This is a genomic window from Mesorhizobium sp. WSM4845 (genome assembly GCF_055811455.1).
The window spans coordinates 61,852-149,619 of record NZ_JBVVQA010000015.1; the positions used below are offsets into that span (position 1 = coordinate 61,852).

The 87,768-nt window shown below is 63.9% G+C and carries 91 protein-coding genes and 1 pseudogene; 40 read left to right on the plus strand and 52 right to left on the minus strand.

Annotated features, from left to right (window positions below; genetic code table 11):
- The first annotated feature begins 215 nt into the window (after positions 1-215).
- From AC0L2C_RS18245 to AC0L2C_RS18275, 7 genes are all read left to right on the plus strand, one after another.
- A complete protein-coding gene (locus AC0L2C_RS18245; RefSeq protein ID WP_036269997.1) occupies positions 216-1,058 on the plus strand; it encodes an ABC transporter permease in 843 nt (280 codons plus the stop codon).
- A complete protein-coding gene (locus AC0L2C_RS18250) occupies positions 1,051-1,845 on the plus strand; it encodes an ABC transporter permease (protein WP_128168656.1) in 795 nt (264 codons plus the stop codon). Before AC0L2C_RS18245 ends, AC0L2C_RS18250 begins: the two co-directional genes overlap by 8 nt.
- Positions 1,842-2,915, plus strand: a complete 1,074-nt coding sequence (locus tag AC0L2C_RS18255) for an ABC transporter ATP-binding protein (RefSeq protein WP_023800535.1) — start codon at positions 1,842-1,844, stop codon at positions 2,913-2,915. Before AC0L2C_RS18250 ends, AC0L2C_RS18255 begins: the two co-directional genes overlap by 4 nt.
- A gap of 16 nt (positions 2,916-2,931) precedes the next feature.
- Positions 2,932-4,206 (plus strand): glycosyltransferase, encoded by a 1,275-nt coding sequence (locus AC0L2C_RS18260; protein WP_473524059.1) that lies wholly within the window; start codon positions 2,932-2,934, stop codon positions 4,204-4,206.
- 238 nt (positions 4,207-4,444) lie between these two features.
- On the plus strand, positions 4,445-4,795 hold the full coding sequence (locus AC0L2C_RS18265; protein WP_473524060.1) for a cupin domain-containing protein: 351 nt from the start codon (positions 4,445-4,447) through the stop codon (positions 4,793-4,795).
- 24 nt (positions 4,796-4,819) lie between these two features.
- Positions 4,820-5,164, plus strand: a complete 345-nt coding sequence (locus tag AC0L2C_RS18270) for a cupin domain-containing protein (protein ID WP_023800538.1) — start codon at positions 4,820-4,822, stop codon at positions 5,162-5,164.
- 19 nt (positions 5,165-5,183) lie between these two features.
- On the plus strand, positions 5,184-6,692 hold the full coding sequence (locus tag AC0L2C_RS18275; RefSeq protein WP_473524061.1) for an aldehyde dehydrogenase family protein: 1,509 nt from the start codon (positions 5,184-5,186) through the stop codon (positions 6,690-6,692).
- Positions 6,693-6,730: 38 nt separating this feature from the next.
- On the opposite strand, the gene AC0L2C_RS18280 is transcribed toward AC0L2C_RS18275, so the two are convergent.
- Genes AC0L2C_RS18280 through AC0L2C_RS18295 form a run of 4 tightly spaced genes read right to left on the minus strand, consistent with a single transcriptional unit; the run spans position 6,731 to position 11,248 of the window.
- Positions 6,731-7,678, minus strand: coding sequence for an ABC transporter permease (locus tag AC0L2C_RS18280; protein WP_023800540.1), 948 nt, complete (start codon positions 7,676-7,678; stop codon positions 6,731-6,733).
- A gap of 4 nt (positions 7,679-7,682) precedes the next feature.
- Positions 7,683-8,663, minus strand: a complete 981-nt coding sequence (locus AC0L2C_RS18285) for an ABC transporter permease (RefSeq protein WP_473524062.1) — start codon at positions 8,661-8,663, stop codon at positions 7,683-7,685.
- Between the two features lies 1 nt (position 8,664).
- The gene (locus AC0L2C_RS18290; protein WP_473476047.1) at positions 8,665-10,185 is read right to left on the minus strand and encodes an ATP-binding cassette domain-containing protein; all 1,521 of its coding nucleotides are present in this window, start codon (positions 10,183-10,185) and stop codon (positions 8,665-8,667) included.
- 49 nt (positions 10,186-10,234) lie between these two features.
- A complete protein-coding gene (locus AC0L2C_RS18295; protein ID WP_091592281.1) occupies positions 10,235-11,248 on the minus strand; it encodes a substrate-binding domain-containing protein in 1,014 nt (337 codons plus the stop codon).
- Positions 11,249-11,448: 200 nt separating this feature from the next.
- On the opposite strand from AC0L2C_RS18295, the gene AC0L2C_RS18300 reads away from it, so the two are divergent.
- The 6 genes from AC0L2C_RS18300 (at position 11,449) to AC0L2C_RS18325 (ending at position 19,247) form a co-directional block, all read left to right on the plus strand.
- Positions 11,449-13,845 (plus strand): glucan 1,4-alpha-glucosidase, encoded by a 2,397-nt coding sequence (locus AC0L2C_RS18300; RefSeq protein WP_473524063.1) that lies wholly within the window; start codon positions 11,449-11,451, stop codon positions 13,843-13,845.
- 120 nt (positions 13,846-13,965) lie between these two features.
- On the plus strand, positions 13,966-14,982 hold the full coding sequence (gene gnd, locus AC0L2C_RS18305; protein ID WP_287225025.1) for a phosphogluconate dehydrogenase (NAD(+)-dependent, decarboxylating): 1,017 nt from the start codon (positions 13,966-13,968) through the stop codon (positions 14,980-14,982).
- 16 nt (positions 14,983-14,998) lie between these two features.
- Complete coding sequence (gene zwf, locus AC0L2C_RS18310; protein ID WP_287241309.1) at positions 14,999-16,375, plus strand: glucose-6-phosphate dehydrogenase; 1,377 nt, start codon at positions 14,999-15,001, stop codon at positions 16,373-16,375.
- 16 nt (positions 16,376-16,391) lie between these two features.
- The gene (locus AC0L2C_RS18315; RefSeq protein WP_287241310.1) at positions 16,392-17,096 is read left to right on the plus strand and encodes an ROK family protein; all 705 of its coding nucleotides are present in this window, start codon (positions 16,392-16,394) and stop codon (positions 17,094-17,096) included.
- A gap of 147 nt (positions 17,097-17,243) precedes the next feature.
- Positions 17,244-17,705 (plus strand): Ros/MucR family transcriptional regulator, encoded by a 462-nt coding sequence (locus AC0L2C_RS18320; RefSeq protein WP_023800548.1) that lies wholly within the window; start codon positions 17,244-17,246, stop codon positions 17,703-17,705.
- A 300-nt stretch (positions 17,706-18,005) separates the two neighbouring features.
- Positions 18,006-19,247 (plus strand): MFS transporter, encoded by a 1,242-nt coding sequence (locus AC0L2C_RS18325; protein ID WP_287241311.1) that lies wholly within the window; start codon positions 18,006-18,008, stop codon positions 19,245-19,247.
- A 36-nt stretch (positions 19,248-19,283) separates the two neighbouring features.
- On the opposite strand, the gene AC0L2C_RS18330 is transcribed toward AC0L2C_RS18325, so the two are convergent.
- From AC0L2C_RS18330 to hemC, 6 genes are all read right to left on the minus strand, one after another.
- Entirely contained in the window at positions 19,284-20,000 is a 717-nt protein-coding gene (locus AC0L2C_RS18330; RefSeq protein ID WP_287241312.1) for a glutamine amidotransferase, read from the minus strand.
- 13 nt (positions 20,001-20,013) lie between these two features.
- Complete coding sequence (locus AC0L2C_RS18335; protein ID WP_287343388.1) at positions 20,014-20,493, minus strand: tellurite resistance TerB family protein; 480 nt, start codon at positions 20,491-20,493, stop codon at positions 20,014-20,016.
- 64 nt (positions 20,494-20,557) lie between these two features.
- Entirely contained in the window at positions 20,558-22,159 is a 1,602-nt protein-coding gene (locus AC0L2C_RS18340) for a heme biosynthesis protein HemY (RefSeq protein ID WP_287241315.1), read from the minus strand.
- Between the two features lie 10 nt (positions 22,160-22,169).
- A complete protein-coding gene (locus AC0L2C_RS18345) occupies positions 22,170-23,663 on the minus strand; it encodes a COG4223 family protein (protein ID WP_473524064.1) in 1,494 nt (497 codons plus the stop codon).
- A 91-nt stretch (positions 23,664-23,754) separates the two neighbouring features.
- Positions 23,755-24,471 (minus strand): uroporphyrinogen-III synthase, encoded by a 717-nt coding sequence (locus tag AC0L2C_RS18350; protein WP_287241317.1) that lies wholly within the window; start codon positions 24,469-24,471, stop codon positions 23,755-23,757.
- A 1-nt stretch (position 24,472) separates the two neighbouring features.
- Positions 24,473-25,399, minus strand: a complete 927-nt coding sequence (hemC, locus tag AC0L2C_RS18355) for a hydroxymethylbilane synthase (protein ID WP_473476033.1) — start codon at positions 25,397-25,399, stop codon at positions 24,473-24,475.
- A gap of 102 nt (positions 25,400-25,501) precedes the next feature.
- Here hemC and tsaD point away from each other — a divergent pair, with 102 nt between their 5' ends.
- The 6 genes from tsaD to AC0L2C_RS18385 all read left to right on the plus strand — a co-directional run bounded on the left by tsaD (position 25,502) and on the right by AC0L2C_RS18385 (position 29,673).
- Positions 25,502-26,587, plus strand: coding sequence for a tRNA (adenosine(37)-N6)-threonylcarbamoyltransferase complex transferase subunit TsaD (gene tsaD / locus AC0L2C_RS18360; protein WP_287241324.1), 1,086 nt, complete (start codon positions 25,502-25,504; stop codon positions 26,585-26,587).
- Positions 26,584-27,594 (plus strand): NAD(P)H-dependent glycerol-3-phosphate dehydrogenase, encoded by a 1,011-nt coding sequence (locus AC0L2C_RS18365; protein WP_287241319.1) that lies wholly within the window; start codon positions 26,584-26,586, stop codon positions 27,592-27,594. Before tsaD ends, AC0L2C_RS18365 begins: the two co-directional genes overlap by 4 nt.
- Before the next feature lie 25 nt (positions 27,595-27,619).
- Positions 27,620-27,916: a YciI-like protein gene (locus AC0L2C_RS18370; protein WP_473524065.1), complete on the plus strand. Its 297-nt coding sequence runs from the start codon at positions 27,620-27,622 to the stop codon at positions 27,914-27,916.
- Between the two features lie 123 nt (positions 27,917-28,039).
- Positions 28,040-28,465, plus strand: a complete 426-nt coding sequence (locus tag AC0L2C_RS18375; RefSeq protein ID WP_023800559.1) for an EVE domain-containing protein — start codon at positions 28,040-28,042, stop codon at positions 28,463-28,465.
- A gap of 53 nt (positions 28,466-28,518) precedes the next feature.
- Positions 28,519-29,118, plus strand: coding sequence for a class I SAM-dependent methyltransferase (locus tag AC0L2C_RS18380; protein WP_473524086.1), 600 nt, complete (start codon positions 28,519-28,521; stop codon positions 29,116-29,118).
- 132 nt (positions 29,119-29,250) lie between these two features.
- The gene (locus tag AC0L2C_RS18385; RefSeq protein ID WP_473524066.1) at positions 29,251-29,673 is read left to right on the plus strand and encodes a DUF1761 domain-containing protein; all 423 of its coding nucleotides are present in this window, start codon (positions 29,251-29,253) and stop codon (positions 29,671-29,673) included.
- A gap of 60 nt (positions 29,674-29,733) precedes the next feature.
- On the opposite strand, the gene gcvA is transcribed toward AC0L2C_RS18385, so the two are convergent.
- Positions 29,734-30,669 carry a transcriptional regulator GcvA gene (gcvA, locus tag AC0L2C_RS18390; protein ID WP_287173850.1) on the minus strand — a complete coding sequence of 312 codons (936 nt, stop codon included), beginning with the start codon at positions 30,667-30,669 and terminating at the stop codon, positions 29,734-29,736.
- A 164-nt stretch (positions 30,670-30,833) separates the two neighbouring features.
- On the opposite strand from gcvA, the gene AC0L2C_RS18395 reads away from it, so the two are divergent.
- The gene (locus tag AC0L2C_RS18395) at positions 30,834-31,070 is read left to right on the plus strand and encodes a hypothetical protein (RefSeq protein ID WP_473524067.1); all 237 of its coding nucleotides are present in this window, start codon (positions 30,834-30,836) and stop codon (positions 31,068-31,070) included.
- A 119-nt stretch (positions 31,071-31,189) separates the two neighbouring features.
- Here the strand turns inward: AC0L2C_RS18395 and AC0L2C_RS18400 are convergent, their stop codons facing one another.
- Positions 31,190-31,786 carry a L,D-transpeptidase family protein gene (locus tag AC0L2C_RS18400; RefSeq protein WP_473524068.1) on the minus strand — a complete coding sequence of 199 codons (597 nt, stop codon included), beginning with the start codon at positions 31,784-31,786 and terminating at the stop codon, positions 31,190-31,192.
- An 84-nt stretch (positions 31,787-31,870) separates the two neighbouring features.
- On the opposite strand from AC0L2C_RS18400, the gene AC0L2C_RS18405 reads away from it, so the two are divergent.
- The gene (locus tag AC0L2C_RS18405; protein ID WP_023800565.1) at positions 31,871-32,554 is read left to right on the plus strand and encodes a response regulator transcription factor; all 684 of its coding nucleotides are present in this window, start codon (positions 31,871-31,873) and stop codon (positions 32,552-32,554) included.
- Between the two features lie 232 nt (positions 32,555-32,786).
- Complete coding sequence (locus AC0L2C_RS18410) at positions 32,787-33,242, plus strand: cyclic nucleotide-binding domain-containing protein (protein WP_023800566.1); 456 nt, start codon at positions 32,787-32,789, stop codon at positions 33,240-33,242.
- A gap of 212 nt (positions 33,243-33,454) precedes the next feature.
- Here the strand turns inward: AC0L2C_RS18410 and AC0L2C_RS18415 are convergent, their stop codons facing one another.
- From AC0L2C_RS18415 to tesB, 6 genes are all read right to left on the minus strand, one after another.
- Positions 33,455-34,261: an exodeoxyribonuclease III gene (locus tag AC0L2C_RS18415; RefSeq protein ID WP_473524069.1), complete on the minus strand. Its 807-nt coding sequence runs from the start codon at positions 34,259-34,261 to the stop codon at positions 33,455-33,457.
- 369 nt (positions 34,262-34,630) lie between these two features.
- Positions 34,631-35,314 (minus strand): outer-membrane lipoprotein carrier protein LolA, encoded by a 684-nt coding sequence (locus AC0L2C_RS18420; RefSeq protein ID WP_027155917.1) that lies wholly within the window; start codon positions 35,312-35,314, stop codon positions 34,631-34,633.
- Between the two features lie 164 nt (positions 35,315-35,478).
- The gene (locus AC0L2C_RS18425) at positions 35,479-38,118 is read right to left on the minus strand and encodes an FtsK/SpoIIIE family DNA translocase (RefSeq protein ID WP_473524070.1); all 2,640 of its coding nucleotides are present in this window, start codon (positions 38,116-38,118) and stop codon (positions 35,479-35,481) included.
- A 367-nt stretch (positions 38,119-38,485) separates the two neighbouring features.
- Positions 38,486-39,913 (minus strand): ammonium transporter, encoded by a 1,428-nt coding sequence (locus tag AC0L2C_RS18430; RefSeq protein ID WP_473524071.1) that lies wholly within the window; start codon positions 39,911-39,913, stop codon positions 38,486-38,488.
- 31 nt (positions 39,914-39,944) lie between these two features.
- A complete protein-coding gene (locus tag AC0L2C_RS18435) occupies positions 39,945-40,283 on the minus strand; it encodes a P-II family nitrogen regulator (RefSeq protein ID WP_023800571.1) in 339 nt (112 codons plus the stop codon).
- 220 nt (positions 40,284-40,503) lie between these two features.
- Positions 40,504-41,379, minus strand: a complete 876-nt coding sequence (tesB, locus tag AC0L2C_RS18440; protein WP_473524072.1) for an acyl-CoA thioesterase II — start codon at positions 41,377-41,379, stop codon at positions 40,504-40,506.
- Between the two features lie 158 nt (positions 41,380-41,537).
- Between tesB and AC0L2C_RS18445 the strand changes: the two genes are divergently transcribed.
- A complete protein-coding gene (locus AC0L2C_RS18445) occupies positions 41,538-42,797 on the plus strand; it encodes a ubiquinone biosynthesis hydroxylase (RefSeq protein ID WP_128170437.1) in 1,260 nt (419 codons plus the stop codon).
- Positions 42,798-42,839: 42 nt separating this feature from the next.
- Here AC0L2C_RS18445 and AC0L2C_RS18450 read toward each other — a convergent pair whose 3' ends face one another.
- Complete coding sequence (locus tag AC0L2C_RS18450) at positions 42,840-43,367, minus strand: hypothetical protein (RefSeq protein ID WP_128170438.1); 528 nt, start codon at positions 43,365-43,367, stop codon at positions 42,840-42,842.
- Between the two features lie 112 nt (positions 43,368-43,479).
- Entirely contained in the window at positions 43,480-43,836 is a 357-nt protein-coding gene (locus AC0L2C_RS18455) for a YciI family protein (RefSeq protein ID WP_128170439.1), read from the minus strand.
- 66 nt (positions 43,837-43,902) lie between these two features.
- On the opposite strand from AC0L2C_RS18455, the gene AC0L2C_RS18460 reads away from it, so the two are divergent.
- Both AC0L2C_RS18460 and AC0L2C_RS18465 read left to right on the plus strand, forming a co-directional pair.
- A complete protein-coding gene (locus AC0L2C_RS18460; RefSeq protein WP_287259427.1) occupies positions 43,903-44,286 on the plus strand; it encodes a hypothetical protein in 384 nt (127 codons plus the stop codon).
- Complete coding sequence (locus AC0L2C_RS18465; protein WP_473524073.1) at positions 44,247-44,672, plus strand: OsmC family protein; 426 nt, start codon at positions 44,247-44,249, stop codon at positions 44,670-44,672. Before AC0L2C_RS18460 ends, AC0L2C_RS18465 begins: the two co-directional genes overlap by 40 nt.
- 99 nt (positions 44,673-44,771) lie before the next feature.
- Here AC0L2C_RS18465 and AC0L2C_RS18470 read toward each other — a convergent pair whose 3' ends face one another.
- The 6 genes from AC0L2C_RS18470 to AC0L2C_RS18495 all read right to left on the minus strand — a co-directional run bounded on the left by AC0L2C_RS18470 (position 44,772) and on the right by AC0L2C_RS18495 (position 49,735).
- Positions 44,772-45,410, minus strand: coding sequence for a YceH family protein (locus AC0L2C_RS18470; protein WP_128170441.1), 639 nt, complete (start codon positions 45,408-45,410; stop codon positions 44,772-44,774).
- An 88-nt stretch (positions 45,411-45,498) separates the two neighbouring features.
- Complete coding sequence (locus AC0L2C_RS18475) at positions 45,499-46,278, minus strand: succinate dehydrogenase iron-sulfur subunit (protein ID WP_023800578.1); 780 nt, start codon at positions 46,276-46,278, stop codon at positions 45,499-45,501.
- A gap of 64 nt (positions 46,279-46,342) precedes the next feature.
- Positions 46,343-48,181: a succinate dehydrogenase flavoprotein subunit gene (gene sdhA / locus AC0L2C_RS18480; RefSeq protein WP_473524074.1), complete on the minus strand. Its 1,839-nt coding sequence runs from the start codon at positions 48,179-48,181 to the stop codon at positions 46,343-46,345.
- A 4-nt stretch (positions 48,182-48,185) separates the two neighbouring features.
- On the minus strand, positions 48,186-48,560 hold the full coding sequence (sdhD, locus tag AC0L2C_RS18485) for a succinate dehydrogenase, hydrophobic membrane anchor protein (protein WP_268929907.1): 375 nt from the start codon (positions 48,558-48,560) through the stop codon (positions 48,186-48,188).
- 23 nt (positions 48,561-48,583) lie between these two features.
- Positions 48,584-49,003, minus strand: coding sequence for a succinate dehydrogenase, cytochrome b556 subunit (gene sdhC, locus AC0L2C_RS18490; RefSeq protein ID WP_473524075.1), 420 nt, complete (start codon positions 49,001-49,003; stop codon positions 48,584-48,586).
- Between the two features lie 387 nt (positions 49,004-49,390).
- The gene (locus AC0L2C_RS18495) at positions 49,391-49,735 is read right to left on the minus strand and encodes a hypothetical protein (RefSeq protein ID WP_023800582.1); all 345 of its coding nucleotides are present in this window, start codon (positions 49,733-49,735) and stop codon (positions 49,391-49,393) included.
- A 229-nt stretch (positions 49,736-49,964) separates the two neighbouring features.
- Here AC0L2C_RS18495 and AC0L2C_RS18500 point away from each other — a divergent pair, with 229 nt between their 5' ends.
- On the plus strand, positions 49,965-50,333 hold the full coding sequence (locus AC0L2C_RS18500; protein ID WP_128170444.1) for a hypothetical protein: 369 nt from the start codon (positions 49,965-49,967) through the stop codon (positions 50,331-50,333).
- On the opposite strand, the gene AC0L2C_RS18505 is transcribed toward AC0L2C_RS18500, so the two are convergent.
- Together AC0L2C_RS18505 and AC0L2C_RS18510 are read right to left on the minus strand one after the other, a co-directional pair.
- Complete coding sequence (locus tag AC0L2C_RS18505; protein ID WP_473524076.1) at positions 50,317-51,537, minus strand: GGDEF domain-containing protein; 1,221 nt, start codon at positions 51,535-51,537, stop codon at positions 50,317-50,319. The two genes, AC0L2C_RS18500 and AC0L2C_RS18505, sit on opposite strands and share 17 nt — an antisense overlap.
- A 76-nt stretch (positions 51,538-51,613) precedes the next feature.
- A pseudogene (locus tag AC0L2C_RS18510) lies at positions 51,614-51,830 on the minus strand (GGDEF domain-containing protein); the annotation flags it as partial.
- A 70-nt stretch (positions 51,831-51,900) separates the two neighbouring features.
- Here AC0L2C_RS18510 and AC0L2C_RS18515 point away from each other — a divergent pair.
- Positions 51,901-52,212: a hypothetical protein gene (locus tag AC0L2C_RS18515; protein WP_027153728.1), complete on the plus strand. Its 312-nt coding sequence runs from the start codon at positions 51,901-51,903 to the stop codon at positions 52,210-52,212.
- A gap of 70 nt (positions 52,213-52,282) precedes the next feature.
- Here AC0L2C_RS18515 and leuC read toward each other — a convergent pair whose 3' ends face one another.
- The 5 genes from leuC to rplS all read right to left on the minus strand — a co-directional run bounded on the left by leuC (position 52,283) and on the right by rplS (position 57,329).
- Positions 52,283-53,692, minus strand: coding sequence for a 3-isopropylmalate dehydratase large subunit (gene leuC, locus AC0L2C_RS18520; protein ID WP_128170446.1), 1,410 nt, complete (start codon positions 53,690-53,692; stop codon positions 52,283-52,285).
- Positions 53,693-53,969: 277 nt separating this feature from the next.
- Positions 53,970-54,605 carry a class I SAM-dependent DNA methyltransferase gene (locus AC0L2C_RS18525; RefSeq protein ID WP_128170447.1) on the minus strand — a complete coding sequence of 212 codons (636 nt, stop codon included), beginning with the start codon at positions 54,603-54,605 and terminating at the stop codon, positions 53,970-53,972.
- A 57-nt stretch (positions 54,606-54,662) separates the two neighbouring features.
- Positions 54,663-55,478 carry an amino acid ABC transporter permease gene (locus tag AC0L2C_RS18530; RefSeq protein ID WP_128170448.1) on the minus strand — a complete coding sequence of 272 codons (816 nt, stop codon included), beginning with the start codon at positions 55,476-55,478 and terminating at the stop codon, positions 54,663-54,665.
- Between the two features lie 257 nt (positions 55,479-55,735).
- On the minus strand, positions 55,736-56,533 hold the full coding sequence (locus tag AC0L2C_RS18535; RefSeq protein ID WP_473524077.1) for a transporter substrate-binding domain-containing protein: 798 nt from the start codon (positions 56,531-56,533) through the stop codon (positions 55,736-55,738).
- 256 nt (positions 56,534-56,789) lie between these two features.
- Positions 56,790-57,329, minus strand: coding sequence for a 50S ribosomal protein L19 (gene rplS / locus AC0L2C_RS18540; protein ID WP_023800592.1), 540 nt, complete (start codon positions 57,327-57,329; stop codon positions 56,790-56,792).
- A 333-nt stretch (positions 57,330-57,662) separates the two neighbouring features.
- On the opposite strand from rplS, the gene AC0L2C_RS18545 reads away from it, so the two are divergent.
- Positions 57,663-58,415, plus strand: a complete 753-nt coding sequence (locus AC0L2C_RS18545; protein ID WP_128170449.1) for a sulfite exporter TauE/SafE family protein — start codon at positions 57,663-57,665, stop codon at positions 58,413-58,415.
- Here AC0L2C_RS18545 and trmD read toward each other — a convergent pair.
- Both trmD and rimM read right to left on the minus strand, forming a co-directional pair.
- Positions 58,397-59,095, minus strand: a complete 699-nt coding sequence (gene trmD, locus AC0L2C_RS18550) for a tRNA (guanosine(37)-N1)-methyltransferase TrmD (RefSeq protein ID WP_023800593.1) — start codon at positions 59,093-59,095, stop codon at positions 58,397-58,399. The two genes, AC0L2C_RS18545 and trmD, sit on opposite strands and share 19 nt — an antisense overlap.
- The gene (gene rimM, locus AC0L2C_RS18555; protein WP_023800594.1) at positions 59,092-59,691 is read right to left on the minus strand and encodes a ribosome maturation factor RimM; all 600 of its coding nucleotides are present in this window, start codon (positions 59,689-59,691) and stop codon (positions 59,092-59,094) included. Before rimM ends, trmD begins: the two co-directional genes overlap by 4 nt.
- A 132-nt stretch (positions 59,692-59,823) precedes the next feature.
- Between rimM and AC0L2C_RS18560 the strand changes: the two genes are divergently transcribed.
- The gene (locus tag AC0L2C_RS18560; RefSeq protein WP_128170450.1) at positions 59,824-60,762 is read left to right on the plus strand and encodes a tyrosine recombinase XerC; all 939 of its coding nucleotides are present in this window, start codon (positions 59,824-59,826) and stop codon (positions 60,760-60,762) included.
- A gap of 114 nt (positions 60,763-60,876) precedes the next feature.
- Positions 60,877-61,959: a TraB/GumN family protein gene (locus AC0L2C_RS18565; protein WP_128170451.1), complete on the plus strand. Its 1,083-nt coding sequence runs from the start codon at positions 60,877-60,879 to the stop codon at positions 61,957-61,959.
- Between the two features lie 725 nt (positions 61,960-62,684).
- Here AC0L2C_RS18565 and lpdA read toward each other — a convergent pair.
- From lpdA to mdh, 11 genes are all read right to left on the minus strand, one after another.
- Positions 62,685-64,091, minus strand: a complete 1,407-nt coding sequence (gene lpdA, locus AC0L2C_RS18570) for a dihydrolipoyl dehydrogenase (protein WP_023803371.1) — start codon at positions 64,089-64,091, stop codon at positions 62,685-62,687.
- Between the two features lie 38 nt (positions 64,092-64,129).
- Positions 64,130-64,885 (minus strand): SDR family oxidoreductase, encoded by a 756-nt coding sequence (locus tag AC0L2C_RS18575; RefSeq protein WP_128170452.1) that lies wholly within the window; start codon positions 64,883-64,885, stop codon positions 64,130-64,132.
- Complete coding sequence (locus AC0L2C_RS18580; RefSeq protein ID WP_287259436.1) at positions 64,882-65,370, minus strand: hypothetical protein; 489 nt, start codon at positions 65,368-65,370, stop codon at positions 64,882-64,884. The genes AC0L2C_RS18575 and AC0L2C_RS18580 overlap by 4 nt, the downstream gene beginning before the upstream one ends.
- Positions 65,371-65,438: 68 nt before the next feature.
- Positions 65,439-66,746 (minus strand): 2-oxoglutarate dehydrogenase complex dihydrolipoyllysine-residue succinyltransferase, encoded by a 1,308-nt coding sequence (odhB, locus tag AC0L2C_RS18585; RefSeq protein WP_128170454.1) that lies wholly within the window; start codon positions 66,744-66,746, stop codon positions 65,439-65,441.
- 50 nt (positions 66,747-66,796) lie between these two features.
- Positions 66,797-69,781 (minus strand): 2-oxoglutarate dehydrogenase E1 component, encoded by a 2,985-nt coding sequence (locus tag AC0L2C_RS18590; RefSeq protein WP_128170455.1) that lies wholly within the window; start codon positions 69,779-69,781, stop codon positions 66,797-66,799.
- 148 nt (positions 69,782-69,929) lie between these two features.
- A complete protein-coding gene (gene sucD, locus AC0L2C_RS18595; RefSeq protein WP_128170456.1) occupies positions 69,930-70,832 on the minus strand; it encodes a succinate--CoA ligase subunit alpha in 903 nt (300 codons plus the stop codon).
- A gap of 15 nt (positions 70,833-70,847) precedes the next feature.
- Entirely contained in the window at positions 70,848-71,042 is a 195-nt protein-coding gene (locus AC0L2C_RS18600) for a PIN domain-containing protein (protein WP_128170457.1), read from the minus strand.
- Positions 71,032-71,262, minus strand: coding sequence for a hypothetical protein (locus tag AC0L2C_RS18605; RefSeq protein WP_023803364.1), 231 nt, complete (start codon positions 71,260-71,262; stop codon positions 71,032-71,034). The genes AC0L2C_RS18600 and AC0L2C_RS18605 overlap by 11 nt, the downstream gene beginning before the upstream one ends.
- 22 nt (positions 71,263-71,284) lie before the next feature.
- The gene (locus AC0L2C_RS18610; RefSeq protein ID WP_091592200.1) at positions 71,285-71,656 is read right to left on the minus strand and encodes a cupin domain-containing protein; all 372 of its coding nucleotides are present in this window, start codon (positions 71,654-71,656) and stop codon (positions 71,285-71,287) included.
- Positions 71,657-71,660: 4 nt separating this feature from the next.
- On the minus strand, positions 71,661-72,854 hold the full coding sequence (sucC, locus tag AC0L2C_RS18615; protein ID WP_473524078.1) for an ADP-forming succinate--CoA ligase subunit beta: 1,194 nt from the start codon (positions 72,852-72,854) through the stop codon (positions 71,661-71,663).
- A 42-nt stretch (positions 72,855-72,896) separates the two neighbouring features.
- Positions 72,897-73,865 carry a malate dehydrogenase gene (gene mdh / locus AC0L2C_RS18620; protein ID WP_287259444.1) on the minus strand — a complete coding sequence of 323 codons (969 nt, stop codon included), beginning with the start codon at positions 73,863-73,865 and terminating at the stop codon, positions 72,897-72,899.
- A 238-nt stretch (positions 73,866-74,103) separates the two neighbouring features.
- Here mdh and AC0L2C_RS18625 point away from each other — a divergent pair, with 238 nt between their 5' ends.
- Complete coding sequence (locus tag AC0L2C_RS18625; protein WP_287259445.1) at positions 74,104-74,532, plus strand: GNAT family N-acetyltransferase; 429 nt, start codon at positions 74,104-74,106, stop codon at positions 74,530-74,532.
- Positions 74,533-74,748: 216 nt separating this feature from the next.
- Here AC0L2C_RS18625 and zapE read toward each other — a convergent pair whose 3' ends face one another.
- Positions 74,749-75,951 (minus strand): cell division protein ZapE, encoded by a 1,203-nt coding sequence (gene zapE / locus AC0L2C_RS18630; protein ID WP_473524079.1) that lies wholly within the window; start codon positions 75,949-75,951, stop codon positions 74,749-74,751.
- Positions 75,952-76,087: 136 nt separating this feature from the next.
- The gene (locus AC0L2C_RS18635) at positions 76,088-76,627 is read right to left on the minus strand and encodes a protease inhibitor Inh/omp19 family protein (protein ID WP_128170462.1); all 540 of its coding nucleotides are present in this window, start codon (positions 76,625-76,627) and stop codon (positions 76,088-76,090) included.
- A gap of 293 nt (positions 76,628-76,920) precedes the next feature.
- Here AC0L2C_RS18635 and AC0L2C_RS18640 point away from each other — a divergent pair, with 293 nt between their 5' ends.
- The 8 genes from AC0L2C_RS18640 (at position 76,921) to AC0L2C_RS18675 (ending at position 84,379) form a co-directional block, all read left to right on the plus strand.
- A complete protein-coding gene (locus tag AC0L2C_RS18640; protein WP_473524080.1) occupies positions 76,921-77,931 on the plus strand; it encodes an MBL fold metallo-hydrolase in 1,011 nt (336 codons plus the stop codon).
- 96 nt (positions 77,932-78,027) lie between these two features.
- Positions 78,028-78,189, plus strand: coding sequence for a DUF1328 family protein (locus AC0L2C_RS18645; protein ID WP_128175373.1), 162 nt, complete (start codon positions 78,028-78,030; stop codon positions 78,187-78,189).
- Positions 78,190-78,363: 174 nt separating this feature from the next.
- A complete protein-coding gene (gene dapF / locus AC0L2C_RS18650; RefSeq protein ID WP_473524081.1) occupies positions 78,364-79,248 on the plus strand; it encodes a diaminopimelate epimerase in 885 nt (294 codons plus the stop codon).
- Entirely contained in the window at positions 79,248-80,567 is a 1,320-nt protein-coding gene (gene mtaB / locus AC0L2C_RS18655) for a tRNA (N(6)-L-threonylcarbamoyladenosine(37)-C(2))-methylthiotransferase MtaB (protein ID WP_287225058.1), read from the plus strand. The genes dapF and mtaB overlap by 1 nt, the downstream gene beginning before the upstream one ends.
- A gap of 11 nt (positions 80,568-80,578) precedes the next feature.
- Positions 80,579-82,429, plus strand: coding sequence for a signal recognition particle-docking protein FtsY (gene ftsY, locus AC0L2C_RS18660; protein WP_473524082.1), 1,851 nt, complete (start codon positions 80,579-80,581; stop codon positions 82,427-82,429).
- A gap of 62 nt (positions 82,430-82,491) precedes the next feature.
- A complete protein-coding gene (locus tag AC0L2C_RS18665; protein ID WP_023803351.1) occupies positions 82,492-83,166 on the plus strand; it encodes a septation protein A in 675 nt (224 codons plus the stop codon).
- Between the two features lie 18 nt (positions 83,167-83,184).
- Positions 83,185-83,805 carry a pyridoxamine 5'-phosphate oxidase family protein gene (locus tag AC0L2C_RS18670; RefSeq protein WP_128171119.1) on the plus strand — a complete coding sequence of 207 codons (621 nt, stop codon included), beginning with the start codon at positions 83,185-83,187 and terminating at the stop codon, positions 83,803-83,805.
- Positions 83,806-83,845: 40 nt separating this feature from the next.
- Positions 83,846-84,379 (plus strand): NADPH-dependent FMN reductase, encoded by a 534-nt coding sequence (locus tag AC0L2C_RS18675; RefSeq protein WP_473524087.1) that lies wholly within the window; start codon positions 83,846-83,848, stop codon positions 84,377-84,379.
- Between the two features lie 211 nt (positions 84,380-84,590).
- Here AC0L2C_RS18675 and AC0L2C_RS18680 read toward each other — a convergent pair whose 3' ends face one another.
- Entirely contained in the window at positions 84,591-85,505 is a 915-nt protein-coding gene (locus AC0L2C_RS18680) for an SMP-30/gluconolactonase/LRE family protein (protein ID WP_473524083.1), read from the minus strand.
- Between the two features lie 274 nt (positions 85,506-85,779).
- On the opposite strand from AC0L2C_RS18680, the gene AC0L2C_RS18685 reads away from it, so the two are divergent.
- Complete coding sequence (locus AC0L2C_RS18685; RefSeq protein WP_023803346.1) at positions 85,780-85,947, plus strand: hypothetical protein; 168 nt, start codon at positions 85,780-85,782, stop codon at positions 85,945-85,947.
- An 89-nt stretch (positions 85,948-86,036) separates the two neighbouring features.
- On the opposite strand, the gene AC0L2C_RS18690 is transcribed toward AC0L2C_RS18685, so the two are convergent.
- The 3 genes from AC0L2C_RS18690 to ccmB form a co-directional block, all read right to left on the minus strand.
- Entirely contained in the window at positions 86,037-86,615 is a 579-nt protein-coding gene (locus AC0L2C_RS18690; protein WP_023803345.1) for a DsbE family thiol:disulfide interchange protein, read from the minus strand.
- Positions 86,612-86,779: a heme exporter protein CcmD gene (gene ccmD / locus AC0L2C_RS18695; RefSeq protein ID WP_473524084.1), complete on the minus strand. Its 168-nt coding sequence runs from the start codon at positions 86,777-86,779 to the stop codon at positions 86,612-86,614. The genes AC0L2C_RS18690 and ccmD overlap by 4 nt, the downstream gene beginning before the upstream one ends.
- Before the next feature lie 149 nt (positions 86,780-86,928).
- The gene (ccmB, locus tag AC0L2C_RS18700; protein ID WP_023803343.1) at positions 86,929-87,594 is read right to left on the minus strand and encodes a heme exporter protein CcmB; all 666 of its coding nucleotides are present in this window, start codon (positions 87,592-87,594) and stop codon (positions 86,929-86,931) included.
- Positions 87,595-87,768 lie beyond the last annotated feature (174 nt).

The following is an 87,768-nucleotide window of genomic DNA, read 5'->3' on the forward strand; positions in this document are numbered from 1 at the left end:
CCCCCGGGGGGGTTGTTGTGGCGCCCCCCTTGGGCGGCCCCCTCCCCCCCCCGGGGGTTGGGGGGGTTTCCCCCCCATTTCCCATTCCAATTTGGGTTGCAATGGGGGGTGGGGGGGCGCTTGTCCAAACACAATTTCGATGCCTTTGAGATGGCCTCAAGGCCAGAGGAGGGTGCGACATGAGATCGTTCACACCTTCTCGCTCCTACTTGCTGATGGCGCCGGCGCTGGCCTGGCTCACCGCCTTGATGGTGGTGCCATGCGCGCTGGTGCTGGCGCTCGCCTTCTTCCGGCGCGGCATTTATGGCGGCATCGAATACAGCTTCACGCTGGAGAATTTCGGGCTGGTGCTCGACCCGCTCTATGCCGGCATCTTCCTCAATTCGGCGCGCATCGCCGGCACGGCAACGCTGATCGCGGTGGTGATCGGCTATGCCGCCGCCTATGCGATCGCGGCAGCACCGCGCCGGTGGCAGCCGGTGTTCCTGTTCTTCGCCGTCTTGCCTTTCTGGTCCAATTACCTGATCCGCACCTATGCATGGATCGTGCTGCTCAACCGCGAAGGCCTGATCACCCAGCTCTTGCGCTGGTTCGGCTATACCGGCGAGCCGCCGTCGATGCTCTATACCGAAGGCGCCGTCATCGCCGGTCTGGTCTACAATTACCTGCCTTTCGTCATCCTCGCCTGCTACGCGCCGCTGTCGCGGCTCAATCCGGAGCTGGCCGAGGCCTCGCGCGATCTCGGCGCTTCGGCCATGACCACATTTCGCCGGGTTATACTGCCGCTGACGGTGCCGGGCATCGCCGCCGGGGCGGTTTTCGTCTTCGTGCTGTCGATCGGCAATTTCGTCACGCCGGCACTGCTCGGCGGCGGCCGCTTCCAGATGATCGGCAATCTTGTCTACGACCAGTTCCTGACCGCCAATGACTGGCCGTTCGGCGCAGCGCTGGCGATGGCGCTGATCGCCATCATGCTTTTGGTGCTGACGGCGCAGGCCCTGGCTGCCGATCGCGCCGCGGGCCGTATCGCCGAAGCGAAAGGAGGCGCCGATGACTGAGCGCTCGCCCGCCACACGGCGTACGCTCTGGCTCGTGCTGACGCTCGTCTTCGCCTTCCTCTACATTCCGATCGCCGTACTGGTGGCGCTGTCGTTCAACCAAGGCGGGCTGCCGACCGTCTGGTCGGGCTTTTCGCTGAAATGGTATGCCTCGCTCGCCGGAAACGCCGCGATCCTTTCCGCCGCCCTCAACACGCTGATCGTGGCGCTGGTCTCGACAGCCATCGCCACGCTGCTCGGCACCTTGCTGGCCATCGGCGTCGAAATGCGCCGGCAGTACGGAAGCGGCCTCGAGGCGCTGATCTTTGCGCCGATGATCATTCCCGACATCGTGCTGGCGGTGGCGCTGCTCAGCTTCTTTTCTATGCTCGATTTCACGCTCGGCCTGCACACCATCATCCTCGCCCATGTCGTCTTCAACCTCGCCTTCGTCTGCTCGGTGGTGCGCGCGCGGCTAAAAAGCTTCGACTGGTCGATCGTCGAGGCCTCCGCCGATCTCGGCGCTTCCGCGCTCACCACCTTCAGGCGGGTGACATTGCCGGTCATCCTGCCTGCGGTCGTCGCCGGCGCGCTGCTCGCCTTCACCCTTTCGGTCGACGAGTTCATCATCGCCTTCTTCACCGCCGGCGCCGGCCGCGCCTCGACTACGCTGCCGATGCAGATCTATTCGATGATCCGCTTCGGCATCACGCCGGAGATCAATGCACTGGCGACCATCGTCATGGCGGTCTCAATCACCGCGCTAACCCTGTCGCAGCGGCTCAACCGCGGAGTCATCGGCCAATGAGCGAGCCCCGCACGCTGCTGGCGATCGACAAGGTGTCGAAGAACTTCGGCCGGGTGACGGCCGTCGACGGCATCTCGCTCGATATCCGCGAGAACGAGTTCTTCGCTCTGCTTGGACCTTCCGGCTGCGGCAAGACCACGCTGCTGCGCATGCTGGCCGGTTTCGAGACGCCCAATGAGGGGCGCATCCTGCTCGACGGCCGCGACATCGCCAAAACCCCGCCCAACAGGCGGCCGGTCAACCTGATGTTCCAGTCCTACGCGCTGTTTCCGCATATGAGCGTCCGGGCCAATGTTTCCTACGGCCTTGAAATGGAGCGCTTGCCGGCAAACGAAATCCGCTCCCGCGTCGACGCCATCCTGGCGACGACCGAGCTTGTCGCCTTCGCCGACCGCAAGCCGGAGCAATTGTCGGGCGGCCAGAAGCAGCGCGTCGCGCTTGCCCGGGCGCTGGTCAAGCGGCCGCGGCTGCTGCTGCTCGACGAGCCGCTCGGTGCGCTCGACAAGAAATTGCGCGGCGCCATGCAACTGGAGCTGAAGCGGCTGCAGCACGAAGTCGGCATCACCTTCGTCATCGTCACCCATGACCAGGAGGAATCGCTCGTTATGGCCGACCGCATGGCGGTGCTGAGGGACGGCAAGCTGCTGCAATGCGACACGCCGCATGCGGTCTACGAACATCCGGCCGACCGTTTCGTCGCCGACTTCATTGGCGTCATGAATTTCGTGCCGGGCAAAGCCGCCAACGATGGTGTGCTGGCAGCCAATGGTGCGCGGATATCAGGCATGGTTCCCGAAATACTTTCGCCCGGCGCTGCGGCGGTCGCTTCGGTGCGGCCCGAGCGCATCCGGCTGTTCCCGCCGCCAGAGACGGCCAACCGTGTTGCCGGCATCGTCGAGGCGCTCGCCTATCACGGGCTCGACCTGCAGCTGCATGTCCGCACCGCTCTGTCACAAAAACCGTTCCTGGTGCGCGTCACCGCCGACGCCGCCGACCGCCGCCCGGTCGCGTCGGGCGATGCGGTCGAACTCGGCTGGGATGCCGCCGACGTCAGAATTTTCGCAGATTGATTGAAGGAGAACTTTCATGGCGCAGAAGACCATCGCGTTTTTTCCGGAAGCGGCCTACGGCCCGGCGCTCAACTCCGTCGGCATCGCCCAGGCGGTCGAGGCGCGCGGCCACAGAGCGGTGTTCCTGTCGGACCCCGGCTTCGTCGACGTCTACAAGGGCTACGGCTTCGAGGCGCATCCGGTGAACCTGTCCGAGCCGATGCCGCCCGAGCAGATGGCCAAGTTCTGGGAAGACTTCATCAACCGCCACATCCCGAATTTTCGCAAATCGCCCTACGACCAGGTCGACAATTACGTGAAGGACTGCTGGACGGCGATCGTCGACAGCGCCAAATGGGCTGAGAAGGATCTGCCCGGCGTGCTTGCGACGATCAAGCCCGACGTCATCTGCGTCGACAACGTCATCCTGTTCCCGGCGATCAAGCAGTATGGCAAGCCATGGGTGCGCGTCATCTCCTGCTCGGAAAACGAGATCGAGGACGAGGACATCCCTCCGCATCTGTCCGGCTGCGGCGAGAACGACCACGCCTGCCATCAGCGCTACCGCGACCATTTCAACGCGGCAATCAAGCCGATCCATGACGACTTCAATACGTTTTTGAAAGCCAACAACGAAGCGCCGTATCCGATCGGCCAATTCTTCGAGGCCTCGCCTTACCTCAACCTGCTGCTTTATCCCGAGGCGGCAAAGTTCAAGCGCCGCCATCCGCTCGACCCGGCAAAATTCCAGTATCTGGAAGGCTGCGTGCGGCAGGAGAAGCCCTACACCGTGCCGACCTTTGCTGAGAATAATGACGGGCCGCTGCTCTACGTCTCGTTCGGCAGCCTTGGCGCCGGCGATGTCGATCTCTTGAAGCGCATCATCGCGACGCTGGCCGAGACTCGCTACCGGGCGCTGGTCAATGTCGGCGGCTACAAGGACCAATACGCGCAAGTGCCCGGCAATGTCATCGTCGAGAGCTGGTTTCCGCAGCCCTCGGTGATCCCGCAGGTCGACGCGGTTATCCACCATGGCGGCAACAACTCGTTCACCGAGTGTCTCTACTTCGGCAAGCCGGCGATCATCATGCCCTATGTCTGGGATGGCCACGACAACGCGACGCGGGTCGAGGAAACCGGCCACGGCTTCGGCATGCCGCGCTACGACTGGAGCGACGCCGAGCTAATCGCCAAGATCGAAACCTGCCTGACCGACCCGGCAATCAAGGTCAAGCTGGCGAAGACGTCGGCCCAGATGCAATCGCAGAACGGCCCGGAGAAGGCGGCCGGGCTGCTGGAGGAGCTGCTGTGACCGGGCGGATGGGTATGGCGTTCCTTCGCGCCCCCCTCTGTCCTACCGGACATCTCCCCCACTTGGGGGGAGATTGGCCGTCATCACTGATTTCGCCAATCACAAATGTCGCAAGAAGAGTGCCGCCGCCAGAGCTGCCAATCTCCCCCCTCGTGGGGGAGATGCCCGGCAGGACAGAGGGGGGCGCCGTAGAGCGAGACGATCGCGAAGTCATGCATCGCGCCGGCGGAGCACCCACATGACCTCCTCTGTGCCACATCTCCACCAAGCCTCGACCCGCACCGACCTCGTCGACTGGGGCGCACAGCCCAATGCGCTGGAAGGTGCTTCGCACTCCACCGGCAGGCTCGTCCACAAGGGGCCGAACAACCAGCCGGAATCCGGCATCTGGGTCTGCACGCCCGGCCGCTGGCGGCTGGCGATCCCGCGCGACGAACTGTGCCATTTCGTTGCCGGCCGCACGACCTACCGATCGGACAACGGCGAGGTGATAGAAGTCTCCGCTGCCACGGTAGTCATGTTCCCGGCCGGCTGGACCGGCGAATGCACCGTCCACGAGACCATCCGCAACATTTACATGCTGGCCTGAAGCCAGCCACTGGAGCTTCACGACATGCCGACACCGATCATGAAATCGCCGCTTGCCCTCACCGACCTCGTCGACTGGGGCGTCATCCCCACGATGATCGAGGGCGAATCCCGTACCTCCGGCAAATTGCTGCACAAGGGGCCGGAAGGCCGCTCCGAATGCGGGCTGTGGGTCTGCACCCCAGGCAAATGGCACTGCCACGTCACCCGCGACGAATTCTGCCATTTCCTAGAGGGCCGCTGCACCTATGTCCACGAATCCGGCGAGGTGATCGAGATCGAACCCGACACCGCGGCGTTCTTTCCGCAGGACTGGAAGGGCGTCTGCACCGTCCACGAGACCATCAAGAAGGTCTACATGATCCGCTGAGCGACTTGAAAGGACGACCATGGACTTCTCACCTGACCGGCCGGCCTTCTTCGTCAATCCGGATTATCGGCCGATGACCGGCGCGGCAAAACCGGTGATCGATCCGGCGACACTGGAAACCGTCGGCGCCATCGCGACTGCAACCGACGGCGAGATCGACGCCGTGCTCACCGCTGCGGCCAGGGCGCAAGCTGCCTGGAAAAAGCTCGACGCCAAGAGCCGCGCCAGGCATCTGCATGCAGTCGCCAACGCGATCGAGGCGGCCGACTTCACCTGCTGCGCCGAGCTGATGGTGCGCGAGATGGGCAAGCCCTATCCGGAAGCAATCGGCGAGATCGCCAATTGCGCGCCGATCTTCCGCTACTACGCCGAAATGGCGCGTGACGATGCCGGCAAGATCGCCGGCACGACGCAGGCGGGTTCGTTCCAGTATGCGCGCTACGAGCCCTACGGCACGTCTGTGCACATCATGCCCTACAATTTCCCGATCCTGTTGATGTGCTGGACAGTTGCCGCCTCGCTTGCCGCCGGCAATGCCTGCGTCATCAAGCCGGCCGAAGCGACGACACTGTCGACGCTGGATTACATGACCGTGTTCCGCTCACTGCCGGAGGGCCTGGTTTCCTGCCTGCCCGGCGCGGCGGCCACGGCGCAGGCTTTGATCGCCTCCGATCGCACCCATGCGGTTGCCTTCACCGGTTCGGTCGCCGCCGGCAAGGCTGTCGCCGTCGCTTGCGCCGAGCGCATGAAGCCATGCGTCATCGAGGCCGGCGGCAGCGATCCGCTGATCATCAGCCGACACGCCCCGCTCGACGTGGCGGCCGCCGGCAGCGTCACCGCCGCGTTCCATCTCACCGGCCAGGTCTGCACCTCGGCCGAACGGTTTTTCGTCGTCGATGCCGTTCATGACCGCTTTGTCGAGCTGTTTGCGCAGAAGACACGGGCGCTGCGCATCGGCAACGGCCTCGACAAGACCGAGATCGGGCCGCTGGTCAGCGAGGCGGCGCGGGCGAAAGTCATGCGGCTGGTCGACGATGCCGTGCGCAATGGTGCCAAGGCGATCACCGGCGGGCGTATTCCGCCGGCGCACAATGTCGGCTGGTTCTACGAGCCGACGATCCTGACCGGCGTCACCCCCGACATGGCGATCGTGCGGGAAGAATGTTTCGGGCCAGTCGCCGCGATCTGCCGGGTCAAGGATTTCGACGAGGCGATAGAACTTGCCAATGACAGCCCGTTCGGGCTCGGCGCCTCGGTGTTCACCACTGATCTTGCCGAGGCGCATGAGGCTGCGGAGCGGCTTGAGGCCGGCATGGTCTGGGTCAACAATCCGCTGATCGACAACGACGCGCTACCGTTCGGTGGCTGGAAGGCGTCGGGCCTTGGCCGCGAACTGGGACGCCAGGGGCTCGATGCCTTCCGCCGTTCGAAGATGGTGATCATCGACCACAAACCGGCGATCCAGGGCTGGTGGTATCCCTATCCCGACAGCTGGTTCCGCGAATCCGGCGGCCGCAAGCACGTATGAGATGACACAGGGTCAGCGCCGCCAAGCGCCGCCGCTTGCTAGCGCAGCGCTTTCTGCCCGCCAGCGGCAGTGATGACGCCGACGATGATCAGCCCGGTCAGCAACAGACGGACGCCGGCGCTGACGCCGAACGTGTTGAGCATGGTCAAAAGCAGCACCAGGAACAGGGCCGCGCCCCATACACCCGGCACATTGGCCTTGCCGCCGGCTACCGACGTGCCGCCGATGACGACGACGGCGATCGAGGCCAGCAGGTACTCATTGCCGATATCGACATTGGCGCCGCGGAAATAGCCGGCGAGCAGCGCCCCGTCGAGGCCGCCGAGCGCGCCCGACAGCGTGTAGGTAAGAAAGCGGATGCGGCCGACATTGACGCCGGCCAGCCACGCCGCGCGGATGTTCTGGCCGATCGCCAGCACCGAACGGCCATAGATCATGCGCTGCAGCGCGAACGCAGCGCCGATGGAGAACAGCACGGTGAGGATCGCCAGCACCGGAATGCCAAGAATCTGCCAGTTGGTGAAACTGGCAAAGCCCGGCGGCGGCTTGATCTGCAAGCCGCGGCCATAGCTGATGTCGATCGACTGGATGATGAAGCTCGCCGACAGTGTGGCGATGATCGGTGGAATGCGCAGCGCCCAGATCAACAGATAATTGGCGGCGCCGATCGCCATGCCGCAGGCCAGCGCCGCCAGCAGCCCGACCGCGATCATTGAATCATTGCCGTCCATCACCTTCATGGCGACGGCGCTGGCGAGGCCGATATTGGCGGGCAGCGACAGGTCGACATTGCCGGGACCGAGCGTGATCACGAACATCTGGCCGACACCGACGATGACGGTGAAGACGGCGAGCGAAAGTGCCGCCGTGATCATGCCGCCGCCGCCATATCCGCCGGTGAAGGTGACCGTCGCCAGCCACACCAGCAGCGCGCCGATGAAGGACCAGATCCAGGGTTTGGCGAGCAGCAATCGCAACGATGCCATCCCCTCACCTCTCTTTGCGGCTGATCAGCACCCGGGCCGCCAGCACGATGATGAGGATGGCGCCGTTTGCGGCCACCTGCCAATCGGGCGGGATGTGCATGAAGGTCAGCAGCGGCGAGGCGGCGAGCGCCAGCGTCAGCGCGCCGATCACCGCGCCGATCGGCGATACCCGGCCGCCGACGAATTCGCCGCCACCGAGGATGACGCCGGCGATCGACAGCAGCGTGTAGCCATTGCCGATATTGGCATCGGCCGAGGTGGTGATGCCAATCAGGGCCATGCCGGATAAAACGCCGAACAGGCCGGTCAATGCGAACAGCACGACCTTGGTCTTGAGCAGCGACCAGCCGGCACGGCTGAGGGCCGCGGCATTGCCACCGGAGCCGCGCAGGATCACGCCATACGAGGTGCGCATCAGCCCGAAGTGGACGACCGCCGCGATCAGCAGCGCCGCAATGATCGGGAACGGGACGAAGGGCGGCTTGAAGGCCATGAGCGACAGCAGCCAGTCCGGCGCCTTGCCGCCGGGCTTCGGCAGGATGAGGATGGCCAGACCCTGCCAGACAAAACTCATGCCGAGCGTCACCACGATTGAAGGCAGGTTGCGCAGATGGATCAGCGCGCCGAGCAGCGCATAGGTGCCGATCGACCCGAGAAGGATCAAGACACCGACCAGCGGCGCCTCCTTCAGCCATGTCGCCGTGACGCAGCCGACGAAACCGACGAAGGTGCCGATCGACAGGTCCAACTCGTTGCCGGCAATGACGAACATCTGCGCGATCGTCGCCAATGCGATCGGGATCGCCAGGTTGAGCATCAGGCTGAAGCCGAAATAGCTGATGGCGCGCGGGTTGAGCCAGGCGATCGCCAGCAGCACCAGCACCAGCGACATCGCAGGCAGCAGCCCGCGCAGCAGGCGCGCCCGCGCCAGCGCGCTTCGCTCGGAAGAACTCTTGGGACCGCTCTCGACGGGTGCTGCCGTCATCTCAAGCCGCATCGCCGAACGAGGACTGGATGATCTTTTCCTCGGTCAGCTCGTCGCGACCAAGCTTGGCGACGATCCGGCCGTTCTTGAAGACATAGACGTGGTGGCAATTGTCGAGCTCTTCGGTTTCCGTGGTGTACCAGAGGAAGGTACGGCCGCGGCCAGCCTCTTCGCGCACAAGGTCGTAGACCTCGAGCTTGGTGCCGATGTCGACGCCGCGCATCGGGTCGTCCATCAGCACGATCTTGGCGTCGGAACCGAGCGCCCGGGCAAACAGGGCCTTCTGCTGGTTGCCGCCGGACAGCGAGAAGATGTTGTTGTTCATGTCGGGGGTGCGGATGCCGATTTTCTTTTGCCAGAAGTCGGCGAGCTCGGCTTCGCGCCGCGGCGAGATCAGCAGGCCGTTGCGCAATCGCGCCAGCGAGCGGATGCCGATGTTTTGCGCAATCGACCATTGCGGAAAGATCCCGTCAGACTGGCGGTCGCCGGCCACCAGCGCCACCGGCGCGGTGACCTCGATGCCGGTTTTGGTGCGCGCCGCGGCTGCGAAAATCGCCAGCAGCAGATCGGTTTGGCCATGACCGGCAAGCCCGGCAAGGCCGATGATCTCGCCGGCATGCGCCACAAGTTCGTTGCCGTCCTGTTGCCGCGCTGGGCGGGCCCGGACCCGCAACGGGCCGGTCTCCGGCTTTTGGGTCGCGATTTCGGCCGCGATCTTCTCACGCGCTGCCGCTCCGCCCATGGTCGTCACCAGCCTGCCGCGATCGAAAGCCTTAGCCGCATCCGACGCGACGACCTTGCCGTCGCGCATCACCACGATGCGGTCGGCATTCCCGAGCACCTCGCCCAGAACATGCGAGATCAGAATGCAGCTCTTGCCCCCGGCGACAAAGCGCCGGACGAAACCCAGCAACTGGCCGGCCGTGTGCGCGTCGAGCGAGGATGTCGGCTCGTCGAGGATGACCAATTCGAGCGGATCCTGCGTCACCGTGAAGGCGCGCGCCACCTCGACCATCTGCCGCCTGCCGATGGAAAGGTCGCTGGCGATATCGGCGGCGGAGATGCTGTGGCCCGGAAATATCTCGTCGAGCTTGGCGGCGATCAGATCGGCCGCCTTGCGCCGCCAGCCGAGGCCGCGCAGCGCCGGGTGGTTGATTCGGGTGTTCTCGGCAACGCTGAGGTTTGGGCACAGCGACAGTTCCTGGAATACGCAGCGTATGCCGAGTTGTTGGGCGCGCGGCACCGAATAATTGTCCTCGATGCCGCCACGCACCGCGATCCGACCGCTGTCGGGCACGAGCGTGCCCGCCACCATATGCATGAGCGTCGACTTGCCCGCGCCATTGTGGCCGACGAGACCGACGCATTCGCCGGCGCCGACGTGGAAATCCACCCCGGCGAGCGCCCGGACGGCGCCGAAATGTTTTTCGGCTCCGTCCAGCCTGATGATGTCGACAGTGGCGGCGCCGAAATGTTTTTCGGCTCCGTCCAGTCTGATGATGTCTACACCGGCCTCGGGCATCCCTAGCGAAATCCGGAAGACGACGCGCGCGGCATTGGATGTGCCACGCTCACTTGATGTTGGCTTTGATCGCCGCGATGGCGTCTTCCTGCGTGTATTCGTGGCTGGCGACGCCGCCCTTGGGGATGTTCGGCAGCTCGGCCTCGAAATTATCCTGGGTGAAGGCGAGGTATGGCACCAACAGGTCATGCGGCACATCGGTGCGGCCGTCGAGCACCTGCTGCGCCACCCAGAAGGCCAGCGACGACACGCCCGGCGCAATCGACGCCGACCAGGTCTGGTAGCCATCCTTGTCCTTCTGTTCCTTCCACCACTGCAATTCGTCCTGGCGGTTGCCCATGATGATGGTCGGGCGCGGTTTGCCGGCGGCGGCGAAGGCTTGTGCCGCGCCATAGCCGTCGCCGCCCTGATCGACGACGCCGACGATTTCCGGCAGCGACGGCAGGATCGTCGCGACCGCCTTCTGCGCTGTGGTCTGGTCCCAGTCGCCGGTCACCGAACCGACGATCTTGAACTCGGGATGGGCGGCGACGCCCTCCAGAATCCCGGCGTGGATGGCGTCGTCGATCGACGTGCCGGCAAGGCCGCGGATTTCCAGCAGATTGCCGCCCTCGGGATGGAACTTGGCCATCTGCTCGACTTCCTGCCTGCCCATGTCCTTGAAGTCGACGACGACGCGGTAGGCGCAGGGCTCGGTGACGATGCCGTCGAAGGAGACGACGACGATGCCGGCATCGCAGGCCTGCTTGACGGCGCCGTTGAGCGCGTCCGGCGAGGCGGCGTTGATGACGATGGCGTCATAGCCTTGCAGGATCAGGTTCTGAACCTGGGCAGCCTGGGTCGGCACTTCCTTGTCGGCCGTCGTAAAGATGTCCGCGGCGGCGACCACCCCGTCGGCGACCGCCTTCTTGGTGACGATGGCATAGCTGTCGAGCATCGCCTGCCGCCACGAATTGCCGGCATAATTGTTGGAAAAGGCGATCTTCTTGTCGCTGGTGTCGGCAAACGCGGCGCCTGATGCGAGCATCGCCGCAAGGGCACTCAAGACGAGTATCTTCTTCATCTGTTATCCTCCCATGGATTGCTGGTCGTTGTTGGCTGCTGGCGGCTGTTATGACGACCCTCGTTTCAATATTGTCAGACAAATTTAGATGGGCGCACTTGTCAACAGCGATCGATGACGGTTTGACGATCAACTTGCGGTGCAATGATTGAAAAGGCTTCGGCTCCTGGTCTAGGGATGGGGCAGGAGACCAAATCAAGATGGCAGCGACGCCGACTGATGCGCTGGGCCCACCCGGAATTCCGGCGCGCTGGACGTCGAGCACCAAGAGCGGCGTCGGAACCGCGCTTTCGCCGGCCTGCCCTGTCTGGTTCACGATCAGCCACGGCATCCTCAACGAGGTCTATTATCCCCGCCTCGACAGCGCCTGCACCCGAGACATGGGACTGGTCGTCACCGGCCCCGGCTTCTATTTCTCGGAAGAAAAGCGCGATGCCGTGCACAGCCTCGAGCCGTTCGAGGACGGCGTGCCCGCCTACAGGCTGGTCAACACCGCCGCCACCTACTGGATCGAGAAGCGTATCGTTACGGACCCGGAACATCCTGTTTTGCTTCAGGAAATCAGCTTCACGCCGCTGAGAGGCACACACGCCGATCACCGCGTCTACGCGCTGCTGGCGCCACATCTGGTCAACGCCGGCATGGCCAACACCGCCTGGGTCGGCGACCACGAGGGAAGGCCTGTCCTGTTTGCATCGGGACGTGGCGTTTGCCTGGCGCTCGCCTCGTCGCTGCCCTGGGGAGCATGCTCGGCCGGCTATGTCGGTGTCTCCGACGGCTGGCAGCAACTCCGTCGTGACGGCCGGCTCGACCCGGCTTGCCGCAGGGCCGAGGACGGCAATGTCGCGCTGACCGGCGAGATCGGCTTTTCGGCTGCGAACCCGACGGCGTTGCTGGCGCTGGGTTTCGGAACGACGCCGCAAGAGGCGGCGGAAAATGCCTCGGCCAGCCTGAAGCGAGGCTTTGCGCCCGCGGCCAAATCCTTTATCGAAAAATGGCGCAAATGGCAGGCTGGCTTGCTGCCGCTGGACCGGCGTGGTGCGGGGATCAACACCTATCGTGTCAGCACGGCAGTTCTGGCAACGCATCGCTCATCCACCGGAGCGGCCGTCGCCAGCCTGTCGATCCCGTGGGGCTTCAGCAAGGGCGACGACGATATCGGCGGCTATCATCTGGTCTGGCCGCGCGACCTGGTCGAAACCGCGGGCGGTTTCCTCGCCGCCGGCGATCCGGCGCAAGCGCTTGAGATCCTCGCCTATCTCCGCTCGATCCAGCAGCCGGATGGGCATTGGCCGCAGAACGCCTGGCTCGACGGATCAGCCTATTGGCCGGGCATCCAGATGGACGAATGCGCGTTTCCGCTGCTGCTCGCAGACGCGCTGCGCCGGGCTGGGCATCTGGCAGACGCCGCGTTGCGCTCCTTCATGCCGATGGTCGAGCGCGCCGCTTCCTACGTCGTGCGCAACGGTCCGGTCACCGGCGAAGACCGCTGGGAAGAGGATGCCGGCTACAGCCCGTTCACGCTGGCCGTCGAGATCGCAGCCCTGCTGGCCGCGGCCGACCTGTTCGAAACTTGCGGCAAAGCAGAGCCGGCAAATTATCTGCGGGAAACCGCCGATGTCTGGAACGACCAGATCGAGCGCTGGACCTATGTCACCGGCACTCCACTCGGCGAAGAGGTCGGCGTCGAGGGCTATTACGTCCGCATCGCGCCGCCCGACACCGCCGGCGCGGCGTCGCCGAAGGACGGCTATGTGCCGATCAAGAACCGGCCGCCGGGCGATAGCGACCGGCCGGCCGAGGCGATCGTCAGCCCGGATGCGCTGGCGCTCGTCCGCTTCGGCCTCAGGGCCGCCGACGATCCGCGCATCGTCGACACGGTCAGGGTCATCGATGCGCGGCTGCGCTGCGACCTGCCGCAGGGGCCCGTCTGGTATCGCTATACCAGCGACGGCTATGGCGAGCACGCCGACGGCGCGCCCTTCGACGGGTCCGGCCAGGGCCGGCCCTGGCCGCTGCTGGTCGGCGAGCGCGCCCATTACGAACTGGCAGCGGGCCGCAAGGACAAGGCAGCGAGCCTGTTAAAGACCCTGGAGGATTCGGCCGGGTTTGGCGGCCTGCTGCCGGAGCAGGTCTGGGATGGTCCCGACATCGCCGAACACGAACTGCGGCACGGCGGACCATCGGGCAGCGCCATGCCTCTAGTCTGGGCGCATTCGGAGCATATCAAGCTGCTGCGCTCGCTCAAAGACGGCGCCGTCTTCGACATGCCGCCGCAAGGCGTGAAGCGCTACATCGAGGACAGGACCGTGGCGCCGCGCCGGACATGGCGCTTCAATCACAAGCTCCGCGCCATGCCCGCCGGCAAGCTGCTGCGCGTCGAACTGCTGGCCCGGGCGGTGGTCCATTGGAGCAACGACGATTGGGCAACCATCCATGACGCGGCGACGATCGAGAACGCCTTCGGCATCCATCTCATGGACCTGCCCGTTGCCGATCTCCCGCCGGGCAATATGATCGTCTTTACTTTTTTCTGGCCCGATGCCGGCCGTTGGGAGAATGTCGACTTTTCCGTCGGTATCGACAAGCCGGACTAGAGCATGATCCCGAACCGAAGGTCCGCGTTAGCGAAAAGTGGAAACCGGTTTTCGGAAAAGATCATGCCCCAACAATAGAGCCAGTAGATCTTCTATCCCTCAAGAAGCAGGACGAAAAACATGCAGATCGGAATGATGGGACTGGGCAGGATGGGCGCCAACATGGTGCGGCGCCTGCTGCGCGATGGCCATGAATGCGTGGTCTACGACATCAACCCGGCCAGCGTTGAAGCCCTTGTGTCGGCTGGCGCGATCGGAGCCGCTTCGATGGAGGATTTCGTCGGCAAGCTGACCAAGCCGCGCAGCGCCTGGCTGATGCTGCCGGCGGCGATCACCAGCCGGATCGTCGATCAGGTGGCCGACCTGATGGAGCCGGGCGACATCATCGTCGACGGCGGCAATTCCTATTATCACGAGGCTGTCGACCATGCCGCGCGCCTGGCATTGAAAGGCTTGAACTATGTCGATGTCGGCACCAGCGGCGGCGTCTGGGGCCTCGAGCGCGGCTATTGCCTGATGATCGGCGGCCCCGACAGCGCGGTCCAGCATCTCGACCCGGTCTTCGCCACCCTGGCTCCAGGCGCCGATGCCGGGGTGCCCGCCCCCGGCAAGGATGCCGGAACCGCCCCGTTCGGCTATCTCCACTGCGGACCGAGCGGCGCCGGCCATTTCGTCAAGATGGTCCACAACGGCATCGAATACGGCGTCATGGCCGCCTATGCCGAGGGCATGAACATCCTGAAGTCGGCGAATGCCGGCAAGCGACAGCGGACGGCCGACGCCGAAACCAGTCCATTGGAAAACCCGCAATATTACCAGTTCGACATCGATACCGCCGAGGTAGCCGAGGTCTGGCGGCATGGCAGCGTCATCGGCTCCTGGCTGCTCGACCTCACGGCGGGCGTATTGAAGGCCGATTCGGGGCTGACGCAGTTCGGCGGACGGGTTTCGGATTCCGGCGAAGGCCGCTGGACGCTGAAGGCGGCGATCGACACCGGCGTGCCGGCGCCGGTTCTGTCCTCGGCCCTGTTCGACCGGTTCGCCTCGCAAGGCGAATCCGAATTCGCCGACAAGCTGCTGTCCGCCATGCGCTATGCCTTTGGCGGCCATGTCGAAAAGCCGAAGACCGGCTCGTGACGGGGAAGACACGCTCATGAACCAGGAACGGTCCGACACGCTGGTGCTTTTCGGGGCGACCGGCGACCTCGCCCACAAAAAAATCTTCCCGGCACTTTACGCCATGGTCGCCAAGGGAACGCTCACCGAACCGGTGATCGGCGTCGCTTTCGACGCCTGGGACCTGAAGCAGTTGCAGGCGCGGGCCCACGACGGCATCGTCAAGGCCATCGGCAAGGTCGACGAGAAGATATTCGCAAAACTTGCCTCGCTGCTTCGCTATGTCAGCGGCGACTACCGCAGCGCCGCGACATTCGAGAAGCTGAAAAGCGCGCTCGGGACCGCGCAGCACCCGCTGCACTATCTGGCGGTGCCGCCGACCATGTTCGAGACGGTCATCCAGGGCCTGGAACAGTCGGGCGCAGCCCAGGGCGCGCGCCTGATGGTGGAAAAGCCGTTCGGTCACGATCTGCAATCGGCGCGCTGGCTGAACCGGGTCCTTCACCTGGTGTTCGACGAGCAGTCGATCTTTCGCATCGACCATTATCTCGGCAAGGAGGCGATCCAGAACCTGCTCTATTTCCGCTTCGCCAATTCCTTTCTCGAGCCGATCTGGAACCGCAATTTCGTCGAGAGCGTGCAGATCACCATGGCCGAGGATTTCGGCGTCGAAGGCCGCGGCCGCTTCTACGACGAGGTCGGCTGCATCCGCGACGTCATCGAGAACCATCTGCTCAACATCCTGCTGCTGCTGGCCATGGAGCCGCCCGTTGGCCGCTCGGCCGACGATCTGATCGACGAGAAGGTGCAGGTGCTGCGGGCGATCCGGACCCTGACCAGTGACGATGTCGTGCGCGGCCAGTTCAAAGGCTATCTCAGCGAGCCGGGCATCGCGTCGAATTCGCCGGTCGAGACCTTCGCGGCGGTGCGTTTCTTCGTCGACACCTGGCGCTGGCGGGACGTGCCCTTCTTCATCCGCGCCGGCAAATGCATGCCGGTGCACGCCACCGAGGTCATCGTGCGGCTGAAGCGGCCGCCACTCGACGTCTTCGACCCGATCAAACCCGGAGATGCGAATCACGTCCGTTTCCGCATCGACCCGCAGGTGGCGATCTCGATCGGCGCCCAGCGCAAGGCCGCTGGTGACGACATGATCGGCGAGCAGGTCGAACTCACCGCGCTCGACGACAGCAAGGGCGACATGCCGCCCTATGAGCGGCTGATCGGCGACGCCATGAACGGCAATGGCCAGTTGTTCACCCGCCAGGACGCCAGCGAGCTTGCCTGGCGGATCGTCGGCCCGGTGCTCGGCGATACCACGCCGCCACACCTCTATGAGCCGGGAGCATGGGGTCCGGCCGATGCGATGGCCGGGTTCGGACCGCCGAACGGCTGGATCAACCCGGCGAAATGAACTCGGAGGCGACGCAATGGCCAAGGCGGCGAAAAAGCAAGCACCGGACAGCGAAAAGATCGTGCTTGCGATCGATATCGGCGGCTCCCATGTCAAGATCCTCACCAGCGCCGGCGGCGAGGAGCGCAGAGCCGATTCCGGACCCGGCCTGACGCCGGAGCAGATGATCGCCGTCGTGCAGACGCTCGCCGATGGCTTGCCCTACGATGTCGTCTCGATCGGTTATCCCGGCCCGGTGCACCACAACAGGCCACTGGCCGACCCCGCCAATCTCGGCAAGGGTTGGGTCGGATTTGACTTCGCAACGCAGTTCGGCAAGCCGGTGAAGCTGGTCAACGACGCGCTGATGCAGGCCGTCGGCAGCTATGAAGGCGGGCGCATGCTGTTCCTGGGTCTCGGAACCGGACTCGGTGCTGCGATGATCCTCGACAACGTCGCCCAGCCGATGGAACTCGCGCATCTTCCCTACAAGAAGGGCAGCAGCTTCGAGGACTATGTCGGCGAACGCGGCCTTGAAAAGCGCGGCAAGAAGAAATGGCGCAAACACGTCTTCGACGTCGTCGAGCGGCTGCGCGCCGCCCTTCAGCCTGACTATGTGGTCATCGGCGGCGGCAATGTCGACAAACTCGACGAATTGCCTGCCGGTTGCAGGCGTGGCGACAACACACGCGCCTTCGACGGGGGATTTCGACTGTGGCGCGACAAATCCCTGATTGTCTGATATTATAGCGGTTCGGGCCCAAACCTGTTGATCTGGCCCGGCCGTTAGTATTGTTATTCAAAATAATGTGTAGCGTGGTGCGGCGTCATTGCGTTATGCAGATTTGCCGACTAGGAATTCTGCGACCCCACTAACGGAGAAAATAGATTGACCGACGACAGCAACAAAGCCCGCAAGGACATCGACCTTCTCGAGCTGACCGCTCACATCGTGTCCGCTTACGTCGAGAAGAACCGCTTGCCCGCTTCCGGCCTCGGCGATCTCATCGCCAGCGTCAGCGCGTCGATAGGTGGGCTCGGCCAGCCCGCCGTTCCGGTCGCAGCACCGCTGATCCCGGCGGTCAATCCCAAGAAATCGGTGACGCCGGATTACATCATCTGCCTCGAAGACGGCAAGAAGTTCAAATCGCTGAAGCGCCATATCGGCGTTCATTTCGGACTGACGCCGGATGCCTACCGAGCCAAATGGGGCTTGCCGGCTGACTATCCGATGGTCGCCCCGACCTATGCGGCCTCGCGCTCACAGTTGGCGAAGGCGATCGGCCTTGGCCGCAAGGCCGCCCCGCCGGCGCCGGTCAAGAAGACCAGGAAGCCCAAGGCCACGGTCTGACGCGCTCGAAGTCGCCTTTGACGCTCGAGATTGGCGAAAGCCGTCGCGACGTCCAATCTCCCCCCTTGGGGGGAGATGTCCGGCAGGACAAGAGGGGGCGCGGGGAGAACTCGACCTGCGCCCCTAATAACCCTTCCACCTCCGCCGAGCTGTGCAATTAGCATGGTAGCCGGAAATCCTTGATCCAGAGCCGATTTTTGCGCGCGCCTCGCACCGAACTGCGCTAAAAGCGCGGTGGTCGGACCAGCGCCCTCGTGGAAGTGCCCCGCCGGCCGACTTCCTTGCCACGGGGCCTGATTCATGACACCCGAACCTCACGCACCGCCCGACCGGCGCTATGCCGCCTTCCGGCACAAACGCTTCCTGAGCTATTGGGCGGCACGCTTCCTCGCCACATTCGCCACCCAGATCGTATCCGTCGCCGTCGGCTGGCAGGTCTACGACCTGACCCGCGATCCGTTCGATCTCGGCCTTGTCGGCATTGTCCAGTTCCTGCCTTCGCTGCTGCTGGTGCTGATCACCGGGGTGGTCGCTGACCGTTTCGGCCGCCGCCTGATCATGGCGCTGATGGTGCTGCTGGAGGCGATCTGCGCGCTGGCCCTGCTGCTGCTGACGCTGCGCGGACTTAGCGGACCGGGATTGATCTTCGGCGTGCTCGCCATGTTCGGCATCGCGCGCGCCTTCTTCGGACCGGCAGCGGCGTCGCTGTTCGCCAACCTCGTGCCGCCGGAGGATTTCGGCAACGCGATCGCCTGGAATTCGTCCGCCTGGCAGACGGCGACCATCGTCGGACCGGTCGCCGGCGGCCTGCTCTACGGGCTCTCGGCGCAAGCGGCATACGGCACCGCTGCCGTTCTGATGTTTGTCGCTGCGGTGCTGGTCTTCACCATCCCAAAGCCTGCCCAGCGCAGCGAGACCGACAGGCCGACGATGCAGACCCTGTTTGCCGGCTTCGGCTATATCTGGAGCGAGAAGATCGTGCTCGGCGCCATTTCGCTCGATTTGTTCGCCGTGCTTTTGTCCGGCGCCACGGCGCTGCTGCCGGTCTATGCGCGCGACATCCTCGAACTCGGCCCTTGGGGCCTGGGACTGTTGCGTTCGGCGCCGGGCATCGGCGCCATCTGCGTTGCCATCTGGCTGGCCGGACATCCGATCCGCAACCATGCCGGCGTGGTCATGCTCGGCTTCGTCGCGCTGTTCGGCGCCTTCACGGTGCTGTTCGGCCTTTCCACCATCACCTGGCTGTCGATCGCAGCGCTCGCCTTGCTCGGCGCCGCCGACATGTTCAGCGTCTACATCAGAGAGACGCTGATCCAGCTGTGGACGCCGGACAAGGTTCGCGGCCGCGTCAACGCCGTCAATCAGGTTTTCGTCGGCGCCTCCAACGAACTCGGCGAATTCCGCGCCGGCACCATGGCGGCATTGATCGGCACCGTGCCCGCGGTGGTGATCGGCGGCGTCGGCGCAGTCGTTGTCGCCGGGCTGTGGGCGGTGCTGTTCCCGCAGTTGCGCAAGGTGCGCCACCTCAACGGGCGAAACTGATCCCAGGGCACTCTGATCCGGGCAAACTAGACCAGATCAGGACAGCGCCGGCTTGCCGAAGATCGTCTGCAGGAATTCGCCGAGCCAGCGCTTGAGATGCATGTCCCAGATCAGCCGGCCGCCGAGATGATCGCGACCGGGCTGCGCGCCGGGCAACTCGAAGCGATGCGCGCCGCGAACGACCCAGCGCTGCATCATCGCCCTTGTCAATTCGCCATGGAACTGGATGCCCCAGGCATTGTCGCCATAGCGAAAGGCCTGGTTGGGATAGGTTTCGGCCGTCGCCAGCAGCGTCGCGTCCTTCGGCAGCGAAAAGCCCTCGCGGTGAAACTGATAGACCATCTCAGGCCAGCGCATCAGCTTCTTGCCGTCCTCGGTCGCTGTCAGCGGATACCAGCCGATCTCGACCAGCCCCTCGCCATGACCCTCGACCTTGCCGCCAAGATGGTTGACCAGCATCTGCGCGCCGAGGCAGATGCCGAGCAACGGCCGGTTCTCCCGGAGCGGCACTTTTAGCCAGTCGGTCTCACGGCGGACGAAATCGTCCTCGTCATTGGCGCTCATCGGTCCGCCGAACACCACGGTTCCGGCATGACCGTCCAGTGTTTCCGGCAAAGCGTCGCCGAGCGGCGGGCGGCGGAGATCAAGGTCGAAGCCTTCTTCGATAAGCATGTGGCCGACGCGCCCGGGGCTCGAACTCTCCTGATGCAGCACGATCAGGATTTTTGGTCTCGGCCTCGGCGTGGATGGCATGGGGAAATCCCGTCTATTCGTCGCTCGATGTTCCAGCCGCGCCCGGCACTTCGGCGGCCGCCTTGCGGCGTGCCTCGACGCGGTCGTGGCGTTCGACATCCATCAGCTCGGCGACGCGCCAGACGATATTGTCCTCGAGCTCGTGCAATTCGCCATCGGCATAGACGATTTCCCACATCAGGCCGATGAAGGCTTTTCGCGCGTCCGGATCGAGCTGACGCTTCAAAACGCTGGTGAAGGCGTAGAGGTCGATCGCCTCATTGTCGGCCCGCTCGCCGGCAGCGGCAAGCGCGTCGAGCTCGTCGCCGCTGATCGAATAGCTTTCCGCCAGCACCGCCTTGAACCGCTCCCATTCGGCATCCTGACGCACGCCGTCGGCACTCATCACATGGTAGAGAAGGGCGGATGCGGCAACGCGCGGATCATCGGCGTTGTTGCGGGCGCGGCCGTCTGCCGGCAGGTCCTTCAGAAACGACAGAACGCGTTCGAACATGTGATTCCTGCTTCCCATCCGCCAAAACTTTCAAGCTCAGACAAACTTTTCAAGCTCAGCCAAATCAAAACAATCGAAACTTGCGTGGTGATTTTTGCTCTTCGTCGTCCGGATCGACGCCGGGATCGTCGGGCAGCCGGGCCATTTCCTCCGCCGGTTCGGCAGCGTCGCCATCCGGCGGCACTGCGGCAGACGCCGTGGCGGTGACCGGCGCAACATCGTCTTCGTCAGTTTCCGATGCCGCCACAGCGGTCGGTCTTTCGGCCGAACCAGCGGGGTTCAGCTCGATCACATTTTCCTTTTCCGGCTTCGTTGGCGCTGCAATTGTCGGCACCGCGGCGTCCGGCGCATCCTCGTCACTGTCGATGAGTTGGCCGAGCCGCTCCATCGGCGCACGCCACTCGAAGGCGTCGAGCTTGCCGGTGATCGGCGACACCGGCGCCCAGCGTTCGGAAACGACGCCGTCGGCGACCCAGGCCGGATCGCGCGGCGCACGCACTGCCTTGGACAAAAGCTGCCGCACCTTGCCCTGATCGCCGGTCTCTGCCTCCTCGATGTCGGCCAGAAGCAGATAGGCGCCTTCGCGGCGATCCATGCGGATAGCCGCCTCGGCCTCTTTGCGGGCGGTTGAAAAGTCCTGCGCGTCGAGCGCGGCGCGCGCCACCGCCAGCGACGATTCGGCGTGGTTCTTCTTCATCTCCTGCAGCTTCTTCGCCCGGTTCAGCCGGTCGAGCACGGCATCGCCTGGCCGGGCGTGGGTGTAAAGCTCGGCGATCTCTGGATGCGGCTCGGCTTTCCACGCCGTTTCGAGGATCTTCGCGCCCTTGCGCACATCATTCTGTCTGAACAGCAGTTTGGCTGCGATCCCCGCCGCCGGCGCGAAATCCGGCCGCAGCCGGTTGGCCTCCAGAGCAGCGGTTTTGGCGGCATTGGGATCGCTGTCGATCAGCGCCTGCGCCTTGGCGGTGAGCAGCACGGCGCGACGCCGGTTGGCGGTATCGCGCTCGATCTGCCGCGTCGATTTCTGCGCCTCGACCAGTTTCAGCGCGCCGTCCCAGTCGCCGCGCCCGGTCAGGTCTTCCAGCGTCGATTCGGCGGCCCAGGCTAACTGCGGCGCCATCGCCGCGGCGCGGCCGGCGTAGTGCCGCGCCGCGTTGCGGTCGCCGAGGCGTTCGGCCTCGAGATAAAGCCCGCGCAGGCCGAGCAGCCGCATTTCGGGATCGTCGAGCATGGTCTCGAACTTTTCGCGGGCACCCTCATGGTCGCCTTCGAGCAGCGAGGCTTGCGCCTCCAGCAATTGGATCAGCGGCTCCTGATCGGAGCGGATCAGCTTTGCCGCTTCCTTGGTCTTCTTGCGGGCGAGCGCCCCGTCACCGGCGCCGGCGGCAATCATGCCGGTCGACAGCGCCTGATAGCCACGATCGCGACGGCGCACGCGGAAATAGCGCGAGATGGTGTAGGGGCTGTTCCACAGCGCCTTGAGCAGCCACCAGACGATCATCACCGCGGCAACCACGGCAACGACCGCCACCGCTGCCACCATCAGGCTGACCTGGTATTGATAGCCGCTGAAGGTGACGACCATCTCGCCTGGCCGGTCGGCCAGCCAGGCGAAACCCAGCCCGAGCGCGAAAACCACGGCGAGGAAAAGCAGAATGCGAATCATCGGGTTTCCCTCACGCCTTCATCGCACTGGCGATCAGCGCGTCGACCTGCTTCTCGACCTCGATTCGCGCCTTCAGTTTGCCGGCAAAATCGGCGCCGGCCGCCTTCACCGCCTCGGGCAGCATATCGTATTCGCTGAGCGCCTTGGCGTAATCGCCCTGATCGACCGCCACCTCCATGCGAGCGACGATTTCCGGAGCGCCAGCGCCTTCGACTGCACCGATCGGCCTGACCTTGACCAGCGATTGCGCGCTCGACAGCAGGTTTTGCAGGAAGCCGGCATTCTGGTCGACGGGCTCGGAGGCAGCGACCATGGCATTGGCGGCGGCAGGCATTTCGGTTGCGATCTCCGCCCGGGTCGGAACGCCCGTTTCGGCGTAGGGACGCAAGGCTGCGATCTCTGGAGCATCCGGCGAAATCGCCGCAAAGGTTTCGAGTTCGGCGGCGAATGGCGCACCACGGTCGAGTGCTGCCTTCAGCGCCGATGCGGCGATGGCGAGCGCAGCCTTGGGCTGCCCGGCCTGTGCCTCGACCTTGCCGGAAAGCTGAGACACCGACTGTTCCAGCGCTGCAAGCCGGCCGTCCTGTGCCTTCGCCGTCTCGCCGGCGGATTTCACCGCCGCGTCGAGCCCGGCCAGCTTTTCATTGAGCGGTCCGAGATCGACCGGCGCCGTGTTGCTGGTCTGGCCAAGCGCCGCAACCGCCGTCTCGATCTGCCTGACCTTGTCGCCGAGGGCTGCAAGCCCGGCTGTGTCGCCTGCTCCGCCCTGCTCGATCGCCGATTTCAGCGCCGCGACATCCGTCTTGACCTGATCCAGCGCTGACGACAGCCCGTCCACCTTGGCCGAGGCGTCATTGTTGCCGGCTGTATCCTTGAGCCCGGCAATCTCGCTCTTCAGCGCAGCGATTTCGCTGTTGACGCCATCGAGCGACACGCCGCTCGAGGATAAATCGCCAACCCCTGGCGCGCCGAGCAGGCCGGCAAACTGCAGCCCTCCGGCGGCAGCCAGCGCGATGACGCCGCCGATAATGCCGGCAGCGATGCCGTTGATGCCGCCACGCTTCGGCTGCGCTGCCATATCTTCAGTCCCTGTCTGGGTTTCCTTCGGCGCGTCTGCGGCGCCCGCCTTGGCCGAAGCGTCCTTGGCCGATGCGTCGTCGAAACTGTAGTCGAAGGCCCGCTTCGCCGATGCCTCCGAGCCGGCCGGATAAGTCGGTTTGGGCCCTTCAGGAGTTTTGGCATCGCCCTCTGCCGGCTGTTCCGAGCCGGCCGGTGGGGCCGCTTCGGCATGTTCCCACGGCTCGATGTCGGTCTGGTCGGCATGGACGGGTTCTTCAGGCGCTTCCGGCTGCGACGCGCTTGCCGCCTCCTCCGCCTTCGCCTCGTCAGTCCGCCCGTTGGCGGCATCCTCGTCGGCAACGCGCGAGACAGCGCCGGGCTCGAGCTCGATGGTCACCGGCTCGCGACGGCTTTTCGAATGCCGCATCTTCGGCGTCTTGACCATGCTTGGGCTCCGCAAATTTCGCTTCGGGATGGTTCAGGAAGGGTCTAGCACATCACCAAGCGGTGAAAAGGGGCGGCGTGATGACACGGGGTCAAGGCGACGTCCGCAAAAGCTCCAGCAGCGCCTCCTCGCTGGGCTCCGGCGCAACGCGGAGCTGTTCTGAGGCAACCGTCTCCAAGGCTGCGGCGATACGTCCGGACAGCGCAAAAAAACATGTCTTTTTAAAAAGCTCACGCAGCGCCGGCCGCCCAGCCAGTGCCTGCAGCGCTGTGGCGGCCTTGGCCGAAAAGAGCAGCACCGCCTCGACCGGCCGGCCGGACAAGCGCGCAAGAACGGCCTCGTCGGAATAATCCAGCGCGACAGTGTCATAGGTCTCGACGGCGCGAACCTGAACGCCTGCCGACTGCAGCCGCTGCTCGAAACCCGAATAACGCACCCGCCCGCACAAATAGACGATGGGATGTCCGGCGCAATCGCCGGCAAGCGCATCCGCCAGCGCCTCGGCATCGCCCGGCCCTTCGCTGACCGACAGAAACCCGGCCGCACGGGCGGCCTGCGCTGTCCGTCTGCCGACGGCATGGCAAGGCAAACCGGCGAGCGCCGTGCTGATTTCTTTCGGCGCATGGCGCACGGCATTGGCGCTGGTGACGGCAACGGCCGCGGCATTGGCTGCGACCCTGTCCGGATCAACCGGCAGCGCCACCGTTTCGGTCAGCGGCAGCAGGATCGGCTTAAAACCCAGGTCTTCAAGCCGCTGTGCCGTGCGCGAGGCGCCCGGCTCCGGCCTCGTCACCAGGACGGGACGCATGTCAGGCCCAGCCGTCGAAGAATTTTTCGCCGGCCTTGGCCCGCACGGTCCTGGCAGCTTCGTCGCCGATGCGCGCGGCATCCTGCGCCGGGCCTTCCGCCTTGACCTCATGCGATTGCACGCCGTCCGGCGAGATGATCAGCCCGCCGAAGAACACCGTTTCGGCCGATATCGTCGCATGGCCGGCAATCGGCGTGCGGCAGGAACCGTCGAGCGCCGCCAGGAAAGCGCGTTCGCAGGCCAGCGCCTGCCCGGTCGGCACGTCGTGGACTGCCGTCAGCATTCTTTCCACATCGAGATCGCCGATGCGGCTTTCGATGCAGATCGCGCCTTGCCCCGGCGCCGGCGGAAAGCTGTCGAGCGGCATCAGGTCGGTGATGACATCTTCGAGTCCGAGCCGCTTCAGCCCGGCATAGGCAAGGATGGTGCCGTCGGCGACGCCCTCGTCGAGCTTGCGCAGCCGCGTCTGCACATTGCCGCGGAACATCACCACGTCGAGATCCGGCCGCATCCGCCGGATCAGCGCCTGGCGCCGGAGCGACGACGAACCGACCTTCGCGCCGTGCGGCAATCCGGCGATCGTTTTGGCCGCCTTGCCGACGAAGGCGTCGCGGGCATCCTCGCGCGGCAGGAAGGCAGACAGTTCCAGCCCGTCGGGCAACACCGTCGGCATGTCCTTCGACGAATGCACGGCGATGTCGATGCGGCGCGCCAGCAGCGCCTCCTCGATTTCCTTGGTGAACAGCCCCTTGCCGCCGGCTTCCGACAGCGGCCGGTCCTGGATGCGATCGCCGCTGGTCGAGATGACGACCACCTCGAATGCCTCAACCGGCATACGGTGAGCGGCCATCAGCCGCGCCTGCGTTTCATGCGCCTGCGCCAGCGCCAGCGGGCTGCCGCGTGTTCCGATTTTCAAGGTTGTTTGCATGGCGCGCTGTCCGTGATAACCCCCGGCAGATTGAGGCCGTTTCCGGGCTTTCTCCTAACGGGGAAAGGCTGGTTGCACAATCTCCAGGGATGGCAACGAATGATCCGCGTTCTGGGCATTGAGACGAGTTGCGACGAGACCGCCGCCAGCGTGGTAGCGCTGGACGGCGGCGGCGCGCCGAAAATCCTGTCTGATATCGTGCTCAGCCAGATCGAAGAGCACGCCGCCTTCGGCGGCGTCGTCCCGGAAATAGCCGCGCGCGCCCATGTCGAGGCGCTGGACGGCATCATCGAGGCCGCGCTTGCCGATTCAGGCGTCGATCTCGCCGATATCGACGCGATCGCTGCGACCGCCGGCCCCGGCCTCGTCGGCGGTCTGATCGTCGGGCTGATGACGGCCAAGGCGATCGCAGCCGCGGCGAACAAGCCGCTGATCGCCATCAACCACCTCGAAGGCCATGCGCTGACCGCGCGGCTGACCGACGGGCTCGACTTTCCCTATCTGTTGCTGCTGGTGTCCGGCGGCCACACGCAGATCGTCGCGGTGCGCGGCGTTGGTGACTACCAGCGCTGGGCGACGACCATCGACGATGCGCTCGGCGAAGCTTTTGACAAGACGGCCAAGATGCTCGGCCTGCCCTATCCAGGCGGGCCGAATGTCGAGAAGGCGGCGGCGACCGGCGACGCCGCGCGCTTCGCCTTCCCGCGGCCGATGAAGGGCTCGGCGCAGCCCGATTTTTCCTTTTCCGGGCTGAAGACCGCCGTGCGCCAAGCAGCGACGGCCATTGCCCCTTTGAGCGACCAGGACGTCGCCGACATCTGCGCCTCCTTCCAGGCGGCGGTTGCGGATGCGCTGGATGACCGTGTTTCGAGGACGCTGAACCGTTTCCGCCAGGAGTTTCCGAGCGAGCTGAAGCCTGCGCTCGTCGTTGCAGGCGGTGTCGCCGCCAACCGGACGATCAAGACGACACTCGAAGCCCTGTGCGAGAAGGCCGGTTTTGCTTTCGTCGCGCCGCCGCTCAAGCTCTGCACCGACAATGCGGCGATGATCGCCTGGGCCGGCATCGAGCGGCTGCGCGCCGGCATATCGGGTGAAAACACCGCTGATTTCGTGCCGCGTTCGCGCTGGCCGCTGGACAGCATCTCCGCTCCGATGGTCGGCTCGGGCCGGCGCGGAGCCAAGGCATGAGCGGCAGCGGGCACGAGGTACCAAGCGGCTGGCGCATTGCCGTGCTCGGCGGCGGTGCCTGGGGCACGGCGCTGGCGCTGGCCATGCTGCGCGCCAGCCATTTCGTCCGCCTTTATGCGCGCGACCCGGAGACCGTCGCCGCGATCGACCGTGGCGAAAATCCGCGCTATCTGCCGGGCATAGCGCTCCAAGCCGGCATCGTGGCAACGAGCGACATCGAGGCTGCGCTCGACGGCGCCGACTGCGTTCTGGCGGTGGCGCCGGCGCAGTCGCTGCGCGCCATGCTGGCCACCGCGAAAGCCCATATGCCGAAGGACGTCCCGCTGGTCCTCTGCGCCAAGGGCATCGAGCGCGACACCGGCGCATTGCTGTCGGCGGTCGCTGGAGAGACCCTGCCTGAAAATTTGGTCGCCGCCCTGTCCGGGCCGAGCTTCGCCACTGACGTCGCCAGGGGGCTGCCGACGGCCGTGGTGGTCGCCGCCGGCAATGAGGGTCTGGCGGCCGACCTGGCCGCACGCTTTTCGGCGCAGAATCTGCGCTGCTATTCGAGCGACGACCTCATCGGCGTCGAGATCGGCGGCGCGCTGAAGAACGTCTTCGCCATTGCCGCCGGTGCGGTCACCGGCGCCGAACTCGGCGCCAGCGCCCAGGCCGCCATGGTGACGCGCGGCTTTGTCGAATTGCGCCGCATCGGCGCCGCCTTCGGCGCCAGGCCGGAAACGCTGATGGGACTTTCCGGTCTCGGCGACCTGTTGCTCACCTGCTCGTCCGCCCAGTCGCGCAATTTCGCCTACGGGCTGGCGCTGGGGCAAGGCAAGCCGCTTGCCGGGCTGCCCCTGGCCGAAGGGGTGCCGACGGCGGCGATCGCCGCCCGCATCGCCACCGAGCGCAACATCGACGCGCCGATCATCACCGCCGTCGCCGCCATACTGGACGGCACGATCACCATCCGCCAGGCTGTGTCGGCGCTGATGACAAGGCCGCTGAAGACCGAAACCGACGTGTAATGTTGAACAATCCGGAGATGGAAAGATGCTGTTTGCGCTGATTTGCAAGGACAAGCCTGGAAGCCTGCAGGTGCGGCTCGATACGCGGCCCGAGCATGTTGCCTTTTTGGAGGGACTGAACGGCGAGAACAAGCTGGCCTTCGGCGGTCCGTTCCTCGACGCCGACGGCAAGCCGAACGGCAGCCTCGTCGTGGTTGAGGCGCCCGATCTGGAGGCGGCAGAAGCGCTATCGGCGGCAGACCCCTTTGCCAGGGCAGGGCTGTTCGAAAGCGTCGAAATCCGGCAATGGAATTGGACCTTCAACAAGCCAGTGAGTGCATGACTCCGAAAATCGGAATCGATTTTCGGAGAGGATCATGCGCAAAATCAAAGTGCTACAGCGTCCTTTGCGCGTCTGAAAGACGCGCGGCGCTGCAGCTGATCTCCAGCCGCGGAGGAGCAAAAAATGAACTACTGGCTGTTCAAATCCGAACCCTCGGTCTTCTCCTTCGAGGACCTCAAGGCGAAGAGCAAGGCCGGCACGCAATGGGACGGCGTGCGCAACTATGCGGCGCGCAACAACATGAAGGCGATGCAGATCGGCGATCTCGGCTTCTTCTACCATTCCAACGACGGGCTCGACGTGGTCGGCATCGTCGAGGTCTGCGCGCTGGCCCATCAGGACACCACTACTGACGATCCGCGCTGGGAATGTGTCGATATCCGCGCCGTCAAGGATGTGCCGAAGCCGGTGACGCTGGAGCAGGTCAAGGCCAACCCCAAGCTTGCCGAGATGGCGCTGGTCCGGCTCGGACGACTTTCCGTGCAGCCGGTGACGCCGGCCGAATGGAAAGAGGTCTGCCGCATGGGCGACCTGACGCCGGCGCCGTGACGGCGCTGACGCCAAACAGCGCGAGAAACTTCATCCTCGACAACACGGCGCTGATGGCACCGCCGCATGTGCCGGAGATGCTGCTGCATCTGGCCGACGAGGCGCATGATCTGTGGCAGCGGACAGAGGACGAACTGGCCGAAATCGGTCTGCCGCCGCCTTTCTGGGCCTTCGCCTGGGCCGGCGGCCAGGGCCTTGCCCGCTACATCCTCGACAATCCGTCTGATGTGCAGGGCAAGCGCGTGCTCGACTTTGCCTCCGGTTCCGGCCTTGTCGCCATTGCGGCAGTGAAGGCCGGCGCGGCAGAGGTGATCGCCGCCGACATCGACCCGTTCTGCGCGACCGCGATCCGCCTCAACGCCGAGGCCAATGGCGTCGGGATAATGTTTCTTGGCACCGACTGCATCGGAACCGATGCGGGCTGGGATGTGGTCCTGGCCGGTGACGTCTTCTACGACAAATCCTTCGCCGACCAGCTGAAGCCATGGTTCGCGACGCTCAAGGCGCGTGGCGCCGACATCCTCGTTGGCGATCCCGGCCGCTCCTATCTGCCGAAAGCTGGACTGGAGCCGCTCGCCGTCTACGAGGTGGCGGTAACCCGGGCGCTGGAAGACGCGCTGGTCAAACGCACCACCGTCTGGCGGTTTTCTTGACGGCATCGCCGAACAGGCGTTCCATCACGCTTCGATTTTGAGAATACGAATGCCGTTGTCCCAAAACCGCTGGGCACCCCGGCTCGGGCCCGGGGGCATGCTTTTGAGCGACATGCTTCCGGGGAGGAAATCATGGATTTTTCAGCAGTGAACTGGCTGGCAGTGATCGTCGCCGCGGTGGTGGCGTGGTTGTTCGGCGCTGCCTGGTACATGGGCCTGAGCAAGCCGTGGCTAAAGGCCACCAGGCTTGATCCGGCGACCATGAGTAAATCGCCGCTGCCCTTCGTAATCAGCTTCGTCGCGGAAATTGTCATGGCGCTCGTCATGTCTCTGATCGTCGCAGCGATGACCGGTGGCGAACCGAGCCTCGTTGCCGGGCTCGTCTTCGGCTTCGTTCTCTGGTTCGGATTCGTCGCCACGACGCTATCCGCCAATCATCGCTACCAAGGGTTCGACTGGGACTTGATCATCATCGACTGCGGCCACTGGCTCGGCGTGCTGCTTATCATCGGCGCGGTGATCGGTTGGTTCGGCGCGGCGGATGTCGCGGGCTGACGCTGCCGCCATGAAAATAGGTCGACGACTGCCAGCTGATCACTCAGAGCGACCTGAAGCTCATCCAAGCGTCGGCTCCGGCTGCGGGTTGTGAACTTCGTTGAGCAGCCAATCCCTGAACGCCACGATCCTGGGATCATTGGCGGATGCGACGGGATAGACCAGGAAGTAGGCGAAGTCGGGCGGAACCTTGATGCCAAGTTCGAAGGGCCGGATCAGCCGGCCCTCGGAAAGGTCGTTCGCCACCATGGCAAAATCGGCGAGCGCAACGGCATTGCCGTCGAGCGCGGCCTGAACGGCGTCGGTCGAGGTGCCGAAAACGATCGTCCGGCTGTCGTCGAAATCGTCGACGCCGGCCGCCGCCATCCACATCCGCCAGTTTGGCCAGGTCACGCCCTGTCGCGCCCACTCGATGTGGGCGAGCGTGTGATGGAAGAGATCGCGTGGCTCGCGCAGAGGCGGGCCGGAGGCCAGCAGGCTGGGGCTGCACACAGGGATGATGATGTTGTCGAACAGCCGGTGGGTGCAAAGTCCCGGATATTTTCCCGCGCCGAAACGGATGCCGACATCGACGTCGTCCAGGTCGAAATCGCGCAATTCAGAGGCAATGTCGAAGCGGAGCTCGATGCCCGGTCGCTGCTTGCGAAAATCGTCGACGCGTCGCATCAGCCATTTTGTCGCGAACTGGGCGTCGAGTGTCACTTTCAGCAACGCCGTTCCACGCGCCAGCTTGTGCGCCCGTGAGACGGCGCGGCCAAGCAGGTCGAGCGCGTCGGTCGAGGCCTCGAACAGCACCGCGCCCGCCTCGGTAAGCCGGATGGTGCGGCTGGTGCGCGTGAACAGCACGATGCCGAGCTGATCCTCGATTTCCTTGATCTGGTGGCTGACCGCGGCCGGGGTCAGGCCAAGTTCGTCCGCGGCGCGGGTGAAATTGAGGTGCCGGGCGGCTGCTTCCAGCGTCCTCAGGGCACGGGTTCCAGGCAGCAGGCGCGCCATCAGAATAGGACGAGGAGAGGTCGGTCGAGCATTTTCAATCCTCAAACAAAACTTGAAGATGCAGAGAAAACTACTCGTTTCTCGTTTTAGTTTCAATCCGTCATGATGTGACCATCGAACAAACATCAAACCGGACTTGATGTCCGGAGAAGCCGGATTGCACCATGTCTCACATCGTCTTGAGTCCTGTAACCATCCGCCCGCCCTGGCTGCGCGCGGTGTCTGATTGGTTCCGCCATGCAAAAATGGCGGTCAACCTCCCGCCCGAGAACGTCGACGACCTTCCGGACCGGCAATTGCGCGACATCGGCGCCGAACGCAAGGATGTCGCGCGCGCGATGGACCGGGAACTCGGCCGGTTGGGTCTGCTCGACATCGGCTGGCAGAGGCCGCGGACGTAGGGGAGTAGGGGAGTAGGGGAGTAGGGGAGTACGAAAACGAAAGGAAGCGGCGCGTCCGCGCAATCCTACTGGCACTTTCTTCCTGCCCTATTCCCCTATTCCCCTATTCCCCTATTCCCCTATCTCACCACCCTCATCACCGTGCGGTCCGACAGCAGCGGCAGCAGCCGGGCCATCGTGCGTGCCGTCACCGCGACACAGCCCTGCGTCGGCGTGAAGTCGGGGCGCGCCAGATGAAAGAAGATGGCGCTGCCGCGTCCGCGGCGACGCGGCGCAATGTTCCAGTCGAGCACCAGGCAGGCGTCATAAAGGCGGTCGGCGCGCAGCATCCGCTCGTGGCTGGCGCCATAGGGAATCTTGACCGGACGGTTGTAGTTGCGGTCCTCAGGCACTTCGCACCAGCCGAGATCGCGACCGATCGGCGCCATCGCCAGCCGGGTTTTGCGGCCGCCGGGAAAATGATCGTTACGGAAATATCCCGACAGTATCCGCATCAACCCAAGCGGCGTGGCGCCATCGCCTTCGCGCTTGCCGGCCGATATGCCGCCGCGCCCCAGCGCACAGGAAAACACCAGTTTGCCAGCGTGCAGAAGTCCCTGGCTGGGGTGGCCGGGCCTGGCGCGCACGGTTAGAACACGAAGCCCTTTTCGCAAAAATGCGCTCGCCTCATTGCATGCGCGTTTTTTCTTGTATGATCGTGCCACGGAACAAATCATTGTGATCGGCTGTTGTGCCGGTCAGCTTCCGCATAAACAGGCAGCGGTCAACTGAATTTTCTTTTCAAAACAACGGATTGATCCATGACTTCACGCACCATTCTGATCGTCGATGACGATGACGACCTGCGCGGCACGCTCGTCGAGCAATTGTCTCTCTATGAAGAATTCGACGTCCTGCAGGAATCAACCGCTGCCAAAGGCATCGCCACGGCCCGCGGCGGCATCATCGATCTGCTCATCATGGATGTCGGCCTCCCCGACATGGATGGCCGAGAGGCGGTGAAGATGCTGCGCAAGGGCGGCTACAAGTCGCCTATCATCATGCTGACAGGACACGACACCGATTCCGACACGATTCTCGGCCTCGAAGCCGGCGCCAACGACTATGTGGTCAAGCCGTTCCGCTTCGCAGTTCTCCTGGCTCGCATCCGTGCCCAGCTTCGCCAGCATGAGCAGAGCGAAGACGCCACCTTTTCGGTTGGCCCCTACACGTTCAAGCCTAGCCAGAAGCTTCTGATCGACCAGCGCGGCGCCAAGGTGCGGCTGACCGAAAAGGAAGCCTCGATCATCAAATATCTCTATCGCGCCGACCAGAAGGTGGTGACGCGCGACGTGCTGCTCGAGGAAGTGTGGGGCTACAATTCCGGCGTCACCACGCACACGCTGGAAACCCATGTCTATCGGCTGCGCCAGAAGATCGAGCGCGATCCTTCCAACGCAGAAATTCTTGTGACAGAAAGTGGTGGCTACAAGCTGGTTCCTTAAATATTTAATCATTCAATCAGCGGTTAGGGGAGGCGCCGCTTTCGGGTACGATCCTGAGACTGGAGGTGGTTCTGGATTGAGCTCGCTGGCGCAACGGCCCAAAAACCCGATTCGTTTTTTGGAAAGCCCGATGCGTCGATTTCAAAGCGTTTAGAGCGTCCTTTGCCGCGTCCAAAGGAACGCTCGGCGCTCCAATGGAGGGATTGGACTGGCCGTTCGGGGACACAGCTAGATGGCGTTGGATGACGACATCCGCATCCTGTCCGCCGTGAGGCTCTTCGAGAGCTTCACCGAGGAACAGCTGCGTCTGCTCGCCTTTGGCGCGGAAACCACCAGGCTGCAGGCCGACCACAAGCTTTACCGCGAGGACGACGAGGCCGATTGCGCCTATATCGTGGTCAGCGGGCGCATCGTGCTGTATCGCGAGCAGGATGGTGCCCGTGTCCCGATAGGCACGGCCGGCCCCGGTACGATGCTGAGCGAACTGGCGCTGATCGCCGACACCAACCGGCTGACCAGCGCATCCGCCGAGATCGATTCGGAAGTGCTGCGGCTCAGCCGCAAGATGTTCCACCGCATCCTGGAGGAATATCCCGACATCGCGGTCCACCTGCACCAGCGCATCTCCGAGGATTTTCTGGCAATGATCCGCCGCATCGAGAAGCTGGCACCGCGTTTCGACGACTGATACCGGATGCTTTTGCAACTCGCTCTCGCAACAGACCGTGAAAGCCAATCGGATCAGGGGCGGCAGGGCTGAGGCGTGTCGAGATTCAGATCAGGCCGAGCCGAGAATGGTGGGATCCGAGAACCGGAGCGGAGCGTACTTTTGGGTACGTGAGCACCGGAAGGGCAGGAGACCACCATTCGCAGGCCGGCCTCATCTGAATATCGATACACCTAATCCAGGTCGAACCGAGCGATCACCGGCACATGGTCCGACGGCCGTTGCCAGCCGCGCGCCGGCCGCAGGATCTCGTAGCCCGCAAAGCTCGGCACCAGGTTTGGCGACGACCAGACATGGTCGAGCCGCCGGCCGCGATCCGACGCTTGCCAATCCTGCGCGCGATAGCTCCACCAGGTGTAGAGCTTCTGCTCGTAAGGCACGTTGAGCCGCATCAGGTCGACCCAGTCGCCGGCGAGCCGCATCGCCTCGAAATTTTCCGTCTCGACCGGCGTATGGCTGACCACTTTCAGGAGCTGCTTGTGCGACCAGACATCGTGCTCGAGCGGCGCGATGTTGAGGTCACCGACCAGGATCGAGCCGGACACTTCGTCGTGCTCGGCGCGGACGGCGTTCATTTCGGCGACGAAATCCAGCTTGTGCTTGAACTTGCGGTTGATAACTGGGTCGGGCTCGTCGCCGCCGGCCGGAACATAGAAATTGTGCAGCAGGATCGCCTTGCCGCCGGCCCGCACGGTGACCGACAGATGTCGGCAGTCCTCGATCTCGCAGAAGCGGCGCTTTTCGACAATCGCGATCGGCCGGCGCGCCACCGTCGCCACGCCGTGATAGCCCTTCTGGCCGTGGAAGGCGATGTGCTGATAGCCGAGCTTGCGAATCGCCTTCTCGGGAAACAGTTCGTCCGGAACTTTGGTTTCCTGCAGGCAGAGCACGTCCGGTGCCTGTTCGACAAGCAGGCGTTCGACGAGCGGCATGCGCAGGCGGACGGAATTGATGTTCCAGGTCGCGATCGAAAAGGGCATGTTTGGGATTCCGGGACAGCGCAAGGTCCGCCAGATGGCTCCGACGGGAACGAGGTCTTTCAAAGTCAATCCCGGAAACTACTGCCAGCCGCCCACCGCAAAAACAAGCCGGCAGCGGTTGGCCGGGCCTGTTGATGTTATGGTCGACCTCGGCGCCGCCCCACATCGCCCTACCGGGCACTTCTCCCCGTATAGTGACGGGGAGAAGGGGCTGACCTCACCCTTGGCGCTCGTTTTGCTACGCTGACAATTGGTTGGCGAAATCATTGATGAAGGGTCCCCTCTCCCCGTCCCTATACGGGGAGAGGATGCCGGCAGGCAGGTGAGGGGCAGCACCAACGCCTGGAACCTTCCGACAGCGTTGGCAACCTACCGCGACTTGGTGTTCAGTTCGCGGTTGGCCGTATAGTCGATGGCAAAAGTGTCGGGGGCGAAGCTTACGCCTTCCCTGACGTTGAAGATCATCACCGTCGTGTCCTTGCCTTGCGCGTCGGTAATCGTCCATTGGCGCAATTCGTAGGTTTTCGGATCGAACATCATGGTGATCTTCGAACTGCCGAACACCGATTTGTCGGCGAGTTGGATGGTGGTGACGTCGTTCTCTTCCTTGACGCTTTTGACGCGGCCGCCGGAGAGGTCGATCCTGGTGTCGAGCAGCAGCTTGAGCGGCGTTTTAGACAATGGGTAGAGATCGGACGTTTTCAGCCGCTTGTTGAGGATGACCACCGACTTGCCGTCGGAAATCACCCGGAAATTCGACGTCCCATCATAGTTGAAGCGTATCTTGCCCGGCCGTTCCAGAAAGAACTTGCCGCCGGTCTGCTCGCCCTTGGGTCCGAACTGCACGAATTCGCCGGCCATCGATTTGACCGAGGAAAAATGGTCGGCGATCTTCTGCGCGGTGGCTGGCACCGCCGCTTGCGCCGACGCCAGCAACTGGACCCCGGGCACGACATTGATGGCCGCGGCGCCGGCCAGGACCAGCCCGAGGCCAAGCAGTTGGCGGCGGGTCGGGGCAAAATCGCTGATCGTGGCGAAAGAAGAGTTTTTCATGCCGGTTACTCTCGTCTGGTTCTTCTGTTGTCGCAGTGTTTGGCCCGCAGTTGGGCTTAAGTTTGGCGGCCGAACAGCGCTTGGTCGTTGCAAACGCGCCAGAAGGTTCAAAGTTGCTGCCGTCAGGTTGCAGCCGCGAAAATCCTGTCGGCTTGGCGGGCGGATCAGAACTTGTCGTCCTCCGTCGGCACCAGAATTTCGCGTTTTCCGGCATGGTTGGCCGGGCCGACAATGCCTTCCTTCTCCATCTTCTCGATGATAGAGGCGGCGCGGTTGTAGCCGATGCCGAGCCGGCGCTGGATGTAGCTTGTCGAGGCTTTGCCGTCACGCAGCACGACCGCAACCGCCTGGTCGTAGGGATCGTCGGAATCCTCGAAATTGCCGCCGCCACCGCCCGAGCCACCCTTGCCCGACGGCTCATCGTCGTCCTCGTCGTCATCCTCGGTAATGGCATCGAGATATTCCGGCACGCCCTGCAGCTTCAGATGCGCGACAATCTTCTCGACCTCGTCATCGGAAACGAAGGGACCGTGTACGCGCTGGATGCGGCCGCCGCCGGCCATGTAGAGCATGTCGCCCATGCCGAGCAGCTGTTCGGCGCCCTGTTCGCCCAGAATGGTGCGGCTGTCGATCTTCGACGTCACCTGGAAGGAGATGCGGGTCGGGAAGTTGGCCTTGATCGTGCCGGTGATGACGTCGACCGACGGCCGCTGCGTCGCCATGATGACGTGGATGCCGGCAGCGCGCGCCATCTGCGCCAGGCGCTGCACCGCGCCTTCGATGTCCTTGCCGGCGACCATCATCAAATCGGCCATCTCGTCGATGATGACGACGATGTAGGGCATTGGCTCGAGATCGAGGTTTTCCGTCTCATAGACCGCTTCGCCGGTCTGCCGGTCGAAGCCAGTCTGCACGGTGCGCGAGATTTTTTCGCCCTTCTTCTCGGCCTGCTGCACCCGCGCGTTGAAACCGTCGATGTTGCGGACGCCGACCTTCGACATTTTGCGGTAGCGGTCCTCCATTTCGCGCACGGTCCATTTCAGCGCCACCACCGCCTTCTTCGGATCGGTGACGACGGGCGTCAAAAGATGCGGGATGCCGTCATAGACCGAGAGCTCCAGCATTTTCGGGTCGATCATGATCAGCCGGCAGTCCTGCGGCGTCAGTCGATAGAGCAGCGACAGGATCATGGTGTTGATGGCGACCGACTTGCCCGAGCCGGTGGTGCCGGCGACCAGCACGTGCGGCATTTTGGCGATGTCGACGATGACCGCCTCGCCGTTGATGGTCTTGCCGAGCGCCAGCGCCAACTTGGCCTTGGTGGTCTCGAAATCGCGGCTGGCCATGATTTCCCTGAGATAGACGGTCTCGCGCTTGGCGTTCGGCAGTTCGATGCCGATGGCGTTGCGGCCGGGCACCACGGCGACGCGGCAGGCGATCGCGCTCATCGAGCGGGCGATGTCGTCAGACAGGCCGATGACCCGCGACGATTTGATGCCGGGCGCCGGTTCCAACTCGTAAAGCGTGACGACCGGGCCGGGGCGGACATGGATGATCTCGCCCTTGACGCCGAAATCCTCCAGCACGCCCTCGAGCAGGCGGGCATTCTGCTCGAGCGCATCTTTGGACAGGCTGGCGTCGCGCACGACGTTCTTCGGCTCGGACAGGAAATGCAGCGACGGCATTTCGAATTGTTCGGAGCCGATCAGCGAGGACTGCGCTTCGCGCTGGACGCGCGCGCCCGGAACCGGCCGCGGCGCCGGTGCCGCGACACGGGTGGCGGCATCGGAGCGGAACGGCTGCACCTTCGCATTGGGCGCAGTGCTGCGTTGGCCCACGGGCTCCGGCGCAAAGTCCATGTCGTCGTCATTGTCAAAAACATCGGCGTCGTCGGGATCGAGCGAGGCGCTGCGGTCGTTGACCATGGCGGCGAAGAATTCCGGCTCGACGCGGGCGCGGCCATCGGCACTCATCCGCGATTCGGCGAATTCGGCCGATTCGACCCGTTCGGCAGCGCGCCGCCAGGCGCTGGCGCGCGGCTCCGGTTCGAAATCGTCGCGCGCGCGGCGGCGGGCGGCGCGGCGGCGGAGGTAGGCCCGCAACGATAGCCACCAATGCGTGATCGCGCCAAGCGCCAGAATGCCCTCGTCGCCCTCATCCTCGTCATTGTCGAAAAGCAGGTCGTCCTGGTCGGCTGCGGCCGGTTGCTCCAGGACGGCGAAACCGTTCTTGCGTGCAATCAGCGCCGAGCCGTAGGCAAACAGCCACAGTGCCGGCGCGGCCAGAAGCACGGCGAGCACGCTGGCGATGAGACCGGTCGGATAGCCGCCGACGACGAGCCCGGGAATCTTGAGCACCATGTCGCCGAACACGCCGCCGAGACCGGTCGGCAGCGGCCAGGTCTTGGGCGGCACCACGCAGCCGGCCATGGCCGCGGCAAGCACCGCGTAGCCGAACCAGGCGAGCCCGCGCTTCGGCAGCCTGTCGACGCCGCGTGCCGAAAACAGCAGAGATCCCCAGACCACCGCCGGCACCAGCGCCGCGACCGCAGCAAGGCCGAAGAACTGCATGGCCAGGTCGGAGAAGACAGCGCCCACATAGCCCATGGCGTTGGTGACGATGTTGTCGGTGGCATGGGAGAAGCTTGGGTCGGCGACGTTCCAGGTGGCGAGGCTGGCGACGCCGAAGGCGACCAGCGCAAACAGGCCGGCGCCGAGCAGCCGGCCGACCTGACGCCGCGCCAACGCCCTGATGCCGTGCTCCGTATCGGCCAGCGCAAGCGGTGCTGAAGCCCCTGAACGCATTCGTCGTTCCCCGTCTGTCTTGGACTGGCCGGACGCATGACGCACTCCGGCAGATTCGGATGCCAGACTATCGGCGGGAAGGTTAAGGCCGCATTAACCATGGGTGCGTGCCGGCGCTCCCCGAGTGGAAACCAGTCACACAAATGGCGGGCACGCTGGCCCGGCCGATGTTTCATCGCCCAAGATCAGGCGCCCGATCAAGCGATTGTGACCGAGCCTAGACTGCCACCGGCGCGGCATCGCACGAAAAAGAGGCCCGGAACCGGTCCGGGCCTCAATGCGTGAGCCCTTTTCAGGAGCGTCACGACGGGAGGGAAGGTGTTGGGCGACCGAGGCCGCCCCAGACAAGACCCACAGGTGGCCAGGCTTACGGGTGATAGGCCGCTTCGCCATGCGCGGTGAGGTCGAGCCCTTCGCGCTCTGCATCGGCTGTCGGGCGCAAGCCTACGACCATATCGACGATCTTGTAGAGGATGGCGCTGCCGATGCCCGACCACAGGACGGTTACCAGGACACCCTTGAACTGCGACCACAGCTGGGTCGCCGTGCCGGCATAGCCGGCGGCGAAGTCGGCCGTCGAATAGTCGACGATGCCGGCGCCGCCGAGGGCGGGGTTGACCAGGATGCCGGTGCCGAGTGCGCCGATGATGCCGCCGACGCAGTGGATGCCGAAGACATCGAGGCTGTCGTCGTAGCCGAACTTGTTCTTCACGACCGAAACGAAGAAGTAACAGACGCAGCTGGCGACGATGCCGAGCACGATGACGCCCATCGGTCCGCCAAAGCCGGCGGCGGGCGTGACGGCGACAAGTCCGGTAACAGCGCCCGAAACCGCGCCAAGCATGGAGGCTTTGCCGCGCAGCAGCGTTTCAAGCACGATCCAGGTCACTGCCGCCGCGGCTGTGGCGACGAAGGTGTTGACCATGGCCAGCACCGCATAGGCGTTGGCTTCGAGGTTCGAACCGGCATTGAAGCCGAACCAGCCTACCCACAGCAGCGACGCGCCGACCATGGTCAGTGTCATCGAATGCGGCGCCATGACGTCCTTGTTGTAGCCGATGCGCTTGCCGATCATCAGCGCGCCGACAAGGCCGGCGATGCCCGCATTGATGTGGACGACGGTGCCGCCGGCGAAGTCGATGGCGCCGAAGCTGAAGATGAGCCCCGACGGATCGCTGTAAGCGCTCGGGCCGCCCCAGAACCAGACCATATGCGCGATCGGGAAGTAGACGAATGTGACCCACAGGATGGTGAAAAGGATCACGGCCGAAAACTTGACGCGTTCGGCGAAGGCGCCGACGATCAGGGCAGGCGTGATGCAGGCGAAGCTCATCTGGAAGATGACGAACACCAGTTCAGGAATGGCGACGCCCTTGGTAAAAGTTTCCGCCACCGTCGTCACGTCGACGCCGGCGAGAAACATCTTGGAAAGGCCGCCGACGAAGGCGTTGCCGGGGGTGAAGGCAAGGCTGTAGCCGTAGAAAACCCAGACGATCATGACCACGCTGGTGATGGTGAAGACCTGCATCAGCACCGACAGCATATTCTTGGCGCGAACCAGGCCGCCGTAGAAAAGGGCAAGGCCGGGAATGGTCATCAGCAGCACCAGGATGGTGGAGATCATCATCCACGTCGTGTCGCCCTTGTCGACGGTAAAGGCCGGCGCTGCTGGCGCGGCCGGTGCGGCCGGCGCCGCTTCCTGCGCGAATGCGGCGACCGTGCCCAGCGCTGCGATAGCGAGTGAGCCCAGCAGCGCGGTGCGCGCCACCGACTTCAAAGTAAAAGGAATATTCATTGAACTCTCCATTGGAATACGTTTCCGCAGCTCAAAGCGCGTCGGTGTCTGTTTCGCCGGTGCGAATGCGCACCGCCTGGTCGATGCCGAAAACGAAGATCTTGCCGTCGCCGATCTGACCGGTCTTGGCCGCCGCAGTGATGGCTTCGACGGCCTTGTCGACCATGTCCAGGCCGACCGCGACTTCGATCTTGATCTTCGGCAGGAAGCTGACCGCGTATTCCGCCCCGCGATAGATTTCCGTGTGTCCCTTCTGACGCCCGTAGCCTTTGACTTCGGTGACGGTCAGGCCCTGGATGCCGACTGCGGTGAGCGCTTCGCGCACCTCGTCGAGCTTGAACGGCTTGATGATTGCCATCACGATTTTCATAAGGTTTCACCCTTTACTGTTGCGGGTCCCCCGCGTTTGCACGACTTCGCCGATCCCCATGAGAGCCGGAGAGTGCCCGCTAGGATTCAAGCTCCGTGCCAGTTGCCGAAGCAGGGTGTTAAGCTGCTGTTAAATAACGACTTGGGGGAGGTTTGTCGGCTGACTGTTCATAGTCGCGGCAGCGCAGCTGATTAAAAAGTAGGCAATTTTGCAAAATTGCCTATTCCGCGGGCGGCCGCTTCAGCCTGATGAGGCCTTCCTGGGCAACCGAGGCGATCAACGTGCCGTCGCGGGCAAACAGCGACCCGCGCGTGAACCCCCGCGACCCTTGCGTCGACGGGCTGTCCTGCGTGTAGAGCATCCAGTCGTCGAGTGGATGGCTGCGATGGAACCACATGGCGTGATCGAGGCTCGCCGCCTGGATGTCGCTATCGAAGATGGCGCGGCCATGCGCAAAGGTCGAGGTATCGAGCAGCGTCATGTCGGAAAGATAGGCAAGCACGGCCGCCTGCGCGGCGCGATCGCCCGGAACCGGGCCGGTCGTGCGGATCCAGATGTTCTGTTTCGGCTCCAGCTTCTCCCGGCTGGTGTAATGCTCCAGCATCACCGGCTTCATCTCGATCGGCCGGTCACGCTCCCAGTAGCGCCTGATGCCGTCGGGCACGGCCGCGCCGAACTTGCCGACCAATTCGCGCTGCGACAGCAATGTGTTGGGCGCCGGCACGTCCAGCGGCATCGGGACCTGGTGCTCGAGACCGACCTCGTCCTGCTGGAACGAGGCTTCCAGCGAAAAGATCGCCTGGCCGTGCTGGACAGCCACGACACGGCGCGTGGTGAAGGAGCCGCCGTCGCGGATGCGGTCGACCTCGTAGATGATCGGCACCTTGGTGTCGCCCGGCCGCATGAAATAGCCGTGCAGCGAATGCACGTGGCGTTCGGGCTCGACCGTTCGCTGGGCGGCGACCAGCGCCTGAGCGATGGTCTGGCCGCCGAAGACACGCTGCCAGTCGAGTTTGGGGCTGCGACCACGGTACAGGTTGTGTTCCAGCTGCTCGAGGTCGAGAATGCCGAGAAGCTCGTCCATGGCCGCCGTCATGTTTCGCGCCCTCGTGTCGTTTTGATTCCGAAGTTCGCCTTAATTTCGATATTTCACTCGAAGCGAGCTTCAGAAGCCGCAAAAGTGTTATGGCGGTTTCCGACAGGAATGACGGGCAGTCAAGGCCGGAAAGGAATTTGGCCGGAAAGGAATTTGCCATGCTCGACAAGGCGGATGCAAAAAACCGAACCGCGCTCGACATTCTGGTCGCCGGCGCCGGCTATGTCGGCCTTGCCGCCGCCGTATCGCTGAAACAGGCACGACCGAGCCTCGCGGTCGCTGTCGTCGACGCCGCGCCCGCCGGCATCTGGCAAAAGGACGGCCGCGCCTCGGCGATCGCCGCTGCCGCTTGCCGCATGCTCGACCAACTCGGCGTCTGGGCCGAAATCGCCCCCGAGGCGCAGGCGATCACCGAGATGATCGTCACCGATTCGCGCGCTTCCGATCCGCTGCGCCCGGTGTTTCTCACGTTCGATGGCGAGGTCGCGCCTGGCGAAGCGTTTGCGCATATGGTCGCCAACAGGGATTTGAACGGCGCCTTGCGCCGGCGCGCTGAAACACTCGGCATCGACATCATCGAAGGCGTCGCCGTCAGTGCCTTCGACGTCAATGGTGCCGGCATCACCGTGCATCTTGCCGACGGCGCGACGCTGAAGGCGCGGCTGCTGATCGCCGCCGACGGCGTCAACTCGAAGCTGCGCGACATGGCCGGCATCAAGACGGTGAAATGGGACTACGGCCAGTCCGGCATCGTCTGCACCGTCGCGCATGAACGGCCGCATAATGGCCGCGCCGAAGAGCATTTTCTGCCAGCCGGCCCATTCGCCACGCTGCCGCTCAAGTCGGACAAGGACGGCACCCACCGCTCGTCGATCGTCTGGGTCGAGCGGTCGGAAGATGCCGAAAAACTGGTCGACGGCGACGACCTCGTCTTCGAGCACGAGCTGGAACAGCGGTTTGGCCTGAAGCTCGGCGAAATTCGCGTCGCCGACAGGCCACGTGCCTGGCCGCTCGGCCTGACCATCGCCCGCGATTTCGTCGCGCCGCGCATTGCGCTCGCCGGCGACGCCGCCCACGGCATCCACCCGATCGCCGGCCAGGGCCTCAATCTCGGTTTCAAGGATGTGGCGGCGTTGGCCGAAGTGGTGGTCGAGGCCGACCGGCTCGGCCAGGATGTCGGTGCGCTCGACGTGCTCGAACGCTACCAGCAGTGGCGGCGCTTCGACACGCTGCAGATGGGCATCACCACCGATGTCCTGAACCGTCTGTTTTCCAACGACATCGGCCCGTTGCGCGCCGTCCGCGACATCGGCCTCGGTCTCGTCGAACGCATGCCGCGGCTGAAGGATTTCTTCATCCGCCAGGCGTCCGGTCTGTCCGGCGACACGCCGAAACTGCTCAAGGGCGAGGCGATCTGAACCCGACTGACGGGCCGGCATCACCTGAATATCAGCACACCCTTAGTTGACCTCGAACCCGAGCTTCTGGCGCAGCCGCAGTATCCTCTGGTCGGATATTTTTAGGGGTTGCTCACCAGCCTGCGCCGCGCGATTCACCATCAGCAGCAAATCGTTTCGCTCAGTCACATCGAGACGTTCGCGCAGGAACGGCGCCAGTTTGTCGATGACGATCGTGGCATCGTCGATCTGGGACGCCGCCCATTTGGCGTAGACCACGGCCTCATCGGCCTTCTTGTCGTCTGCAATCTCCGAAATCACCGACCGAATCACGGCTTCGCGCTGCGACAGGACAGGGCCGTTCTCGGCAATGATGGCGGTGATCAGCGTCGCGGCCGCCACGACCGGATCGTCGATCGCCGTCAGCGGTGAGAGCGCCGCCTGCTTGCGCAACCTCTTGCGCCGAATGTTGCCTTGCACACGCCCGACGACGTCCGCGACCTCGCGCGCCGCATCGTTCATGGCCTTCATCCGATACCACCAGAACGCCGCCGCTCCCAACAGCCCAATTGCAGCAATCAGTATATGCATGCCCGAAATCCCCCAACCGCAGCGACGATAGGAGAAGTGCTGTCTCGCTTCAACACGCAAAAGTTGCGCCCGCCGAAGAAATCGATTCCGCCGGACGCAACCGGAATAATGTTCAAGATCCCGGCACGTTGTAGATCGCCCTGACCTCGATGGTGCCGATTTCGGCCAGCGGAATCCCGCCGGCAATCTCCAGCGCCTCGTCGATATCCCCCGCCTCGATTATGACGAAGCCGAGCAATTGCTCCTTGGTCTCGGCGAAGGGACCATCGGTGATCAGCCGCTTGCCCTTGCGCCGGCGCACGGTTTTCGAGGTTTTTACCGACTGCAGTGCCTGCGCGATGATCAGCCGGCCGCTTTGCTCCACCGATTTGTCATAGGCCAGCGAGTCGGCGTCGAGCCTGGCCAGCCTCTCCGGGCTCATTGCGTAAAGGTCTTTTTCCTCACCATAAACCAGGCAAACATATTTCATCTCTCATCTTCCTTGTTGGGACGAACTGTTGGCGACCAAGGTCCGAGCCGGGCTTTTGACCGCCGCATGATCGAGAAGGGATACCGCAACCCCTATCATGGCGACCGCAGCAAGCAGTCGACCGAAACCGGAAGGGTGCCGATCCAACCGGTCAGGTTCCTGTTCAGCCGCCTTTCGGCCGGTGTCACCCCAGTGAGCAGAAAACAGATTATCCATGGTGTCCTCCATTCGGCCACGAAACCCGTGGCCGCCCGCAGGACGGCCGAGGCAGATGGAAGTCGACATTTTTGCACGCGGATTTTTTTACGCGTCGCCATTGGCGCGAAAGCACGGGTGGCCTTCGTGCCCGCGCGCGCTATAGTCGACCAGATGCCGATCACGGCTCAGCCACCACAATCAAGGAGGACTTCATGGACCGCACCGCAAACGCCGTCTGGAAAGGCAATCTGAAAGAGGGCAAGGGCACGCTCGACACGCAGAGCGCGGCTCTGAAAGGCACGCCCTACTCGTTCAAGGCGCGGTTCGAGAATGAAAGCGGCAAGGCCGGCACCAATCCGGAGGAACTCATCGCCGCCGCGCATGCCGGCTGCTACGCCATGCAGTTCTCTCACTTCCTGGCCGAGAACGGCACCCCCGCCACCGAACTCGACGCCAAGGCGGTGGTGACGCTGATCCCTGGCACGGGGATCACAGGCAGCGCGCTCACGGTGGTCGGCAAGGTGCCGGGCATCGATGCGGCGAAGTTCCAGGAGCTGGCCGAACAGGCCAAGGCCGAATGCCCGGTCTCGAAGGCGCTCGGCGCCATAAAGGTTTCGCTCGACGCCAAGCTCGGCTGAGCAGATGGCATGAGGTGATAAACGCCCGCTCCAAGGCCGGCGTTTTCATTTGTGGGGCGTAGGCGATCCTTCACGTCCCTCCAACGCCTCAAAAGGTCATCAGCGTCCGTCGCCGGTCAGCGCGTCGATGCGTGCGCGCAGCTGTGCGATCTCTTCCTCGAGAGCCTGCACGCGCGCTTCGAGATCCGAGGCCGGCGAAGGCGCTTGCAAGGGGGCCGCGGCAGCCGACAGCTGCACCGGCCCGCCCAGGAGATGCACATAGCGGTCCTCACGCTGGCCGGGACCACGATCGATCTGCTGAACGAGCGGCGGCTTGCGGCCGATCAACAGGTCGAGGTTGCTGCGAAGCTCGTCGATGGAGGGCAATCGCGCCATGCGCTCGCTTCGCGCCAGCAATTCATAGGCGGTTTGCGGACCGCGCAGCAACAGCAGCCCAAGCAGCGCAATCTGCGCCGAGGTCAGCGAAAAGCGCTGCGCGACGACATGCTCGTAGCGCTCGACACGCGAGGCAAAGACCTGCCTGACCAGCCCCTTGTGCTCGAGTTGGCCAAGCGCTCGTCTCACCTCGACAAGCTCGACCGACATCACCGGCTCGCGCGCCGTCTTCTGGTTGGCGGCGGCAAGTGCCGCATTGAGCGTCAGCGGGTAGATGTCGGGCGTCAGTTCCTTCTTTTCGATCAGGCAACCGAGCACGCGCGCTTCGAGGGGAGAGAGGATGGGGAGTTCGGTATCGGTCATGGGTCGGCTATCCTTTGAAGTCGGCGGGACAGCGCCGGCGCGAAGGATCACTACCGACGAGATGATCCCTGCAGCAACTCGTCCGAAGCTAAACCCTTCTCTCCACCATCATCTTCTTGATCTCGGCGATCGCCTTGGCCGGGTTCAGCCCCTTGGGACAGGTCTGGGCGCAGTTCATGATGGTGTGGCAGCGATAGAGCCGGAACGGGTCTTCGAGATTGTCGAGCCGTTCGCCCTTGGCCTCGTCCCGGGAATCGATCAGCCAGCGATAGGCCTGCAGCAGCGTCGCCGGACCGAGATAGCGGTCGCCGTTCCACCAGTAGCTCGGACATGAGGTCGAGCAGCAGGCGCACAAGATGCATTCATAGAGCCCGTCGAGCTTTTCGCGGTCCTCATGGCTCTGCAGCCATTCCTTGGCCGGTTCGGGCGACACCGTCTTCAGCCACGGCTCGATCGAGGCGTGCTGGGCGTAGAAATTGGTCAGGTCTGGCACCAGGTCCTTGACCACCGGCATATGCGGCAGCGGATAGACCTTGATCGCGCCGGAAATGTCGTCGCAGCCCTTGGTGCAGGCCAGCGTGTTGGAACCGTCGATATTCATGGCGCAGGAGCCGCAAATACCCTCGCGGCAGGAGCGGCGCAGCGTCAGCGTCGGGTCGATCTTGTTCTTGATGTAGAGCAGAGCGTCGAGCACCATCGGCCCGCAATCGTCCATGTCGACGAAATAGGTGTCCATGCGCGGGTTCTCGTCATCGTCCGGCGACCAGCGGTAGATGCGGTACTCCCGCAGATTGGTCGCACCCTCCGGCTTCGGCCAGGTTTTTCCGGCCTTGATCTTCGAGTTTTTCGGAAGGGTGAGTTCGACCATTATCTCAGGTCCTTTCGGATGACGAGCTTCAGCCCGGACCAAGTCCCGTTTACGGCGGCCATCATCAATACACCCTGGCCTTGGGCGCGATCTTGGCCAGGTTGATGCCGCCGTCTGCTTCCCTGAGCAGCGGCTCGGTGTGCACCGGCCGATAGCTGAGCGACACCTCGCCGGCCTCGCTGAGCCGGGACAGCGTGTGCTTGCGCCAGTTCGCATCGTCGCGCGCCGAAAAATCTTCTCGCGCATGCGCGCCACGGCTCTCCTTGCGCGCCTCGGCGGCGTAGACCGTGGTGATGGCGTTGGCCATCAGGTTTTCCAGCTCCAGCGTCTCGACCAGGTCGGAATTCCAGATCATCGAGCGATCGAACACTTTTACGTCCTTGAGCTCGCCCCAGATCTGCGAAATGCGCTTGCAGCCGCTTTGCAGTGATTCCTGGGTGCGGAACACCGCCGCATCGTCCTGCATCGCCTTCTGCATCTTTTCGCGCAAAACCGCCGTCGGCGTCGAGCCGTTGGCGTGGCGCAGCCGGTCGAAGCGGTCCATGATCTTGTCAACCGAGGCTTCGTTGGGCGACGGGATCGCCGCGTTGCGGTCGATCACCTGGCCGGCCCGGATCGCCGCCGCGCGGCCGAACACCACCAGATCGATCAGCGAGTTGGAGCCCAGCCGGTTGGCGCCGTGGACGGAGGCGCAGCCGGCTTCGCCGACCGCCATCAGCCCGGGCGACACCTGGTCCGGGTTCAAGGCGGTGGGGTTGAGCACCTCGCCCCAGTAGTTGGTCGGCAGGCCGCCCATATTGTAGTGGACCGTCGGCAGCACCGGGATCGGCTCCTTGGTCAGGTCGACGCCGGCAAAGATCTTTGCCGACTCCGAAATACCCGGAAGTCGCTCGTGCAAAACGGCCGGATCGAGGTGGTCGAGGTGGAGGAAAATATGGTCCTTGTTCTTGCCGACGCCGCGTCCCTCGCGAATCTCCAGCGTCATGCAGCGCGAGACCACGTCACGCGAGGCAAGGTCCTTGGCCGACGGCGCATAGCGCTCCATGAAGCGCTCGCCTTCTGAATTGACGAGATAGCCGCCTTCGCCGCGCGCGCCCTCGGTGATCAGGCAGCCGGCGCCGTAGATGCCGGTCGGGTGGAACTGCACGAATTCCATGTCCTGCAGCGGCAGCCCGGCCCGCGCCGCCATGCCGCCGCCGTCGCCGGTGCAGGTGTGCGCCGAGGTCGCCGAGAAATAGGCGCGGCCATAGCCGCCGGTCGCCAGCACCACCATCTTTGCCGAAAAACGGTGGATGGTGCCGTCGTCGAGGTTCCAGGCGACGACGCCGGTGCAGGTGCCATCCGGCTCCATGATCAGGTCGAGCGCGAAATACTCTATGAAGAACTGCGCGTTGTTCTTCAGCGACTGGCCGTAGAGCGTGTGCAGGATGGCGTGGCCGGTGCGGTCGGCGGCCGCACAGGTGCGCTGTACCGGCGGGCCGTCGCCGAAATTCATCATGTGGCCGCCGAACGGCCGCTGGTAGATCTTGCCCTCTTCGGTGCGCGAGAACGGCACGCCGTAATGTTCGAGCTCGTAGACGGCGGCGGGTGCTTCGCGCACCAGATATTCCATGGCGTCGACGTCGCCGAGCCAATCCGATCCTTTCACGGTGTCGTACATGTGCCACTGCCAGGAATCGGGGCCCATGTTGGACAGCGAGGCGGCGATGCCGCCCTGAGCGGCGACAGTGTGCGACCGCGTCGGGAAAACCTTGGTGATGCAGGCGGTGCGCAGGCCCTGTTCCGACATGCCGAGCGTGGCGCGCAGGCCGGCGCCGCCGGCGCCGACCACAACCACGTCGAATTTGTGGTCGACATAGCTGTAGGCGGACGCCGTGTTGGCGTTGTTCGCGTCCTTGGCCAAAATTTCAGCCTCCAAATGCCAGTTTGAGCAGGGCGAAGATCGAGGCGACGCCGACCACTACGGGAAAGAATGTGTTGAGGGCGAGCAGCGCCAGCCTCATGCCCTCGCCATGCACATAATCCTCGATGATCGCCTGCATGCCGAGCCGCATATGGTAGAGCCCGGACAACAGCACCAGGGCCAGGACCAGCGCCACGAACGGGTTGGCAAGTGCGGCGCGCACTTGCGCATAGCCGGCGCCGTTCAGCGCGATCAGAAAGCCGACGAAGAACAGGATCAACGGAATGTTGGCGATCGCCGTCAGGCGCTGGCGCCAGAAATGCTCCGTGCCCTCGCGGGCGGAGCCGAGGCCGCGGACCTTGGCCAGCGGCGTGCGCATGTCGGTGTTGTGGTGGCTCACGATCAGGCTCCCCGCGCCATGTAGCCGGCGATCCAGATCAGCAGCGTCAGTACGATCGAGCCGGCCAGCGTCGCCCAGGCGACCCTGGAGGCGGTGTCCTTTTCAAGACCGGCCCCGGTGTCCCAGATCAGATGGCGCACGCCGCCCAGCATGTGGTGCATTAGCGCCCAGGTATAGAACAACAGCACCAGCCGCCCCAGCCACGAGCCGAAGGCCCAGTTGACGGCATCGAAGGTGGATTGCGAGCTCGCCGCCGCCATCAGCCACAGCGCGACCAGCAGCGTGCCGAAATAGAGCGCCCCGCCCGTGATGCGATGGATGATCGACATCGTCATCGTGATCGGCGGTCGATAGACGGTCAGATGCGGCGAAAGCGGCCGTTCACGTCTGGCAAATTCGCGGGTGGTTGGTGATTTGCTCATGGCTCCCCCAGTTCGGCGTCTCTGGAGCCCCAGGTGGAAATGCGGCATTACCGCTTCCGGTTGCGACTTTGGACAGCCCGGTTTCTAATGCTCTTTTTGCACCGCGTCAAAGCCGGAAAATCGTTTCGAAAACGTAATTTAGTCTGACAAAAGGCAGTGTTTGGCTTCAATCGATTAGGGCGCGATCCAAAGCCGGCGCAACGTTCGCTGCAGCGCGGTATATGGTTTCGGTCCGGCGGCTTGGGGCATGTTTGAGATTCAGGTCAGGCCGCGCCGAAAATGGTGAATGCCGAGAACCGGAGCGGGGCGTACTTTCGGGTACGTGAGGACCGGAAGCGCAGGGATCCACCATTTGCAGACCGGCCTTACCTGAATATCGGCATGCCCCTAACGCTTGCAGGTCAGCGGCGTCCTCCCGCCCTTCATCACCAGCGCGTCGCGCCCATCGATCACGATTGCGTCATGCGCCGCGCCGAAGCGGCTGTTTTGATTGGCTGGCGAGGCCGGCAGGTCCTCGCTGGCGCCGTCCGGGCCAAGCACCCGCACCGAAGTGCCGAGGTTTTCGATGGTGATCCTGGCGCCATCGGCGCAAGTGTAAGTCGCGGTGCGCGGCTGCGGTGAATCGGCGAGCGGATTTCCAGCCTTCGGCGCATTGGTCTGAGACACGCAGGCAATTGTGGTCAGCAATGGACAAAGGGCCAGCGTCACCCGAAACGTCCGGCCTAACGCCATGTACTGTCTCCCTACGCGTCAATCCAGCCGCGATGCTTTGCCAAGATCACCGATGTCGCGCTCGACGCCGGCTGCGATGGTGGCGGCAAGCATGGCCGAAAGATGGCCGCGGTTATTAACCATGTTTGCCGAGACCTGGCGGCCAACAGGGCTGGCCCCTTAACAATGGTTAAGAAAAGGTTAATTTATGATTCGAGCAAGACTCGGTCTCTGACAAATGGGGGACGCCATGCGTTCGAATTCAGCCAGATCGCGCCTTCCGGCGCCCCTCTCGATGGCCATCGTCCTGGTGGCGGTGGCCATCGGCTTCGCAGCGCCGGCACGCGCCGGGACGCGCGACCGCGTCTATGCCGATTCGTTCGGCAATCTCGTCATCGAGAGCGCCGCCGGCTACAAGCGCATCCTCGTTGGCGAGGGCGAATTGGCCAAGGAAATGTCGGATTACGTCGGCGCCGGCCGGCCCAAAATCGTCTATCAAGACGAACCGGACGATGTCAGCAGCCGCGACTGCTACAGGCCGCCGGTTTTCGTCAAGGGCCGCAGCTATATGTACGGGCTTTCCGACGGCGAGATGCCGGAGCTTAGCCCCTGCCGCTGATCTTCGGCCCGGCATTGGCGACAGCCGGCTGCCGGGCGGCGATTGATCCTATCGAGATCCGCACGCAATTGCGTCCGCTGCCCTTCGCTTGATAGAGCGCTTCGTCGGCGCGCCGCAGCAGGTCGGAAAAATTCTCAGTCGGGTGGAGCTCGGCAACGCCGAAGCTGGCGGTGCAACGATGGTTCGCCGGCAGACAGTCGATCGGCAACGCCCCGAAAGCGCTGCGCGTGCCTTCGGCGAAGAGCCGCGCGGCGGCGAGGTTGGTTCCCGGCAGGATGATGGCGAATTCCTCACCACCGATGCGGCCGGCGACGTGATGCTCGGCGGCCGCATCACGCAGGAAGCCGGCAAAGGCCTCGATGACCCTGTCGCCGGATGCATGGCCGAAACTGTCGTTGATGCTCTTGAAATGGTCGAGGTCGGCGATGACCAGCGCGACCGGAATACCCCTGCGCACGGCGTCACGCATCGCAAGCTCGGCATGACGCTCGAAGCCGCCACGGTTGAGCAGCCTCGACAGCGTGTCCGTCTCCGACTTCGACGTCGCTTCGGCGAGCACGTCGCGGACCAGAATGATCAGGATGAGAAGCGCGATTGTCATGGCAAACACCGTGCCAAGCGATTGCGACACCAGAGCGTAATTGCTCTGCAGATAGGCCTGCGGATTGGCTCCCCAGCCGCCCATGGCATGGGCGATGAACGGCTTGCTCACGAATTGCAGGGCGCTGGCCGCCAGGACGGCCATCAGCGCATGGTCGAGCCAGTCGCGTCTTTGCCTTGACGACCCGACGATGCCGACGCCGACGAACTGCATGGCGGCATAGGGAAGCTGGTAGGCCATCATGCGGGCAAGCGACTGGCGCGGCAGATCCTGCACGAAATACACGGCCACGGTGGCCGCAAACAGGAAGACGAGCATCGGCACCCAAGGCGGCGCCACGCCGTATTTATGGTCAAGCCCGCCATTGAAGGCGATGGTGGCGCCCAGGAAAATGGCGAAGCCCGCGACGACTGCGGGTCGCGCATTGTCGAAGAGCGGAATGCTGAACTCGATGGCGAAATAGGCCATCCCGAGCAGATAACCGAAGACCAGCCAGCGAGCCGACGCGCGCGCCACATCATAAAACGAGATGATCATGAAGGCAGCCGCCAGTAGGCCGGCGACGAGCAGGTTGATTGCAAGAATGAACTCTGCGCCGCCCATGTGGTTCTATCACTCCCAGCGACAGCAAATCACGAACGGGCGAAAAAGACGTTAACGTGGCCCCAGGCGCAGATGATCAGCCGGCTTTGAGCGGTTCCACTACGAGCACCGTTTCCGACCGTTCATAGGCAGGCCGTTCATCAGATAGCCGCACGCTGTCGCGGCCGTTCCTTTTGGCCCTGTAAAGCGCCTCGTTGGCGCGGCGCATCAGCGGCTCCAGCCCTTCCTCGCCGGTTCGGGCCGCCACCCCGAAGCTCGCGTTTACTTCTTGTGCCGGGCGAAAGCCCATCGACGCCACGAAGCTGCTGCACGGAACTTGAACCCGCGACCGGCGTTTTCCGGCAGCAACCAGGAGACACTTTCATGGCCGATACGATCATGCTGACCGACCACGAGGCAATTCGCTCATGGGCCGCGGCGCGCGCTGGATTTCCGGCAATCGTCGACGTGTCGCCCGAAACAGGTACGCAAGCTATGCTGAGGCTGGTCTTCGGCCAGCATGCCTATCAGGACCTGGATGAGGCCGAACGCCCGGTCAACGCGGGCGGCTACGAACTGGTCGAATGGGACGAATGGTTCAAGCTGTTCGACGAACGGCAGCTGGCCCTGGTGGTCGCCGCGGAGCAACCCGGTCGGCGTGAGCAATTCCATGAGATCGTGAGGCGCCCGGGGTGAAGAAAACCCGAACCGCATCGCGGTTCGGGGTTCTCGCATATCGTCAAATACGGACTGTGGCAGCCCCGAGTTATTTCCACTCGCGGATGTCGACGAAATGGCCGGCGATCGCCGCCGCCGCCGCCATCGCCGGCGACACCAGATGGGTGCGGCCCTTAAAACCCTGGCGGCCCTCGAAATTGCGGTTCGAGGTCGAGGCGCAGCGCTCATGCGGCTTCAGCCGGTCGTCGTTCATGGCAAGGCACATCGAGCAGCCCGGCTCGCGCCAGTCGAAGCCAGCGGCGACAAAGATCTTGTCGAGACCTTCGGCCTCCGCCTGCTCCTTGACCAGACCGGAGCCCGGCACGATCATCGCATCGACGTGAGGGCTGACTTTCTTGCCCTCGACCACTTTGGCGACAGCGCGGAGATCCTCGATGCGGCCGTTGGTGCAGGAGCCGATGAAGACGCGGTCGAGCGCGATATCGGTGATCTTGGTGCCTGGGGTCAGGCCCATATAGTCGAGCGCGCGCTGCTTGGACGTACGCTTGTTCTCATCGGTGATATCGTCTGGGTTCGGCACGATGCCCTGGACCGAGACGACGTCCTCGGGCGAGGAGCCCCAGGAGACGATCGGCGGCAGTTTCGCCGCGTCGAGCACGACCACCTTGTCGAAATGCGCGCCCTCGTCGGACTGCAGCGTCTTCCAGTAGGCGAGCGCGGCGTCCCATGCCTCGCCCTTCGGCGCGCGCGGCTTGTCCTTGACATAGGTGAAGGTTGTCTCGTCAGGCGCGATCAGGCCGGCCCGGGCACCGCCCTCGATCGACATGTTGCAGATGGTCATGCGGCCTTCCATGGACAGCGCGCGGATCGCTTCGCCGGCATATTCGATGACGTAGCCGGTGCCGCCGGCAGTGCCGATCTCGCCGATGATCGCCAAAATTATGTCCTTGGCGGTGACGCCTTCCGGCAGCACGCCGTCGACGCGCACCAGCATGTTCCTGGCCTTGCGCTGGATCAGTGTCTGCGTGGCCAGCACATGCTCGACTTCCGACGTGCCTATGCCGTGCGCCAATGCGCCGAAAGCACCATGCGTCGAGGTGTGGCTGTCGCCGCAGACGATGGTCATGCCAGGCAGCGTAAAACCCTGCTCCGGACCGATGATGTGGACGATGCCCTGGCGGATATCCTTCTCGGAATAGTATTCGACGCCAAAGTCCTTGGCGTTCCTGGCCAGCGCCTCGACCTGGATGCGGCTTTCCTCGTTCTTGATGCCGAACTTGCGCTCGGGCGAGGTGGACACATTGTGATCGACCACAGCCAGCGTCTTTTCCGGATGGCGGACCTTTCTGCCGGTCATGCGCAGGCCTTCGAAAGCTTGCGGGCTGGTCACTTCATGGACGAGGTGACGGTCGATATAGAGCAGGCAGGTGCCATCGTCCTGGCGGTCGACGACATGGTCGTCGAATATCTTGTCGTAGAGGGTGCGCGGTGCGCTCATGTGCGTAAATCCGTCGATATGAAAATGGGAAGTGACTGGCGCCGGCTAGCCGGCGAACACGGCCTAGCGAAGTCGGCTGGTCAGAGCGCCGGAAACGCGCGCCGAGAAACGCGACGGCAGGCGTTTTCTGTCCTGCAGCACGAACCCCTTGTAAGCCGGATCGCCAAAAAGCTGTTCCATGGCCTGGCTCATATCAATGTTTTGACTTTTCGGCAATTGCGGCTGCCTGGCGCGGCTCTGCCTTCTCCCCTTGTTGTAGGAGAAGGAAGAAGGCGCTTCAAACCACCTCGAACACAAATGTCTTCACCAGCGCCTCAGGTTCGGCGATCGCATAGCAGCGAAACCACGGGCTTTCTTCGACCGGCCGCCACTTTTTCGCCTGCTCCAGTTCGTCGAACGTCGCCTGAAACCCGCCGCTCGCAAAAACCTGGTCGCGAACGGTGAAGATGGCGTGGCCGCCCTTCCTGGTGATGCGCACCAGTTCATGCAGGCCGGAGGGCGGTGCATGGCTGATGGTGAACACGCCGGTCGAGAAGAAGGCGCGGAAATGCCCGTCCGGCCAGGGCAGCGGATCGCCGAGCATCGCCTGTTTCAGCTCGCTGTAAGCCTGCCGGCTGCCGGCGATTTTCAGCATTTCAGCCGACAGGTCGAGCCCGGCGATGTCCTCATAGCCCAGCGCCTTGAGCGACGGTCCCGACAGGCCGGTGCCGCAGCCGGCGTCGAGCAGCGGCCCTTCGCCTGACGGCACATGGCGCGCCACCCAGGCGGCGATCAGGAACGGCAGGAGGTAGCCGAGCGCGGCGGTTTCGCTGTCATAGGTCGCAGCCCAGGCGGCGTAGGCCTTGGCAAGCGCTTCCGGCGTGTCGGCCGTATAGACCGCATCCAGCGCCGCATTGGCTTTGTCGATGTTCATGGAACTGACCCTCCAAAACGTATTGGCCGCAATCGTAGCGCCGCCTTCGCCTGCCGGTTATTGCTCATGCTGGCGGCGCAGCCGCTTCTCCAGCGCCCGCAAGGCCAGCGACAGGCCGACCGTCAGGATGAGATAGATATAGGCGACGATCGAATAGGTCTCGAAGAAGCGGAACGAGCCGGCTGCATAGATCTTGCCCATCTGGGTGATGTCGGCGACGCCGAGCACCGAGACCAGCGAGGAATCCTTGACCATGGCGACGAAATCATTGCCGAGCGGCGGCAGGATGGTGCGGATCGCCTGCGGAAAGACGATCAGCCGAAAACGCTGGGTGCGCGTCAACCCCAGCGCCTTCGCGGCCTCGATCTGGCCCTTCTCGACCGCCTCGATGCCGGCGCGGAAGACCTCCGAGATGAAGGCCGAATAGCCGATGGTCAGCGCCATGATGGCGCGCCATAGCAACGATACGTCGCGTATCATTAGCTCGCCGAACAGGCCGGCGCTTTGCAGCGGCGCCGTCAGCGCGTTCCATCCCGCGACGAAGGCCGGCGCGCCGGCGAAGGCGATCCAGAACAACAGCACCAGCATTGGCACGCCGCGAATGATCTCGACATAGAAGCGAGCGATCTGGCGCAGCCGGCGCGACCCCGACAGGCCCATCAGCGCAATGCCGAGCCCGATCGCCGAGGCCAGCGCGAAGGCGACCATTGTGACGAACACGGTGATGCCGATGCCCTTGGCAACGGTTGCGAAAACCTGGGCATAGAGGTCGCTTGCGGCGATGAAGATAGCCGCTGCCAGGGCGAGCGCCGCGGCCACGGCGAGCCACCAGGGGAAGTCGGACTTGGCGGTTGAAGATGCGGGCGTTGCCATCAGGGCGCGCCGACGAACCAATGTCGCGCCAGGCCACCCCCCTCTGTCCTGCCGGCCATCTCCCCCTCAAGGGGGGAGATCGGCAGCTTCGCTGGCCGCGCTTTTTCTCTAACGTTGAAGATTGGCGAAAGCGGAGGGTACAGCAAATGTCCCCCCTTGAGGGGGAGATGTCCGGCAGGACAGAGGGGGGTGTTCGAGCGCAGAGTCAGCGCGAGTTCCGGCGCGCAATTGTCATGAAAAGCGCGCCACAAAGGAAATCACTGCCCCATCTTGTAATCAAGGAACCATTTCTTGTTGAGCGCGTCGAGTGTGCCGTCGGCCTTCAGCGCGGCGATGGCTGCGTTGACCGGTTTCACCAGATCCGAGCCTTTCGGAAAAATAAAGCCGAAATCCTCGGTGCCGAGTGGTCCGCCGATCAGCTTCAGCCCGCCATTGGACGCCTCGACATAGCCCTTGCCGGCAGTGCCGTCGGTCAGCACGACATCGACGTCGCCGGTCTTCAGCGCCTGCACCGTGGTGCCGAACGTCTCGAAAAGTTTTATGCGCGGGTTCTGCTCATTCCCGTCGAGGACGCTGTAGACAGCGGTGTAGAACGGCGTGGTGCCGGCTTGCGCACCGATCAACCCGTCCTTGAAAGCGCCGAGCGTCTTGGCGTCGGTGAAGCGCTTCTCGTCGCCGCGCACCAGCATGAACTGTTCCGAGCGCATATAGGGGTCGGAGAAATCCACCTTCTGCTTGCGATCGTCCTTGATGGTGATGCCGGTCATGCCGATGTTGTACTGGTTGTCGGAAACCGCCTGGATCATCGCGTCCCAGGAGGTGTTCTGGTACTCGACCTGGAAATTCAGCCGCTTGGCGATCTCGTTCATCGCGTCATATTCCCAGCCGATCTGCTTGCCGGTTTTGGCGTCGATGAACTGCAGCGGCGGATAGGCGTTTTCCGTCACCACCACCACCTTCTTGCCGCCGAGATCGGGCAGCGCCTGCGCCAGGGCGGCGACGGGCGCAAGTACCAGAGCCAACAGGCCGGCCAACAGCAGTTTCGATTTGATCATGGTACACCCCGAGCATTTGAACGGCCTCGACATGGTCGAGGCTTGCAGGAAATCCGGCGCCGACTTTAGCTTTCCGCAGGCGCCTTGCAAGCCGGCTTGATGCGGCTTCGCGCGAAAATGGATTCCATGCTTTCACGGCATTACGGAACGATCCGTTTCGATTGCGCACCGGCGGCCCGGCAAAATCGAAACCCATTCCGCGAGGCAAAAAAGGCGGCCGAAGCCGCCTTTCCGAAACATGGTTTTTGAATTCGCCTTATTCGGCGGCAGCGGCTTCCTCGGCCTTGGCGGCCTCGTCGGCGGCCTTCTTCTCGGCGGCTTCCTGCGCGGCCTTCTCGGCGGCCAGCGCCTGGGCGGCTGCCACCTTCTCGGCCTCGATGCGGGCCTTCTCGGCGTTCAGCGCATCGCGCTCCTCATCGTTCAGCTTGCGGGCGCGCACGCCGGTGTTTTCCGAAATGCGGGCCGACTTGCCGCGACGATCGCGCAGGTAATAGAGTTTGGCGCGGCGCACCTTGCCGCGGCGCACGATCTCGACGCCCTCGACCATCGGCGAAAAGACCGGGAACACGCGCTCCACGCCTTCGCCGTAGGAAATCTTGCGAACGGTGAAATTCTCCTGGAAACCGGCGCCGGCGCGGGCGATGACGACGCCCTCATAGGCCTGGACGCGGGTGCGGGTGCCTTCGGTCACGCGGACCTGGACGCGTACGGTGTCGCCGGGCTGGAATTCGGGAAGCTTGCGCTTGGCTTCGATCTTGGCGGCCTGTTCGGCCTCGAGCTGACGGAGGATATCCATCTCTACAAATCCACTTCTTGTTCTTCCGACAGTCAGAGCGTCCGACACTCGCCTTGCAGTTCCATTGACCGCTCGGCTATGCCCTTTGTTCGAGAACATCTGGGTTCGAGAACATCGGGCAGGGGCGACTACACCGTCATTGTTGACGGGTCCGGCAGATTTTCTCCCGGTTCGGCGCGCACATACAGCTATTTCGACGCTTTGTCACGCCTTTGCCGCGTTCTTTTTTGGTCGTTGGTCAACGTCGCAATCTTCCGGCACAGGGGTTGCGTTGAAGGCCCAAGCTTTTTAAGTCGGGCAGAACGTGACTTTCCTCCGGCGGCAACACCCTCCATGCCAGTTCTCGATGCGGCCCTGCTCTTTTTCGCGGGCTTTCTCTCAGGTGCTGTCAACGCCATAGCCGGCGGCGGGACATTCATAACCTTCGGCGCCATGTCGCTGGTCGGCTTGCCGCCGATCGTCGCCAACGCCACCTCGTCGCTGACGCAATTTCCCGGCTACATCACCTCGACGCTCGCCTACTGGTCCGACATCAAGCATTTCTGGCGCACCGCGTTGCTGCTCGGCCTTATCTCGGTTTTTGGCGCGCTGGCCGGTGCGCTCATCCTTCTGGCGCTCGACAATCCGTCGTTCCGCGTCCTGGTGCCCTGGCTGCTGCTCGCGGCAACCGCGCTGTTCGCCGCCGGGCCGTGGCTGAAGCCGGCGCCCAAGCCGGGCCGTCAGGTCGCGATGGGTTCGCTGGTCGGTTCCCTGGCGCAGTTCGCCACCGCCGTCTATGGCGGCTTCTTCGGCGCCGGCATGGGCGTCATGATGCTGGCGACGCTCGGCCTCACCCAGGCCGGCGACTATCACCGCCTCAACGCGCTGAAGAACCTGCTGGCCGTGGTCATCGCGGCAGTAGCCATCCTGGTCTTCGTCTCCGGCGACGTCATCGCCTGGCGGCAGGCGATCGTCATGATACCGGGCGGCGCGCTGGGCGGCTATGCCGGCGTCTGGATCGCCAAGCGCGTGCCGCAAATTGCCGTGCGTGGCTTCGTCGTCGGGGTCGGCGTGTTTCTTGCCTTCTATTACTTCACCAAGGGCTGAGCGGCCAACAGGTCCGGCCGCCGCTCTTTCGTCAATCTTTCCGATTCGGCGCGTCGCCACGCGGCGATCTTCTGATGATTGCCCGAGGTGAGAACCTCGGGGATTTGCCGGCCCTCGAATTCCTGCGGACGCGTGTAGTGCGGATGTTCGAGCAGGCCGTTTTCAAAGCTCTCTTCATCGCCCGACACCGTATTGCCCATCACGCCGGGCAACAGCCGCACCACGGCGTCGAGCAGCACCAGCGCTGCCGGCTCGCCGCCGGAGAGGATGAAGTCGCCGACCGAGACCTCCTCCAGCCCCCGCGCATCAATCACCCGCTGGTCGACGCCTTCGAAGCGTCCGCAGACGATCACCGCGCCCGGCCCCGCGGCCAGTTCGCGCACACGCACCTGCGTCAGCGGTTTTCCACGCGGGCTCATCAGCAGCCGTGGCCGTGGATCGCCCGGTGGCGAGCTATGGTCGATCGCCTTGGCCAGAACGTCGGCGCGCATCACCATGCCGGCGCCGCCGCCGGCCGGCGTGTCGTCGACGGTGCGATGGCGATCGGTGGCGAAATCGCGGATCTGGATTGCTTCCAGCGACCATGTGCCGGCCTCCAGCGCCCGGCCGGCCAGCGACACGCCGAGTGCACCGGGAAACATTTCGGGATAGAGCGTCAGCACCGAGGCGGAAAAACTCACCGGTTGCCCCCGGCGTCCTTCGGCCCGCGCGGCCTGCCCTTCGGGTCGAAACCATCGCTGCCAGGAGCATCGCTGTCTTCGTCATCGATCAAGCCCGCCGCCGCCGGATCGATGCGGACGAAACCGTCCTTGATCGACACGTCAGGAACGGCAGCCTGCGTGAACGGGATCAGCACGCCTTTGCGCCCCGCCAATATCACGTCGAGGATATCGCCACCGCCGAAATTATGCACGGCGACGACCTTGCCGATGTCAGCACCGGTATCGTCCCGGACCGCCAGCCCGACGAGATCGGCATGATAGAACTCGTCCTCTTCGCCGTCGTCCGGCAGCATCGAGCGGTCGACGAATAATTCCGTGCCGGCGAGCGCCTCGGCAGCGTTTCGGTCGCTGATACCTTTGAAGCGCACCACCACGACGTTATTGGCCGGCCTGATGTCGACGATCTGGAAGGCGCGGCCGTCCCTGGCATAGAGCGGCCCGTAGTCGGCCAGCGCCAGCGGATCGCCGGTGAAGGTTTTCACGCGCAATTCGCCCTTGATGCCATGGGCGGCGCCGATCACGGCCATCTGGACAGGGTTTTGCGGTTTGGTCATCGGTGGAAAAATCCTTTGCCTTGCTCTAGCTCCACGCTCTTGTCATTTCAATGACGCGGCTCTTCACCGCTTCCTAACCCGGCTGCCGGAAGATCGCCCGGAAATGGAAGAGCGGCATATCGGAAGAGCGCAATGCAGGAATTCCTCATCCCGGCCAAGCCAGACCTTCAGGCGGCCCGCGAAAGCTGGCTCAAGATGCTGGCGCGCGAGCGCCGGCTGTCGCCGGAAACCGTGGAAGCCTATGAGCGCGACACGCGCCAGTTCCTGCACTTCCTGACCGGCCATTGCGGCGGCTCGCCCGGCATTTCGGATATCGCCGCTCTGCGCCCGGCCGATCTGCGCGGCTTTCTCGCTGCCCGCCGCGCCGGGGGCGCCGGCGCCCGCACGCTCGGGCGGGGGCTCGCCGGCATCCGCTCGCTGCTGCGCTTTCTGGAGCGGCGCGGCCTCGTCAATGCGGCGGGTGCTGCGGCACTGCGCGCGCCACGGCAGCCGAAGTCGCTGCCCAAGCCGCTGACGGCCAGCGATGCGAAACACGTCGTTTCGGTGGAAGGCCAGCTGGCGGAGGAACCCTGGATCGCCTCCCGCAACGCCGCCGTGCTGACGCTGCTCTACGGCTCGGGCCTGCGCATTTCCGAGGCGCTCGGCTTGTCCGGCGCCGATCTGTCGTCGCCTGATGAAACGGTGCTGCGCGTCACCGGCAAGGGCGGCAAGACGCGGCTGGTGCCGGTGCTGCCGGTCGCGCTGCGGGCGATCGCCCAGTACCGGCGGCTCTGCCCCTATCATCTCGATCCGAAGGGCCTGCTGTTTCGCGGCGCCCGCGGCGGGCCGCTCAACCCGGCTATCGTCCAGCGCGACATGGCCAAGCTACGCTCGGCGCTCAATCTGCCGGACACCGCCACGCCGCATGCGTTGCGCCATTCCTTCGCCACACACCTGCTTGGGCGCGGCGGCGATCTGCGCACCATCCAGGAACTCTTGGGCCACGCCAGCCTGTCGACGACGCAGATCTATACCGGCGTCGACACTGCGAGGCTGCTCGAAATTTATGAAGCGGCCCACCCGCGGGCGTAGCCGACGCATGATTTCGCAAAGTTGCAGCCAGGATATGCGCCGTGGAACGATGTCCGAGACAATTTTGCCGCGCCGGTTAACCGTTTCGCCGTTCTTTGTCTCTAAAAGCGAGCCATGAAACGCGTCCTTGCCATCGCCGACCGCACGGCCTTTGCTTCGCTAAAGCTGCTCGTCGCGCTGAACGTCCTGTTCTTCCTCACTTTCCTCGTCGTCGCGCTGCTCGCCGCCGGCAAGGCGCGCGCTGAAACCCCAAGGGCTGAAACCCAGGTCTGCGCCGGCGCCGACATGCTGTCGGCCTTACAGAAGGACGACCCGGCCGCCTACCGCAAGATCGAGACGGAAGCGGCAGCGACACCGAACGGCAAGGGCCTGTTGTGGAAACTGGAAAAGGCGGGCGAAAGACCGTCCTTCCTGTTCGGCACCATGCACATGACCGACCCGCGCGTGACCACGCTGCCGCCCGCCGCGCAAAAGGCCTTTGACGCCGCCGACACTGTCGTCATCGAGACCACGGAAGTGGTCGACAAGCAGAAGATGATGGCGGCGTTCCTGAAAGAGCCCGAACTGATGATGTTCACCGACAGCACCACGCTGTCCTCGCTGCTGTCGCCGGAGGATGCGGCGGCGGTGAACAAGGCGCTCGACGCGCGCGGCATTCCACCGGCGAGCGTTGCCAAGATGAAGCCTTGGATGCTGTCGACCATGGTCGCGCTCCCGGCCTGTGAACTGGCCCGCCAGGCCGGCGGCACGCCGGTGCTCGACATCAAGCTTGCAGAGGACGCCAAAGCCTCAGGCAAGGCGGTCGATGGGTTGGAGACGGTCGCCGACCAGCTTCGCGCCATGGCCTCGCTGCCGCTTGCGTTTCACATGAAGGGCCTCGTCGACACGCTGAAGCTCGGCGACAGGGTGAACGACGTCAATGAAACCATGATCGTGCTTTACCAGCGCGGCGACACCGGCATGCTCTGGCCGCTGTTTCGTGCAGTCCTTCCCGGCGGCGAAGACGATTCGGCAAGCTATGCCGCCTTCGAGGAAATCATGATCACCAGCCGCAACAAGGTGATGATCGACCATGCCAGGCCGATCCTCGCCAAGGGCAACGTGTTCATGGCGGTCGGCGCCCTGCACCTGCCTGGCTCAGAGGGCCTGGTCGAGGATTTCCGCAGGGCCGGCTACACTGTCACCGCCGTCGACTAGTTGCACGGTTGAGTTGCGGGTCCGGCAAGGCGTGATTCGGGACGACGCTTTGCCCGAGTCGCCGGAGGTTTGTCTCCGTGCAGGACGGTCGAAAGGTCTAATTTGGCTCGATCACGGTGAGTTTTGCGAGTAAAGTGCTTGCAGACAAACGATTCTCGGCGAAGTATGCCCCGTCGTCGGCGTTTTCGATTCCTAGCGTGAAACCTGTTCAACGATTGCGCGTTGATGTGTGTTGATTGATACTTTTCATCCACGGAGGACACTTTTATGGCGAATCCAAACGACCCGTACACCACTCCGACCCCCCCTCCCAAGTCGGGTGGCGGCAGCACCGGCTGGCTGATTGCCCTGGTCGTCGTTATCCTGGCCATTGTCGCTTATTATATTTTTGGAACAAGCGGTGAGGCGCCAGAGCCTGGTGAACCGCCAGCTGCAACCACGCCGGCCCCGGCGCCAGCGCCCGCTGAACCGACGCCTGCCCCGGCCCCTGCAGAGCCTGCACCTGCCCCGGCGCCGGCAGAACCAGCGCCCGCTCCGGCGCCAGCAGAACCAGCGCCTGCTCCGGAGCCGGCTCCGGCTCCGGCACCCGCAGAGCCAGCACCTGCTCCGGCGCCCGCACCAGCCCCGCAGTGATCGGCTGCTGACTTCAAATACGAACGGCCCGCTGAAAAGCGGGCCGTTTTTGTTTGAGCCGTCAGATGGCTGCCGGAGTTCCTTGGGAAGGCCTACATGTGGATCGGCTTAAAGAAGGTCGCCAGTGCCGCTTCCTTCACCGCTTCCGACATCGTCGGATGGGCGTGGCAGGTGCGGGCAAGATCTTCCGACGAGCCGCCGAACTCCATCAGCACCGCCGCCTCGTGGATCATCTCGCCGGCGCCGAAGCCGACGATGTGGACGCCGAGCACGCGGTCGCTCTGCTTGTCCGCCAGGATCTTCACGAAGCCGTCGGTATGCAGCATGGCGCGCGCCCGGCCATTGGCGCTGAACGGAAACTTGCCGGCCTTGTAGTCGATGCCGGCCGACTTCAGCTCTTCCTCTGTTTTGCCCACCGAGGCGATTTCCGGACTGGTGTAGACGACGTTCGGGATCACCCCGTAATTCACATGGCCGGCCTGGCCGGCAATGATCTCGGCCACCGCCACGCCCTCGTCCTCGGCCTTGTGGGCGAGCATCGGCCCGGCGATGACGTCGCCGATGGCGTAGATGCCGGGGACATTGGTCGTGAGATGGCCGTCGGTCTTGACTCGGCCGCGCTCGTCGACCTCGACCCCGGCATCCTTCAGCCCGAGACTGTCCGAATAGGCCCGGCGTCCGGTCGCGATCAGCACCCCATCCGCCTCAACCGTCTCGGCCGCGCCGCCCTTGACCGGCTCGAAGGTGACGGTGGCGCCCTTTGTGGCCTTGGCGACACCGGTCACCTTGGCGCCGAGCCTGAATTCGATGCCTTGCTTGGACAGCATGCGCTGGAACTGTTTGGCGACCTCGCCGTCCATGCCGCCGAGAATGGTGTCGAGGAACTCAACGACGGTCACCTTGGCGCCGAGCCGCGCCCATACCGAGCCGAGCTCCAGCCCGATGACGCCGCCGCCGACCACCACCAGGTGGCCCGGCACCTTGCCCAGCGACAACGCGCCGGTCGACGACATGATTACCTTCTCGTCGATGTCGACCTTTACCCCCGGAATGCCGGCGACGTCGGAGCCGGTGGCGATGACGATGTTCCCGGTCTCGATCTCCTCGACCTTGCCGTCCTCGCCGGTCACCGACACTTTTCCGGCGGACAGGACCTTGCCGGTGCCGCGAAAGCTGTCGATCTTGTTCTTCTTGAACAGGAAGGCGACGCCGTTGACGTTGGACGCCACTGTCGCGTCCTTGTGCGCCATCATCTTTTCCAGATTGAGCTTCGGCTTGCTGATTTCGACGCCGAGTGTATCAAAGGAGTGGCCGGCCTCAGAAAAAATCTCGGAGGCATGCAGCAGCGCCTTGGACGGGATGCAGCCGATATTGAGGCAGGTGCCGCCGAAGGTCGGGTTCTTCTCGACCACCGCCGTTTTCAGGCCGAGCTGCGCCGCCTTGATGGCGCAGACATAGCCGCCTGGTCCCGATCCGATGATAACGACGTCATAAGCCATGATTTGTCCTTCTGGTCTGCACTCAGCCTTGGCTGGGATTAGCGGCCGCCGCCCACTTCCAAATTCGCGCCTGTCGTATAGGACGCCCCGTCCGACAGGAGCCAGAGAATTGCCGCGGCGACCTCTTCGGTGGTCCCCGCCCTTTGCATCGGCACGCCGTGACGCATCCTCTCGACGCGATCCGGCTGTCCGCCGGAGGCATGAATTTCGGTATCGACAATCCCTGGACTGACCGCGTTGACGCGAATGCCTTCGCCGGCTACCTCGCGCGCCAGGCCGATCGTGAAAGAATCGATCGCGCCCTTCGAGGCAGCGTAGTCGACATATTCGCCCGGCCCGCCAATTCTCGCTGCAATCGAGGAGACATTGACGATGGCGCCGCCGTTGCCGCCATGGCTGGTCGACATGCGCTTCACCGCTTCGCGGGCACAGAGCATGGGGCCAATGACGTTGATGCGCATCATGCGCTCCAGCCGTGCTCCGCTCATTTCGTCGACACGCGCCCTCTGGTCGACCACGCCAGCGTTGTTGACGAGCGCATCGAGCGGCCCGAAGACATGATCGATCCTCTCGAACATCGCCTGGATATCGGCCTCGCTGCCAACGTCGCCCTTGATGGCCAGCGCTTCGCCGCCGGCCTGTTCGATTGCCTCGACAAGCGCCGTGGCAGCAGCCTCATTCGATGCGTAGTTGATCGCAACACGGTATCCAGCCGTGACGGCAAGCCTGGATGTGGCAGCGCCGATGCCGCGGCCGCCGCCGGTCACCAGCAGCACTTTTTTGGCCGCGCTCATTCCTGACAGCCCCTCAACGAAAAAACATCCCACGGCACCTTCGAAAACCCGTTGGCGCCATAGGCGGTCGACCTCTGCAGCGACGGTCCGAGGTCGGGAAAGATCAGGGTCTTCGGAGCATCTACCCCTTCGGCCGGCAACAGAGCGATGTTGCCCTTGTCATCCGCACTGTAGACGACCCCCTCCCACAGCGTGCAGGCGGCGAGCTCGTCGCCGGTGACGTCGCCTGTCGGGCATTTGTACATCAGCGAACCATGCGGCCGCGCCACGCCTTGCGTCCACATGACGATCCCGTCGAGAACGACATCGTTATCGAGCACCATCTTGAAGGTGTTGGTGACGACAGCCGATCCCACGGTCGGCCTGAAATCGATCTCGGCCGCACTTTCGGCATCGCCATAGACGGCGAGTTCGAGCGGGCATGCGGCAAAGGCTGCCGATCCCGCCTGCGCAATGCCGGCCGCGAGCACAGCTGCGAAAAACATTCCGGAGTGCAAACGAGAGGAACTCATTCGGTGGCGCAGATCCATTCTCCGGCTCACCTCGACCGGGCCTAGAGATCGAGCACCAGCCGTTCCGGATCCTCCAGGCTTTCCTTGACCCGCACCAGGAAGGTCACCGCTTCCTTGCCGTCGACGATGCGGTGATCGTAGGAGAGCGCCAGATACATCATCGGCCGGATCACGATCTGGCCGCCGACCACCACCGGCCGCTCCTGGATCTTGTGCATGCCCAGAATGCCCGACTGCGGCGCGTTGAGGATCGGCGTCGACATCAGCGACCCGTAAACGCCGCCGTTGGAAATCGTAAACGTGCCGCCCTGCATGTCGGCGACCGACAGCTTGCCATCACGCGCGGCGATGCCCAGCCTGCCGATATCTTTCTCGATCTCGGCTATTCCCATCTGGTCGGCATCGCGCACGACAGGCACGACGAGGCCTTTTTCGGTGCCGACTGCGACGCCGATATGGGCGTAATTCTTGAAGATGATGTCGGTGCCGTCGATCTCGGCATTGACGGAAGGGATTTCCTTCAGCGCATGGGTGACGGCCTTGGTGAAGAAGCCCATGAAGCCCAGCTTCACGCCGTGCTTCTTCTCGAACACATCCTTGTATTTGGTCCTGAGCGCCATCACCGCGCTCATGTCCACCTCGTTGAAGGTGGTCAGCATGGCGGCGGTCGACTGCGCTTCCTTGAGGCGGCGGGCGATGGTCTGCCGCAGCTTGGTCATGCGCACCCGCTCTTCACGCGACGCGTCGTCGGCCGAGGACGGCGCACGGGCGGCGACCGGTGCAGGGGCCTTCGGCGTCTCGGAAGGCTGCGACGGAGCGCCCCTGGCGATCGCGTCGAGCACGTCGCCCTTGAGCACCTGGCCGCGCTTGCCGGAACCCGAGATCTGGTCGACCGCGAGATTGCTCTCGGCCAGCAGCTTCGCCGCCGCTGGCGCCGGCGGCATCGCGCGCGCCTCGATCGGCCCGGCATCGCCGGCGATCTTTGCGGTCTCGGCCGCGGCTTGCTTGACGGTGGCTGCGGCGGTCGGCGCCGAGGCCTGCGATACCGCGTCCTGCTTCGCTTCGGATGTTGACGGCTTCGCGGCTTCGGGTGCCGCCGCCTTTGCCCCGTTGCCCGCCGAAATCATGCCGAGCAAAGCACCGACTTCGACCGTCTCGCCTTCCTTGACGGCGATCTCGCTGAGCGTTCCTGCGGCCGCGGCCGGCACTTCGACCGTGACCTTGTCGGTTTCGAGCTCGACCAGCGGCTCGTCGGTGGCGATCGCGTCGCCCACCTTCTTGAACCATTTGCCGATGGTCGCCTCGGTGACGGATTCGCCAAGAGTGGGGACGCGGATTTCGGTAGCCATTGTGCCTGTCCGTTCTTCTGTCGGTTCTGTTCTATTCGCCGAACTCTGTTCTATTCACCGAGCGCGTCTTCGAGCAAGGCGGCAAGCTGGGCGAGATGCTTCGACATCAACCCGGTCGCCGGCGACGCGGCGGCCGGCCGGCCGGTATAGCGCACCCGCTGGTGCTTGGCGTCGATATGCGCCAGCACCCATTCCAGATACGGATCGATGAACGACCAGGCGCCCATATTCTTGGGCTCCTCCTGGCACCAGACCATCTCGGCGTTGCGGAAGCGTGACAGTTCGGTGATCAGCGCCTTGGCCGGGAACGGATAGAGCTGTTCGACGCGCAGCAGGTAGATGTCGTTGATGCCGCGCTTCTCGCGCTCCTCGTAGAGGTCGTAATAGACCTTGCCCGAGCAGAGCACGACGCGGCGAATCTTCGAATCCTTGGTGAGCTTGATCGCCTGGCCGGGGAGTTGCTGGGCATCGTCCCACAACAGCCGGTGGAACGCGCTTTCGCCCGACATCTCCGGCAGTGTCGACACCGCCCGCTTGTGGCGCAGCAGCGACTTCGGCGTCATCAGGATCAGCGGCTTGCGGAAATCCCGCTTCAACTGCCGGCGCAGGATGTGGAAGTAGTTGGCCGGCGTCGTGCAGTAGGCCACTTGCATGTTGTCTTCGGCGCAAAGCTGCAGGAATCGCTCGAGCCTGGCCGACGAATGTTCCGGCCCCTGGCCTTCATAGCCATGCGGCAACAGGCAGACGAGGCCCGACATTCTGAGCCACTTGCGCTCGCCCGACGAGATGAACTGGTCGAACACCACCTGGGCGCCGTTGGCGAAATCGCCGAACTGCGCTTCCCAAAGCGTCAGCGCCTTCGGCTCGGCCAGGCTGTAGCCATATTCGAAGCCGAGCACGGCCTCTTCCGACAGCATCGAGTTGATGACCTCGAAACCGGCCTGCGCCGCCGACAGATTGTTGAGCGGGATGTAGCGTGTCTCGTCGCGCTGGTCGTAGAGCACGGAGTGGCGTTGCGAGAACGTGCCGCGCTCCGAATCCTGTCCGGACAGCCGGACCGGATTGCCGTCGAGCAGAATGGCGCCGAAGGCCAGCGCCTCGGCCGTCGACCAGTCGATGCCTTCGCCCGACTCGATCGCCTGGCGGCGGTTTTCGAGAAACCGCATGATCGTCTTGTGGGCCGCGAAATCCTTCGGCACCTCGGTCAGCTTCTTGCCGATTTCCTTCAGCGTCTTGACCGGCACGGCGGTCTTGCCGCGCCGCTGTTCGTCCTGGTTGTCGGCTGTGCGCAGGCCCGACCAGGCGCCATCCAGCCAGTCGGCCTTGTTGGGCTTATAGTGCTGGCCGACCTCGAATTCCTGCTCGAGATGTGCCCGCCAGTCGGCCTTCAGCTTGTCGAATTCGGCCTGGCTGATGTGGCCTTCGGCGATCAGCCGGTCGGCATAGATCTGCACCGTCGTCTTATGGTTGCGGATGTTGCGATACATGATCGGCTGGGTGAAGGCCGGTTCGTCGCCCTCATTGTGGCCGAAGCGGCGGTAGCAGAACATGTCGACCACGACAGGCTTGTGGAACCTCATGCGGAATTCGATGGCCACCTTGGTGGCATGGACCACGGCTTCCGGATCGTCGCCATTGACGTGGAAGATCGGCGCCTCGATCATCTTGGCGACATCCGACGGATAGGGCGACGAGCGCGAAAAGCGCGGGTTGGTGGTGAAGCCGATCTGGTTGTTGATGATGAAGTGCAGCGTGCCGGCGACGCGGTGGCCGCGCAAGCCGGACAAGCCGAGGATTTCGGCAATCACGCCCTGGCCGGCAAAGGCGGCGTCACCATGCAGGAGCAGCGGCAGCACCTTGGCGCGCTCTTCCAGCGGCACGATCTCTTCGCGGCTGCGGCCGAACAGAGAGTCCTGCTTGGCCCGCGCCTTGCCCATCACCACCGGATCGACGATTTCCAGGTGCGATGGATTGGCGGTCAGCGACAGGTGCACCTTGTTGCCGTCGAACTCGCGGTCCGACGAAGCACCGAGATGGTACTTCACGTCGCCCGAGCCCTCGACCTCGTCGGGCGCGGCCGAGCCGCCCTTGAACTCGTGGAAGATGGCGCGGTGCGGCTTGGCCATCACCTGGGAGAGCACGTTCAACCGGCCGCGATGCGCCATGCCGAGCACGATCTCCTTCATGCCGAGCTGGCCGCCGCGCTTGACGATCTGCTCCAGCGCCGGGATCAGCGCCTCGGCGCCGTCGAGGCCGAAGCGCTTGGTGCCCTTGTACTTGACGTCGATGAACTGCTCGAAGCCTTCCGCCTCGACCAGCTTCTGCAGGATCGCCTTTTTGCCGACGGCGGTGAAGGAGATCTCCTTGTCGGTGCCCTCGATGCGCGCCTGGATCCAGGCCTTCTCCTCGGGATCGGAAATATGCATGAACTCGACGCCGAGCGTCGAGCAATAGGTGCGGGTCAGGATGTCGAGCATCTGCCGGATGGTGCCGAATTCGAGCCCGAGCACATTGTCGAGGAAGATCGGGCGGTCGTAGTCGGCTGATGTGAAGCCGTAGTTTTCCGGCGACAGCTCGTTGTAATCCTCGAGCTTGGCGATGCCGAGCGGGTCGAGATTGGCGTGCAAATGGCCACGCATGCGGTAGGCGCGGATCATCATGATGGCGCGCACTGAATCGCGCGTCGCCTGATGGACGTCGGCGTCGGACAGGGCGACGCCGTTCATCACCGCCCTGTTCTGGACCTTCTTCTCGATGTGCTTCTCGACGATGCCCCAATCGCCGTCGAGCGCCGACACCAGTTCGCCATTGGCCTGCAGCGGCCACGAGGGCTTGGCCCATGAGGCGCCCTTGGCATTCTTGCGGACATCGCCGGCATCGTCCTTCAGCGCCGCGAAAAAATCCTGCCATTCGGGATCGACCGAAGCGGGATCGTCCTCATAGGCGGCGTAGAGCGCGTCGATATAATCGGCATTGCCGCCATAGAGGAAAGAGGTAAGCGAAAATTGGTCGTTGGCCTGATCTTGTCTTGCCATTTTTTCCGCGGAGCCTGGCTCCGTCTCCTGTTTTGGAGGGGAGTAAGGCAGTAAGGCAGTAGGGCAGTAGGGAGAACCAGGCACTTGCCATCGTTCGTCCCGTTCTTCCTATTCCCCTACTCCCATACTGCCCTACTCCCTTACTGCCTTAACCTTTTATCGCTTCGACCAGCGTCGTGCCGAGCCGAGCCGGCGACGGCGAAACCTTTATTCCGGCCGATTCCATCGCCGCGATCTTGTCCTCGGCGCCGCCCTTGCCGCCGGAAATCACCGCGCCTGCGTGACCCATGGTGCGGCCGGCCGGGGCCGTGCGCCCGGCGATGAAACCGGCCATCGGCTTCTTGCGGCCACGCTTGGCTTCGTCCTTGAGGAACTGCGCGGCGTCTTCCTCGGCCGAGCCGCCGATCTCGCCGATCATGATGATCGACTGTGTCTCGTCGTCGGCGAGGAACATCTCCAGCACGTCGATGAACTCCGTGCCTTTGACGGGGTCGCCACCGATGCCGACGGCGGTGGTCTGGCCGAGACCGACATTGGTGGTCTGGAACACTGCCTCATAGGTAAGCGTTCCCGAGCGGGAAACAACGCCGACCGAGCCCTTGCGGAAGATGTTGCCGGGCATGATGCCGATCTTGCATTCGTCGGGGGTCAGGACGCCTGGGCAGTTGGGACCGATCAGCCTCGACATCGAGCGGTCGAGCCGCGCCTTGACCTTGATCATGTCGATCACCGGGATGCCCTCGGTGATACAGATGATCAGCGGGATCTCGGCTTCGATCGCTTCCAGGATCGCCTCGGCGGCGCCCGCCGGCGGGACATAGACGACTGACGCATTGGCGCCGGTCTTCGCCTTGCCTTCAGCGACGGTGGAAAAGATCGGCAAGCTCTCGCCCGCGGCGCCGGTCCACGTCTCGCCACCCTTCTTCGGGTGGATGCCGCCGACCATATTTGTCCCGTGATAGGCCAGCGCCTGTTCGGTATGGAACGTGCCGGTCTTGCCGGTCAGGCCCTGCACGAGCACCTTGGTGTTCTTGTCGACGAGAATGGACATTTTTTTACGACCTGATCAGTGAGTGCGGAAGGGGTTGACGGCGACCACGGAGCCGTAGGCCTGCCCGGGGTTGAGGTCTTCGGTGTAAAGTGTGTTGACGCCAAGGCGCTCGGCGGCGGCGATGATTGCGCCATACTCCGCGCGCTTGGAATCGTGTCCGATGGCGGCACAGACGAGAATGTTCGTGTCGAGGCGGCACTCAGCGGTCATGGAGAGCTGCCCGGTTCCAAGTCTTGCTGCCCATGTCGCCTGAAGCCTCGTAGGCAAGCCTAAGCAGGGCTTGCCGAGCCCCGTCGTTGGCATGGCGCTTCGCGGCCACTGTCGCGAAAAACTCCCGCACCAAGGCGTCGACGGTCGTGCCCTGTTCAGCGGCCGTCAGCTTGACCTGCTCCAGAACCTCGTCTTCGACCGCCAGAGTGATGTTCTTCATTTCTCTTCCCCGCACAAGCTCCCTAAAGCCGCTTGAGATCGGCGACTGTGAGGTCGCTCTTGGCGTTGCCGGTGTTGAGCGTCGTCGCCGGCTCGAACATCAGCACCACCGGCTGTTCGCTCAGCGAGCGCGGCCGGTGCTCAATGGCGCGCGGCACGACGATGAACTCGCCGCTGCCAAGCTCCACCGTGCCGTCGCGGAAATCGATGGCGATGCGGCCGCGCAGCACCAGGAACGCTTCGTCCTCGTTGTCATGCGCGTGCCAATCGAAGATATCGCCGAACTTGGCGATCTTGACCTGGGCGTCGTTGACGTCGCCGGCGATATGCGGATCGAAGACCTTTTTGATCTTCTGATCCGCCGCCTCGACCAGGTTTATCTTGTGCGGAGGCACCAGATCAGCCCTTCACCGCCGCCACGATTTTCTTGGCCGCGTCGTCGAGGTCATCGGCCGAGACGACGTTGAGCCCGCTGTCGTTGATGATCTTCTTGCCGAGCTCGGCATTGGTGCCTTCCAGCCGCACCACCAGCGGCACTTGCAGGCCGACTTCCTTGACCGCCGCGATAACGCCCTCGGCAATGATGTCGCACTTCATGATGCCGCCGAAGATATTGATCAGGATGCCTTTGACCGCCGGGTCCTTGGTGATGATCTTGAACGCCGCCGTCACCTTCTCCTTCGACGCACCGCCGCCGACGTCGAGGAAGTTGGCGGGCGCGGCGCCGTAGAGCTTGATGATATCCATCGTCGCCATGGCGAGGCCGGCGCCGTTGACCATGCAGCCGATATTGCCGTCGAGCGCGACGTAGGCGAGGTCGTATTTCGACGCCTCGATCTCCTTCTCGTCCTCTTCGGTAATGTCGCGCAGCTCCATCACGTCGGGATGGCGGAACAGCGCGTTGTTGTCGAACGACACTTTTGCGTCGAGCACGCGCAACCGGCCATCCTTCATGACGATCAGCGGGTTGACTTCGAGCAGGCTCATGTCCTTCTCGACGAAGGCTTTGTAGAGGATCGGGAACAACGTCTCGCCGTGCTTGGCGGCGTCGCCGTCGAGCTTCAGCGCGCCGTTTAGTTCCTTCAAATCATCCGCCGTTATGCCTTTTTCCGGGTCGATGGCGACGGTGATGATCTTTTCCGGCGTGTCGTGGGCGACCGCCTCGATATCCATGCCACCCTCGGTCGAAACGACGAAGGCGATGCGGCCGACGGAGCGATCGACCAGCAGCGACAGATAGAGCTCGCGCTCGATGTCGGCGCCGTCCTCGATGTAGAGGCGGTTGACCTGCTTGCCCGCCGGGCCGGTCTGCTTGGTGACCAGCGTGTGGCCAAGCATTTCCTTGGCGTTGGCGACGACCTCGGCCACCGATTTCGCCAGCCTGACGCCGCCCTTGGCGTCGGGGCCAAGCTCCCTGAACTTGCCCTTGCCGCGGCCGCCGGCATGGATCTGGCTTTTCACCACATAGAGCGGGCCGGGCAGTGCCTTGGCGGCGGCTTCCGCCTCGCTTGCCCTAAACACCGGCACGCCTTCGGCCACCGGTGCGCCAAAGCCCTTCAGCAGCGCCTTGCCCTGATATTCATGGATGTTCATGCGCGTTGTCTCCAGATCACTTTACTGGCGGGTCACTTCGGATCATTTGGCGGCGAGTTGCGGAGCGATCTTGACGCAAGCCTCGCACAGGCCCTGCACCGCCGCCACCGAATTGTCGAACATCTTCTGCTCGGCCTTAACGAGCTCGATCTCGATGACGCGCTCGACACCGCCGGAGCCGATCACCACCGGCACGCCGACATAGGTGTTCTTGACACCATACTGGCCGGAGAGATGCGCAGCACAGGGCAGCACGCGCTTCTTGTCCTTGAGATAGGCTTCGGCCATCGCGATCGCCGAGGCGGCCGGTGCGTAGAAGGCCGAGCCGGTCTTGAGCAGGCCGACGATCTCGGCGCCGCCGTCGCGGGTGCGCTGCACGATTTGGTCGAGCTTTTCCTTCGAGGTCCAGCCCATCTTGATGAGGTCGGGCAGCGGGATGCCGGCGACCGTCGAATAGCGGATCATCGGCACCATGGAATCGCCATGGCCGCCGAGCACGAAGGCGGTGACGTCCTCGACCGACACCTTGAATTCTTCGGCCAGGAAATAGCGAAAGCGCGAACTGTCGAGCACGCCGGCCATGCCCACGACATGGCTCTTCGGCAGGCCGGAAAACTTCTGCAGCGCCCAGACCATGGCGTCGAGCGGGTTGGTGATGCAGATGACGAAGGCTTTCGGCGCGTATTTCTTGAGACCCGCGCCAACCTGCTCCATGACCTTCAGATTGATGCCGAGAAGGTCGTCGCGGCTCATGCCGGGCTTGCGCGGCACGCCGGCGGTGACGATGCAGACGTCGGCACCCTCGATGCCGGCATAATCGTTGACGCCGGTCAGCCTGGAATCGAACCCATCAACCGGCGACGACTGCGCGATATCCAGCCCTTTGCCTTGCGGGATGCCCTCGGCGATATCGAACAGCACAACGTCGCCGAGATCCTTGAGGCCGATCATGTGGGCGAGCGTGCCGCCGATCATGCCCGAGCCGATGAGCGCTATCTTGTTGCGTGCCATGTCAGGATGTTTTCCCTTTAGACTGTGACGGCGCCCAATCCCTTAAGGAATTGGATGACGGCGTCGAGGAAGGAGGCCGGAATGCTGCGGGGAAGCCGCGAAGATTTCGCCGCACCCAATAGCCCCGGCGCATAAAATATTCAAACGGTTATTTTGGAGTGAGATTTTTCAATCGGTTAGATGGATTGGGATTTACGTAAACGTCAAAAGAATTGAGCCGACTTGGGAAAGTTACGCAATGAAGATGGAAATAAGAAGGCTGTTTTCCGGCGATGACGCCCTTGTGATGCGGGTCGCCGAAGATGTGTTCGATGAACCCGTCAGGTTGGATCGGTTGGCAGCGTATCTCCGCGAACCCGGTCATTTCATGATCGTGGCATTGGCCGATGGCACAGTCGTCGGCCAATGCGCGGCCGTCATCCACCGCCACCCGGACAAGGTGAGCGAACTCTACATCGACGAAGTCGGCGTGGCGCCGGCCTTCCAGCGCCAGGCCATAGCGACGAAGATGCTCGACGCCATGTTTGAGCTCGGCCGGGAGCATGGCTGCGAGGAGGCCTGGGTCGGCACCGAGCCGGACAATGTGGCGGCCCAGGCGCTTTATGAGTCGCGCAAGGAGCCGCGCGGGCCGGCGGAGGCGTTCGTCATGTATGTGTATCGACTATAGTCGCCGGCGGGACAGCGCCCCCTCTGTCCTGCCGGACATCTCCCCCACATGGGGGGAGATCGGCGGTTTTGACGACGGGCTTCTTCCACAACGCTGGAAACTGGCGAAGGTCGAGGCGACATCTGATCTCCCCCCTTGAGGGGCCCTTGAGGGGCCCTTGAGGGGGAGACGTCCGGCAGGACAGAGGCGGTGTGCCGGAACTCTACGAAACGAGGTTCAGGCCCGAACCTGCCTCGCCTCCGCAGGCACCACCCGCGCCTTCTGCCTCTCCACCCAGTCTTCCAGCCATTCGTGGCTCTGCATCTCGATCAGCCGCGACGCGGTGCGCTCGAACTCGAAGACCTCGTTGCCGCGCCTAGCCGTATACAGCTCCGCTGGCGGTGCGGCGGCGCTCACCACCAGCCGCACATGATCGTCGTAGAGCGTGTCGACCAGCAGGATGAAGCGCTTCGCCTCGTTGCGCATGCCTTCGCCAAGCACCGGCACATGATCGATGAAGACGGTCGAGAAGCGGCTGGCAATCGCCAGGAAATCGCGGGCACCGAGCGGGTTTTCGCAGAGATCGGCAAAGGAAAACCGCGCCGCTTCGCCGGCGGCGCGCGGCACGACGACCTGCCGGCCCTTTACCGTCAGGGCCGCTGCCTGCGTCGGCCTGCCATGCGTCATCACTTTCCAGGCCTCGTCGAGGACAGCATCGGCCGCGGCATCGGCAGGGGTGACATAGACCGGCAGGCGGCTGAGCTTGTCCAGCCGATAGTCCTTGTCGGCATCGAGGGCAATCACCTGCGCATGCCGCTCCAGGATGCCGATGAAGGGAAGGAAAAGCTTGCGGTTCAAGCCGTCGCCGTAGAGATCCTGCGGCGCGACATTGGACGTGGCGACCAGCACGACGCCGTTGGCAAACAGCGCCGAGAACAGCCGCGACAGGATCATGGCATCGGCGATGTCGGTGACGGAAAACTCGTCGAAGCACAGCACCCAGGCTTCCTCGGCCAACGCGCGGGCCACCGGCGCGATCGGGTCGTCTTCCCTGACGGCGCCCTCTTTACGCGCCTGCCGGTGCTTCTGGATGCGGTCCTGCACATCGGCCATGAAGTCGTTGAAATGCACACGGCGCTTGCGCCGGACCGGCACCAGCTCGAAGAACATGTCCATCAGCATGGTCTTGCCACGGCCGACGCCGCCGTGGATATAGAGGCCCTTGACGGCCTCGCGCGTCTCGCGCTTGCGAGCGAACAGCCAGCCCAGCGCGCTCGATTTGTGCGCCAGCCGTTTTGCCGAAATCTCGTCGATCAACCGATCGAGTGCCGCGACGACCCGCTCCTGCGCCGGATCGCGGTCGATCACGCCCGTATCGACCCAATGGTCGTAACGCTGCCGGACGGTCGCATGGGTCTGAAGGCCGTCACGCAGATGCATCGGTCACGTCGTTCCGGAGCAATTCCAATATGTGTAGCGGTTTTCTGTCCGGAATTGCGTAAAAACAAAAGAGAGCAATTCCGGGAAAGCGTGTAGCGGTTTTCGGAATCGCCTAAAAACAATAAGGGCGGGCGGGTCAGCCTCTTGTAAGCGAGATCGGCAGGCCGTTGGAAGTCTGGCCGTCGAATTTCTCTCCGCCCGAGGAATAGAGCCGTGCCAGCGTGCCGCCATTCGCGTCGTACAGCGTCAACTGCTTGCCGGCGACGTTCCAGGATTTGATGCCGTCGATCGGCGCCGGGCAATGCAGTGGTCCAGCCCGATAGCCGGAGCCGAATTTGGTTTGCGGCGTCGCCACCTGGCAGCTCTGGCCGGACACGCTGGCCTTCCACACGCCGGCGACGCTGCTTGCGGTAAGATCCGGGGCTCCGGCCGGAGCCGTTCCGTCCGGCGGCAGCGAGGCGACCTGAGGGCCTTGCGGCGCCGTCGGAAATTTCGACGGGTCGGCGGTGCCAGGCGACGCCGGCGGCGGCAGCTGGTTTGCGGTCACCGTGCCGGAGGGCGCGGCTTGCAGCGGCGCCGGCTGCTGGTCCATCGGCGAGAACCGTGACGTTGAACAGCCGCTCGCAAAGAGCGCGGCCAGCGATACGGCCAGCAGACCGGTTTTCGAAAAATTCATTTCAAACCTCCGTCGGGTCCGGCCGGGCTGCCGTCCGCACAATATCCCCCTTACCAAGACGGAGAAGGTGGCAAAATTTCAACCCTGTATGGTTAAAATAGCATTTGCGGCGGCACCTGTTGCAACTTTGCCACAAATGCGTGCCGCCCGAAAACCTGTCCTGGGGGTCTGACGCGAGACTGCGCAGCGGTTTGCCAGGACAGGCCTGCCCCTGGCGTCCGGCCGCCAAATGCTTGCGCCAGCCCGCTTCGGTCCTATCTCTGATGAAACCGAACCTTGCCGGAGGCGAAATCTTGGCTGCGAGGAAAAGGGCGGCCAACCGCTACTATAGCGGGCCGCCCAGCGATCATTTCGACGGCACCTTGTTCTTCAATCCCAACGGCAAGTTGCCTGCCCGCTTTTCCGATCTTTTGAAGTGGCAGCTGGGCGGCGAACGCTCGAAATGGCCGTCGGCGAATCCAAGTCCGTTTCATCAGGCGACACCGGCCAAACGGATCGACGGCTCTGAACTGAGGCTGACCATGGTCGGCCATTCCACGCTGCTCATCCAGACAGCCGGCCTGAACATCCTCACCGACCCGGTCTGGTCGCGGCGCGCCTCGCCGCTCCCCTTTGCCGGGCCGAAACGGGTCAATCCGCCCGGCATCGCCTTTTCCAGCCTGCCGCCGATCGATCTCGTATTGGTCAGCCATAACCACTACGACCATCTGGACCTCGCCACGCTGAAGCGGCTGAAGACAAAGCATGACCCGCTGGTGCTGACGCCGCTCGGCAACGACGCCATCATCGACGATGGCGTTCCCGGAATGCGGCTTTCCGTGCATGACTGGGGCGAGCGGGTCGAGATCGGCAAGGACGTCGCCGTCCATGTCGAGCCGGTGCACCACTGGTCGGCGCGCGGCACCCGCGACCGGCGCATGGCGCTGTGGGCGGGTTTTGTGGTCGAGACGCCGGGCGGAAAGGTCTATTTCGCCGGCGACACCGGTTTCCACGATGGCATCAACTACCGGCTGATGGCCGCAAGGCACGGTGGCTTCCGCCTCGCCATCCTGCCGATCGGCGCCTACGAGCCGCGCTGGTTCATGGCGCCACACCACCAGAACCCGGAGGAGGCGGTGCAAGGCATGCTGTTGTGCAACGCCGCCAATGCCGCCGGCTGCCATTGGGGCACGTTCCGGCTCACCAACGAGCCGATCGACGAGCCGGCAAGAAAGCTGGGCGAGGCCCTCAACGATCAAGGTGTCCCGCAAGAACGCTTTCGCGCCCTGCGTCCCGGCGAAGTCTGGGACGTGCCGGCGCTCTAGGCTGGCGACCCGGCCCCCCAGAGGCCCCCGGGGGAACCCGGGACGTCGTAAACGCGTTGATGGTGGTCCACAACCGTCGGCTGCGAGGGATTTCCCATGATCAAATGGATTGTGATTCTTCTGATAATCGCGGCCGCGGCCAGCCTGCTCGGCATGCCGGCATTGGCCGGAGCCGCTGCCACCGGCGCCCGCATTCTCATCGGCATCGTGCTGATCATCTTCCTGCTGGTCATGCTTGGCGTCTTCGCTGTGGCGTAGACGCATCGGCCCGAAAATCGGAATCGATTTTCAGAAGGCACGATGCGCGGGTTCAAAATGTCGGAGCGCACTTTGTGCGTCCAAGTCGACGCACGGCGTGCTGGCGTCTCGCACTGGTAATTCCGGCCGCTATCCGCCATATAGGCGCCAAACCGGCATGAGACCTTTCGATCCATGGCAAGCACTGCCCCCTTCGCCAAGATGAACGGCATCGGCAACGAAATCATCGTTGCCGACATGCGCGGTCGCGCCGACCGGGTGGCGCCGGCTGCCGCCCTTGCGCTCAATGCCGATGCCGCGACGAAGTTCGATCAGATCATGGCGATCCACGACGCCAGAACGCCGGGCACTGCCTTTTTCATCGACATCCTGAATTCCGACGGAACCGGCGCGCAGGCCTGCGGCAACGGCATGCGCTGCGTGGTGCAGGCGCTTGCCACCGAGACCGGCCAGAAGACATTCGCCTTCGAGACCGTCGCCGGCATCCTCAACGCCGAAGAACATGCCGACGGGCTGATCTCGGTCGACATGGGCAAGCCGCGTTTCGGCTGGCAGGATATTCCGCTCGCCGAGGAATTCCGCGATACCCGCATGATCGAGCTGCAGGTCGGCCCGATCGACGCGCCGGTGCTGCACTCGCCCTCGGTCGTGTCGATGGGCAATCCGCACGCCATCTTCTGGGTCGACCGCGACGTCTGGTCCTATGAGCTCGACCGCTTCGGTCCGCTGCTCGAAAGCCACCCGATCTTCCCCGAACGCGCCAACATCACCATCGCGCGGGTGACCTCGGCCGAGACGATGGTCATCCGCACCTGGGAGCGCGGCGCCGGCCTGACCAAGGCCTGCGGCACAGCGGCCTGTGCCGCCGCCGTCGCTGCCGCGCGCACCAGGCGGACCGGACGCAGCGTCTCCCTGGTGACGCCCGGAGGTGGCTCCTTGCATGTCGAGTGGCGCGGCGACGACCACGTCATCCTCACCGGCGCCGCCGAATGGGAATTTTCCGGCAGCTTCGACCCGGCGACCGGCGTGTGGGCCCGCGACACCGAAAGCGCCGCCTGATGGCTCCCCTTGCCAAGAAGGATCCCGCTCTTCCCAAAAGTGTTGACGTCGTCACCTTCGGCTGCCGGCTGAACACCTACGAATCCGAGGTGATGCGGCGAGAGGCGGAAAGCGCCGGCCTTGGCGCGCTGGAAGGCGGCGCCATCATCTTTAACACCTGCGCCGTCACCGGCGAGGCGGTGCGCCAGGCAAAACAGTCGATCCGCAAAGCCCGCCGCGAGAATCCGGCCGCCCGCATCATCGTCACCGGCTGCGCCGCGCAGACCGAGCCGCAGAATTTCGTCGCCATGGACGAGGTCGATCTCGTCCTTGGCAACGAGGAAAAGCTGAAGGCGCATTCCTATCGCGCGCTGCCGGATTTCGGCGTCAACGACACCGAGAAGGCTCGCGTCAATGATATCTTTTCGGTGCGCGAGACGGCCGGCCACATGGTCGACGCCATCGAAGGCCGGGCGCGGGCGTTCGTCCAGGTTCAGAACGGCTGCGACCACCGCTGCACCTTCTGCATCATCCCCTATGGCCGCGGCAATTCGCGCTCGGTGCCGATGGGCGCCGTGGTCGAGCAGGTCAAGCGGCTGAGCGGCAATGGTTATGCCGAGATCGTGCTGACCGGCGTCGACATGACCAGTTTCGGCGCCGACCTGCCGGGCAGCCCGAAGCTCGGCAAATTGGTCAAGACAATCCTGAAGCAGGTGCCTGACGTGAAACGCCTGCGCCTTTCCTCGATCGATTCGATCGAGGCTGACGACGATCTGCTCGACGCCATCGCCACCGAGCCCCGGCTGATGCCGCATCTGCATCTGTCGCTGCAGTCCGGTGACGACATGATCCTGAAGCGGATGAAGCGCCGGCACAACCGGGATCAGTCGATCCGTTTTTGCCAGGATTTGCGCAAATTGCGTCCCGGCATCGTCTTCGGCGCCGACATCATCGCCGGCTTCCCGACCGAGACGGACGCCATGTTCGAAAAATCGTTGGAGATCGTCGAGGAATGCGGGCTGACGCATCTCCACGTCTTTCCGTTTTCGCCGCGCGAAGGCACCCCCGCCGCGCGCATGCCGCAGCTTCGCCGCGAACTGGTCAAGCAGCGTGCGGCACGGCTGCGCGCCGCCGGTGACGCCGCCTATCGCAGCCACCTTTCCTCGCTCGCCGGAACACGCCAGTCGATCCTGATCGAGCGCGACGGGCTCGGCCGCACCGAAGGGTTTACGCTTGCCGCGATCTCCGAGGGTGCGCCGGGCGAAATCGTTAAGGCCGATATCGCCGGCGATGACGGCTCGCGGCTGATCGCGGCGCCGCTTGCCGCCCGCGCCGCCTGAGACGCAAGAACATGGCTGGTTTTCTCAAGAAGATATTTTCGTTCGGCAAGAAGGAAGTGGTCGAGGAGCGGATCGACGAGACCGCACCGCTGCCGCCGATCAAATGGGACGCGCTCGAGGCACTGAAACCCGCGGCCGAGCAAGCCGTTCCGGAATTTTTGAAACGCGAAGAGCCTTGGCCCGAAGCAGAAGCTGCGCCTCCGGCACAGCCGGTGCCTGTTGAAGAGGCCGAGCCTGCTCAGCCGGAGCCTGATCCGGTCGAAGAGCCAGAGCAGATTCCGGCTGCTCCCGTGATTCCCGAGCCAACTCCGGAGCCGCAGGACGTTCCTGAGCCCGAGCAGCCGGAAATCGCCCCGAAGAAACAACCCGAACCTGCGTCCGTCGAAGCGTCCACTCAGCTTCCATCATCAGCGGCTGGCGCCGCCCCTCATCCGCCTGCCGGCACCTTCTCCCCGTATAGGGACGGGGAGAAGGGTGCTGATCGCGCCGCCGGAACCACTCCCGCAGAGGCCGAGGAAGAAGCGGCTGCGCTGACGCCCCCCTCTCCCCGTCCTTCACGGGGAGAGGGTAAGGGTGAGGGGCAGCGCGGACCTGCGCAAGATGCCGCACCGACGGCCGAAATCCCGCCCCCCATTCGCCAGCCAGCGCCGATCGAGGCGAAGCCGGTCCTTACCGAGATCGCGCCCGAACCTGAAGCCATACCGGCGCCCCGCCCTCCCCTCGATGGGGAGGGTCGCCGCGAAGCGGCGGGGTTGGGTGACAGCGCCGGCGCCAGTCACCCTCACCCCCGAGCTTCTCTCGGGACCTCCCCCATCGCGGGGGAGGTAAAGCGCGAGCCCGTTCCGCAACCACCGCCGGAGCCAAAGCCGGCTGCCGGCAAGGTCACCGTCACCAGGAAGGTCGGGCAGAGAGCCGAACCGCAGAAGGCGCCGGAACCGGCACCGAAACGCTCGTGGTTCCAGCGCATGAAGGAGGGGCTCGCCCGCTCTTCCCGGGAACTGTCAGGCAACATCGCCGGCGTCTTCACCAAGCGCAAGCTCGACGAGGACACGCTGCAGGATCTGGAGGACGTGCTGATCCGCGCCGATCTCGGCATGGAGACGGCTTTGCGCATCACCGATTCGCTGGCTGCCAGCCGCTACGGCAAGGACGTCTCCGAGACGGAAGTCCGCGCCATAATGGCGACCGAGGTTGAGAAGGTGCTGACCCATGTCGCCTTGCCGCTGGAGCTCGACCTCAGCCACAAGCCGCATGTCATCCTTGTCGTCGGCGTCAACGGCACCGGCAAGACCACGACCATCGGCAAGCTGGCGGCAAAGCTGACCGACGGCGGCCTGTCGGTGATGCTCGCCGCCGGCGACACGTTCCGTGCCGCCGCGATCGAGCAATTGAAGATCTGGGGCGAGCGCACCAGGTCGCCGGTCATCGCCTCGAAGCTTGGCGCCGACGCCGCCGGCCTCGCCTACGATGCCTTCGAACAGGCCAGGCAAGCCGGCTCCGACGTGCTGATCATCGACACCGCCGGGCGGCTGCAGAACAAGACCGAGCTGATGGCGGAACTCGAAAAGATCGTCCGGGTGCTGGGCAAGCTCGATCCGGAGGCGCCGCACACCGTGCTGCAGACGGTCGACGCCACCACCGGCCAGAACGCGCTCAACCAGGTCGAGATCTTCCGCAATGTCGCCGGCGTCAACGGCCTGGTGATGACCAAGCTGGACGGCACGGCACGCGGCGGTATTCTGGTGGCGATTGCGGCAAAGCACAAATTGCCGGTTTATTTCATCGGCGTCGGCGAACAGGTCGACGACCTCGAACCATTCTCCGCAAGCGAGTTCGCCAGGGCGATCGCTGGAGTGGCATAACAAGCTTGATCCCAGGAAGTTGCAGACTTTTTGGACAGGATCATGCGCAAGAAGGAAAGCCTATGAACCCGCGCATCCTCGAACGCGACCCGTCCGACCCGCAGAAACAGAAGAAGGAAGGCGTCAATCCGCTGCTCAAGCTGGTGCTGGAGCTCGGCCCGTTGATGGTGTTCTTCTTCGCCAACGCCCGTGGCGCATGGCTGTCGCAGAAATTTCCGGTGCTGGCCGAATTCGGCGGACCGATCTTCGTCGCTACCGGCCTGTTCATGGCCGCGACCGCGATCGCGCTGGCCGCGTCCTGGCTGCTCACCCGCACCTTGCCGATCATGCCGATGGTGTCGGGCGTCGTCGTCTTCGTCTTCGGCGCGCTGACGCTCTACCTGCAGGACGACATCTTCATCAAGATGAAGCCGACAATCGTCAACATGCTGTTCGGCGGCGTGCTGCTCGGCGGCCTGTTCTTCGGCAAGTCGCTGCTCGGCTACGTCTTCGATTCGGCCTTCAGCCTCGATGCCGAGGGCTGGAAGAAACTCACCTTCCGCTGGGGCCTGTTTTTCCTGTTCCTGGCCCTTGTCAACGAAGTGGTCTGGCGGAATTTTTCCACCGACGCCTGGGTTACCTTCAAGGTCTGGGGCATCATGCCGATCACCCTTCTTTTCACCTTCAGCCAGATGCCGCTGATCATGCGCCATTCGCTTGAAGGCAAGACCGGAACGGAAGGGAAGCCCGGCAAGTAACGATTTTAAGGAGAGGGCATGGAATTCGTCACCACGCGCGAAGAGCTGAGAACGATCTACAAGACGCCTCGGCCGACCGACGGCTCGATCCGCAAGGAACTGAAGGCGCTGGATGGCCACGGCCGTTCCTTCATCGGCAAAAGCCCCTTCGTGCTGATTGGCTCCTCGGACGGCGCCGGCAATGCCGATGTGACGCCAAAGGGCGATAGGCCGGGCTTTGCCGCCGTGCTCGACGAGAAGACCATCGCCATCCCCGACCGGCCCGGCAACAACCGGCTCGACACGCTGGAGAACATTCTTCTCAACCCTTCGGTCGGGCTGCTCTTCCTCATCCCGGGCATGAACGAGACGCTGCGCGTCAACGGCGACGCCCGCATCACCGTCGATGCGGCTTTGCGCGAGCGGCTCGCCGTCGACGGCAAGGAACCGCAAAGCGTCGTCCTTGTGACGGTCAAGGCCGCCTACATGCATTGCGCCAAGGCTTTCATGCGCTCCGATCTGTGGAAGCCGGAAACCTGGTACGACCGCGCGACGCTGCCGACGCTCGGCCAGATCCTGCGCGACCAGCTGGCGCTTGCCGATTCGGCCGAGGCGACCGATCGCTGGCTGGACGAAGAATACAAACACACCATGTGGTAGTGTGCCCGGCAACGAATCGTCCAAGCTGATCTCCATTCCTTTGCTCAACATCCTTGCAATCTCTGGCAGCCTGCGCGCCGCCTCGACCAATTCGGCGTTGACCGCGGGTTTGGCGCAAAATGCGCCGACTGGCTGCCGCGTCATCGTCTATGACGGGCTAGGCCGCTTGCCGATTTTCAATCCGGATGACGAAGGCGAGCGGACGCCACCGCAAGCATCCGCGCTGATCGACGCGGTCACCGCCGCTGACGGTGTGATCGTCTCCTGCCCTGAATATGCCCATGGCGTGCCGGGCGGGCTGAAGAACGCGCTCGACTGGCTGGTGTCGCGCGACGCCGCTGTCGCCAAGCCGGCCATGCTGGTGCACGCCTCGCCGCGCTCGCTGTTTGCCCGCGCGGCTCTGGCCGAGATCATGCGCACCATGTCTTTCGCGCTTTTTGAAGACACCGCGCTCGAAATCGCCCTGCTCGGCAAAAGGCCACCGGAGATGGACAAAATCCTGTCGGAGCCGGCAAGCCAACTGGCAATGCACAACGCCATTTCGGCCTTCGCCGATTTCATCCGGTCGCGTTAAGCGGCGGCCACCGTGCTTTCGTTATCCCGGGCGGAGCGAACGCTAAGCGCGTCGGCGACGAAGCCCCCAAGTGGGGGAGATGCCCGGCAGGGCAGAGCGGGGCGCTGTCCCGCAGCCTCTCGCAAATTTCCCTTCGGTCTCAACGCCGCGACATTGGTCTCGCCGACGAACCAGTCACGCGCAGCGACCTCTTCGAAGACCCCAGGGCCGCTCAAAATGTCTTTGCGCCGTTGACCATCAGCCGGACCATGTAGAGCGAGGTCGTGCCGGCGATGTAGAGGCAGTTCAGCTTGCCGCCGCCGAACACGCAATTGGCGACGACTTCCGGCACCTTGATCTTGCCGATCAGCGTTCCGTCGGGATCGTAGCAATGGATGCCGTCGGCGGCACTGGTCCAGATCCGGCCTTGGTCGTCGAGCCTAAAACCATCGAACAGGCCGGCCGTGCAATCGGCGAAGACCTTTCCGCCTGAGATCTTCTTGCCGGCCCCGTCGACATCGAACACCCGCATATGCGCCGGATTCTGCGCGCCATGCGTGCGGCCGGTATCGACGACATAGAGCTTGCTCTCGTCGAGCGAGAAGGCAAGCCCGTTGGGCCTGACCATGTCGGTGATCACCGCTTCGATCTCGCCGGTGCCGGGGTCGGCCCGGTAGACATGGCAGGCGCCGATCTCGCTCTCGGCCTTGTCGCCCTCATAATCCGTATCGATGCCGTAGGTCGGGTCGGTGAACCAGATCGAACCATCGGACCTGACCACCGCATCGTTGGGCGAGTTCAGCCGCTTGCCGCGCCATTTGTCGGCTATGGTGGTGATCGAGCCGTCATGCTCGGTGCGGCTGACGCGGCGGCCCGAATGCTCGCAAGTGACCAGCCGGCCCTGCCGGTCGACGGTGTTGCCATTGGAATTGCCCGACGGCTGCCGGAACACGCTGACGCTGCCGTCGGTCTCGTCGTAGCGCAGCATGCGGTTGTTGGGAATGTCGGACCAGACCACATAACGGCCGGCCGCAAACCAGGCCGGCCCTTCCGCCCACCGGCATCCGGTGAACAGCTTGTCCACCTGTGCGTTGCCGTTGAACAGCCGCGCAAAGCGTGGATCGAGAATTTCGTAGTCTTCGGCCATGGTTTTCTCCCGGGTCATGCAAATCGTTTGTGCCGGCGCGATCAAGCCAGCCGGCGATCGATATGGCAAGATCGTTGTATCGGGACAGGCAATGCGGCCCTTGCTCGAGTGATGGATGGAAGGACGGGCCCATGCGCCGTTAACCGGCTATGCGCCCAGCGCAATGGTGCATTGCAACATCTTCTTTTTGCGATGCACCATAACTATGTCATGCTGCGTATCGATCAGGGAGGAACAACCTGCCGCAACAATGCGGCACAGAAGGAACCTCGCTATGATTCTCGACAGCCTAATGAGCCGCGCTCGCACCAGCATCGCCAAGCGCCGGCAATACAACCGCCTCATCGCCGAAATCGATTCGTTTTCCAGCCGCGATCTGGCCGACATGCGCGCCGACCGCAGCGAAATGCTCTACCAGGTCCACAAGCAGGTCTACGGCTGAATCTTCGGTCGACCTATCACGTTCGTAATCCTTGGGCGTAACGACGCAAAGCGGAGTGAAGACCCAAGGATGACGAAACGGAGGGGCCATCAGCCGGGTGCTGCCAGCGCCTTCTCGATCTCCGGCAGCAGCAGCGCTTGTGCTGAGCCCGGCGTCAGCGGGCCGACGTGCTTGTAGGCGATCTTGCCGTCCTTGCCGACGACGAAGGTTTCCGGCACGCCGTAGACCCCCCAGTCGATCGCCGCGCGCCCTGCCGTGTCGACGCCGATCGCCTGGAACGGGTTGCCGAGATCGCCGAGGAACCGGCGGGCGTTTTCCGGCTGGTCCTTGTAGTTGAGGGCGGCGATGACGAAGCGCTTGTCCTGCGACAGCGCCAGCAGCAGCGGATGTTCGTCGCGGCACGGCCCGCACCACGACGCGAAGACGTTGACGAGCGTGACCTTGCCGGCAAACTGCCTGGAATCGAGCCCCGGCAAATTCATGCCCTCCAGCGCCGGCAGATTGGTCTGCGGCGCCGGCAGGCCGATCAGCGCCGATGGCACTTCCGAAGTGTCGCGGCCGGACAGCAGCTGCGTCAGGAACAGCCCCGCCAGCCCGAGGAATATCAGCAGCGGCAACAGCACGATCAGGCGGCGTGAGCGCGCCGGCGTTTCCGTCTCCATGCTCATGATTTCCCCGCCTTATCGGAGCGCCGCCGCACGCCGGACGCTTCCAGCTCGGCGAGGTCTCGTCTGCGTGCACGCTGGTCGAGCAGGATCCAGCCGATCAGCCCGGCCAGCACCATGGCCGTAATGGCATAGGCAGCGGTCACATAGAGCGCATGCGCGCTCATAGGGGTCGCTCCTCCGGTGCAAAACCTTTCAGCCGGACCATTTCGCTTCGTTCCAACATGCCTTCCTTTAACCCTGCGCCATCGGCTTCGCAATCGACAGCAGCGCCGCAGCCTTTGACGCCCTGTAATCACCAACATGGCCGGCCAAATCAGTCGGTTCCATGGCGCAGCGCCAACGCTGCCGCAACCGGCCCCAGCACGGCAAGAAACAAGGTCAGCGCGGCAAGAATGAGGAAAGGCTGCAGAAACGGATCAGGGTTCGCCACCGCGCCATAGCTTGCCGAGACGCCGAAGATCAGCACCGGGATGGTCAGCGGCAGCACCAGCACCGAGATCAGCAGCCCGCCGCGCGGCAGTGCCACCGCCACCGCCGCACCGGCAGCGCCGATGAAGGTAATCGCCGGCGTGCCGACCAGAAGGGTCAGCGCCGTGGCGCCGATGCCGATCGGCTCCATGTTCATGAACAGGCCGAGCAGGGGTGCCGCGATGACCAGCGGCAGCACGCTTCCTGCCCAATGCGCCAGGCATTTTGTCAGCACGGTCAGCGCCAGCATCTGCCGGTCGTCGCCGAGCACCAGCAGATCGAGCGAGCCGTCTTCCCGGTCGGCCTGGAACAATCGGTCGAGACCGAGCAGGCAAGCCAGCAAGGCGCCGATCCACAGGATCGCCGGGCCGATGCGGGCAAGCAGATTGAGGTCCGGCCCGACGCCGAACGGGATCGTGGCGATCACCGCGAGAAAGAAGATCACGCCGGTCAGCGCCCCGCCGCCGGCCCGGATACTCAGGCGGATATCGCGCAGGAAGAGGGCTAGCATGGTTTTAGATGCCCTTGCCCAGGCACCCCCCTCTGTCCTGCCGGACATCTCCCCCTCAAGGGGGGAGATTGGCTGTCAGGACAGAGGGGGGTGGGCGGGAACGCCGACATTACCGAGTTTGGGGGGGGGGGGGGGGGGGGGGGGGCGGCGGGGGCGGGGGGGGGGGCGGGGGCG

Excerpts from the sequence above, each read along its gene's own strand:
- rimM (WP_023800594.1), bottom strand. The coding sequence starts at position 59,691 with ATGACCAAACCGCAAAACCCTGTCCAGATGGCCGTGATCGGCGCCGCC.
- AC0L2C_RS18425 (WP_473524070.1), bottom strand. The coding sequence starts at position 38,118 with ATGCGTTCAGGGGCTTCAGCACCGCTTGCGCTGGCCGATACGGAGCAC.
- AC0L2C_RS18460 (WP_287259427.1), top strand. The coding sequence starts at position 43,903 with ATGATCGAGAAGGGATACCGCAACCCCTATCATGGCGACCGCAGCAAG.
- AC0L2C_RS18435 (WP_023800571.1), bottom strand. The coding sequence starts at position 40,283 with ATGAAAATCGTGATGGCAATCATCAAGCCGTTCAAGCTCGACGAGGTG.
- ccmD (WP_473524084.1), bottom strand. The coding sequence starts at position 86,779 with ATGAGCGCGCATGCGCTCTATGTGACCGCTGCCTATGCCATTACGGCC.
- AC0L2C_RS18330 (WP_287241312.1), bottom strand. The coding sequence starts at position 20,000 with ATGCCATCCACGCCGAGGCCGAGACCAAAAATCCTGATCGTGCTGCAT.
- dapF (WP_473524081.1), top strand. The coding sequence starts at position 78,364 with ATGGCAAGCACTGCCCCCTTCGCCAAGATGAACGGCATCGGCAACGAA.
- AC0L2C_RS18535 (WP_473524077.1), bottom strand. The coding sequence starts at position 56,533 with ATGATCAAATCGAAACTGCTGTTGGCCGGCCTGTTGGCTCTGGTACTT.
- AC0L2C_RS18245 (WP_036269997.1), top strand. The coding sequence starts at position 216 with ATGGCGCCGGCGCTGGCCTGGCTCACCGCCTTGATGGTGGTGCCATGC.
- AC0L2C_RS18335 (WP_287343388.1), bottom strand. The coding sequence starts at position 20,493 with ATGTTCGAACGCGTTCTGTCGTTTCTGAAGGACCTGCCGGCAGACGGC.
- sdhC (WP_473524075.1), bottom strand. The coding sequence starts at position 49,003 with ATGAGCAAATCACCAACCACCCGCGAATTTGCCAGACGTGAACGGCCG.
- AC0L2C_RS18470 (WP_128170441.1), bottom strand. The coding sequence starts at position 45,410 with ATGACCGATACCGAACTCCCCATCCTCTCTCCCCTCGAAGCGCGCGTG.
- gnd (WP_287225025.1), top strand. The coding sequence starts at position 13,966 with ATGCAGATCGGAATGATGGGACTGGGCAGGATGGGCGCCAACATGGTG.
- ftsY (WP_473524082.1), top strand. The coding sequence starts at position 80,579 with ATGGCTGGTTTTCTCAAGAAGATATTTTCGTTCGGCAAGAAGGAAGTG.
- AC0L2C_RS18275 (WP_473524061.1), top strand. The coding sequence starts at position 5,184 with ATGGACTTCTCACCTGACCGGCCGGCCTTCTTCGTCAATCCGGATTAT.
- AC0L2C_RS18380 (WP_473524086.1), top strand. The coding sequence starts at position 28,519 with ATGGCACCGCCGCATGTGCCGGAGATGCTGCTGCATCTGGCCGACGAG.
- AC0L2C_RS18270 (WP_023800538.1), top strand. The coding sequence starts at position 4,820 with ATGCCGACACCGATCATGAAATCGCCGCTTGCCCTCACCGACCTCGTC.
- AC0L2C_RS18250 (WP_128168656.1), top strand. The coding sequence starts at position 1,051 with ATGACTGAGCGCTCGCCCGCCACACGGCGTACGCTCTGGCTCGTGCTG.
- AC0L2C_RS18590 (WP_128170455.1), bottom strand. The coding sequence starts at position 69,781 with ATGGCAAGACAAGATCAGGCCAACGACCAATTTTCGCTTACCTCTTTC.
- rplS (WP_023800592.1), bottom strand. The coding sequence starts at position 57,329 with ATGGATATCCTCCGTCAGCTCGAGGCCGAACAGGCCGCCAAGATCGAA.
- AC0L2C_RS18525 (WP_128170447.1), bottom strand. The coding sequence starts at position 54,605 with ATGAACATCGACAAAGCCAATGCGGCGCTGGATGCGGTCTATACGGCC.
- ccmB (WP_023803343.1), bottom strand. The coding sequence starts at position 87,594 with ATGCTAGCCCTCTTCCTGCGCGATATCCGCCTGAGTATCCGGGCCGGC.
- AC0L2C_RS18530 (WP_128170448.1), bottom strand. The coding sequence starts at position 55,478 with ATGGCAACGCCCGCATCTTCAACCGCCAAGTCCGACTTCCCCTGGTGG.
- AC0L2C_RS18410 (WP_023800566.1), top strand. The coding sequence starts at position 32,787 with ATGGCGTTGGATGACGACATCCGCATCCTGTCCGCCGTGAGGCTCTTC.
- AC0L2C_RS18455 (WP_128170439.1), bottom strand. The coding sequence starts at position 43,836 with ATGAAATATGTTTGCCTGGTTTATGGTGAGGAAAAAGACCTTTACGCA.
- gcvA (WP_287173850.1), bottom strand. The coding sequence starts at position 30,669 with ATGGCGCGCCTGCTGCCTGGAACCCGTGCCCTGAGGACGCTGGAAGCA.
- AC0L2C_RS18265 (WP_473524060.1), top strand. The coding sequence starts at position 4,445 with ATGACCTCCTCTGTGCCACATCTCCACCAAGCCTCGACCCGCACCGAC.
- AC0L2C_RS18605 (WP_023803364.1), bottom strand. The coding sequence starts at position 71,262 with ATGAAGAACATCACTCTGGCGGTCGAAGACGAGGTTCTGGAGCAGGTC.
- AC0L2C_RS18465 (WP_473524073.1), top strand. The coding sequence starts at position 44,247 with ATGGACCGCACCGCAAACGCCGTCTGGAAAGGCAATCTGAAAGAGGGC.
- AC0L2C_RS18600 (WP_128170457.1), bottom strand. The coding sequence starts at position 71,042 with ATGACCGCTGAGTGCCGCCTCGACACGAACATTCTCGTCTGTGCCGCC.
- AC0L2C_RS18400 (WP_473524068.1), bottom strand. The coding sequence starts at position 31,786 with ATGATTTGTTCCGTGGCACGATCATACAAGAAAAAACGCGCATGCAAT.
- AC0L2C_RS18680 (WP_473524083.1), bottom strand. The coding sequence starts at position 85,505 with ATGGCCGAAGACTACGAAATTCTCGATCCACGCTTTGCGCGGCTGTTC.
- AC0L2C_RS18260 (WP_473524059.1), top strand. The coding sequence starts at position 2,932 with ATGGCGCAGAAGACCATCGCGTTTTTTCCGGAAGCGGCCTACGGCCCG.
- AC0L2C_RS18405 (WP_023800565.1), top strand. The coding sequence starts at position 31,871 with ATGACTTCACGCACCATTCTGATCGTCGATGACGATGACGACCTGCGC.
- AC0L2C_RS18300 (WP_473524063.1), top strand. The coding sequence starts at position 11,449 with ATGGCAGCGACGCCGACTGATGCGCTGGGCCCACCCGGAATTCCGGCG.
- AC0L2C_RS18370 (WP_473524065.1), top strand. The coding sequence starts at position 27,620 with ATGCTGTTTGCGCTGATTTGCAAGGACAAGCCTGGAAGCCTGCAGGTG.
- AC0L2C_RS18340 (WP_287241315.1), bottom strand. The coding sequence starts at position 22,159 with ATGATTCGCATTCTGCTTTTCCTCGCCGTGGTTTTCGCGCTCGGGCTG.
- leuC (WP_128170446.1), bottom strand. The coding sequence starts at position 53,692 with ATGAGCGCACCGCGCACCCTCTACGACAAGATATTCGACGACCATGTC.
- AC0L2C_RS18495 (WP_023800582.1), bottom strand. The coding sequence starts at position 49,735 with ATGGCGTTAGGCCGGACGTTTCGGGTGACGCTGGCCCTTTGTCCATTG.
- AC0L2C_RS18430 (WP_473524071.1), bottom strand. The coding sequence starts at position 39,913 with ATGAATATTCCTTTTACTTTGAAGTCGGTGGCGCGCACCGCGCTGCTG.
- AC0L2C_RS18545 (WP_128170449.1), top strand. The coding sequence starts at position 57,663 with ATGCCAGTTCTCGATGCGGCCCTGCTCTTTTTCGCGGGCTTTCTCTCA.
- AC0L2C_RS18560 (WP_128170450.1), top strand. The coding sequence starts at position 59,824 with ATGCAGGAATTCCTCATCCCGGCCAAGCCAGACCTTCAGGCGGCCCGC.
- AC0L2C_RS18350 (WP_287241317.1), bottom strand. The coding sequence starts at position 24,471 with ATGCGTCCCGTCCTGGTGACGAGGCCGGAGCCGGGCGCCTCGCGCACG.
- AC0L2C_RS18290 (WP_473476047.1), bottom strand. The coding sequence starts at position 10,185 with ATGCCCGAGGCCGGTGTAGACATCATCAGACTGGACGGAGCCGAAAAA.
- AC0L2C_RS18670 (WP_128171119.1), top strand. The coding sequence starts at position 83,185 with ATGGAATTCGTCACCACGCGCGAAGAGCTGAGAACGATCTACAAGACG.
- AC0L2C_RS18365 (WP_287241319.1), top strand. The coding sequence starts at position 26,584 with ATGAGCGGCAGCGGGCACGAGGTACCAAGCGGCTGGCGCATTGCCGTG.
- AC0L2C_RS18420 (WP_027155917.1), bottom strand. The coding sequence starts at position 35,314 with ATGAAAAACTCTTCTTTCGCCACGATCAGCGATTTTGCCCCGACCCGC.
- AC0L2C_RS18645 (WP_128175373.1), top strand. The coding sequence starts at position 78,028 with ATGATCAAATGGATTGTGATTCTTCTGATAATCGCGGCCGCGGCCAGC.
- zwf (WP_287241309.1), top strand. The coding sequence starts at position 14,999 with ATGAACCAGGAACGGTCCGACACGCTGGTGCTTTTCGGGGCGACCGGC.
- odhB (WP_128170454.1), bottom strand. The coding sequence starts at position 66,746 with ATGGCTACCGAAATCCGCGTCCCCACTCTTGGCGAATCCGTCACCGAG.
- AC0L2C_RS18580 (WP_287259436.1), bottom strand. The coding sequence starts at position 65,370 with ATGTTTTTCGCAGCTGTGCTCGCGGCCGGCATTGCGCAGGCGGGATCG.
- AC0L2C_RS18415 (WP_473524069.1), bottom strand. The coding sequence starts at position 34,261 with ATGCCCTTTTCGATCGCGACCTGGAACATCAATTCCGTCCGCCTGCGC.
- AC0L2C_RS18575 (WP_128170452.1), bottom strand. The coding sequence starts at position 64,885 with ATGAGCGCGGCCAAAAAAGTGCTGCTGGTGACCGGCGGCGGCCGCGGC.
- AC0L2C_RS18665 (WP_023803351.1), top strand. The coding sequence starts at position 82,492 with ATGAACCCGCGCATCCTCGAACGCGACCCGTCCGACCCGCAGAAACAG.
- hemC (WP_473476033.1), bottom strand. The coding sequence starts at position 25,399 with ATGCAAACAACCTTGAAAATCGGAACACGCGGCAGCCCGCTGGCGCTG.
- AC0L2C_RS18280 (WP_023800540.1), bottom strand. The coding sequence starts at position 7,678 with ATGGCATCGTTGCGATTGCTGCTCGCCAAACCCTGGATCTGGTCCTTC.
- AC0L2C_RS18385 (WP_473524066.1), top strand. The coding sequence starts at position 29,251 with ATGGATTTTTCAGCAGTGAACTGGCTGGCAGTGATCGTCGCCGCGGTG.
- AC0L2C_RS18445 (WP_128170437.1), top strand. The coding sequence starts at position 41,538 with ATGCTCGACAAGGCGGATGCAAAAAACCGAACCGCGCTCGACATTCTG.
- AC0L2C_RS18500 (WP_128170444.1), top strand. The coding sequence starts at position 49,965 with ATGCGTTCGAATTCAGCCAGATCGCGCCTTCCGGCGCCCCTCTCGATG.
- AC0L2C_RS18565 (WP_128170451.1), top strand. The coding sequence starts at position 60,877 with ATGAAACGCGTCCTTGCCATCGCCGACCGCACGGCCTTTGCTTCGCTA.
- AC0L2C_RS18395 (WP_473524067.1), top strand. The coding sequence starts at position 30,834 with ATGTCTCACATCGTCTTGAGTCCTGTAACCATCCGCCCGCCCTGGCTG.
- AC0L2C_RS18255 (WP_023800535.1), top strand. The coding sequence starts at position 1,842 with ATGAGCGAGCCCCGCACGCTGCTGGCGATCGACAAGGTGTCGAAGAAC.
- AC0L2C_RS18285 (WP_473524062.1), bottom strand. The coding sequence starts at position 8,663 with ATGACGGCAGCACCCGTCGAGAGCGGTCCCAAGAGTTCTTCCGAGCGA.
- AC0L2C_RS18625 (WP_287259445.1), top strand. The coding sequence starts at position 74,104 with ATGAAGATGGAAATAAGAAGGCTGTTTTCCGGCGATGACGCCCTTGTG.
- sdhD (WP_268929907.1), bottom strand. The coding sequence starts at position 48,560 with ATGCGCACGCCGCTGGCCAAGGTCCGCGGCCTCGGCTCCGCCCGCGAG.
- AC0L2C_RS18315 (WP_287241310.1), top strand. The coding sequence starts at position 16,392 with ATGGCCAAGGCGGCGAAAAAGCAAGCACCGGACAGCGAAAAGATCGTG.
- AC0L2C_RS18635 (WP_128170462.1), bottom strand. The coding sequence starts at position 76,627 with ATGAATTTTTCGAAAACCGGTCTGCTGGCCGTATCGCTGGCCGCGCTC.
- tesB (WP_473524072.1), bottom strand. The coding sequence starts at position 41,379 with ATGACGGCGGCCATGGACGAGCTTCTCGGCATTCTCGACCTCGAGCAG.
- AC0L2C_RS18690 (WP_023803345.1), bottom strand. The coding sequence starts at position 86,615 with ATGAGCATGGAGACGGAAACGCCGGCGCGCTCACGCCGCCTGATCGTG.
- AC0L2C_RS18345 (WP_473524064.1), bottom strand. The coding sequence starts at position 23,663 with ATGGTCAAGACGCCGAAGATGCGGCATTCGAAAAGCCGTCGCGAGCCG.
- zapE (WP_473524079.1), bottom strand. The coding sequence starts at position 75,951 with ATGCATCTGCGTGACGGCCTTCAGACCCATGCGACCGTCCGGCAGCGT.
- AC0L2C_RS18475 (WP_023800578.1), bottom strand. The coding sequence starts at position 46,278 with ATGGTCGAACTCACCCTTCCGAAAAACTCGAAGATCAAGGCCGGAAAA.
- AC0L2C_RS18450 (WP_128170438.1), bottom strand. The coding sequence starts at position 43,367 with ATGCATATACTGATTGCTGCAATTGGGCTGTTGGGAGCGGCGGCGTTC.
- AC0L2C_RS18515 (WP_027153728.1), top strand. The coding sequence starts at position 51,901 with ATGGCCGATACGATCATGCTGACCGACCACGAGGCAATTCGCTCATGG.
- mtaB (WP_287225058.1), top strand. The coding sequence starts at position 79,248 with ATGGCTCCCCTTGCCAAGAAGGATCCCGCTCTTCCCAAAAGTGTTGAC.
- sucC (WP_473524078.1), bottom strand. The coding sequence starts at position 72,854 with ATGAACATCCATGAATATCAGGGCAAGGCGCTGCTGAAGGGCTTTGGC.
- sucD (WP_128170456.1), bottom strand. The coding sequence starts at position 70,832 with ATGTCCATTCTCGTCGACAAGAACACCAAGGTGCTCGTGCAGGGCCTG.
- AC0L2C_RS18375 (WP_023800559.1), top strand. The coding sequence starts at position 28,040 with ATGAACTACTGGCTGTTCAAATCCGAACCCTCGGTCTTCTCCTTCGAG.
- AC0L2C_RS18685 (WP_023803346.1), top strand. The coding sequence starts at position 85,780 with ATGATTCTCGACAGCCTAATGAGCCGCGCTCGCACCAGCATCGCCAAG.
- AC0L2C_RS18325 (WP_287241311.1), top strand. The coding sequence starts at position 18,006 with ATGACACCCGAACCTCACGCACCGCCCGACCGGCGCTATGCCGCCTTC.
- mdh (WP_287259444.1), bottom strand. The coding sequence starts at position 73,865 with ATGGCACGCAACAAGATAGCGCTCATCGGCTCGGGCATGATCGGCGGC.
- lpdA (WP_023803371.1), bottom strand. The coding sequence starts at position 64,091 with ATGGCTTATGACGTCGTTATCATCGGATCGGGACCAGGCGGCTATGTC.
- AC0L2C_RS18295 (WP_091592281.1), bottom strand. The coding sequence starts at position 11,248 with ATGAAGAAGATACTCGTCTTGAGTGCCCTTGCGGCGATGCTCGCATCA.
- AC0L2C_RS18505 (WP_473524076.1), bottom strand. The coding sequence starts at position 51,537 with ATGGGCGGCGCAGAGTTCATTCTTGCAATCAACCTGCTCGTCGCCGGC.